The following is a 101,905-nucleotide window of genomic DNA, read 5'->3' as shown; positions in this document are numbered from 1 at the left end:
AAACGCCCGGTTACATTCCGAACCCGGAAGCTAAGCCTCACAGCGCCGATGGTACTGCAGGGGGGACCCTGTGGGAGAGTAGGACACCGCCGAACTCCTTTTACAGCTCTGGTTCTTGGGCAGACAGCCCAGGAACCAGAGCTTTTTTTGCGTTGAGGTAGGGTCGGGAAGCATCGTCGGAACGTTCAACCAGGAGGCCCCCGGGTGGAGGTCCAGGAGACCCGTGTCCAGACGGACCGGGTCCTCACCATCCCCAACATCCTCAGCATGGCGCGTCTCGTCGGCGTGCCGCTGTTCCTGTGGCTGATCCTCAGGCCGGAGTTCGGCGGCCCCAAGAGCGACGGCTGGGCACTGCTGGTGCTGGCGCTGAGCGGCGTCAGCGACTATCTCGACGGCAAGCTCGCCCGGCGGTGGAACCAGATCAGCAGCCTCGGCCGGCTTCTCGACCCGGCGGCGGACCGGCTGTACGTGCTTTCCACCCTGCTGGGACTCACCTGGCGCGAGATCCTGCCCGTCTGGCTCACCGCGCTCCTGCTGGCGCGGGAATTGATGCTTCTGGTGGCCGTGGGCGTCCTCAGGCGGCACGGCTACCCTCCGCCCCAGGTGAACTTCCTCGGGAAGGCGGCGACCTTCAACCTGATGTACGCCTTCCCCCTGCTCCTGCTCAGTGACGGAAGCGGCTGGATCGCGTCACTGGCCGCCGTTTTCGGATGGGCGTTCGCCGGATGGGGTACAACACTCTATTGGTGGGCAGGAGTCCTCTACGTGGTACAAGTCCGCCGCCTGGTCCGTGCGGACGCCATGGCCGGCTGACCCCGCCCATTCACGCAGCCCCGAAGGCTCCGATGGCCCGCCGCGGAAAAGTGCGGGATGATCTGGAGGGTGAAGTCGGCTAGATCGTCATCTCTTGGAGGAGGACGCTTCCGACATGAAGGCCGTCGTGATGGCCGGAGGCGAAGGCACTCGCCTTCGCCCAATGACCTCGAGCATGCCCAAGCCGCTCCTGCCGGTGGTCAACCGGCCGATCATGGAGCACGTGCTGCGGCTGCTCAAAAGGCATGGGCTCAACGAAACCGTCGTCACGGTGCAGTTCCTGGCCTCGCTGGTCAAGAACTACTTCGGTGACGGCGAAGAGCTCGGGATGGAGCTCACCTATGCCAATGAGGAGAAGCCACTCGGTACCGCCGGAAGCGTCAAGAACGCCGAGGAGGCGTTGAGGGACGACGCCTTCCTCGTGATTTCCGGCGACGCACTGACCGACTTCGACCTCACCGACCTGATCCGGTTCCACAAGGAAAAGGGCGCGATGGTGACCGTGTGTCTCACCCGCGTGCCCAACCCGCTGGAATTCGGCATCACCATCGTCGACGAAGAGGGCAAGGTCGAGCGCTTCCTCGAGAAGCCGACCTGGGGACAGGTCTTCTCCGACACCGTGAACACGGGCATCTACGTGATGGAGCCCGAGGTCTTCGACTACGTCGAGGCCGACGTTCCGGTCGACTGGTCCGGCGACGTCTTCCCTCAGCTGATGAAGGAGGGCAAGCCGATCTACGGCTATGTCGCCGAGGGCTACTGGGAGGACGTCGGCACCCACGAGAGCTATGTGAAGGCCCAGGCGGACGTCCTCGAGGGGAAGGTCGACGTCGAGATCGACGGCTTCGAGATCTCCCCGGGGGTCTGGGTCGCCGAAGGCGCCGAAGTGCACCCCGACGCCGTGCTCCGCGGACCGCTCTACATCGGCGACTACGCCAAGGTGGAAGCCGGCGCCGAACTCCGGGAGCACACCGTCGTGGGCTCCAACGTCGTCGTGAAGAGCGGCGCCTTCCTGCACCGCGCGGTCGTCCACGACAACGTCTACATCGGACAGCACAGCAATCTGCGCGGCTGCGTCGTCGGCAAGAACACCGACATCATGCGCGCCTCGCGGATCGAGGACGGCGCGGTCATCGGCGACGAGTGCCTGATCGGCGAAGAATCGATCGTGCAGGGCAACGTGCGGGTCTACCCGTTCAAGACGATCGAGGCCGGCGCCTTCGTCAACACCTCGGTCATCTGGGAGTCCCGCGGCCAGGCCCATCTGTTCGGCGCGCGCGGGGTCTCCGGCATCCTCAACGTGGAGATCACCCCGGAGCTGGCCGTCCGGCTCGCCGGCGCCTATGCGACGACCCTGAAGAAGGGCTCGACGGTCACCACGGCACGCGACCACTCCCGCGGTGCCCGGGCGCTGAAGCGGGCGGTCATCTCGGCGCTTCAGGCCAGCGCGATCGACGTACGGGACCTGGAGAACGTGCCGCTGCCGGTCGCCCGGCAGCAGACGGCACGGGGCAGCGCCGGCGGCATCATGATCCGGACCACGCCCGGGGTGCAGGACTCCGTCGACATCATGTTCCTCGACGGTCAGGGCGCCGACCTGTCGCAGGCCGGCCAGCGCAAGCTGGACCGGGTCTTCGCGCGCCAGGAGTACCGGCGCGCGTTCCCGGGCGAGATCGGCGACCTGTACTTCCCGGCCAGCGTCTTCGACTCGTACACGGGCTCCCTGCTGCGGAACGTCGACACGACCGGGATCGCCGAGTCGGGCCTGAAGGTCGTCGTGGACGCCTCCAACGGAAGCGCGGGACTCGTGCTGCCCAGCCTGCTGGGCAAGCTCGGCGTCGACTCGCTGACGATCAACCCCGGTCTCGACGAGTCCCGGCCGACGGAGACCGCCGAGATGCGGCGGGCCGGCCTGGTGCGCCTCGGCGAGATCGTGGGGTCCTCCGGCGCCGCCTTCGGCGTGCGCTTCGACCCGGTGGGCGAGCGGCTGTCGCTCGTCGACGAGAAGGGCCGCATCATCGAGGACGACCGGGCGCTGCTCGTCATGCTCGACCTGGTGGCCGCCGAGCGGCGCAGCGGCCGGGTCGCGCTGCCGGTGACCACGACCCGTATCGCCGAACAGGTCGCCGCCTACCACGGCACGCAGGTCGAGTGGACCACCACCTCCCCGGACGACCTGACGCGGGTCGGCGGCGAGGAGGGGACGATCTTCGGCGGCGACGGCAAGGGCGGCTTCATCGTCCCGGAGTTCAGCAGCGTCTACGACGGCACGGCGGCGTTCGTGCGGCTGATCGGGCTCGTCGCGCGCACCCAGCTCACGCTCAGCCAGATCGACGCCCGGATCCCGCGGGCCCATGTCCTCAAGCGGGACCTGGCCACCCCGTGGGCCGTCAAGGGCCTGGTGATGCGCCGGGTCGTGGAGGAGGCCGGGGACCGCTTCGTCGACACGACGGACGGCGTGCGGGTCGTGGAGGCCGACGGCCGCTGGGTGATGGTGCTGCCCGACCCGGCCGAGGCCGTCACGCATCTGTGGGCCGAGGGACCCGACGACGCCTCCGCCCAGGCGCTGCTGGACGAGTGGGCCGCCGTGGTGGACAGCGCGGGCCGCTAGCGAGCACGCCGCAGGCCACCCCGGCGGAACCGGCCGCGGTGGCCTGCGGCGGAGCCGGCCGCGGTGGGCGGACCGCGGTAAATCGGACACCGCGCACACGTGCCGGACAAGTGTCCCCAAGGGGGCCTGTCCGGCACGCCGGTGGGGCCATTCGGAGGTCCCGGGCGCGGCGTGCGACGATGTGCGGCATGCCGCAGCAACCCCCCATTCGGAGCATCCCCTCGCGGCCCTCCCGTCCGGATGCGTCCATGTCGTTGATCACCAACGTCATGGACCACAGCCTCGACGACGGCTACGCCGAGGCGGCCGCGCGCAAGAGGGCCGCGGGCGAGGGCGGCATGCCGAAGACGCTCCGGGCCCGGCTGGGGCTCGCGGTCGGCCTGGTGCTGGCCGCTCTGGTGGTGACCGTGGGAGCGGCGCAGGCACGCGTGGCGGCGCCCACCGTGGCCAAGGAGCGCGAGGAGCTCATCGACCGCATCGACCGCGAGACGGCGGCGGCGGACCGCCTCGAGCACACCGTCGACGAACTGCGCGACGACGTCGACGCGCGGCAGCGGGAGGCGCTCCGGGACAGTGGCGGCAACGCCCGCGCCGACCTCGTCGGCTTCCTCGCCGGCGCCACCGAGGTCCACGGGCCCGGCGTGAAACTGGTCGTCGACGACGCCAAGGAAGCCAGTTCCGGCGGGAGCGGCGGCCCCCGTGAGACCTCGGGGTTCTCCGACACCGGCCGGGTCCGCGACCGGGACATGCAGCGGGTCGTCAACGGGCTGTGGCAGTCGGGGGCCGAGGCCGTCTCCATCAACGGACAGCGGCTGACCGCCCTGTCCGCGATCCGGGCGGCGGGCGACGCGATACTGGTCGACAACAAGCCGCTGGTGCCTCCCTACACGGTGCTCGCGGTGGGGGACGGCAAGCAGCTCAGCACCCGCTTCCAGGACAGCCCCGACGGGCTGTACCTGAACGCCCTGCAGGACAACTACGGCATCCGGACCAGCATCTCCGTCGAGAGCGACCTCCGGCTGCCCGCAGCACCGAGTGTGATCGTACGTACAGCACAGCCGAGCACTGAGAAGGGCACATCGTGATCGCCGTACTGGGCCTCGTCGTGGGAGTCGTGGCCGGCCTGTTGGTCCGGCCCGAGGTTCCGGCGGTCGTCGAGCCGTATCTGCCGATCGCCGTGGTGGCGGCGCTCGACGCCGTCTTCGGCGGTCTGCGGGCCATGCTCGACGGCATCTTCGACGACAAGGTCTTCGTGGTGTCGTTCCTGTCGAACGTGGTCGTCGCCGCGCTGATCGTGTTCCTGGGCGACAAGTTGGGCGTGGGGGCCCAGCTGTCCACGGGTGTCGTGGTCGTCCTCGGCATCCGCATCTTCTCCAACGCCGCGGCGATCCGCCGGCACGTCTTCCGGGCGTGAGACCGATGAGCCGGCACGAAGAGCACGCCGAGGAGCCCCGGCCGCAGACCGGCCCGGACCGCGACGCCCCCGAGCCCCGCCCCCACACGGACGCGCCGGAGCCCCGCCCGCGTCCGGACGCGCCGGAGTCCCGGCCGCGTCCGGATGTTCCCGAGTTCCGGCGGGCCGCGGAGGGCCCCGAGCCCCGCCCGCGCGCGGACGTGCCGGAGTCCCGGCGGGCCGCGGAGGGCGCCGGGTCCGGCCCGCGTCCGGATGTTCCCGAGTTCCGGCGGGCCGCGGACACCCCCGCACCGCGCCCGCGCCCGGACGTTCCCGAGTTCCGGCAGGGTGCGCAGGCGCCCCGGTTCCGGCTGCGCCCGGACGACCTGCCGGAGTCCCGTCCGTCCGCCGACGCGCCCGGGCCGCGGCAGCGGCCGCGGCTGCCCGAGGCCCGGCCGGGTGCGCCCGCGTCCGTGCCCGAGTTCCCGCTGCGCAAGGAGCTGCCCGAAGAAGTGCCCGCGGCCGTGGCCGGGCCGCGCGGGACCGGGCCGGGCGGGGCCCCCACCGCCGGACGGGCCGGCGGGGCAGGCGGGTCCGGCGAGCCCGCCGGTGACGGCACCGCGGAGGCGGGGCCGGAGCTGACCGGGCGCCGGCGGCTCGTCCAGAGCTTGTGGCCGCCGCGGCTGTCACGGGCCCAACTCATCGTTGCCGTCCTGCTGTTCGGCCTCGGCTTCGGCCTCGCCGTCCAGGTCGCCTCCAACAGCGACAGCGACAGCGCGCTGCGCGGCGCACGCCAGGAGGATCTTGTGCGCATCCTCGATGAACTCGACGGCCGGACTCAGCGTCTTGAGGACGAGAAGCAGGGACTCGAGAAGCAGCGCCAGGAGCTGGAGAACAGCTCCGACCAGGCCGAGGAGGCCCGCAGGCAGACGATCGAGAAGGAGCGGCAACTCGGCATCCTCGCGGGCACGGTGGCGGCACAGGGACCCGGCATCACGGTGACGATCGAGGACACGAAGGGGACGGTCCGGGCGGACATGCTGCTCGACGCGATACAGGAACTGCGCGCGGCCGGCGCGGAGGCGATCCAGGTGAACGGGGTCAGGGTGGTCGCCGGAACCTACCTGACGGACTCGGGCAAGAGCGTGGACGTCGACGGGAACAAGATCGAAGCGCCCTATCGTTTCAAGGTCATCGGCAAGCCGCAGGACCTCGAGCCGGCGCTGAACATCCCTGGAGGCGTGGTGCAGACCCTGGAGAAGGAGCAGGCCACCGTGACCGTCGAACGATCGGACAAGATCGTCGTGGATGCCTTGCGGGCGGCGAAGCGGCCTGACTACGCTCGGTCGTCCTCCCAGTGAACCGGGGGTGCATGGCGGCAGTCCGGCAGGGGCATGAGGTTGCGGGGGGTCGGCGCACCGATTGGGTGGTGCGTGGTGGAAACTGTCTGGTGGATACGGACGTTGTGAAGATGTCCGGGTCGACCGGTGTACGCAGTCAGGGTTCGTCCTGCCCCACGGGCGGGTCTGTTTCGGTCAAGGGGAATCGCCCGTGAAGTTGTTTGCGAAGTTGTTCGGCAAGAGCGCGCGAGAGGGCGGCGAGAACGCGACCGCCCGCCATCGTGCACAGCCCGACGCGGAGGGTCAGCGCCCGCTGTTCCGGGACCAGGTACCCGGTCCGGGCGGTGACATTTCCGGTGGTCAGGGCGCGCCGTCTGTTGACCCTGCCCAGTCGGGCGGCATAGGTTTCGGGCAACCGTCAACCTCAGGTACGGGTGGAGGGTTTGCCACCGGCCCGTACGCGTCCAATGCCCCGGCGGGGCAGCCGCGGCAGGAGGATCCGTCCATGTCGGCTCTGGTCTGTACGAGGTGCGGTAACCGCAACGCGGAGAACAGCCGCTTCTGCTCCAACTGTGGTGCGCCGCTGCGCGGCGGCGCGGTTCCCGAGCGCCCGTCGGAGACGACGTCCACGATCTCCATCTCCGGTCTCGAGGCGTACGACGCCGAGGCCACCGGGCAGACGCCGATGCTGTCCCCGGAGGCCCAGGCGGCGGTCGACGCGCTGCCGCTCGGCTCGGCGCTGCTGGTGGTGCGCCGCGGGCCGAACTCCGGCAGCCGCTTCCTGCTGGACGGCGACCTCACCACGGCCGGCCGCCACCCGCAGAGCGACATCTTCCTGGACGACGTGACGGTCTCGCGCCGGCACGTGGAGTTCCGGCGCCGCCCGGACGGTTCGTTCACGGTGGCCGACGTCGGCAGCCTGAACGGCACCTACGTCAACCGGGAGCGGATCGACGAGGTCGCGCTGTCCAACGGCGACGAGGTGCAGATCGGCAAGTACCGGCTGGTCTTCTACTCGAGCCGGCAGGGCATCTGACTCTCCCCGGGACGTCCGGGGTGACCCGAGGAAGGTCCATGCTGCAACGACCGAGCGGTGGTGCCGGGCACGGCACCGCCGCCACGGACCGTGGGCTGATGAGCATCGGCGCGGTGCTGAACGAGCTGCGCGACGAGTTCCCCGAGGTCACCATCTCCAAGATCCGGTTCCTGGAGTCGGAGGGGCTGGTCGAGCCGCGGCGCACACCCTCGGGATACCGCAAGTTCAGCCCGCAGGACGTCGAGCGCCTCGCCCGCGTGCTGCGCATGCAGCGCGACCACTATCTGCCGCTCAAGGTCATCCGCGAGCACCTGGACGCGGTGGAGCGGGGCGAGGCCGTCCAGCTGCCCGTGCTCGGCCGGCCGCGGGACGGCGAGCCGGCGCCGGCGCCGTCCGAGGCGCCCACGGCCGCCCGGATCTGCCGGTCCGAGCTGCTCGCCGCCGCCGGAATAGAGGACGCCACCCTGGCGGAGTGGGAGTCCTACGGGCTGATCACTCCCCTGGAGGACGGCGCCTACGACGCCGAGGCGGCGACCGTGGCGGCCCTCGTCTCCGAACTGGGGCGCTTCGGCATCGAGCCCCGCCACCTGCGGGTGATGAAGGCCGCCGCGGACCGGGAGGCCGGCCTCGTCGACCAGGTGGTGGCCCCGCTCAAGCGCCACCGCAACCCGCAGACCAGGGCACATGCCGAGGCCCGTACCAAAGAGCTGGCGGCGCTCACCGTCCGGCTGCACGCGGCGCTGGTGCAGACGGCGCTGGGGGTGCGCCTGCCCTGAGGGGCGGCCGGATCGCTCCCCCGTTTCCGGCCCGACTACCCAAACGTCCCGGGCACGGCCTAGGGTTGCTGTGTGAACGAGCTCGATGTCGTAGGTGTCCGGGTCGAAATGCCCTCCAACCAGCCGATCGTGCTCCTGCGTGAAGTGGGAGGCGACCGCTACCTCCCCATCTGGATCGGACCGGGGGAGGCCACGGCCATCGCCTTCGCCCAGCAGGGCATGGCCCCCGCACGGCCGCTGACCCACGACCTGTTCAAGGACGTGCTGGAGGCCGTCGGCCAGGAGCTCACCGAAGTGCGCATCACGGATCTGCGTGAGGGCGTCTTCTACGCGGAGCTGGTCTTCGCCAGCGGCGTCGAGGTGAGCGCCCGTCCCTCCGATGCCATAGCGCTGGCCCTGCGCACCGGCACGCCGATCTACGGCAGTGACACGGTGCTCGACGACGCCGGCATCGCCATCCCCGACGAACAGGAGGACGAGGTGGAGAAGTTCCGCGAGTTCCTCGACCAGATCTCACCGGAGGACTTCGGCACCAGCAGCCAGTGATCCGGGCCTCGCGGCGAACGTCCCGCGGCCGGCAGCAAGCGCATTCGGCTAGCCTTTCCCCGCGACGGGATACGGGAAACCACTCTTAGGGTGATTATCACTCGGCGTGGCGAGTGTGGCGATCGTTGACGCACCCGTGGTGACTGCCTACCGTCGAGGAGGCAGGTCAAGGACGGAGGTCGGCGTGGGAAGCAGCGGCGACGGTACGGCTGGGGGTGCCCCCGGACGCGGTGTCGGGGGAAGCGGTCCGTACCCTCCTCCGAGCTCTCGGTCCCTCCCGGGCAGGGGTTTTCTCCCGCACGGCAGCGCCGCCGACCGTGCTCCGCAACGACCGACGGCCGTGCCGAGCGGCGGAGGGGCGACGTCCATGGCGTCCGAGCAGATCGGCTACCGGGGCCCCACGGCCTGCGCGGCGGCCGGCATCACTTACCGGCAACTGGACTACTGGGCTCGCACCGGCCTCGTGGAGCCGAGCGTGCGGCCCGCCCACGGCTCCGGCACGCAGCGCCTCTACAGCTTCCGCGACGTGGTCGTGCTGAAGATCGTCAAGCGCTTCCTCGACACCGGGGTGTCGCTGCAGAACATCCGTACCGCGGTCCAGCACCTGCGTGAGCGCGGCTTCGGTGATCTGGAGCGGGTGACGCTGATGAGCGACGGCGCCACGGTCTACGAGTGCACCTCGCCCGACGAGGTGCTGGCCCTTCTCCAGGGCGGTCAGGGCGTCTTCGGCATCGCGGTCGGCGTGGTCCGGCGGGACGTGGAGAACGCCCTGTCCCAGCTGCACGGCGAGCGCGTCGACACCGGGGAGACCCTGGTGGGACACAACCCCGGTGACGAACTGGCCCGGCGCCGCAACCGGGCGGTCTGAGAAGACCGCGACCCGGACGGTCCGAAACCGCGACCGGTCGGTCTGAGACCGGGACCGGGCGGTTTGCCCCAAGGCCTCACTCGCCGGCGCGGCGCCCGACGGGGCCGTTGTCAGTGGTGTGGTGCAGCATCGTAGATGTGCGAACCGCGCCCACGATCCTGCATCTCGACATGGACGCCTTCTTCGCCTCGGCGGAGCAGGCGTCCAAGCCGAGCCTGCGCGGGAAGGCCGTGGTGGTGGGCGGCCTCGGACCGCGCGGAGTGGTCGCCACCGCGTCGTACGAGGCACGGGTCTTCGGGGTGCACTCCGCGATGCCGATGGCCCAGGCGCGGCGGCTCGCGCCGAACGCCGCGTACCTCGTGCCGCGCTTCGCCTTCTACCGCTCCATCAGCGACCAGGTGATGGAGCTGCTCCGGGCGCTGTCGCCGCTGGTGGAGCCGCTCAGCCTGGACGAGGCGTTCGTGGACCTGGAGGCCGGGGGAGTGGCCTGGGACGCGGACTCGGCCCGGCTCGCCGGTACGAAGCTGCGCGCCGACATCCGGGCCGTCACGGGGCTGACCGGTTCGGTGGGCCTGGCCGCCTCCAAGATGCTGGCGAAGATCGCCTCGGAGCAGGCCAAGCCGGACGGACTGGTGCTGATCGAGCCGGGGAGCGAGCGGGCCCTGCTCGGCCCCATGTCCGTGCGGACCCTGCCGGGCGTGGGACCGGCCACGGGCGACCATCTGCGACGGGCCGGCATCCACACCGTGGACGAGATCGCCGAGGCCGGCGAGGACGAACTCGTCCGGCTGCTGGGCAAGGCCCACGGGCACGCGCTGTACGCGATGGCGCTGGCGCGCGACGAGCGGCCCGTGGTCGCCGAGCGCGAGGCCAAGTCGGTGTCGGTCGAGGACACCTACGACGTGGACATCCACGACCGGGTGCGGGTGGGCCTGGAGGTGCAGCGGCTGGCCGACCGGTGTGTGCGGCGGCTGCGCGGGGCCGGGCTGTCGGGCCGGACCATCGTGCTGAAGGTGCGGCGGTACGACTTCTCCACGCTGACCCGGTCGGAGACGCTGCGCGGGCCCACCGACGACCCGGCGGTGGTGCGGGAGGCGGCGGCCCGGCTGCTGGACTCGGTCGACACCACGGGCGGGGTGCGACTGCTCGGTGTGGGGGTGAGCGGCCTGGCCGACTACACCCAGGAGGACCTGTTCGCCCAGGCCGCGGGGGCGCGGGCGGCGAGCGCGGCGGAGAGCGAGGCGGTCGCCGAGGAGCCGCCGGACGCCCGGGCGGAGGAGGCCGCGCCCGTGGAGCGGCGCTGGCCGGCCGGTCACGACGTGCGCCACAGCGAGTACGGCCACGGATGGGTGCAGGGCAGCGGTCTGGGCCGGGTCACCGTCCGGTTCGAGACGCCCGACTCGGAGCCGGGACGCGTGCGGACGTTCCGGACGGACGATCCCGGTCTGGAGCCCGCGGACCCGCTGCCCCTGGTGCCCCGAAGACCCGGGACGCCCCAGTGCGTGCCCGCCGCGGACTTCGGGTCCCCGGACTTCACGTCCGGGGTCTTCGGGACCTCGGGCTTCGAGGCCGCGGGCGGGCCGTCGCCTGCGACGGGCGCGCCCGCCGAGAACGGCGCGCCGGCCGCGCGGAGCACGTCGGCTGCGAGAGACGCGTCGGCCGAGAAGGGCACGTCGGCTGCGAGAGACGCGTCGGCCGGGGACGGCGCATCCGCCGGGGACCCCGGGCCGGCCGTCGACGCCACCCCCGCCGGGGAACGCGTCCCCGGCGGGGGCAGCGCCTCCACCGCGGGGACCGCGGCGGGTCCGGGAGGGTGAACCGGCCGCGCCCGCCGTTGCGGCCACCGGCCCGGTGGCCGCAACGGCGCGCGGAGAGCCGGCCACGGCCCCCGGCTGCCGCGCCTCGGCGGCCGGGGACCGCGGCCGCGCGGGGAAGGGGCGGGGAACCCACCGTGAGCACGGACGGCGGATGTTCCGGCGGCGGGGATTACGCCGCCGGGGGGGGTGCTCTCAGGTCTCCTCCGTGCCCGAGCCCGCCAGTTTGCCGAAATCGCGGTCCACGAGCCCGGGAGGAGAGGCCACGTCGAGACCGTAGTGGTGGTAGAGCTGCAGTTCCTGCTCGGGGGAGAGATGGCGGCCGACGCCGAAGTCGGGGGCGTCCTTGATCAGGACGCGGTCGAAGGGGACACGCAGCGCGCCGTCGACCAGTTCGCTGGGCTCCAGGGGGACGAAGGCGTCCCGCGAGAACAGGCCGGTGCGTATGGCCGCCCACTCGGGCACGCCCGTCGCGTCGTCGAGGTACACCTCGTCGACCGTGCCGATCTTGTTGCCATTGCGGTCGAACGCCTTGCGGCCGATCAGGTTGCGCGGATCGATCTCGGTCTGCACGGTCCCTCCACTTGGTCGCAACTCATCCGTAAGCACTACAAAAGAGCACATTGGGCCGAGCGGCCACTCGAAGGCCCGTGCGCCCCACCCGCTGGTACGCTGGCACTGGCTGCTGACCCTGTGCGGGAGAGTCCTCCGGCGGCGACCGGAGGCGCCGAAGGAGCAAATCCTCCCCGGAATCTCTCAGGCCCACGTACCGCACGGGTGAGGTCACTCTGGAAAGCAGAGGGGTGTCGAGGGACGCCGCTCTCACCGACGGTGAAAGCCGGGAGCCCCGCGGGCGGCCCGGTGAAGCTCTCAGGTCGAGATGACAGAGGGGGAGGCCGTCGGGGCACCCGTGCCGTGGTGTCCCTCGAAGGTCGTGTCAGACCAGGAGGCCTCCGCAATGACCGCCCAGCGCATCCCGCTCTCCGAACTCGAACAGGGCGTTCCCTTCGAACAGCGCCACATCGGCCCCGACCACGAGGCCCGGGCCAAGATGCTCGCGCAGGTCGGCTACGGCTCGCTGGACGAGCTCACCGCGGCCGCGGTGCCGGACGTGATCAAGAACGCCGACGCGCTCGACCTGCCCGGCGCGCGGACCGAGGCCGAGGTGCTGGCCGAACTGCGCTCCCTCGCCGACCGCAACCAGGTCCTCAGCTCCATGATCGGCCTCGGCTACTACGGCACGTTCACCCCGCCGGTGATCCTGCGCAACGTCATGGAGAACCCGGCCTGGTACACGGCCTACACGCCCTACCAGCCGGAGATCTCCCAGGGCCGCCTCGAGGCCCTGCTGAACTTCCAGACCATGGTCGCCGACCTCACCGGCCTGCCGACCTCCGGCGCCTCGCTGCTCGACGAAGGCACGGCCGCCGCCGAGGCGATGGCGCTGTCCCGGCGCATGGGCAAGAACAAGAAGGGCCTGTTCCTGGTCGACGCGGACGCGCTGCCGCAGACCGTCGCCGTCATCGAGACGCGTGCCGAGCCGACCGGTGTCGAGGTCGTCGTCGCCGACCTCAGCGACGGCATTCCCGCCGAGATCGCCGAGCGCGAGATCAACGGCGTGCTGCTGCAGTACCCGGGCGCCTCCGGTGCCGTACGCGACCTCAAGCCGGTCATCGACCAGGCCCACGAGCTGGGCGCCCTGGTGACCGTGGCCGCCGATCTGCTCGCCCTCACCCTGCTGAAGTCCCCGGGCGAGCTGGGCGCGGACATCGCCGTCGGCACCACCCAGCGCTTCGGCGTGCCCATGGGCTTCGGCGGCCCGCACGCCGGCTACATGGCGGTGCAGGAGAAGTTCGCCCGCAGCCTGCCCGGCCGTCTGGTCGGCGTCTCCGTCGACGCCGACGGCAACAGGGCCTACCGCCTCGCCCTGCAGACCCGCGAGCAGCACATCCGCCGCGAGAAGGCCACCAGCAACATCTGCACCGCCCAGGTACTGCTGGCCGTCATGGCCGGCATGTACGCCGTCTACCACGGCCCCGAGGGCCTGCGGTCGATCGCCGGACGCACCCACCGCTACGCCACGATCCTCGCCGAGGGCCTGAAGGCAGGCGGCGTCGAGGTCGTGCACGGGACCTACTTCGACACCCTGACCGCCAAGGTCCGGGGCCGCGCCGCCCAGGTCGTCGCCGCCGCCCGCGAGAACGGCGTCAACCTGCACCTCGTCGACGCCGACCACGTGGCCATCGCCTGCGACGAGACCACCGCCCGGGCCCAGCTGCGCGCCGTGTGGTCCGCCTTCGGCGTCACCGGTGACATCGACGCGCTGGACGCCTCCGCCGCCGAGGCGCTGCCCGAGGCCCTGCTGCGCACCGACGCCTACCTGACCCACCCGGTCTTCCACCAGCACCGCTCCGAGACGGCGATGCTGCGCTACCTGCGCCGGCTCGCCGACCGCGACTACGCGCTCGACCGGGGCATGATCCCGCTGGGCTCGTGCACCATGAAGCTCAACGCGACCACGGAGATGGAGCCGGTCACCTGGCCGGAGTTCGGGCAGCTGCACCCCTTCGCGCCCGCCGAGCAGGCGCAGGGCTATCTGACGCTGATCCGCGAGCTGGAGGAGCGGCTCGCCGAGGTCACCGGCTACGACAAGGTCTCCCTCCAGCCCAACGCGGGCTCCCAGGGCGAACTGGCCGGCCTGCTCGCGGTGCGCGGATACCACCGCGCCAACGGCGACGACCAGCGCACCGTCTGCCTGATCCCGTCCTCCGCGCACGGCACCAACGCCGCCAGCGCCGTGATGGCCGGGATGAAGGTCGTCGTGGTGAAGACCGCGGAGGACGGCGAGATCGACGTCGCCGACCTGCGGGACAAGATCGAGAAGCACCGCGACGAGCTGGCCGTGCTCATGATCACCTACCCGTCCACGCACGGTGTGTTCGAGGAGCACGTCGCCGACATCTGCGCCCGGGTCCACGAGGCCGGCGGCCAGGTCTACGTCGACGGCGCCAACCTCAACGCCCTGGTCGGCCTGGCCAAGCCCGGTCACTTCGGCGGTGACGTCTCCCACCTGAACCTGCACAAGACGTTCTGCATCCCGCACGGCGGCGGCGGTCCGGGCGTCGGCCCGGTGGCCGTGCGCGCGCACCTCGCGCCGTACCTGCCCAACCACCCGATGCAGCCCGAGGCCGGTCCGAGGACCGGGGTCGGTCCCGTCTCCGCCGCGCCCTGGGGCTCGGCGGGCATCCTGCCGATCTCCTGGGCCTATGTGCGCCTCATGGGCGGCGAGGGCCTCAAGCGGGCCACCCAGGTGGCCGTGCTGTCCGCCAACTACGTCGCCAAGCGGCTCGAGCCGCACTACCCGGTGCTCTACACCGGTCCCGGCGGGCTGGTCGCGCACGAGTGCATCATCGACCTGCGCCCGCTGACCAAGTCCACCGGTGTGACCGTGGACGACGTGGCCAAGCGGCTGATCGACTACGGCTTCCACGCGCCGACCATGTCCTTCCCGGTGGCCGGCACGCTGATGATCGAGCCGACCGAGTCGGAGGACCTGGCCGAGCTGGACCGGTTCTGCGAGGCGATGATCGCCATCCGCGCCGAGATCGAGAAGGTCGGCTCCGGCCAGTGGCCGGCCGAGGACAACCCGCTGCGCAACGCCCCGCACACCGCCGCGGTGCTCGGCGGCGAGTGGGAGCACGCCTACAGCCGTGAGGAAGCCGTCTTCCCCGGCGGGGTCCAGGCCGCCGACAAGTACTGGCCGCCGGTGCGCCGTATCGACCAGGCCTTCGGCGACCGCAACCTCGTCTGCTCCTGCCCGCCGCTGGACGCGTACGAGGACTGAGCGAACCGGACCGGCTCACGAGCGGGCCCCCGCCACACCGGGCGGGGGCCCGTCCCGTACCCGTACGGATCCGGACGCCGTACCCGTACGGATCCGGACGCCGTACCCGTACGGATCCGGACGGCAGTCCGGGCACAGCACTAGGCCCGGTCGATGTGCACGTTCGTCGACTTCACCCGGGCGGTGGCCTCCATGCCGACCTCGAGGCCCAGTTCCTCCACGGCCTCCCGGGTCAGCAGCGAGACCAGCCGGTGCGGACCGGCCTGGATCTCGACCTGGGCGGCGACGTCGCCGAGCTTGATGGCGGTCACGATGCCGGGGAAGGCGTTGCGCACCGAGGTGTGGGAGGGCGCCTCCTCGGCGCCGGTGCGGGCGAGCTCGACCGAGAACGCGGCCAGGTCCCGTCCGTCGATGAGGCGCCGCCCGCTCTCGTCGCGGTGGGTGCTGACCCGGCCGGCGTCCGCCCACCGGCGTGCGGTGTCCGGGCTGACGCCGAGCAGGCGTGCGGCCTGGCCGATCGTGTACGACTGCATGCCGGTCACGATAGGCCCAGGGCGCGGCGATGCTGTCACGCGGTGTGCACCCGGGGCCGCTTGGCCGGGTCCGGTTCCGCCTCGCGCAGCACCTCGCGGGTGACCGGCGCGACCTCGCCCTGCCCGAACAGGAAGAAGCGCAGGAAGTTGGCGAACGGGTTGCCCTCGGTCCACTCGAAGTAGATGTGGGGTGTGCAGCCGGTCATGGCGCGGACGTGCAGCAGCAGCGCGGCCAGGGCGTTGGGGATGGAGGACGACTCCAGGGTGAGCACGCGGTAGCGGTGGTGCAGGACCTCGCCGCGCACCGTCAGGCCGGCCTCGAACTCGGACGGGTCGGTGACCGTCACCTCGACGAACACGAAGTCCTCGTTGTCCGGGATGTCATGGTCCCTGCGGATCTGTTCGATCTTGTCGCGGTACTCGGCCTGGTCCCGGCTGCCCGGTTCATTGGCGATGAAGCGGATCTTGCGGCTGGCCATGTCCCTGATGAATCGTTCCGCCATGGGGTCGAGGGTCACGCTGGTCACGCGGAGCTCGAAGGCGCGGGCCAGCCGCGACAGCAGCGAGACCAGGATGATCCCGGCGATGAAGCAGGCGCCGATCTTCACGCCGTCCGGGCGTTCGATGACGTTGACGACGGTCGTGTACAGGAACACCGCCGAGATCACCGCGAACGCGACGGTCCACTTGCCCTGGCCCGCCTTGCGGGAGGCGATGGTCACCGCGATGGCGGCGGAACTGATCAGCACCAGCACGCCGGTGGCGTAGGCGCCGCCCTGTGCGTCCACGCTGGCGTCGAAGATCCAGGTGACCAGGAAGGCGATCAGGGTGAAGACGATGACCATCGGGCGCACCGCACGCGCCCAGTGCGGGGCCATGCCGTACCGGGGCAGGTAGCGCGGCATCAGGTTGAGCAGCCCGGCCATCGCGGAGGCGCCGGCGAACCACAGGATCGCGATGGTCGAGACGTCGTACACGGTGCCGAAGACGTTGCCGAGGTACTGGTGGGCCAGATAGGCCAGCGCGCGCCCGTTGGCCTTGCCGCCGCGCTGGAACTCGTCGGCGGGGATGAGCAGGGTGGTGATGAAGCTCGTGGCGATCAGGAAGCCGCTCATGATCAGCGCGGCGGTGGTGAGCAGTTTCCTGGTGTCCCGGATCCGGCCGGCCGGCCGCTCCTCGGTGTCGTCGGGGTCGCCCTGGACGTGCGGCATGACGGCGACCCCGGTCTCGAACCCGGACAGGCCGAGCGCAAGCTTGGGGAACACCAGCAGCGACACCCCGATCATGGCGAAGACGCTGCTGTGCTGGGCGCTCAGGGCGGAGGACCAGTCGGTGACCACATGGCCGGCGGTGACGACGTGCCACAGACCGGCCACCACCACGACGGCGTTCAGCGCGAGGTAGGCGCCCACCAGGGCGACCGCGACGCCGATGGCCTCCAGGAAGCCCTTGAGGAACACGGCGCCGAGCAGCGCCACGAGCAACAGGGTGATCAGCATCTGCCGGCCGTGCAGCGCGCTCGTCAGGTGCGGGTTCTCGATCAGGTGCGTGGAGGCGTCCGCGGCCGACAGGGTGATGGTGATCAGGAAGTCGGTGGCGGCGAACCCCAGCAGCGTCAGCACGAACAGCTTGCCCTGCCAGAACGACAGCAGCCGTTCCAGCATCGCGATCGAGCCCTCGCCGTGCGGGCTCTCCTGGGCCACCCTCCGGTAGACCGGCAGCGCCCCGGCCAGGGTCACCAGGACCAGGACCAGGGTGGCGACGGGCGACAGCAGACCGGCCGCCAGGGCGGCGATGCCGGGCTGGTAGCCGAGGGTCGAGAAGTAGTCGACGCCGGTCAGGCACATGACGCGGTACCAGCGCTGCCCCTTGTGCGGGGGCTCCGGCGCGGCGTGCGGCGCCTGCTGCACGCCCTTGCCCATGTCGGACAGGCCCTCCAGCATCCAGGTGCGCAGCCGACTGGGAGGGTGTTGGGTGGTGGCCATCGGCCCAGCTCCTGGTGTACTGCTCGGCGTGCGGAACGGGCCTCACGCGGACGGAGCACCAGCGTAAGCAGAGCGTGACGCGCGCGCCCACGGCCACAGGGGTGGGCGGGCGTCAATCTTCCGTTAAGAATGACCGCCCAAGGCGGCGCCGGCCGGTTCGGCGGGTGCCGAACCGCAGGTCACGGGGGTGGTCCGGAGACACACGGAAGACGGCGTGCCGGGGCCGCTACCGACCGTAGTCGCTGCCGGACACGCGTCGGGGCCGGTTCGCAGCGCGTGCGTGCGGTCCGGCCCCTTGTGGTCCGCCGGGCGGTTCGTGCCGTCGCCCGGTGTGCTCAGGCGGCGGTCACCACCCGGTCGGCGCCCAGCGGGCGGTGCGGAGCGATGATCTGACCGTCGGGCAGAAGCTCACCGGTGTCCTCGAAGAGCAGGACCCCGTTGCACAGCAGGCTCCAGCCCTGCTCCGGGTGGTGCGCCACGAGGCGGGCGGATTCCCGGTCGGCGGAGTCGGCTGTCGGGCACGGCGGCTGGTGCTGGCACATGGGTGGGATCTTTCGTTCTGTCGTGTGGTCCGTGACGGCTGTCTTGTCTGTTCCGCGGCTAGTGGCATTCTCCATGGCCGCCCCCCGTTTGATAAGTCTCGGTCGGAAACCAGTGTTGCCCCACGGGCGTCAATCCGCAGGGATTTTGCAGCACCGCTTCTCACAGGTTGGAGACGCGTCACCCACGCGAGCGGTTCAGTCCAACTGCACTGTCTCTTCGGGTGGTTCGAGGTGGCCTGATGGGGCTAGTCAGGTCGGGCCATACGGCGTTTCCGGCTCATGCGAGGGTAATGCGGCTCGGATGAGCATATTCACGGGGCCGGGTCGGCGCATTCGCCCGGTGAACGTGACGTACCCCGCTCCCGGAAAATCCGGCAGCGGGGTACGAGGGCGTACGTCGTTGATCGAAATGCGGGATTGCTGATCGAAACGCGGGATTTCAGGCGGGGGATCCCAGGAGCCGGACGGGAGTCGCCCGGTGGGTGAGGACCGGGAGCAGTTCCGCGACCCGGTGCGGCCGGTGGGCGGCTATGCCGGGCGGCGCCGGGGCCAGCGGGACGAGCAGGTCGGTGGCCGCGGGGTGGCCGGCCGCGCCGTCGCCGGCGGGCTCGCCGTGCAGCCAGAGCGTGAGCATGTACAGGCTGGGCAGTGACAACAGGCGCGGCTGGTACGGCTGGGCGAGGCTCTCGGTCTGGCGCAGCGCGCGCTCGGTGGAGGCGACGTAGGGGCCCTCGAAGAAGTGCGAGAAGGCCCAGCCGTCGGGGGTCAGCATGGTCTCGGCGGCCGCCACGGCGTGGTCGCCGCAGCGGATCAGGAACCGCCAGCCGGCGAGCCGGGTCGCGGAGACGCCCTCGGGTGTGATCCGGTCCAGGACGTGCACGGGCAGCGGCAGATCGGGGGTGGCGGGGCCCTGTGCGGCGCGGAGGGCGGGTGTGCGGGCCTCGCGCACGGCGGTGGGGGAACCGAGCGCGGTGAGGACCGAACGGAGTGCGGGCGCGGGAGCCGGGGGGACATGCAGCGGCATGGTGGGTCGCCTCTCATTCGACAGGCAGGGGTGGCGCGAGGGCGGGTGCGGGGCGGACGGCGCTGTCAGCTCTCCAGGCAGGGGAGGGTCGGGCCGGGTCCGCACATGCGCGTGCGAGGGGTGTGCGAGGTCGCGGTCTGCCACACATGACCTTGACGGCAGGATCCAGGGGCCGGGATCCAGGGACGTGAGGCGCCAACCTTCTGCCTGTAGGGAGGAGTTTATACGACAAATGTTCAGGCGGTGTTTCGCCTAGCGGTTTCCGGTGCGGGCAACAAGGGTATATTCGGCCGGAAATTCGCGGGAATCATCCCGGTTGGCAGTCGTCGCGTCCCGTTGACCACGGGTTGTTCCGGCGCTGCGGACGGCTCGTTCTCATCGGCGTTTTTCACGAGTACACCGGGGTACCCGAAACTGCTGGATGCTCAATGCCGCGTGAATGTGCCTCCGGTCACTCGCACCAGAGTAGCCGCTGCGGAAGGGGCGCGGGACGTTATCGATCGCGTTCGCGGGGCATCATCCCACCTGACCGGGACCCGGCGGCCGGATCATCGGCCCGCCTGTGCGAGGAAGGACCCTGCGATGGGGGAGAAGGTCGTGGCGGGCCAGTTGGACCTGTCCGATCGCAACCGCTACCGCGACAAGCTCCAACGGTGCCTGACGGGACTGGAGCGGCTGCTGGACGAGAAGCGGTTCGATCGCCCGAAGAACCTGATGGGGCTGGAGATCGAATTGAATCTGGTGGGCTCCGACGGCCTGCCGAAAATGCTCAATGCGCAAGTACTGGAACGCATCGCCAGCAGGGACTTCCAGACCGAGCTGGCCATGTTCAACCTGGAAGTCAACATAGCTCCGCACCGGCTGGGCGGCCGCGTATTCGAGCGTCTCGCCGAGGAAGTGAGAACGTCACTGGCATATGCCGACCGGAAAGCCGGCGAGGTCGAGGCCGGAATAGCGATGATCGGCATTCTGCCCACCCTGGGCCGGGACGACCTGGTCTCCTCCAACCTCTCCGACGTCGACCGTTACACCTTGCTCAACGACCAGATCGTCGCCGCCCGCGGCGAGGACTTCACCCTGGACATCGACGGCGTGGAGCGCCTGCGCTGCACCTCGAAGTCGATCGCGCCGGAGGCCGCGTGCACCTCGGTGCAGCTGCACCTCCAGGTCACCCCGGCCCGTTTCGCCGACGTGTGGAACGCGGCGCAGGCGGCCAGCGCGGCCCAGATCGCGGTCGGGGCCAACTCGCCCTTCCTGTTCGGGCGTGAACTGTGGCGGGAGTCCCGCCCGCCGCTGTTCCAGCAGTCCACCGACACCCGGCCGCCGGAGCTCCAGGCGCAGGGCGTACGGCCGCGCACCTGGTTCGGCGAGCGGTGGATCTCCTCGGCGTACGACCTCTTCGAGGAGAACCTGCGGTACTTCCCGGCGCTGCTGCCCATCTGCGACGACGAGGACCCCCTCGACGTGCTGGACGCCGGAGGCGTGCCGAGACTGGCCGAGCTGGTCCTGCACAACGGCACCGTCTACCGGTGGAACCGCCCGGTCTACGACATCGCGGACGGCGTGCCGCACCTGCGCGTGGAGAACCGCGTGCTGCCGGCCGGGCCCACCGTCACCGACGTGGTCGCCAACGCGGCCTTCTACTACGGCCTCGTCCGGGCCCTCGCCGAGGAGCCCCGGCCGGTGTGGTCCCGGATGCCCTTCGAGGCGGCGGCCGCGAACTTCGACGCGGCGTGCCGGTACGGGATCGGCGCCCGGCTCACCTGGCCGCGGCGGGGCCGCTACTCCGGCACGGTGGAGGTCGACGCGGTCAGCCTGGTCCGCGACGAGCTGCTGCCGCTCGCCGAGGCCGGCCTGAACGCGTGGGGTGTGGAGCCCGCGGACCGCGACCTGTACCTGGGGGTCATCGAGGAGCGCTGCCGGCGCCGGACCAACGGCGCGGAATGGCAGGCCGCCACCTTCCACCGGGCCCGGGAGCAGGGGCTGAGCAGGGAGGACGCCCTCGCGGCCACGACCCGGCGCTACCACGAACTGATGCGGCTCAACGAGCCCGCGCACACCTGGCCGATCGGCCTGCCGGAACCGGTTCCGCTGGCCTGACCGGCCGAGGACGGGCGACGGGGGACGGTGACAGGTGACAGGTGACAGGTGACAGGTGACAGGTGACAGGGCGAAGGGCCGTCCCGGGGCTGCACCGGGGGCGGCCCTCCGAGGCCTCCGGCTGAGGGTGTGCTCCCCACGCCGCCGTGGCCCGGAGGGCGCCCGTCGCCGGAGGCGGGTGTCTCCGGGGGGCCGGTCGTGTCCGGGGCCGTTCGGTCCGGGGGCCGGTCGTGTCCGGGCCCGGCCGATGGGGCAAGCTGTGACGTGCCGGAACGGCGGTGCGTACGGTGGTGCGGGAGGCGCGGGTGCAGGAGCGGACGGCAGGCGATGCCGGTACCGGATTTCCCGGAGAGCGGCTGTCGCGGCGGATCCTGCGTGACGAGACGGTCCTCGTCCTCGCGCTGTCGCTCGGCGCGAGCGGCGTCTCCGCGCTGATCAGCTTCATCGGCTCGGTGACCAAGCCTGGCGGCCTCAAGGACCAGGCGGCCACCCTCAACGCCTCCGCCGCGCCCGGCCGGCCCTGGCTCGACCTGGCCTGGCAGTTGTTCGGGATCGCCACCGCCCTGGTCCCGGTCGCCCTGGTCGCGCACTTCCTGATGCGGGAGGGCAGCGGTCTGCGGGCGATCGGGTTCGACCGCGACCGGCCCCGGCCCGACCTCGCCCGGGGCGCCGTGGTGGCCGCCGTGATCGGCAGCACCGGAATCGCGTTCTACCTCGCCGCCCGGGGCCTCGGCTTCAATCTCACCGTGGTGCCCGAGGCGCTGCCCGCCGTGTGGTGGAAGTACCCGGTGCTGATCCTGTCCGCGCTGCAGAACGCCGTCCTCGAAGAGGTCATCGTCGTCGGGTACCTGCTGCGCCGGCTGGACCGGCTCGGGTGGACGCCGGGCACCGCGCTGACGGCCAGCGCCGTACTGCGCGGCTCCTACCACCTCTACCAGGGCGTCGGCGGCTTCGTCGGCAACATGGTCATGGGCGTGGTCTTCGTCTGGCTCTACCGGCGCTGGGGACGCGTCGGCCCGCTGGTGGTGGCCCACTCCCTGCTCGACATCGGGGCCTTCGTCGGATACGCCCTGCTGGCCGGGAAGGTGGGCTGGCTCCCCACGGCCTGACGACCCGGCCTCTTCCGTCTCCCGCCGCGGTTGATTGCGGTGACCGTTCCTTGCGGTCGCCGTGGCGTACGGTCGTCGGCCTGCGGGCGCCGGGAACGGCGGTGGTCAGGCGAGCAGTTCGCCGTCGATGACGGTGACCGCCCGGCCCGAGAGCAGGGTGCGCTCACCGCGCAGCCCGGTGCGCACCAGGCCGGAGCGCGGGGACGCCTGGAGCCCGGTGAGGTCCCGGCGGCCCAGCCGGCCGGACCAGAAGGGGGCCAGGGCGGTGTGGGCGCTGCCGGTGACCGGGTCCTCGTCGATGCCCACGTTCGGGAAGAAGCACCGGGAGACGAAGTCGTAGCCCCGCGCGGGGTCCTCGGCGCGGGCCGTGGCGATGACGCCGCGCGTGGAGTACGCGGCCAGCGCCCGGTGGTCCGGGGCCAGACCGCGGACGGTCTTCTCGTCAGCGAGTTCCAGCAGCAGGTCGCCGACGGCGGGGCCGGTGTCCAGGGCGGTGCGCGGCTCGGCGCCCAGCGCCTGCGCCACCCCCTCGGGGACCTCGACGGGCGTGAGCGGCGCGGTGGGGAAGTCCAGCGTGATGTCGCCGTCGCCATCGCCGTCGGTGGTCGCGACCAGCACGCCGCTGCGGGTGGCGAAGCGCACCGGACCCTCGTGCGCGCCGGTCGTGCGCAGTACGTGGGCGGTGGCGAGTGTGGCGTGGCCGCACATGGCGACCTCGGTGACGGGGGTGAACCAGCGCAGCGCCCAGTCGGCCTCCCCTCCCTCGGGCAGCCGGTGGGCGAACGCCGTCTCGGCGTGGTTCACCTCCAGCGCCACCCGCTGCAGCCAGTCGTCCTCGGGGAAGGCGTCGAGCAGCAGGACTCCTGCCGGGTTGCCGGCGAAGGGACGGTCGGTGAAGGCGTCGACGATTCGAATCCGCATGTCCCGAAGGTAGGTGCCGGCGCGGGGCGCGTGCCAAGGCCAATTCGCGAGGACCGGCCCTGTCGGGTGGGGCCGGCCGCGGGGAGCAGCAGTTCGGAAGGAGTTGTCGGGCGAGTGCTTCCGATATATCGTTGAGGCATCGTGACAGGTCGACGATGGAATGGAGTGGTCGCGATGCGCACCCACGGATTCGAGCACGGACACCGCCACGAGGGCCCCGGCCGGCGTGGCTGGGGAGGCCCCGAGGGGCGGCGGGCGGCCTTCGGGCCCTTCGGCCCGGGCGGCCCGGGATTCGGTCCCGGAGGCCCCGGGTTCGGCCCCTGGGGCGGGCGCGGACGCGGGGGACCGCGCGGCAGGGCGCGGCGCGGTGACGTACGGGCCTCGATCCTGGTCCTGTTGAAGGACCGTCCGATGCACGGCTACGAGATGATCCAGGAGATCGCCGAGCGCAGCGGCGGGGCGTGGAAGCCCAGCCCCGGCTCGGTCTACCCCACCCTCCAGCTGCTGGAGGACGAGGGCCTGATCGTCAGTGAGACCGAGGGCGGCAAGAAGCTGTTCTCGCTCACCGGGCCGGGCCGCGCCGCCGCCGAGGAGGGGCCCGAGGCGCCCTGGGAGGAGGCCTCGCGCGGGGTCGACTGGGAGGCGCTCGGCGAAATCCGGCAGGCCGGCTTCGGGCTGATGGAGGCCTTCGGGCAGGTCTGGAAGACCGGCACCAAGGAGCAGCGCGACAAGGCGCTCGCCGTCATCAACGACGCGCGCAAGAAGCTGTACCTGATCCTCGCCGACGAGGACTGAGAGCCGGCCGTCCGACGCGGGCGGGCCGCCACTCGCCGGCGCGGGCGGCCGGCCGGCCTGCCCGGCCAGGGCCAGGGCCAGGGCCAGGGTCGGCGCCTGCGCTTGGCGAAGGCGCACGGCCTGCTCGCGGCCACTCCCCGGCGCGGGTGGCGGGCCTCCCCATCCGGCCGGGGTTGACGGCCCCTTGCCAGAGCGGGCGGACGGCCTGCCCACCCGGCTGGGGCCGGCGGCCGTTCGCCTGGCGAATGCGGGCGGCCTGCGCGCCCGGTGGCAGCGGGCGGCCACTCGTCGGCGCGGATCGCCGGCCTGTCCGCCTGGCCGGGGTTGACGGTCACTCGGCGGGGCGGGCGGACGGCCTGCCCGCCCGGCCAGGGCCGGCGGCCTGCCGCCTGGCGAAGGGTGACGGCCTCGCCCGACGATGATGCCCGGCCACTCGTCAGCGCGGATGGAGGGCTTGCTCGCCCGGCCGGGCTGACGGCTTGCTCGCCCGGCGAGGGCGCCGGCCTGCCCACCCGGTCAGGGGTGACGTCCTGCTCGCCCGGCAGGCGGGCCGCCACTCGCCGGCGTGGGCGGCCGGCCTGCCCGCCCGGCCAGAGTTGGCGCGGCCGGCTCGCTCGGCGGGGGCCGACGGCCTGCCCATCCGGCAAGGGGGCGGCCAATCGCGGGGCGGGCGACGGGCCTTCTCGCCTGGTCAGGGCTGACGGCCCACCCCACCCAACGGCGGCGACGGCCCGCCGTCGTCACCGGCCGGCCGTGCGGATGGAGGCAGCCGTGCGGATGGAGGCGGCCGCACACTGCCGCCCAGGCACCCCGGTGGGCCCGCGGGGTGCACGCCGTTGTGCCGCAGGGCGCCGCCCAACCTGTGCGTCCCTACGGGCTCGCGCGTCCCCGCCCAACCGCGTCCCCGAGCTCGCGCGTCCCGCCCAGCCGCGCCCCCGCGCCCCCGCGTCCCCTCCCATCGGCCGCGCCCCCCGGCACCCGCAGCCTCCCTCGTCCCCACAGTCACCCGCAGGACGCGACCGCTCATGCGGCTCCCGGGCCGAGGGTGCCGTGGGTGTGCTGTCTGATCTCATCCCTGAGGAGGAGATTTCCGCCGGGCGCGTCCACTCACCGTGGGACGCGGAAATGCTTCCCGCCGGGGATGCCCCGGCCTCGCGGCGCTGGTGGGCTGGAAGTTGTGCAATCCCGTACTTCCCGGCAGCCGGTCCAGGCGCCGGGCACCCGTCCTCCCGACGACGACGCCGGGCTCAGCGCCGAGCTGGCGGCGGTGGTCGCCGGTGCCCGCCGGAGGGCGGTCCGGGACGGTGACCGGCACGTCGACACCGCGCACCTGCTGCACACCCTCCTGGAGTCCGACCCCGAGGTGCGGGCCGTCTTCGACGGCGGGCCGCAGGTCGCGCGGCTGCTCGGCTACCTGGTGCAGCGCAGCATCGGCTACGGCCTGCGCTGGCAGGCCGGAGTGGAGGATTCCGGCGGGCTGCCCGTGGTGCGCGGGGCCGACGGCCTGTCACCCGTCGCCTCGGCCGCCCTGGACCACGCCCGCGAGCGTGCCGCCGGGCGGGGCGAGGACCTGGTCCGCGGCGTCGACCTCCTCGCGGCGATCGTCGCCGACCCGCAGGCGCGCGCCGTCGAGGTGCTCACGCGCGCCGGAACGGACGCGGCGGCCCTCGCCGCCCGAGCCGACGCCGCGACGCGCCCTGACAACGATTTCGCGGGCCCGCGCGTGCCGTGCGGGCAGGACGGGGAGGGAGCCCGCTGAGCGCCCGGGGCCGGGCTCGCGCGGTGCGGCCGCCGCCTGGCGTCCCGTCCAGCGGATGAGACAGGTGCCATCGGGGGTGACGCTCCTGTCGTCGCCTGTCATCATGTGCCGGTGCCTACGTCTCGTCTCAGTCAGCGCCGTTCCGGCAAGGGCGCCGGACTCACTCTCGCGCTCGTCTCCGCGCTCGCCTTCGGCGGTTCCGGCGTCGCGGCCAAACCGCTGATCGAGGCGGGACTCGACCCGCTGCACGTGGTCTGGCTGCGGGTCACCGGAGCGGCTCTGGTGATGCTGCCGGTCGCCGTACGGCACCGGGCGCTGCCGCGCCGGCGCCCCGCGCTGCTCGCCGGGTTCGGGCTGCTCGCCGTGGCGGGCGTCCAGGCCTGCTACTTCGCGGCCCTGTCCCGGATACCCGTCGGCGTCGCGCTGCTCGTCGAGTATCTGGCGCCCGCGCTGGTCCTCGGCTGGGTGCGGTTCGTGCAGCGGCGGCCGGTCACCCGGGCCGCCGCGCTCGGCGTGGTGCTCGCGGCGGGCGGGCTGGCCTGCGTCGTCGAGGTCTGGGCCGGGCTGGGCTTCGACGCCCTGGGCCTGCTGTTCGCGCTCGGTGCCGCGTGTTGCCAGGTCGGCTACTTCGTCCTGTCCGACCAGGGCGGCGACGCCGGTGACGAGGCCCCCGACCCGCTCGGTGTCATCGCCTACGGGCTGCTCGGCGGGGCACTCGTCCTGACCGTCGTCGCCCGCCCCTGGGACATGGCCTGGCCGGTGCTCGCCCGCACCGCGCACATGAACGGCACCCCCGTCCCGGCCGTCGCGCTGCTGGCGTGGATCGTGCTGGTGGCGACGGTCCTCGCGTACGTCACCGGCGTGCTCTCGGTCCGCCGGCTCTCGCCGCAGGTCGCGGGTGTCGTGGCGTGCCTGGAGGCGGTCATCGCGACCGTGCTGGCCTGGGTGCTGCTGGGTGAGCACCTCTCCGTACCGCAGGTGGCGGGCGGTGCCGTCGTCCTGCTCGGGGCTTTCATCGCCCAGTCGTCGGCGCCCGTGGCGACGGGCACCGCGCCGGCGGCGACGGGTGGCGCACCGGGACCGGCGGCGACGGACACCGTGCCCGCGCCGGCGGCGACCGCCGAGGACGCGTCGGCGGCCCCCAGCGGTGCGGAAAGGGAGTTGTCGGCCCGGGGAACGGCGGCCTGACGTGCTGGTCATGCACGAACACGCGCTCGTTCTCCCGCCCCCGTCCGACTGAGGCGGGCCCCGGTGACCGAGCCCGGCGACCGGCCGGGCCGAACGGTGCTGCCCGCGGAAGGAGAGCGCGGCCCCCGCACGGACGGGGTCCGCCGTCCCCCGCTTCTGCGTCCCTGCGGAGAGAACTCGTGTCGCGTGCTTCCCTCGGCCTGCCCGTCGGGCGTGGCCTGCTGTATCTGATCGTCGCCGGTGCCGCCTGGGGCACCGCGGGCGCCGCCGCCTCCCTGGTCTACCGGGCCAGTGACATGGGCCCGGTCGTCCTGTCCTTCTGGCGCTGCGCGGCCGGCCTCGCCCTGCTGCTCGCCGCGCGCCTGCTCCGCCCGCGCGCCCGGCCCGCGGCGCCCGCGGCGCCTACGGTGCCCGCGGCGCCCGGGCCGGCGCCGCGTCGGCTGCTGCGGGCGGGCGCCACGGGTGTGGGCCTGGCCGTGTTCCAGACCGCCTACTTCGCGGCGGTGGACGCCACCGGGCTCGCCGTGGCGACCGTCGTCACCCTCGGCGCCGGGCCCGTGCTCATCGCCCTGGGCGCCCGCCTGCTGCTGGGCGAACGGCTCGGCCGGGCGGGTCTGACCGCCGTCGCCGGGGCGCTGGCCGGGCTGGCCGTCCTGGTCCTGGGCGGCTCGGGCGCCACCGTACGGCCGTGGGGCGTGCTGCTCGCCCTGGCCTCGGCGGCCGGCTACTCCGCCATGACGCTGCTCACCCGCTGGTCGGGCCGGGCCGGCGGAGGGGGCGACTCCGGTACGACGGTGGGCGCGTTCGCGGTCACCAGTCTGTGTCTGCTGCCCTTCGCGCTGGCCGAGGGCCTGGTGCCGCACACCGTGGACGCCGGCCGGCTGCTGTGGCTGCTGCTCTACATCGCCACGGTCCCCACGGCCCTCGCCTATGCCCTGTACTTCGCGGGCGCGGCCGTCGTCCGCTCCGCCACCGTGTCGGTGATCATGCTCCTCGAGCCGGTCAGCGCGGCGGTGCTGGCCGTCGCCCTGCTCGGCGAGCGGCTGACGGCGGCCACCGTCCTCGGCACCGCGCTGATGCTCGGATCGGTGGCGGGTCTCGCGGTGGCCGAGGCCCGCATGGCCCGCGCGGAGGCCAGGGAGCCGGTCCCCGTCTGAGGAGCCCGTGTGAGGGGCCTGTGTGAGGACCCCGTGTGAGGACCCCGTGTGAGGACCCCGTGTGACGAGGAGGACGACGGTCCCGGGCGCCCGGCGGCACGGAGCCGGGCGCCGGTCACCTCACAGCGTCGCCAGATAGCCCGGGAGCGGCGTCCCCGGGGCGAGGCCGCCGTCGGCGAGCGGTGTGCCGTACTGCCGGCGCACCGGGACCACACCGGCCCAGTGGGGCAGGGCGAGGTCCTCCGGCTCGTCGTTCACCCTGCCGGTGCGCAGCTTGGCGGAGACCTCCTCCAGGTCGAGCCGGAGCACGGCCGTCGCGGCGAGTTCCTTGGCGTTGGCGGGGCGGGAGTCGGCCGCCCGGCCCCGCACCACGTGATCGACCAGGACGTCCAGGGCCTGCCGCTTCTCGTCGGGTTCGGTCACCTGGTGGGCGACTCCGTGCACCACGACGGAGCGGTAGTTGATCGAGTGGTGGAAGGCCGAGCGGGCCAGGACCAGGCCGTCGACGTGGGTGACGGTCACGCACACCGGCAGCCCCGGATCGGCCCGGCCGGCCAGGCGCAGCGGCCGGGAGCCGGTCGAACCGTGCACGTAGAGCCGCTCGCCGGCCCGGCCGTAGAGCGTGGGCAGCACGACGGGCGCGCCGTCGCGGACGAAGCCGAGATGGCAGACGTAGCCCTCGTCGAGTATCGCGTGCACCAGTTCCTTGTCGTACGACGCCCGGTCCGCCGAGCGGGTGGGGACGGTGCGGTCGGTCGGGGGGTAGACGCCGTCCGTCGGGACGGTCGTCGGCTGCCGGTTCCCGTGCATTGCGGTCTCCATTGCACTAGTGCAGAATGTTATTTGTGCTAGGAGAATATCGGATCGAGGGCCGGGGCGCGGCGGAGATCGCGGCGAGTGTGGAGCGCGCGGTGGGCTCCGGGGAGCTGGAGCCCGGCCAAGTGCTGCCTCCCCTGCGACAGTTGGCCGTGGAGCTGGGGGTCAATCCCAACACCGTCGCGGCGGCGTACCGGATCCTGCGGGAGCGCGGTGTCATCGAGACCGCCGGGCGCAGGGGCAGCCGGGTGCGGGCCGCGCCCGCCACCACCGGCCGGGACCACCTCCGCGTGGACGTCCCCGAGGGCGTGCGCGACGTGTCGAGCGGCAACCCGGATCCGGCGCTGCTGCCGCCCCTGGCGCCGGCCTTCGCGGCGGCCGTGGCCCGGGCCGACCGCGACCCGGTGCTCTACGGCGACGTGGCCGTCGACCCGGAGCTGGAGCGGACGGCGCGCGCGGAACTGGACGCCGACGGCGTGCCGGACGGGCCCCTCGCCGTCGTGTCCGGTGCCCTGGACGGCGTCGAGCGGGTCCTCGCGGCCCACCTGAAACCGGGGGACACCGTGGCCGTGGAGGACCCCGGCTGGGGCCGGACGCTCGACCTCGTGCCGGCCCTCGGCCTGCGCACGGCCGGCGTCGGCGTCGACGACGAGGGACCGCTCCCGGACGACCTGCGCCGTGCGCTCGAGGGCGGTGCGCGGGCCGTGATCGTCACCGACCGGGCGCAGAACCCGACCGGTGCCGCGCTGAGCGCCCCCCGCGCGCGGGCGCTGCGGTCCGTGCTGCGCGCGCACCCGCAGACCCTGCTGATCGAGGACGACCACGGTCACGGCATCGTCGACCTGCCCCTGCATCCGCTCGCCGGGGCGACCCGGCACTGGGCCTTCGTCCGCTCGGCGGCCAAGGCGTACGGGCCTGATCTGCGGCTCGCGGTGCTCACCGGGGACGAGGTCACCGTCGACCGGGTCCGCGGACGGCAGCGGCTCGGGCCCGGCTGGGTGAGCATGCTGCTCCAGCGGGCCCTGGTCCGGCTCCGGTCGGACGGCACGCCGGACACGCGCGCGGTGGCCGCGGCCTACCGGACCCGGCGCGAGCTGCTCATCGGCGCGCTGGCCGGGCACGGGATCGAGGCGCACGGGCGCAGCGGGATGAACGTGTGGGTCCCGGTGCCGGACGAGACCGGCGTGGTCGCCCGTCTGCTGCACGCCGGCTGGGCCGTCGCTCCCGGCGCCCGCTTCCGGATGAACGCGGCGCCGGGCATCCGCGTCACCGTCTCGGGGCTGTCGGCGCGGGAGACGCGGGAGCTGGCGGACGCGGTGGCGTCGGCGCTGGGGCCCGCGCCCGCGCGCAGTTACGTCTGAGCCCGGGCCGCGGGGGCCGGCTCCGCGGCCGCGAGGGTTCCGCGCTCCGGGGTCCCGTGCTCAGGGATCCCGTGCTTCGGGATCCCGTCCTCTGGCTCGTGCACCGGCTCGCGCTCCGGCTCGTGTGCCGCGGCGGAGCGCGCCGGCCGGCCGCGCCCGCCGGGCCGTGCCTGGGTCAGAGCCGCACCGGCCAGGACGACGACCGCGCCGACCGGCGTCGACCAGGTCAGCCGCTCGCCGAGGACGGCGACACCGGCGGCGGTGGCGATGATCGGCACGAAGTACGTCACCATCTGGGCCGTCGTCGGCCCGACCTCGGCGACCAGCCCGTACTGCACGAGCATCGCCAGGCCGGTGCCCAGGGCGCCCAGGGCGGCGACGGCGAGCAGCGGGACGAGCGCGAAGTGGTCCGGGGCACTGGTGAAGACGGGGGTCACCACGGCCAGCTGCACGGTGGCCAGCAGCAGCTGACCGCCGGTCAGGGACAGGTGCGACGCGGTCGAGCCCGCCAGGGTGCGGCGGACGTAGATCCAGCCGACCGGGTAGCTCAGCGAGGCGAGCAGCGCCATCGCGGTCCCGCGCGCGTCCAGGCCGTGGAAGCCCTGCCAGGCCCCGAGCACCGTGAGCACGCCCAGGAAACCGAGCCCCAGCCCCGCGCACCGCAGCCGGGTCGGGCGGTCCTCCGAGAGTGCCACGAGGGACAGCGCCATGCCCCACAGCGGGGAGGTGGCGTTGCAGATGCCGGCGAGCGTGGACGGGATCGTCAGCTCCGAGTAGGCGAAGAGCGAGAACGGCAGCGCGTTCAGAAAGAACGCGGCGACCGTCAGATGCGCCCAGGTGCGCGCGCCGCGCGGCAGCCGCTCGCGCTTCACCGCCATCGCCACCGCGAGCACCGCCGTGCCGAACACCAGCCGTCCGAGCGTCACCTGGAACGGCGCGAAGCCGTCCGTGCCGACCTTCATGAACAGGAAGCTGAAGCCCCAGATCAGTGACAGGAAGGCGAACCGGATCCGCCAGGGCAGGGGGCCCCGTGGCGGCCGGCCGGACGTGCCGGCCGGAGGGGGCGCGGTCGGCGGGGCGGACGGGCTCGGGGAGGCGGCGGACGCGGTGCTCATGCCCGTAGGATCCCTGGAACCGACCTGTTAGCACAATCGAGAATTCGCGCGCGACACCTCGTAGCATTGCTTACATGTTGAATCTGGAGCGCCTGCGCACGCTGGACGCCCTGGCGCGGCACGGCTCGGTCAGCGCCGCCGCCGAGGGCATGCACGTGACGACGTCCGCCGTCTCGCAGCAGATGGCCAAGCTGGAGCGGGAGGTGGGCCAGCAGCTCCTCGCCCGCAACGGGCGGGGCGTACGGCTCACCGACGCCGGGCGGCTGCTCGCCGAGCACGCGGCGCGGATCCTCTCGCAGGTCGAGCTCGCCCAGTCGGACCTGGAGGCCCAGCGCGGGCAGGTGGTCGGCGAGCTCAGGCTGGGCGCCTTTCCCACCGCCGCGCGCGGACTGTTCCCGGAGGCGCTGACCCGCCTGCGCGCACGGCATCCGGGGCTCAGGGTCACCACGGCCGAGATGGAACCGGCGCCGGCCCTGCGGGCGGTGCTGCGCGGCGACGTCGACCTGGCCGTCGTCCTCGACTGGTACAACAAGCCGCTGCCGGTGCCCGGGGGTCTCAGCCGCGCCCCCCTCCTCGACGACGCCGCGGACGTGGCCCTGCCGGCCGGCCACCCGCTCGCCGGGCGCGACGAGGTGGAACTGGAGGAGTTCGCGGCCGACGACTGGGTGACCTGGGGCGAGGCCGAGTTCTGCCACGAGTGGCTGCTGGACACGCTGCGCTCCAAGGGCGTCGAACCGCGCATCGCGCACCGGGCGGAGGAGCACGCCACCCAGCTCGCGCTGGTCGCCGCCGGACTCGGGGTGTGCGTGGCGCCGCGGCTCGGGCGGGGGCCGCTGCCGGCCGGGGTGCGCACCGTGCCGGTCCGGCAGGCGGTACGGCGGCACGTCTACGCCGTCTGGCGCGCCGACGCCGACCGCCGCCCCTCGATCCGCGCGGCGGCGGACGCGCTGCGGGCGGCGGGCGAGACCATCGCCTGACGGGCCCGGCGCACCGCGTCGCCCCCGGCGGCACCGTCCGCGTCGCCCTCGGCGGCACCGTCCGCGCCGCGCGGCCCGGGCAGGCGGCCCGTCCGCGGCGTGCCGCGCCTGCCCGCCCGCGTCGCGCCATGCCCGGGGACGAGGCGAGGCGCGCCCGGTCGCACCGGGCCTCGTCCGAAGCACCGCGCCGCCCGCGCAACATGCCGGGTGCCGCCTCCGAGGCGCCGGGCACGCCTCGGCGGGGTGGGCGGTGGCCGCCGTGCTGCGGTGAGCCGTGCCCGGTGGCGGACCGGTCGGGGTGAGCAGGGCGGCCCCGTTGCGGAGTGCACGAAGCCGGGTCCCGCGTCCCGGACCGGTTACGCCGAGCCCAGTTTGCGGAAGTCCCAGGAGACGATCTTCTCCGGGGTCAGGCAAACCCAGGCGTGTCTGCCGTCGTGGGGTGGCATCTCCTCCAGGCCGAAGTACTTGCGCGCGAACAGTGTCTCCGGAACGTCGAGTTCCGCGCGCAGCTCGCCCGTGCGCGGCGCCTCACCCACGAACTCCACCGTGCCGGACAGCTCCACCCCCCGCAGCTGCTCGTACTCCTCGCCGGTGTCGACGACGATCGCCACCCGGGGATCGCGGCGCAGGTCCGCCCAGCGCTTGCTGCGCATCACGGAGTACAGCCACAGCGAGGTGCCGTCCCAGGCGAACCACAGCGCGCTGACGTGCGGGGCACCGCCGGTCGAGACGGTGGCGACCCGGCAGGTGCGCTGGGCGGTGAGGAAATCGTCCAGCTCGCCCGGCGTCATCATGATCTTCCGGCCCCGGCGCTGTGTGACGGTCATGCAGCCCCCTCTTTCCTTTTCCCACGTCGTGCCAGGGGAAGGCCCTCCCCGGTGGGAAGATCCTCTGGCATCACGTTGGAAAAGGCACACCACCCGCCCGCCGCCCGGGGCGCCGGCGCCGTCGCGGGGCGCGCCCTCCGGCCGCATCCCCGCGACGATCCGGCGCACCCGCGCACCGGCGACTCCCCAGTCGCCGGTGCGCGGGTGCGGAAACCGCCTCCGGCCGGCCCGCGGGCCCGCCGGAGGCGGTTTCCGCACCCCGCCGGGGCGGTTCCGTGGGCCGGCCCGGGAGCTGTCTCAGGCGAGCTTGATCTCCTCACCGGAGACGGAGATGTTCTTGGCGGGCAGCGGCTGGGTCGCCGGGCCCTTCTTGACGCTGCCGTCGGTGGCGGAGAACTCGCTGTGGTGGCACGGGCAGCTGATCACACCGTTCGCGATCTTGTTCACCGCGCAGCCCTGGTGCGTGCACTTGGACGAGAACGCCTTGAACTCGCCCTTCGTCGGCTGGGTGACCACCACGCCGTGGTCGCCGATGACCTTGCCGCCGCCCTCCGGGATGTCGGAGGTCTTCGCCAGCACGGTGCCGCCCGCCCCGCCCGCGCCGCCCCCGCTCGCGTCGCTGCCGTTCTGCGTGGTCGACGAGCCGGACGAGGACGTGTCGTCGGACCCGCACGCGGTCAGCGCGACGGCGAGTCCCGCCGCGCCCACCGCCGCCATGACGGTCCGGCGGGCCGGTGCCCCCTGGGGCTGAAGCGATTCGCTGGTCATGCTGACGTTTCCTTCCGTTCGGACAGGATGCGTTGATCTGCAAAGGGGTACGGCCGGCACGTCCCGGGCGTTCACCGCCGGGACGCCCGGTCGCGGGGCACCGCCGGGACGCCCGGTCGGGAGGTACCGCCGAGGCGCCCGGGCGTGGATGGCACCCGGTCGCGGGACGGCGGCCGGGAGCCGCCGGCTCCCCCAGTAGCCTGGGGCGATGCTCAAGGAAGTGACCGCGACCCGGTACGTCACGCCGCTGCGCGAGGGCGGTTCGCTGCCCGGGCTCGTCGAGGCCGACGACCTCGGGACGTACGTCCTGAAGTTCACCGGCGCCGGGCAGGGCCGCAAGACGCTGGTCGCGGAGGTGGTCTGCGGGGAACTCGCCCGCCGGCTGGGCTTCCGCGTGCCCCGTCTGGTGACCGTCGCCCTCGACCCCGTGCTGGGGCTCGGCGAACCGGACCCGCAGGTGCAGGAGCTGCTGCGCTCCAGCGGCGGCGCCAACCTGGGCATGGACTTCCTCTCCGGCGCGCTGGGCTTCGACCCGCTCGCCTTCCCCGTGGACCCGCGGGAGGCCGGGCGGATCGTCTGGTTCGACGCGCTGGTCAACAACGTGGACCGCTCCTGGCGCAACCCCAACCTGCTGCGCTGGCACGGCGAACTGTGGCTCATCGACCACGGCGCCACGATGATCTGGCACCACAACTGGCCCGGCGCCGACACCTCCGCCGCCCGTCCCTACGACGCCTCCGACCACGCCCTCGCCCGGTTCCGGCCCGATGTGGCCGCGGCCGCCGCCGAACTGGCACCCCGGGTCACCCAGGAGCTGCTCGCCGAGGTGACGGCCGAGATCCCGGACGCCTGGCTGGCCGGGGAACCGGGCTTCGCCACGCCCGACGATCTCCGGCACGCCTACGCGCACGCGCTGCTCCTGCGCGCGGCCGTCGTCCACGAGCGCATCACCGGTGTCGAGGAGGCCAAGTGAGCGAGCGCCACATCCACATGGCGGGACACGTCACCGAGCGGCACATCACCCGGGCCGGACAGGGCGGCGACCGGGACGTCTTCGAGTACGCCCTGGTCAGAGTGGTGCCGCGGGTGGAGCGCGGCGAGTGCGTCAACGCCGGCGTCCTCGTCTACTGCCGTGCCCGGCGCTACGTCGGCGCGCGCACCCATCTCGACGAGGCGCGGCTGCTGGCCCTGGACCCGCGGGCGGACGTCGCGGGGGTACGGGCCGCGCTGGCCGCCGTGGAAAGGGTGTGCGCCGGGGGCGAGGCCGCCGGGCAGGCCGCGGACGACGACGCCGGACGGCGGTTCCGCTGGCTGGTCGCGCCCCGCTCCACGATCGTCCAGCCCGGCCCGGTGCACACCGGGCTGACCGCCGACCCGGCGGCCGAGACGGAACGGTTGCTGGACCTCCTGGTGAGGTAATGGATCACACGCACCCGGTGTGCCGTTGACACCGGGTGCCAGGGTCTCTAGCGTCACACCCACCGAAGGTACTAAGCGGTCGCTCACCGCACACCGGGTTCTCTCAAGGGCGAGGAGAAGCAATGTCCACCACTGAGCAGCGGGTCGCCGTCGTCACGGGTGCCGCGCGCGGCATCGGCGCCGCCACCGCCGTACGACTGGCGGCCGAGGGCCGCGCGGTCGCCGTGATCGACCTCGACGAGGCCGCCTGCAAGGACACCGTGGAGAAGATCACCGCGGCCGGCGGCCGGGCGCTCGCGGTCGGGGCCGACGTCTCGGACGAGGCGCAGGTCGAGGCGGCCGTCGCGCGGATCGCCGAGGAGCTCGGCGCGCCGGTCATCCTGGTCAACAACGCGGGCGTGCTCCGCGACAACCTGCTGTTCAAGATGAGCGTCTCCGACTGGGACACCGTCATGAACGTGCATCTGCGCGGCTCCTTCCTGATGACCCGCGCCTGCCAGAAGCACATGGTGGACGCGGGCTTCGGCCGGATCGTCAACCTCTCCTCGTCGTCCGCGCTCGGCAACCGCGGCCAGGCCAACTACTCGGCCGCCAAGGCGGGTCTGCAGGGCTTCACCAAGACCCTCGCCAAGGAGCTCGGCAAGTTCGGCATCACCGCCAACTCGGTCGCCCCCGGCTTCATCGCCACCGAGATGACCAAGGCCACCGCCGAGCGCGTCGGCATGGGCTTCGAGGACTTCAAGGCCGCCGCCGCCACCCAGATCCCGGTGCAGCGGGTCGGTGAGCCGGAGGACATCGCCAACGCCGTCGCCTTCTTCACCGGCGAGGCGGCCGGCTTCGTGTCCGGCCAGGTGCTGTACGTCGCCGGCGGACCGCTCAACTAGGGATCGGCAGGAATCACGGACATGACTGAACTTTCCGGCAAGGTCGCCCTCGTCACGGGTGCCAGCCGCGGCATCGGCTACGGCGTCGCCGAGGCCCTGGTGGCCCGGGGCGACCGGGTGTGCATCACCGGCCGCAACGAGGACGCCCTCAAGGAGGCCGTCGACAAGCTGGGCGCCGACCGGGTGATCGGCGTCGCGGGCAAGGCCCACGACGAGGCCCACCAGGCGGAGGCCGTCGAGCGCGTCATGGAGGCCTTCGGCCGCGTCGACTACCTGGTCAACAACGCCGGCACCAACCCGGTGTTCGGGCCGATCGCCGACCTCGACCTGAACGTCGCGCGCAAGGTCTTCGAGACCAACGTCGTCTCCGCGCTCGGCTTCGCCCAGCGCACCTGGCACGCCTGGCAGAAGGACAACGGCGGTGCGATCGTCAACATCGCCTCCATCGCGGGCCTGGCGCCGTCGCCCTTCATCGGCGCCTACGGCGTCAGCAAGGCGGCGATGATCAACCTGACCCAGCAGCTGGCGCACGAGTTCGCGCCGAAGGTGCGGGTCAACGCGATCGCCCCGGCCGTGGTGAAGACCAAGTTCGCGCAGGCGCTGTACGAGGGCCGTGAGCAGGAGGCCGCGTCCTCCTACCCGCTCGGCCGGCTCGGCGTGCCCGCCGACATCGGGGGCGCCGCCGCGTTCCTCACCTCCGAGCAGTCCGACTGGGTCACCGGGCAGACGCTGGTCGTCGACGGAGGCCTCTTCCTCAACGCCGGGGTCGGCTGACCGCGCGGCGTTCCGGGCGCCGTTCCCGCGGGGCCGTCGGCACATCGATCCATCGCTTCGGCGATGTAACGATTCGTCGACGTTCGCTTGGCGGAAACGGCGCCCTCGTCGTCTCCGACAGGGCGTTTCACCCGATGACAACGTCGTCATCGCCGGGTACAAAAGGAGCCGCGTTCCAACCAGGTTCACCGGGCGGAGCACTGCGGTATGGTCTGCCGACCCTTGGTATGGCAGATCGAGGAGAGTGCGCGTGTTCAACCGGATCCGATGCCTGCGGCCGGCGGCCGCGATCGCGTCCATATCCCTGGTGGCCGGGTGCGGCGTCCTTTCCGACGGCGGCCCCGACGACGAGGGGCCGATCGTGGTCGGGACCACCAGCGCCCCGAGCACACTGGACCCGGCCGCGTCCTGGGACGGTTCCTGGGAACTGTTCCGCAACATTTACCAGACCCTGCTGGCCTACCCGAACGGCTCGACCACGCCGCAGCCCGACGCCGCGCGCAGCTGCAAGTTCACCGACGCCGGCTACCGCACCTACCGCTGCGAGCTGCGCGCGGGCATGAAGTTCGCGGACGGCGACAAGCTCGACGCACGCGCGGTGAAGTACTCCATCGACCGCATCCGCACCATCAACGCGGACAGCGGTCCGGCGGGCCTGCTCGGCAGCCTGGACCGGGTGCAGGCACTCGGGGACCGGGAGGTGGTCTTCCACCTCAACAAGCCCGACGCCACCTTCCCGTTCGTCCTCGCCACCCCCGCGATGTCGATCGTCGACCCCGACGACTACCCCGCCCGCTCCCTGCGCAAGGAGAACTCGGTCGTCGGTTCCGGGCCGTACGCGCTCAAGTCCTACAGCGAGGGCAAGCAGGCGGAACTGGTCAAGAACGACAACTACCGGGGCTTCGCCGAGCGGCGGAACGACGCGGTGACGATCCGGTACTTCCAGGACTCCGCGACCATGGTCAAGGCGCTGCGGGACCGGCAGATCGACGTCACCTACCGCGGTCTGGCGGCCGACGACATCATCGCGCTCCAGCGCCACGACGCCACGGACCTGCAGCTCGTCGAGGGCGCCGGCACCGACATCAGCTACCTGGTCTTCAACCCCAAGGACCCGTGGGCGGCCAAGCTCGCGGTCCGCCAGGCCGTGGCCCAGGTGATCGACCGCCCGGCCATCGCGCACACCGTCTACAAGGACACCGTCGACCCGCTGTACAGCATGGTCCCCAAGGGGCTGACCGGTCACACCACGAGCTTCTTCGACGACTTCGGCGACCCCAGCGTGTCCAAGGCGCGCAAGATCCTCACCAAGGCCGGCATCACCCAGAAGGTCCCGCTCACCCTCTGGTACACCACCGACCGCTACGGCTCCGAGACCGCCAAGCTGTTCCAGGCGATCAAGCAGCAGCTCGACGACTCCGGCCTGTTCACCATCACCCTCAAGAGCCGCCCCTGGAAGACGTACGTCGTGGGGTACCAGAAGGGTGAGTACCCGGTGTTCGGGCGCGGCTGGTTCCCGGACTTCCCGGACGCCGACAACTTCATCGCCCCCTTCGTGGGCGACCAGAACGCGCTCGGCACGCCCTACCCGGCGCAGCGGATCACCAAGGTGCTGCTGCCGGAGTCCCGCCGGGAGAGCGACCGCGCGGCGGTGGTCAAGGAGTTCCAGCAGGCCCAGCAGATCCTGGTGAACGACGCGCGGCTGCTGCCGCTGTGGCAGGGCAAGCAGTACGTGGCCGCCAGCGACGACATCTCGGGCGGCGAGCGGGCGCTCGACCCCTCGACGATCATGATGATGTGGGAGCTGTACCGCAAGACCAGCTGGTAGGCGTCGGTTTCTCCGGGGCGGGAACGCGCTGTCAGTGGTCGCCTGTAGGTTCTGTGACCTGGAAGTGACCGCACACCGTGAGGACGTTGACGTGACCGACATCGCCATGCTGCCCGAGTCCTGGCGCGGGGTTCTGGGCGACGAACTGCAGCAGCCCTACTTCAAGGAGCTGGCGGAGTTCGTCGAGGAGGAGCGGGCGAAGGGTCCCGTCTACCCGCCCCGCGAGGAGGTCTTCGCGGCCCTGGCCGCCACGCCGTACGACAAGGTCAAGGTCCTGATCCTCGGCCAGGACCCCTACCACGGCGAGGGCCAGGGCCACGGCCTGTGCTTCTCGGTGCGGCCCGGGGTCAGGATCCCGCCCTCGCTGCGCAACATCTACAAGGAGATGCACGAGGAGCTGGGCACGCCGATCCCGGACAACGGCTGTCTGATGCCCTGGGCCGAGCAGGGCGTGCTGCTGCTCAACGCGGTGCTCACGGTGCGCGGCGGCGAGGCCAACTCGCACAAGGGGCGCGGCTGGGAGAGGTTCACGGACGCGGTGATCCGCGCGGTGGCCGGCCGGCCCGACCCGGCGGTCTTCGTGCTGTGGGGGAACTACGCCCAGAAGAAGCTGCCGCTGATCGACGAGGACCGGCACGTGGTGGTCAAGGGCGCGCACCCGTCCCCGCTGTCGGCGAAGAAGTTCTTCGGCTCCCGTCCGTTCACCCGGATCAACGAGGCGGTGGCGCGGCAGGGGCACGAGCCGATCGACTGGCGGATTCCCGACCTCGGCTGAGGACCGCCTGCCGCCGATCGGCGCCGGCTGCCGTTAGCGTCGGGGCGTCGGAACTCGGGACGTCGGAACCGGGGAGCCGGGGGCCCGGGACGCCGGGCCGCCGGGCCCGCGGGGTCGTCGGGGACAGGCCGGAGGGTGCGCTGGTGGAGCGACGGGAGCAGACGGCGCCGGACGCCGTGCTGACGCGGATCGGGCAGGGCGTGCTGCTGCACCACGCCGGGGACCGCGAGGAGGCCCGGGGGCGGTTCCTGGACCTGTGGGCGGAGATCGGCCAGGACGGCGACCCCCTGCACCGCTGCACGCTGGCCCACTACATGGCCGACACCCAGGACGACCCCGTGGACGAGCTCGCCTGGGACCTCAGGGCGCTGTCGGCGGCCGAGGAGCTCACCGGCCACCGGACGGCCGGACGGGAGCGGGAGGGGGCGCCGGCGGCCCGCGCCCTCTATCCGGCCCTCCATCTGAACCTGGCAACCGACTACTTCGGCCTCGGCCGGGCCGAGGCCGCCCGCGTCCATCTCCACCGGGCACGGCACGCGGCCGGCGTGCTCCGGGACGACCGCTACGGCGAGGGGGTCCGCGCGGCGATCCACCGCCTCGCGCTGCGCCTGGGCGAGGGAAGCACCGGCGACGAGCCGAGCGACCCGCCGCGCCAGCGGTCGTAGGGCGCGTCGCGCGCCGGGAGCGGGCCGGCCCGGGTCAGGCGCAGGGCGGGCCAGGCAGGATCAGGCGAAGGGTGGGCCGGTCCGGACCCGGCGGGAGGCGGGGGGCTCCTGCTCCGGGAGCCGGGGCGCTCGCGGGCGAGGAACCGCCGGCCCGCCGCCCGGCGCGGTCGGGTGCGCGCGGGTCAGCGGCCGTAGGCCTGCCGGCAGATCCGCGACTCCGGACTGTCCGGGGCCCAGCCTCCGTACTGCCGGCCCAGCGCGCAGACGTCCGGCGTCCTGGGCGGCACGTGCATCACCCCGGCGGGGACCTCCACACGGGGTGACCGCGGTGTGCGGTGGTGCCGGGGAGCCGGGTGGCGGCCGTGGCGGCCGGGCGTGCGCACCGGGCCGGGGCGGCGGCGCTCGCCGGCCGGCGCGGCGCCCGCCGGGCGTGGCGCGCGTGCGGCCGGCCGTGCCGAGCCGGCCGGGTCCCCGGGCCCGGTCACTGCCAGAGCCTCCCGGGCGGGAGCCTGTGCGTCCCGGGCCGGGGCCTGTGCGTCCGCCGGACGGCTGCTGCCCTCCGGGTGCGGGGCCGCCGGGCGGGTCGTGGCCGCCGCCGCGGAGGCCGGCGGCCGCTGGACCGTGACACAGCCGGTGAGGGCCGCGACCGCCACGGTGACCAGCAACGTTGCGGTGGTCGTCGTTCGATGCACCCGTGCAACTCTGCTCCACGCGGGACGCGGACGTCCCGCCGTACGGGGGAAGGATGCCCCGCAGGGGTGATCTCCCGACCCGTAGGGGGTGCGTGCGGCGCCACCGGCTGACGTCCGGTTCGGGCGCCGGGGCCGCGCCGGGCCCGCGCCCCGGGCGGCTCGGCCTCAGTCCCCGGTCGCCCCGTCGATGCGTTCGCGGAGCAGGTCGGCGTGGCCGTTGTGCCGGGCGTACTCCTCGATCATGTGGGTGTAGATCCAGCGGAGGTTGAACGGCTCGCCCGAGTGCCTGCTCCTGCCCTTGGACAGGTCGTCCAGGCCGAACCCGGCGGCGTTGCGGCGGGCGATGCCGATCTCGGTCTGCCAGGTGGCGTACGCCTCCTCCCAGGTGTCCGCCTCGGTGGCGTGGAAGTCGCGGTCCGGGTCCTGCTCGGTGGAGTAGACGGGCCCCGGGTCGTCACCGACCAGGACCCTGCGGAACCAGCCCCGTTCCACCTCCGCCATGTGCCGCACGAGCCCCAGCAGGGACAGCTCCGACGGCTCGGCGGACCGGGTCCGCAGCTGCTCGTCGTTCAGGCCTTCGCACTTCCACGCCAGGGTCTGCCGGTGGTAGTCCAGCCAGCCCTCCAGCATGGCGCGTTCGTCTGCGTTCTGGGCGGGCTCGGTGCGTTCGGTCGTCGTCATGTGCCGATCCTGGCCCAGTCCGGGCCCTCACACCACGTCTTTTCCGCCGTCGTGGATCCCCCGCAGCAGCTCCCGCAGACCCGCCCGCACCTCGTCGAGGTCCGGGACGCGGGCGTGGAAGGTACCGGCCACGCAGGAGAACATCAGGCCGTCGGCCCAGGCGATCAGCGACAGCACGTGCCGGTCGGGGTCGGCCGAGCCCAGCGCCGCCACCATCGCGCCGAGCCGGTCGCGGAACCGGGCGCCGGCCGCGTCGAAGTGGGCCCGCAGCTCCGGGCGCCGGGTCGCCTCCAGGGCCAGTTCGTAGCGGGCGAGGGTCAGTTCGCGGTTGCGGGTCAGCGCGCGGTGGGTGGCGAGGGCCAGTCCCTCCACCAGCGCGTCGACGCCTCCGGCGCGGCGGTCCGGCATCTCGTGCGGTGCCAGGACGCGTTCCTCCCGGTCGGCCAGCCGGCGCACCGCCAGTTCCAGCAGGGCCTGGCGGGTGCGCGCCACGTTCGACGTCGAGCCCTGCGGCAGCCCGGCCGCCTCGTCGACCGCGCGGTGGGTCAGGCCGCGCATCCCGCGCTCGGCGAGCAGGGCGAGCGCGGTGTCCGCGACGAGGTCGGCGCGCGAGGGTTCCGAGGCGTTCGCCGCACGCGGGGAGCCCGGACGCGGGGAGCCCGGACCCGGGGCGCTGGGCGGCGGGGCGTTCGGGGGCGGGGCGGACATGGGGATCAACCTACCGGCCCCTGGCGGCCGCCGTTCCGGCACCGCGGACGCACCGGACCCACCTCTGTACTACATCCGTAGTGACCTGTAGTACGCTCGGCGGGCCAACTGCCCACTACAGGTGTAGTGTCCATGGGGGAGGAGTGCTCATGTCCGGACAGTCGCACGCCGTCGTCATCGGCGGCGGCATCGGAGGCCTCACCGCGGCGGCGGCCCTGCACAGGTCCGGCCGGCGGGTCACCGTGCTCGAACGGGCCGCCTCCCTGGAACCCGTCGGCGCCGCGATCTCGCTCTCCCCGAACGCCCTGCGCGCCCTGGACGTCCTCGGCATCGGCGACGAGATCCGCGATCTGGCCGCCTGGCAGGGCGACGGCGGACTGCGCACCCCGGGCGGGCGGTGGCTGTCGCGGACCAGCGCCGCCGCGGTCGCCGAACGGTTCGGCGGCCCCCTCGTCCTGCTGCACCGCGCCACCCTGGTCGCCGGCCTGGCCGCCCTGCTCCCGCCCGGCACCGTCCGGACCGGCACCCCCGCCCACCTGGCCGACCCCGGCGACGCCCGCCGCCCCGCCCGGGTGACGACCCCCGCAGGCGAACTGGAGGCCGACCTGGTGGTGGCCGCCGACGGCATCCACTCCGCCGTACGCGCCGCGCTGTTCCCGCACCACCCCGGGCCCGTCTACGCCGGCTTCACCACCTGGCGGCTCGTGGTCCCGCTGCCCGGCGCCGAGTTCGCCTCGCACGAGACGTGGGGGAGGGGCCGCCTGTGGGGCACGCATCCGCTCAGGGGCGGCCAGGTGTACGCCTACGCCGCCGCGACGGCCCCCGCCGGCCGGCACGCCGCCGACGACGAGCGCGCCGAACTCGTGCGCCGTTTCGGCGACTGGCACGCCCCGATCCCCGCCGTCCTCGCCGCCGCGCACCCGCGGGACGTGCTGCGCCACGACGTCCACCACATCGCCGAGCCGCTGCCCGCGTACCACCGCGGCCGGGTGGCCCTCCTCGGCGACGCGGCCCACGCCATGCCGCCCACCCTCGGCCAGGGCGGGAACCAGGCGGTGGAGGACGCCGTCGTCCTCGCCCACCACGCCGGCGACCTCGCCGCCTACACCGCCGCCCGGCTGCCCCGCACCACCGCGATCGCCCGTCAGGCGGTGCGCATCGCACGCGTCGCCATGGTGGGAGGCCGCGCCGGAACCGCGCTGCGCGACACCGCGATCGCCGCCCTGTCGAGGGCGCGCCCGGCGCTGCTCCTGCGCGGCTTCGAGGGGATCGCCGACTGGCGGCCCCCGCAGCCGCCGTATGCTGCCGTGCGGACGGGGGCGGACGGCACGACCGCCACCGGCACAGGCACGGGCACAGGTACAGGCACGGACACGGGTGAGCGGTGAGGGAGTCCACGTGAAGGTCGGCTGCATCGGACTCGGTGACATCGCGCAGAAGGCGTACCTGCCGGTTCTCGGCACCCTGCCCGACGTGGACCTGCATCTGCACACCCGCACCCCCGCCACCCTGGAGCGGGTCGCCGACTCCCTGCACCTGCCGGCCGGGCGCCGGCACACCACCCTGGACTCGCTGCTGGCCCAGGACCTCGACGCCGCCTTCGTGCACGCCTCCACCGCCGCGCACCCGGAGATCGCCGGCCGGCTGCTCGAGGCGGGCGTGCCCACGTACGTCGACAAGCCGCTCGCCTACGAACTCGCCGACTCCGCACGCCTGGTCGCGCTCGCCGAGGAGCGCGGCGTGTCGCTGGCGGTCGGCTTCAACCGGCGTCACGCGCCCGGGTACGTGCAGTGCGCCGACCACCCCCGCGAGCTGATCCTGATGCAGAAGAACCGCGTCGGGCTGCCCGAGGACCCCCGGGCGATGATCCTCGACGACTTCATCCACGTGGTGGACACCCTGCGCTTCCTGGTGCCCGGAACGGTCGACGACGTCACCGTGCGCTCCCGGGTGCGCGACGGACTGCTGCACCACGTCGTGCTCCAGCTCGCCGGGGACGGGTTCACCGCGATCGGCGTGATGAACCGTCTCAGCGGCTCGGCCGAGGAGATCCTCGAGGTCTCCGGCCAGGACACCAAGCGCCAGGTGGTCAACCTCGCCGAGACGATCGACCACAAAGGGCAGCCCACGGTGCGCCGGCGCGGCGACTGGGTGCCGGTGGCCCGGCAGCGCGGGATCGAGCAGGCCGTGCTGGCCTTCCTCGACGCCGTACGGGCCGGGAAGGTGCTCAGCGCCCGTGACGCGCTGGAGACTCACGAACTGTGCGAGCGGGTGGTGCGCTCGGTGCAGTCGCGCCCCGGCGGGTTCTGAGCGCCCCCGCGCCGTCCGTCACCACCAGCGCCGCCAGCACCAGCAGCGCCCCGTACGCCGCCCAGTCCCCATGACGGACGTACGGCGTCACGCCGTGCGCGGTCGGCACCGCGTACACGCGCACGGTGCTCGCGTCCGTGCCGAGCCAGGGGCCGGCGCCGCGCCCGTCCGGGCCGTACACGGCGGACACGCCGGTCAGCGTGGCGTGCACCATGGGCCGGCCGGTCTCGGCGGCGCGCAGCGCGGCCAGCGAGGCGTGCTGCGCCGGCGCCCAGCTCCGCTGGAACGTCGACGTCGACGACTGCGCCAGCAGCACGCCCGCGCCGTCCCGCGCGAGACGCCGGCTCATGTCCGGGAACGCCGTCTCGAAGCAGACCATCGGACCGATGCGCAGGCCGTGGCCGGCGTTCATCACCACCTGCTCGCCGCCCCGCCTGCGGTCCTCGCCCGCCGCCTTGCCCACGGAGGTCGCCCAGCCCAGCAGGGAGCGGGCCGGGACGTACTCGCCGAACGGGACGAGCCGCATCTTGTCGTAGCGCTCGCCGGTCGGGCCGTCGGGGCCGACGAGGACGGAGCTCTTGTAGATCCCGGGTCGGTCGGAGCGGCGCGCGTCCACGTTCACCAGGAGGGCGGCGCCGGTGGCGCGCGAGAGGGCGGCGAGCCGGCGCGCCAGGTCCGGGCGGTCGCGGAGGTCGTAGCCGACGCTGCTCTCGCCCCAGACCACCAGGTCCGGGTGGTGTCCCACCAGGCTCCGGGTCAGCCGCTCCTCCAGGGCGAAACGCCGCGCGGCGCTGTCGCCGCCGGCGACGACGCCCGGCTGCACGACGGCGATCCGGACGTGGCCGTCGACCGCGGGGCGCGGCGCCCAGGTCCACGCCGCACCGGTCGCCGCGGCCGCGGCGGCGACACCGGCCACCGCGGGTATCCGCAGCGCGCGCACCGCGACGAACTCGGCGACCGCCACATTGACGGCCACCACCAGCAGGCTCACCAGCCACACCCCGCCGACCGAGGCCAGCCGCAGCGCCGGCGCCACCTGCCACTGGCTCGTGCCGAGCATGCCCCAGGGCCCGCCGAGCTGCTGCCAGGACCGGACGAGTTCGACCGCCAGCCAGCCCGAGGGCAGGACCACGAGCGCGGCCGCCCCCCGGGCCGCCGAGGGCCGGCCGCCGAGCAGCCGCCGCACCAGCCATCCCCAGGGCGCCCACAGGGCGCCGAGCAGCGCCGCGATGACGAAGGTGAAGACATGCAGGCTGGGCAGCAGCCAGTGGTGCATGGCCAGCATGAAGCCCAGCCCGCCGCACCACCCGTCGTACGCCGCCCGCCGCCCGCTCGGGGCGGAGCGGGCGAGCAGCAGCCACGGCACCAGCGCCACCCAGGCGAACCACCACAGCGACGGGGCGGGAAAGGCCGGCACGGGCAGGGCGCCGGCGAGCACGGCGAGCACCGAGCGCCGCCACGGACGGGTGAGCCATCGACCGAACGTCTCCATAGGCCGCCCTCCTACCCCGTGGACGCCTCCCGCTACCCCGGACGGCTCCGCTGCCCCGCGCACGGCTCCAGTGTGCGCGCCGCGGCCGGTCCCGCCCAGGGGGCACCGGGCCCCGCTCGGCCGGCCGGGTGCCCCCGCCCAGGGTGTCCCGGCGCCCGCGGGCCTAGGATGATCACACAGGGTGTGTGACCGTCGGTGCAGCGGAGGTCGTCATGAAGCGTCTCGTCACGGTCGTCACCGGCGGCGGCCGGGGCATCGGCGCCGCGATCTGCCGGCGGCTGGCGCAGGACGGGCACGACGTGGTGGTGGGCTACGTCACCGACACCGCGGCCGCCGAGGCGGTGGCCGACGAGGTGCTGGCCGCCGGGGCGCGCAGCGTCGTCGTGCGGATGGACACCTCCGTCGAGGCGGACGTCGACCGGCTCTTCGCCACCGCGGAGGAGCGGCTCGGGCCGGTGACGGGTCTGGTGAACAACGCCGGGGTGACCGGCCCGCTGGGCCCGCTGACCGCCACCACCACCGCCGATCTGCGCCGGGTGGTCGAGGTCAACGTGCTGGGCACACTGCTGTGTTCGCGGCGCGCCGCGCAGCTGATGGCGCCCCGGGGCAGCGGTGCCATCGTGAACGTGTCGTCGGCCGCCGCCACGCTCGGCAGCCCCGGCGAGTACGTCCACTACGCCGCGACCAAGGCCGCCGTGGACGCCCTGACCATGGGCCTGGCCAAGGAACTCGGCCCCGACGGCGTCCGCGTCAACGCGGTGGCGCCGGGCGTGATCGACACCGACATCCACGCGGCGATGGGGGACCCGGACCGGGCCCGGCGGGCCGCCGAGACGATTCCGCTGCGCCGTGCGGGCCGGGCCGAGGAGATCGCGGCGGCCGTCGCGTGGCTGATGTCCCCGGACGCCTCGTACGCGTCGGGGGCGGTGCTGCGGGTGTCGGGCGGACGCTGAACGGACGGCTGTGCGGCTGGCAGCCGGGCCCTGGAAGCTGGACCACGGTGTCCGGTCGCGGTGATACGCCTCAGGCCGCCTCGACGACCTCGCCCCGGATCGCGGCGGCCCACTTGACCACCAGCAGTTCGTACTCCGCGCGCTCCTCGGCGGACAGCGACCCGCCCGAGCGCGTCCAGAGCGCCCGGATCCGCTCGTTCAGCTCGGCGGCGGACCGCACGGAACCAGGGACCACGGCTTCGGGGAACATGCCTCCAGCCTAGGCGCAAGGACTGACACTGCGCTACCGGACGGCTACGGGGACCGTATGGAGTCGGTCACCCGCGACGGCCGCGGCGACGGCGGGGCGGGCGCCGTGCGGCCGGCGGGGCCGGCCGGGTGCGGGGGCGGGCGGGTGCGGGGGCGGGCGGTCAGCCGGCCGACTCGGCCGCGTGCGGGCTCAGCACACCCGCGCCGACCAGGCCGATGATGACGACGCCGAGCACCACGCGGTACCAGACGAACGGCATGAAGCTCTTGGTCGAGATGTACTTCATGAACCAGGCGATGACCGCGTATCCGGAGGCGAACGCGACGACGGTGGCGAACAGCGTCGGCCCCCACGCCACGTGGTCGCTCTCCATCGCGTCCTTCAACTCGAAGACCCCGGAGGCCAGTACGGCCGGAATGGCGAGCAGGAAGGAGTAGCGGGCCGCCGCCTCGCGCCGGTAGCCCATGAACAGCCCGCCGCTGATGGTGGCGCCGGAGCGGGAGACGCCGGGAATGAGCGCCATGGCCTGACAACAGCCGTAGACGAGGCCGTCCTTGACACCCAGATCCTCAAGTGCCTTGCGCTGCTTGGGCGCTCGGTGCCGGCCGCCCCTCTCGTCGCGCGCCGCCAGCCGGTCGGCGACGCCGATCACCACGCCCACCACGACGAGCATGGTGGCGGTGACCCGCAGATCGCGGAAGGGCCCCTCGATCTGGTCCTTGAGCGTCACGCCGAGCACGCCGATGGGTATGGAGCCGACGATCACCAGCCAGCCGGTGCGGGCGTTGTGGTCGCCGCGCATCGCCTTGTTCCCGAGTGACCGGAACCAGGCGGACAGGATCCGCCCGATGTCCTTGCGGAAGTAGATCAGCACGGCCGACTCGGTGCCGATCTGGGTGATCGCGGTGAAGGCCGCGCCCGGGTCCTTCCAGCCGGAGAAGGCCGCCGTCAGCCGCAGATGCGCGCTGGAGGAGACGGGGAGGAACTCGGTCAGCCCCTGGACGAGTCCGAGGACGAGGGATTCAAACCAAGACATGGAGGTACGGAGTCCAAGTGCCGATCGGGAAAAGGGGCGTGGGGCACACCGCACCGGCGTGCGCGGCGACCGGGTGTGTTGTGGGGCAGCGTAGCGTCCCGGTCCGGCCGCGAGATCACAGGGGTTTCGCGCCGGCCGGCGCCGCGGGACGCGGCCCGGATCAGGCCGCCGCGGGGCCCGCCACCGTCCAGCCCGGGGCCTGCGGGTGGGCGGTCAGGTCCTCGTGGCGCACGGCGCCGCCGCAGGCGGAGCAGGTGACGACCGGCCGCAGCTCGTGGCCGCAGGCGTGCTCGATCACCATGGGCCGCTCGCCGTCCGCGCGCAGGTGGCGGTCGCCCCACGCCATGAGGGTCATCAGCACCGGCTCCAGCTCGAGCCCCGCTTGCGTGGGCCGGTACTCGAAGCGCCGGGGGCGCTCGCTGTAGGCCCGCTTGGTCAGGACGCCCGCGTCCACCAGGCGGCGCAGCCGGGTGGCCAGGACGTCGCGCGGCGCGCCGGTGTTGCGCACCAGCTGGTCGAAGCGGCCGTTGCCCAGGCACACCTCGCGCAGGACGAGCAGGGAGTACTTCTCGCCGACGAGTGCGAGGGCGTCGGCGATGGAGCAGGGGCGCGGGTCCTTGGTGGCGGCCATGGCCTCAAGTCTAGGGCGGCTGGGCGCGCTGATCAGGTCGCACAGGGGGTGGGTTTGATTTTCCAACTTACGACGCTATGGTGAGTCCATAATTCCTACTGACCGGTAATGGAGTCCGCTCCGGGACCCGGTGACGGAACAAGGAGGCCCGCCCCATGCGTGACGCAGTGATCGTGGAGGCCGTGCGCACCCCCATCGGGAAGGGCAAGCCCAACGGCGCCCTCGCGCACGTCCACCCCGTAGAACTCCTCGCCCACACCCTGCGCACCGTCGTCGAACGCTCCGGCGTCGACCCGGCCCTGATCGACGACGTGATCGGCGGCGCCGTCGACCAGGTCGGCGAGCAGGCCATGAACACCACCCGCTACGCCCTGCTGTCGGCCGGACTGCCCGAGACGGTCCCGGCCACCACCGTGGACCGCCAGTGCGGCTCCTCCCAGCAGGCCGTCCACTTCGCGGCCCAGGGCGTGATGGCCGGCGCGTACGACATCGTCGTCGCCTGCGGCGTGGAGTCCATGAGCCGGGTGCCCATGTGGTCCAACGTGCCCCCCGGCGCGGACCCCTTCGGGCCCGGCGTCGCCGGTCGCTACCCCGACGGCCTGGTCCCGCAGGGCATCAGCGCCGAGCTCATCGCCGCCAAGTGGTCCATCACCCGCGAGCAGATGGACGCCTTCGCCGTCTCCTCGCACCGCAAGGCCGCCGCGGCCTGGCGGAGCGGCCTGTTCGACGCGGAGGTCGCGCCCCTGGAGGGCGTCACCCGCGACGAGTGCGTGCGGCCGGACAGCACCACCGAGATCCTGGCCGGCCTCAGGCCCGCCTACCACGACCCGGCCTTCGCCGAGCGCTTCCCGCAGATCGAGTGGAACGTCACCGCGGGCAACGCCAGCCCCGTCAACGACGGTGCCTCCGCCGTGCTCATCACCTCGGGCGAGACCGCGGCCCGCCTCGGACTGCGCCCGCTCGCCCGGCTGCACAGCTTCGCCGTCACCGGGTCCGACCCGCTGCTCATGCTCACGGGCGTCGTCCCGGCCACGGAGAAGGTGCTGCGCAGGGCGGGTCTCACGCTCGAGGACATCGACCTGTTCGAGGTCAACGAGGCCTTCTCCAGCGTGGTGCTGGCCTGGCAGCAGGAGACCGGCGCCGACCTCGCCAAGGTCAACGTGCACGGCGGCGCGATCGCCATCGGCCACCCGCTCGGCGCCAGCGGCACCCGGCTGACCACGACCCTCGTGCACGCCATGCGCGAGCGCGGCGCCCGTTACGCCCTGCAGACGATGTGCGAGGCGGGCGGACTGGCCAACGCGATGATCCTGGAAGCGGTCTGACGTGGTCCCGGCGGGCCGCCGGGACCACGCCGTGCCACGAGCCCGCGTCGGTGCGTCGGTGCATCGCCGAGTCGGGCGTACCGGCGCGGTGCCGCAGCGGCGCATCGGCGCGCGGGTGGAAGGCGGCACGCGGTGCGTGCGGCGGGGTGTGCGCGGGGCGGGCGGTCCGCCCGCGCCACCGGGTGACGTCCCGTCAGGTGCGGCGCAGGTGGTGGCGTTTGCGCCAGGCCAGCGCCGCTCCCACCAGGGCCGGTACGGCGATGCAGGCCAGCGCGACGAGGAAGGCCGGCGAGGTCGGCGCCGAGGCGCGGGCGCCGGCGACGGCGTACGCGGCCGTGTTCGGGACCGAGCCGAGCGCCGTGGCGAGCAGGAAGGCCGCCCAGCCCATGCGGGAGACGGCGGCGCAGTAGTTCGCCGCCCAGAACGGCACTCCGGGGAACAGCCGGGCCGCCATCATCGAGCGGAAGCCGTGCCGGCTGAGCTGCCCGTCCGCGGCCTTGAGCAACCGGCCGCGCAGCAGCGGCCGCAGCGCCTCCTGGCCCAGCACCCGGCCCAGCCCGAAGGAGATCCCGGCGCCCAGCACCGTGCCCCCCAGCGCGGTCGCCAGGCCCAGCTGGGAGCCGAAGAGCGCGCCCGCGGCCAGATTGAGCAGGGGGCGCGGCACGAACGCCACCGTGCACAGGCCGTAGGCCACCGCGAACACCACGGCCGCCGCGGCCCCTTCGAGCTGTGGGGGCCAGCCGTGCGCCAGCAGCCGTTGCGGCTGCAGGAGCAGCACCGACACCCCGGCTCCGGCCAGCAGCACCAGCAGCAGGGACAGCCGGGACCAGGGCGAGAGCAGGGCTCTCGCGCAGCGGGCGACGAGGCGTGCCGGGGCCGCCTGCGCGGCGGGGCCCAGCGCACCGGGCGCGGCGAGCGGGACGGACGCGGCCATGACGGGGACGGCGAGCTCCGTTGCGGCGGCCCGGGGAGAGGCCGCGGCGGTGCCCCCAGAGCGGGTGGTGGCATCGAGCATTCGGTGACAGTAGCCGACGGATATGTGTGATCGCCGTATGGTGCGTCTCATGACTGCCACAGGGCCGGGTGCCGTGGCCGGGCCGTCCGGCGTGCCGGTGGACACCGTGCTGGAGCGGCTCACCACCGTCTACGCCGCCGCGGCCGACCCCGCGCGGGCCGAGGGCATGCGCGCGTACATGAAGGACGTGGCGCCCTTCCTCGGCCTGCCCGCGTCCCGTCGGCGCGCCCTGGCCCGCACGGTCCTCGCGGGTCTGCCGGACCCCGGCGAGGCCGACTGCGCACGGATCGCGCTGCGCTGCTGGGAGCTGCCCGAGCGCGAGTACCAGTACTTCGCGGTGGACTACCTGCGCCGCCACGTGGGCCGCTGCTCGTCCTCGCTGCTCGTCGTGGTCCGGCGCCTGATCACCACCGTCCCCTGGTGGGACACCGTGGACCCGCTCGCCGCCCACGTCGTCGGAGCCCTTGTCGCGGCCGATCCCGCGCTGCGGGCCGACATGGACGCCTGGATCGAGGACGACGACGTGTGGGTCGTGCGCGCCGCGCTGCTGCACCAGCTGCGGTACAAGGAGCGCACCGACGCCGGCCGGCTGTTCGCCCACTGCCTGCGGCAGTCCGCCCACCCCGACTTCTTCGTGCGCAAGGCGATCGGCTGGAGCCTGCGCGAGTACGCCGGGACGGACCCGGAGGCGGTCGGCGCCTTCCTGGCCCGCGAACGGGACAGGTTCGCACCGCTGTCGGTGCGGGAGGCGCTGCGGAACATCCGCGCCTGACCGGCCGGGCGCCTCCGCCGGCCCGGCGCGATCGGGCGCCCCGCCGGCCCGGCGGGGAGCGGGCGGACACCAGCCGCGGCGGACCGGGGCAGGCCGCGCCCAGGCCGGGGCGGGCCGAGGCGAGCAGGGGTGGACCGGGGCGGGAAAACCATTCGACGCGCGGGGCGCCGACGGGAATGATCGATCCCATGTTCCGGTACGCCTTCGTCCTCGCAGCATCCGCGGTCGCGGATGCCCCGAAGGCTGCCGTCCTGATCCTCCTGGCCGCAGTCGACGGCGCCCGAAGCCGACCCTCCCCGGATCGCCCGGCGGACCCCTGAGGGGGAGGGTCGGCGAGTCCTTGGGGTCCCGCATCAGCTACGAGGCTTCGAGGTACAGCCATGCCCAAGACGGCGTACGTGCGCACCAAACCGCATCTGAACATCGGCACCATGGGGCACGTCGACCACGGCAAGACCACCCTGACCGCCGCCATCACCAAGGTCCTGGCCGAGCGCGGCACCGGCACGTTCGTGCCGTTCGACCGGATCGACAGGGCCCCGGAGGAGGCCGCGCGCGGCATCACCATCAACATCGCGCACGTCGAGTACGAGACCGACACCCGGCACTACGCGCACGTGGACATGCCGGGCCACGCCGACTACGTCAAGAACATGGTCACCGGGGCCGCGCAGCTCGACGGGGCGATCCTCGTCGTCTCCGCGCTCGACGGGATCATGCCCCAGACCGCCGAACACGTGCTGCTCGCCCGGCAGGTCGGCGTCGACCACATCGTCGTCGCGCTCAACAAGGCGGACGCGGGCGACGAGGAGCTGATCGACCTGGTCGAGCTGGAGGTCCGCGACCTGCTCACCGAGCACGGCTACGGCGGTGACGCCGTGCCCGTCGTACGGGTCTCCGGGCTGAGGGCCCTGGAGGGCGACCCGCGGTGGACCGCCTCGATCGAGGCGCTGCTCGACGCGGTGGACACCTATGTGCCCATGCCCGAGCGGTACGTGGACGCGCCGTTCCTGCTGCCGGTGGAGAACGTGCTGACCATCACCGGCCGCGGCACCGTCGTCACCGGCGCGGTGGAGCGCGGCACGGTCCGCGTCGGCGACCGGGTCGAGGTGCTCGGCGCGGACGTGGAGACGGTGGTCACCGGTCTGGAGACCTTCGGCAAGCCCATGCGGGAGGCGCAGGCCGGGGACAACGTGGCCCTGCTGCTGCGCGGAGTCCCGCGCGACGCGGTCCGCCGGGGGCACGTGGTCGCGGCGCCGGGCAGCGTGACGCCCGCCCGGCGCTTCACGGCGCGGGTGTACGTGCTGTCGGCCCGCGAGGGCGGCCGCACTACCCCGGTGGCCACGGGCTACCGGCCGCAGTTCTACATCCGCACGGCGGACGTGGTCGGCGACGTGGACCTCGGGGAGCGGGCGGTCGCCCGCCCCGGGGACACCGTGGACATGACGGTGGAGCTGGGCCGCGCGGTGCCGTTGGAGGCGGGGCTGGGCTTCGCCGTCCGCGAGGGCGGCCGCACGGTGGGCGCGGGCACCGTGACCGCCGTCGAGTGAGGAGGAACGGCCGCGCACGGCGCGCGGGGGTGGCGTGACCGGACGGTCGCGCCACCCCCGCCCCGGCCGGGCCCGCCCCCTGTGCCAGGGCCGGAACCGCCCCCTGTGCCGGGGTCTGGCCCGCCCCCGGCGCCCGGCGGCGGGCCCGGCACAATGGGCGTGTGAGCGAACCCGTACCCGTGACCCGGACCGTGGACCACGGGACGGCCAAACTGATGCCCGACGTCGACCGCGCACGGGCCTGGCTGCTGACCGTGGACGGGGCGCCGCAGTCGTACGTCGACCTGGACGCCCCCGCCCACCTGGAGTTCGAGTACGCGCGCCGGCTCGGGCACGTCCTGGACACGCTCGCCCCGCCGGGCCGCCCGCTGGACGTGCTGCACCTCGGCGGCGGGGGCCTCACCCTGCCCCGGTACGTGGCCGCGACCCGTCCCGGTTCCCGGCAGGACGTCGTGGAGGCCGACCGCGCCCTGCTGGAGCTGGTCGCCGAGCTGCTGCCGCTGCCGGACGAGTCCGGCGTGGCGCTGCACGCCGCCGATGCCCGCGCCTGGCTGGAGACGGCCCCCGACGACTCGGCGGACGTGCTGATCGCCGACGTCTTCGGCGGCTCCCGGATCCCGGCCCATCTGACGTCCCTCGCCTACGCCCGCGAGGCCGAGCGCGTGCTGCGGCCCGGCGGCGTCTATCTGGCCAACCTCGCCGATGGCGCGCCGTTCGCCTTCCTGCGCTCGCAACTGGCCACCTTCACCGCGGTGTTCGAGGAGACGGCCCTGATCGCCGAGCCCGGCGTGCTGCGCGGACGCCGGTTCGGCAACGCGATCCTGGTGGCCGCGCACCACCCGGTCGACACCGCCGCCCTCGCCCGGCGCACCGCCGCCGACGCCTTCCCCGCCCGGGTCGAGCACGGCGCCGCCCTGCGGGCGTTCGTCGCCGGGGCCCGGCCGGTCGAGGACGAGACGGCCGTACCGTCCCCGGTGCCTCCCGAAGGGGCCTTCGGAATCGGCTGACCGCGACGGCGCGACCGGCGCGGGCGGCCGGGGCGGCGCGACCGGCGCGGGGCGCGTGGGCGGTTCAGCCGGTGGTCGGGGTGCCGTGCAGCCGGACGGTGCTGAGGATCTTCTTGATCGTCGCGTCGGAGAACTCGTCCTTGACGCCCTTGGCACCGTAGAGGGTCCAGGAGACGAAGTTGCCCTTGGAGTTCTTGAACGCGAAGGTCGTCGCCTTGCCGTCGGTGTCGCACTTGTGGGTGCGGGGCACGCCGGAGGTGTACGAGGTCGCGACGCTGCCCTTCACCCCGGACTTGGTGACGAACGGCTTGGCGGCGCCGATCTTGAGGTACTTCTCCCGGGCGGTCTTGCTCTGGTCGGTGTAGCCGCCGAAGGCGAAGAGCGCCGCGTCCATGCGGGCGATGCTGGCGGTGTCCTTCCCGCCGTCCTCGCCCTTGGTGCCGCTGGACGCCAGGGACGAGGTCTCCTTGGTGCCGTCCTTGTCGTCGTCGGAGCTGCACCAGTTCTTCTTCAGGTACGCGGGCGCGGAGAAGCCGATGTACGGCGAGCCGTCGCCCTTCTTCTCGTCCTCGAAGAAGGTGAAGACCCCGGGGGAGGCGACCTCCCAGTCGGCCGGCACGTCGAACGCCGTGCCGTACTTGGGATTGACGACCACCTTCCAGCCGGGCACGGTCGCCTTCTCCGTCTCCGTGCCGCGGGGGTTGTCGTCCGCGGAGGACGCGGTGTCGCTCGGGGTGGGCGAGGCGGACGCGGACCGGCTGGGCTTGTCGCTCCCGCCGCCGTCGGCCTTGTCGTCCTTGCCGCCGCCGAGCACCAGGAAGCCCGTCACGCCCGCGGCCACCACCACCGCCGTGGCCGCGACGATCGCGACCACCTTGGTCCGGTTCCCGCCACCGCCGCTGCCGCCCGGAGCCGGCTGCGGCGCGCCCGCGGGCGTCGGGGCGTTCCACTGCGGGTACTGCGGCTGCTGGTAACCCGGCTGCTGGTAGCCGGGCTGCTGATACGGATTCGGCTGCTGGTACCCCGGCTGCTGATAAGGGTTGTTCTGCGGGTTCTGCTCGCCCCCGGGCGGCTGCTGTCCTGGCCACATGGGCAGTAACCCTAACGGCGGCGGGGACACGATTCGGTCACTACCCCTTGTCAGGGACGTACCAGAAATCCGGGTGCGGGGGCCGCCTGTCCGTTCTGTCTCTTCCGTATTCGCTACTGCTCAGTAACCTGTCGCCATGAGCGCAGAACGGATGCCGATCGGCGAGCTGCTCGCCGCCACCGTGCCGATGGCCCGGACCCTGCGTCTGGAGTTCCTGGAGGCCGGACCGGACAGGGCCGTGGTGGCCATGCCCGACCAGAGCGCGTACCACAACCACGTGGGCGGGCCGCACGCCGGCGCGATGTTCACGCTGGGGGAGTCCGCCAGCGGGGCGATCGTGCTCGCCGCCTTCGGCGACCAGCTCCCGCGTGCCGTGCCGCTCGCCGTCCGGGCCGAGATCGCCTACCGGAAACTCGCCATGGGCCGGGTCACCGCGACCGCGACCCTGGGCCGGCCGGCCGCCGAGGTCGTCGAGGAACTGGACCGCGGCCGGCGGCCGGAGTTCCCGGTGGCGGTGGAGATCCGGCGCGGCGACGGCGCCGTGACCGGGGAGATGACGGTGGTGTGGACCCTGCGCCCGGGCGGCTGAACCACCACCCGGCCATCGCGCGACCGCAGTCCAGCCACCGCGTGACCGCCGGGCGGCCGTCGCACGACCGCAGTCCAGCCACCGCGTGACCGCCGCGCGACCGTCGCACGACCGCAGTCCAGCCACCGCGTGACCGCCGGGCATCCATCGCACGACCGCCGCCCGGTCACCGCACGACCGCAGCCCGGGCACCGCATGACCGCCGCGCGACCGCCGTCCGGTCACCGCATGGCCGGGTGCTCCGGTTGTACGCCGGTCTCGACGGCGGGTGCCGGTCGTCGGGTCGCACGGCGGGAGTTGGAGATTCCGTGCGCCGATCGGCCTGCCCCGCACACGAGTTGACGGTCCTGTGCGCGGAATTTCGAATAAGGGTGCGGATACCCTTGGTAACCTACGTGCATTTCCCGCCGGTTACCGCGGGGGGCCTTCGAACTCCTTGTTCCCCGTGAGCGGCGTGTGCGAAGGTGAGCCTCCCTGTGGGAAAGGCGACGGCCGGCCTCGCATTCCACGGCCGGGTTCGCGCCCCTCAGGCACCCGCTTTCCCATGGACGGGCGTTCCGCATGCCGTCCTGCGGATCGGAAGGAAATGGTTCCGTGCACACCCCCCACCCCCCACACCCCCCGCGTCCACCTCATCCACCCCACCCCGGCACGCCACCCGGCGAGTCGGACCGCAGCCTCGTCGCCCGGCTGCGCGACACCGACGACGGTCACCACGCCGTCGCGCTGCTGCTCGCCCGCCACTGGCGGGCCACCTACGACTACGCGGTGATCTGCCTGTCCGCCCCGGGCAGTTCGGCGGCCATGGTGACCACGGCCGCCTACCGCCGGGTGCTGCGCCGCATGGGCGGGACAGCCGCCGGCGGCGGCGCCCTGCGCCCCCAACTCCTCGTCGCCGCACGGGAGATCGTCCGTCAGTGGGCCGCCGACGAAGCGGCCTGCGTCGTCCTGCCGGAGCTGCGCAGGCCCGGCGGCGGCAGAGGGCTCCGGGCGGTGAATTCCATGATCCCCGAAAGGCGGCTGCTCGCCGAGCGCGCCTTCCACGCCCTTCCCGGGGCCTTCCAGTGCCTGCTGTGGCACTGCGAGGTCGAGGCCGAGCCGATATCCGTACCGGCCGGTCTGCTGGCGATCGACGCAGAAGGAGCCGCGGCCGCCCTGCGGCAGGCCCGTGAGCAATTCCGGGCGGGCTGCATACGCGCCCACCGGGAACTCGCGCCCGCCAGGGAATGCCGCTACTACAACCGCCTCCTCGAGGTGCCCACCCGGCGCGGGGTGCCCCCGCTGCCCGACGTCCAGCGGCATCTGCGCGCGTGCGCGCACTGCCGCTACGCCGCCGAACAGCTCGGCCGCTTCGACGCGGATCCGGGCTTGCTGCTCGCCGAGTCCGTGCTCGGCTGGGGAGCCCGGCGCTACCTCGACTCCCGCCCGGGCCGCGCCGCCGCCGGCCGGGACTCGCGCGCCGCCGGACCGGGGCGCCCGGGCCGCGCGGGCCGCCATCGCGATGCCCCGGCCCGCCCGGACTCCCTGTCCGGCCGGGAGGCCGGGTCCGGCCGGGACGCCCTGTCCGGCCGGGACGACCGCGAGCACGGGGATCGGACAGGCCGCCGGGAAGACCGCGAGCACGGGGATCGGACGGGCCGCCGGGAAGACCCCGGCCGCCGGTACCGCACGGCCGTGGTGCTGGGTGTCGGACTGGCCTCCCTGGGTCTGCTCGCCACCGCGCTCGCCGTCAGGAGCTGGGCGGACGACGGCGCCCCGCTGGGCCCGGGCGCCGTCTGGGGCAGCGGCGGGGGCGCCCGCGTCCATCCGAGCGCCGCCCGGGTCCCCTGTGCGACGGGTCCCGCCGGCCACCGGAAGGAACCGCACCGACCGGGTACGTGAGGAGGAGGGCCCGCCGCCCGGGCGGCCGCGCTGCCCTCGGCGGCAGGCCGCCCGGACGTGCCGAACCGGTAGGCTTCCCGGGGGCGCTCGTTCGCGGGCGTCCCCGGGGAACCGAGCATGCGAAACGGGGAGGAACCGGCGGTGCACGTACAGGAGTGGCTCGACACGGTACCCGCGGCCGCCGTCTACGCCGTGGTGGGCCTGGTGATCGGTCTGGAGAGTCTGGGCATTCCGCTGCCCGGCGAGATCGTGCTGGTCTCCGCGGCCCTGCTGTCCTCCCAGCACTCGGGCATCAACCCGTTCGTCCTGGGCGCCTGCGCCACCGTCGGCGCGGTCGTGGGCGACTCCATCGGCTACGCCATCGGCCGCAAGGGAGGCCGGCCCCTGCTCGCCTGGCTGGGGAAGAAGTTCCCCCGCCACTTCAGCGAGGGGCACGTCGCCACGGCCGAGCGGTCCTTCCAGAAGTGGGGCATGTGGGCCGTGTTCTTCGGCCGCTTCGTCGCCCTGCTGCGCATCTTCGCCGGGCCGCTCGCGGGCGTGCTGCGGATGCCGTACTGGAAGTTCCTGATCGCCAACGTCCTCGGCGGCATCTGCTGGGCCGGCGGCACCACGGCCGTCATCTACTACGTCGGTGTGGTCGCCGAGTCCTGGCTGAAGAAGTTCTCCTGGCTGGGTCTGGTGGCGGCGGTGCTGATCGGGCTGGTCTCGATGCTGGTGGTCAAGCGCAAGGCCGCGAAGGCGGGCGCCGCCCAGCGGGAGGCCGAGGAACCGGAACCGGTTCCCGCCAGGGACTGACCGCGCGCCGCCCCCGCGGACATGGGCGGGGAAGGGGACGGACCGCGTCTTCGCGGCCCCGGACCGGCCCGCGCCTGCGGGCAGCGGCCATTCGGCGAGCCCGGGCCGGCCGACCGCAGCCGGAGCCGATGCCGGCCCACGGCTGACGGGCTGGGCCGGCCGGCCCGGAGGAGCACGCCGACGGCCGTGCGCCGTGCGGCCGATCGGTGGACCGGGCCGGCGGACCGGAATCGACGGGTGAGCCTGGGACCGGCCGTACCGGAGTCGGCCCACGGGTGGGCCTGGGACCGATCGGACCGGAGCCGACAGCGGAGCTGGGCGCGGCGGGCCGCCGGGCCTGCGCCCGGGGTGGGGGTGGACCGCAGCGATGCGCGGGGTCGGCCTCCCCGTCACCCACCCGGCGGGCCGAAGCCGACGGGTGAGCCTGGGACCGGCCGTACCGGAGCCGATGCGCGGGACCGCCCGGACCGTCACCCGCCGGGGACCCGCGGCCGGTCGGCGGATCTGTGGCCGGTCCGCGGACCCGCGCCCGTCGGCGGACCCGCGGTCGGTCCGCGGGGCCATGGCCGGTTGACGGACCCGTGCCGGTCGGCGGACCCGCGGGCGGTCGGCGAACCGCCGCCGCGGGGCCCAGGCCGGTCGGCGGGTCGGAGCGGGCCACGCCGGAACGGCTCGTGGGTCCGGGGCCGGGCCGGCCCGTGGCGGTGCCGCTCGGGCGTGTCAGGCGTGGACCTGGCCGTGGGCCTTCGCCAGTTCGGCGTACATCGTGCCGTTCAGGGTGATCCCCTGACGCTCCTCCTCCGTCAGCTCCCGCTTCACCTTCGCCGGGACCCCCGCCACCAGGGAGCCCGGCGGCACCCGCATGCCCTGCGGCACCAGTGCCTGGGCCGCCACCAGCGACCCCGCGCCGATCACCGCGCCGTTCAGCACGGTCGCCCCCATGCCGATCAGGCAGTCGTCCTCGACGGTCGCCCCGTGCACCACGGCGTTGTGACCGATCGAGACCCGCTCGCCGACCGCGACGGGGAACCCCGGATCCGCGTGCAGGGTGCAGTTGTCCTGCACGTTGCTGTGGGCGCCGACCGCGATGCGCTCCACGTCGCCGCGCAGCACCGCCCCGTACCAGACGCTCGCACCCGCACCGAGCGTGACGTCCCCGATCACCGTGGCCGTGGGCGCCACGAACGCCCCCTCGTCCACGCGCGGTTCCCGCCCGCCGATGCCCGCGATCAGCGCCTTGTGCGTCATCCTCGTCCTACCTTTCACGGCATGGGTCCGCAGGCACCGTACGTCATCCGGTGGGGCGAAGATCACAGGCCCACCGCCCCATGGGCGCGGGCGGGGCTGAGTACGGTGAGCGGGTGCCCAAGCGCAAGAACACGTTCTCATCCTGGCGGCGCCGCCTCGCCCAGCGCGCCGTCCACGCGGGCTGGGCCTGGGTGCAGCGCACGGGGTCGGTCACGGCGGAGCATCCCGGGCGGTTCCGCTTCGGCGCGATGGGCACGGCCACCAGACTCGCCTTCCCGCTCGGCACGGTCTTCGGCGAACCGTGGATCCACCTGGGCGCCCACTGCATCATCGGCGAGCAGGTCACGCTGACCGCGGGTCTGATGCCCGACCTCGACCTCGGTCCGGAGCCGATCCTGCGCATCGGCGACGGGGTCGTCCTCGGCCGGGGCAGCCATGTCATCGCCGACACGACGGTCACCATCGGCAACGACTGCTACTTCGGGCCGTACGTCTACGTCACGTCCACCAACCACTCCTACGACGACCCGCACGAGCCCATCGGCAGGCAGTGGCCCCGGATGGAGCCGGTGGAGATCGGCCCCGGCTGCTGGATCGGCACCAACGCGGTGATCCTGCCCGGGGCGCGCATCGGGCGGAACGTGGTCGTCGCGGCCGGCGCCGTGGTCCGCGGCGAGGTGCCCGACCACTCGGTGGTCGCGGGCGCGCCGGCGCGTGTCGTACGGCGCTGGAGCGCCGCCGAGGGGTGGCAGCCGCCGCTGCGGACGCCGGCCCCGGTCCCGGTACCGGACGGGGTCACTCCGGACCAGCTGGCCGCCCTGTCCGAACTGGACGAGGAGGCCGTGGCCCGCCTGGCCGAGCTGGACCGGCAGTGCGCGGCCGGTGGCCCGGCGGGCCCGCAGGAGGCGGGCCGCCCCCGGACGGCCGAGCCGGCCGGAGCGTCGGAGCCGGCGGCTTCCCGCCCGGCCGCCCCGGACAGGAGTGCGGGACCACCCCTGGCCGAGCTGGAGACCGAGAGCTGAGACCGCCGCACCGGGAGGCCGCGCGCCGCCCCGGTGCCGCCCTTCGCGAGGCCGTTGCGCCCTCGGAGTCGTCCTTCCCCGAGGCCGTCCCGGCCTGCGGGCGGGCGCCACTCACGAAGGGCGAACGCGCCACCCGGGCCGGGACGCGGTGCCCTTCAGCCCGTGGCCAGGAGCAGGGTGCCGAGGAGGGCCAGGCCCGCTCCGGTGGCCTGGACGGGGCGCAGGCGTTCGCGCAGGAAGCCGCGGGCGGCCAGTGCGGTGACCACCGGGTAGAGGGAGGCGAGAACGGCGGCCACCGTGACGGGGCCGTGCTGGGCGGCGACCGCGTACGTGCCGTTCGCGGCGACGTCCGCCAGGCCCACGAAGGCGAGCGCGGGCACCGATCCCCAGGGGAAACCGCCGTCCGGCAGCACGGGCCCGCCCCGCCGCGCGGAGAGGTACAGGGCGGCCCCGCCCCCGGCCACATTGGTCACGCGCTGCACGAAGAGCGCCAGGAACAGCCCGGTCACCGTGGCGGACGCCTCCGCGATCAGGGCGAACACCGTGCCGAACCCGAGAGCGGCGACCAGCGTCAGCCAGATCGCCCGCCGCTGCACGGCGGCCCCCCTCAGCTGCGGCCCGCCCGCCAGCACCACACCTCCCACGGCGACCGCGATGCCCACGACCTGCGTCAGCCCCGGCCGCTCGCCGAGCACCAGCCCCACACCGATGGGCACGGCCACGCTGAGCGTCGCCAGCGGCGAGACCACGCCCATCGGACCGAGTGCCAGGGCCTTGTAGAAGGAGAGCATCGCCACCGGACCGATCACGCCCGCGGCGAACGCGAACCACAGCCGGGGTCCGGCCTCGCTCCAGCCGCCGGTGGCGAACACGATCGCGCCCAGCACCGCCGCCGCGATCGCCTGGGAGAGCACGACGACCGTGAGGGCCGGGTGCCGCCGGGTCAGCAGACCGCCGCCGAAATCGGCCAGCCCCCACAGCAGGCTGGTGGCCAGGGCGAAGAGTGCTGTCACGGCGAACCTCGCAGTACAGTGCGGTGAACGATGCGGTGCAACCCACCGTAGTTCAGTGAACTGAACTCTGTCATCCAGAATATTGGACGGAATGTGGCGGACCTCGACCTGCTGACCCAGTCCCTGGCGCGCAACGTCAAACGGTGGCGCACCGAGCGCGGCTTCACCCTCGACACGCTCGCCGCCCGGGCGGGGGTGAGCCGCGGCATGCTCATCCAGATCGAGCAGGCCCGCACCAACCCCAGCCTGGGCACCGTCGTCAAGATCGGCGACGCGCTCGGGGTCAGCATCACCACGCTGCTCGACTACGAGCGGGGTCCCAAGGTCCTGGTCGTCCCCGCCGACCAGGCGGTACGGCTCTGGCACACCGACGCCGGCTCCTACAACCGGCTGCTCGCGGGGGCCGAGGCGCCCGGCCCGCTCGAGATGTGGGAGTGGCGGCTGATGCCGGGCGAGGGCAGCCCGTCCGATCCGCACCCCGCCGGCACGGTGGAACTGGTCCACGTGACCGCGGGGGAGCTGACGCTGACAGTCGACGGGGCGGAGTACCGCGTGCCCGAGGGGGCGAGCGCGTCCTTCGAGGCGAACACCCCGCACACCTACGCCAACACCGGCACCGTCCCGATGGAGATGGTGATGGCGGTGTCCGTCCCGCTCGTCCGCTGAGGCGGCCCGGCCCCGGGCGGGCCCCCCCGCCGAGGCGGCCCGGTCCTGGGCGGGCCCGTCCACTGAGCCGGCCCGCTCCTCTCGGTGACGGATCGCTCACCGGGACGGCTCGCGCCCCCGGCCGTGGCCCGCTCGCCGGGACGCCCGGCCGGCGTGTGCGGGAGGGCTGTTAGCGTGCGGACATGCGCGCACCCATCGGAAACTTCGAGAAGGCCACACCCGCCCCCGACTGCCTCGACGAGCTGACCGGTCCCGTCGCCGACGCCGTGCGCCACTGGCGCGGCAGCGTCCCCGCCGACCAGATCCTCTACGTCGAGACCGACCCGCGCTGGGCCGACACCGCGGTGTTCGTCGAGCACTACGGACGCGACCTGCTCGAGCGGTCGGCGAACTGCGTGGTGGTGGCGGGCAAGCGGGGCGGTGAGACCCGCCTGGCCGCGTGCCTGGTGCTCTCCACCACCCGCGTCGACGTCAACGGCCTGGTGCGCCGGCAGCTCGGGGCCCGCAAGGCGTCCTTCGCCGCGACCGAGGTGGCCACGGGGGAGACCGGCATGGAGTACGGCGGCATCACCCCGATCGGCCTGCCCGGCACCTGGCCGGTCCTCGTCGACTCCGCCGTCGTCGACCTGCCGTACGTGCTGGTCGGCAGCGGCCGCCGGCGCGGCAAGCTGCTGGTCCCCGGCAAGGTGTTCGCCGAGCTGCCGGGGGCCGTGGTGCTGGAGGGCCTGGGCGTGTGACCGCTGCCGTCAGCGGCGTGTACCGCGGCCGTCAGTGGCGGACGGCCGTACCGAGGTACTGCTCCGCGAAGGCGGCCGCGGCGGCGGGCGAGGTGAACAGCCGCCGCAGCCGGGCGAGCGTGGTGCCCGCGCGGTAGGGGTCGCCGGACGCGGTGCCGTGGTAGACCTCGGAGAGCCACTGGGAGAACTCCTGGTAGTCCCATACCCGCCGCAGACAGGCCGCCGAGTAGCCGGCCAGTGCCGCGCCGTCGCCCTTGGTGAGACGGGCGGCGAGCGCGTCGCCGAGCAGGAACGCGTCGTGCAGGGCCAGGTTCATGCCCTTGGCGGCGATGGGCGCGGTGAGGTGGGCCGCGTCCCCCGCCAGGAGGAGACGCCCGTACGCCATGGGCTCGACGACGCAGTCGTGCATGTCGAGCACGCGCTTCTCCACCAGCCGGCCCTCCGTGAGCGGCCGGGCGTCCGCCGCGGCGAGCCGCTGCCGCAGCTCGGACCAGACCCGCTCGTGCGGCCAGTTCTCCGGCTCGTCGCCGGGCGGGCACTGGAGGTAGTAGCGGGTGAGCCGCGGGCTGCGGGGCATCTGCCCGGCGAACCCGCGCGGATGGACGCCGAACAGCACGCGGTCGCAGGACGGCGGCGCCTCGGCGAGCAGCGCCAGCCAGCCCACGCCGTAGTCGTGCCGTGCGACCCGGGCGGGGTGCGCGGCGGTCAGCGCGGCCCGGCTCACCCCGCGCGCCCCGTCGCACCCGGCGATGAACTCGCAGTCCGCGTACCGCCGTTCACCGGTCTCCGGACAGCGGTACGACACCGACGGACGGTCGCTGCCGACGTCGTGCAGCCGCACGTCCCGTACGCCGAAACGGATCGCGCCGCCGCGTACGTCGGCGTACTCCCGCACCAGGTCCGTGACGAGCAACGGCTGTGGGCAGACGAAGTGGTGACGTCCCGTCAGCTCGGTGTACGGGAAGCGGTGGCCCTCGCCCTCGAAGCGGAACTCGCACGCGGTGTGCCGTTCGGCCCGCTCCAGCAGACGGCCGGCCAGCCCGCGCCGCTCCAGCCCGCGCACGGCCCACTCCTCGAGGACCCCGGCGCGCGGCCGCCGCTCGACGAAGTCCCGCGTCTCGGTCTCCAGGACCAGGCAGTCCACCGAGGCGGCGCGCAGGACGTTGCCGACGGTGAGTCCCGCGGGCCCGGCGCCGACGACGACGACCGGAAAGCGTTCGCGGGCGGGTGGGCCGGGGTGGGGGGTCGGATGCGCCACCCGGGCATTATGACGGCGTCCCGTCAGCGCGTCAGCCCGTCGGCCCGTCAGCCCGTCAGCCCGTCAGCCCGTCGGCCCGTCGGCGGACGACAGGCGTCACCTCAGGCGGGGGATCTCGATCGCGGGGCAGCGGTCCATGACCATCTCCAGACCCGCCGCACGGGTGCGGTCGAAGGCCGCCTCGTCGACCACGCCGAGCTGGAACCACACCGCCTTGGCGCCCTTGGCGACCGCCTCGTCGGCGACCTGACCGGCCAGGTCGCTGTTGACGAAGACGTCGACCACGTCCACGTCGAAGGGGATGTCCGCGAGGGAGGCGTAGCCCTGCTCGCCGTGCACGGTCTCCGCCTTGGGATGCACGGGGACCACGCGCTTGCCGAAGCGCTGGAGCACCTGGGCGACGCCGTACGCCGCCCGCCCCCGGTTGGACGACAGGCCCACCACGGCCCATGTGTCGCCGAGTTCGGTCAGGATCTTCCGGATCGCCGCCGGATCGCCGTACTCCACTGTCCCGTCTCCTCGTGTCTCGGGGAACCGCTCGCGTCTGGGGCAACTGCTGGTGCGTCGGGCAACTGCTCGTGCGTCGGAGAACTGCTCGCGCACTGCGGCAACAGCGCGATCCGGCGGCCGATTCCCGCGCCCGGCGGCGCCACCCTGTCCGGAATGCGCGCACCTGCCTGCGCACGGCCCTCCGGCCGCCTACGCTCGGGCCGTGCTGCGCATCATCGACGCCCGAACCGGCCACCCCGTGGACGCCGCTCCGGCCCGCCGTGGCCTGACCCGCATCGAGGCGCACGCCTCGGGCTTCGACGCCTCGGGGCTGCGCGTGCTCCTGGTCGCCGATCTGCTCGTGCGCGCCCTGGAACTGGGCGGCACACCGGTGTGGGCCCTGCTGACCGGCGAGCGGGACCAGGCGGAGCTGCGGGCCGGCGCCGAGGCCCTCGGCGTGCGGCCCTTCGAGGACAGCCGCGACCTCGGCGCCGCACTGGGCGAGGCGCAGGTCGTGCGGGTGACGGGGGAGCCGGCGGTCCCGGACGGTGCCGGGGGAGCCGGTCCCGGTGGTGTCGGTTCCGGTGGCGGCGGGCCGCGCGGCGTGGTGTCCCAGGGCGGCCGGTCCGCTGGTACCGACGCCGAGGCCGAGGCCGAGGGCGTCCGGGTCGCGGTCGCGCCCGTCGAGGCCGCGGTGCCCGTCGTTCCCGCGGCCCTGGACGACCCGGCCGTCCTGCGCCTGGCCCTCCTCGGCCATCGCCGCACCCGGCCCGTACGACTCGACGAGCACGCGCTGGACGAGGCCGGCCGGGCCCTCGCCCGCTGGCGCCGCGCGGTCGCCGACTGGGCCCGGCGGCCCTCGCGGCCGGTCCCCGACGAGGTGCGCGGGCGGCTGCGCGGCGCATGGGAGGACGATCTGGACATGCCGGCGGTGCTGCGGGTGCTCGAATGGGTCGCCGCCCGGCCGGACCTGGCGGACGGCGCCCGCTTCGAGACCTACGCCTACGCCGACCGTCTGCTCGGTTTGGACCTCACCCGCGACCTGGGACGGACGCCGTGATCGCCCGCGCGGGGGCCGGTCCGCTGCGGCGGCTGGTGGTGCTGCGGCACGCCAAGTCGGCCCGTCCCGAGGGCGTCGCCGACCACGAGCGCCCGCTCGCCCCCCGTGGCCGTCGCGACGCGCCCGCCGCGGGCCGCGCGCTCGCCGAGGCCGACTGCCTGCCGGACCTCGCGCTGTGCTCCACCGCCCTGCGCGCCCGCCAGACCTGGGAACTGGCCTCGGCCCAGTGGGGCACCCCGCCCGCGGTGCGGTACGACACCCGTCTCTACGCCGCCGGCGCGGCGGACCTGCTGGCCGTCGTGCGGGAGGCGCCGCCCGAGGCGGGCACGCTGCTGCTGGTCGGGCACAACCCCGGACTGGAGGAGCTGGTGCTGGAGCTGGCCGGGGACGGCCTGGGCGACGCGCTGGACCGGCTCCGGACGAAGTTCCCGACCTCCGCGATCGCCGTCCTCGCCTGGCACGGCCCCGGCTGGCAGGCCCTCGCCCCCGGCGCCGCTCTGCTCACCCAGCTGACCGTGCCCAGGGGCGGCAAGCACTGACCCCGGCCGCGACCATCGCCGCCGCCACCGCCACCGGTGCCCGCCGCCCGTGGGGGTTCCCGCCACCGCCGCGCCGTCCCGCGGCGTGCCTGGGTACTTCGCCCGGGAGCTCCCGGTACCTCGCGTGGGAGCTCCCGGGGGCGTGCGCATAGGCTGGCCGGATGCAGGACGAGTACCGCACGGTCGCCCGCGCTGGCGTGCACGAGACCGAGATCAACCGCTCCCGCTTCCTGTGCGCCCTCGCCCCGGCCGCCACCGAGCGGGAGGCGCAGGACTTCATCGCCTCGGTCCGCAAGGAGCACGCCGACGCCACGCACAACTGCTGGGCCTACGTCATCGGCGCCGACGCCGGCATCCAGAAGGCCAGCGACGACGGAGAGCCCGGCGGCACGGCCGGCGTCCCGATGCTGCAGATGCTCCTGCGCCGCGACATGCGGTACGTGGTCGCCGTCGTCACCCGCTACTACGGCGGCGTCAAGCTCGGCGCCGGCGGGCTCATCCGGGCCTACGGCGGTGCGGTCGGCGAGGCCCTCGACGCGCTCGGCACCCGTACGCGCCGGCGGTTCCGGCTGGCCACGGTCACCGTCGACCACCAGCGGGCCGGCAAGCTGCAGAACGACCTCCGGGCGACCGGCCGGGAGGTGCGCGACGTGCGGTACGGGGAGTCCGTCACCATCGAGATCGGCCTGCCGGACGCCGAGGTGGAGGCCTTCCGGGCCTGGCTGGCGGACGCCACGGCCGGGACCGCCGGGTTCGAACCGGGCGGCGAGGCCTACGGCGACGCATGACATAACGGACATCGGCGGATCGATCGCCCCTGGACGGGCCGGTCGTGACGGCCGGTACGGGAGTAACCGTCCGTGATGTCGGACCCGGCCGATAGGCTTCGGGGATCATGAGGCTGCTGCACACTTCCGACTGGCACCTGGGCCGGGCGTTCCACCGCGTGAACATGCTCGGCGCCCAGGCCGAGTTCATCGCGCACCTCGTCGCCACCGTGCGGGAGCGCGAGGTCGACGCGGTGGTCGTGTCGGGAGACGTGTACGACCGCGCGGTGCCCCCGCTGGCCGCGGTCGAGCTGTTCGACGACGCCCTGCACCGCCTCGCCGCCCTCGGCGTGCCCACGGTGATGATCTCCGGCAACCACGACTCCGCCCGCCGCCTCGGAGTCGGCGCCGGACTCATCGACCGGGCGGGCATCCATCTGCGCACCGAACCGGCCGCGTGCGGGACGCCCGTGGTGCTGCGGGACGCCCACGGCGAGGTCGCCTTCTACGGACTGCCCTACCTGGAACCGGCCCTGGTCAGGGACGAGTTCGCGGTCGACCGGGCGGCCCACGAGACGGTGCTGGCCGCCGCCATGGACCGGGTGCGCGCGGACCTCGCCGCCCGGCCGCCCGGCACCCGTTCCGTCGTCCTCGCGCACGCCTTCGTCACCGGCGGACAGCCCAGCGACAGCGAACGCGACATCACCGTCGGCGGGGTGGCCTCGGTGCCCGCGGGCGTCTTCGACGGCGTCGACTACGCCGCCCTGGGCCATCTGCACGGCTGCCAGACCATCACCGAGCGCGTGCGCTACTCCGGCTCCCCGCTGCCGTACTCCTTCTCCGAGGCCGGCCACCGCAAGACCATGTGGCTCGTCGACCTCGGCGCCGACGGCTCCGTGACGGCCGAGCGTGTCGACTGCCCCGTGCCGAGACCGCTGGCCCGCATCCGGGGCAGGCTGGAGGACCTGCTCGCCGACCCCGGCCTCGCCCGGCACCAGGAGGCGTGGGTCGAGGCCACGCTCACCGACCCGGCCCGACCCGCGGAGCCGATGGCCCGGCTCGCCGAGCGCTTCCCGCACGTGCTGAGCCTCGTCTTCGAACCCGAGCGGGCCCCCGGCGACCCGGACCTGTCCTACGCCCGCCGCCTGGCCGGCCGCGGCGACCAGCAGATCGCGGAGGACTTCGTGTCCCATGTGCGCGGCACCGCACCCGACACTCACGAACAGGCCGTGCTGCGCGAGGCGTTCGACGCGGTGCGCGCCGACGAGGCGGCACAGGAGGTGGCCCGGTGAGCGCCCGGCGGACCCCGGCCGCGGCGACGGGCCCGTACGACGGCGTACGGCGCACGGGCGGCGGACGGGACCCGCGCGGCGCGTCCACGCGCCGCCCGGGCCCCGAGCACGGCGGGGGACGGGACCCGCGCGGCGCCTTCCGGGGTCCGGGCGGCGGCGCGAACGGCGGCGCGGGCGCGGCACGCGGGCCGGCGGCGCCCGGGGCGCGGGCCCCGCACGGCACGGGGGTAGACCAGTGAGGCTGCACCGGCTCGACATCACCGCCTTCGGGCCGTTCGGCGGTTCGCAGCGCGTCGACTTCGACGCGCTGTCGGCGGCCGGGCTGTTCCTCCTGCACGGCCCGACCGGGGCCGGCAAGACCTCCGTGCTCGACGCGGTCTGCTACGCCCTGTACGGCTCGGTGCCCGGGCCCCGGCAGACCGGCCAGGGGCTCACCCTGCGCAGCGACCACGCCGCCGCCGACACCCGCACCCAGGTCACCCTGGATTTCACCGTCGCCGGACGGCGGCTGGAGATCACCCGGCAGCCGCCCTGGGAGCGCCCCAAGCGGCGGGGCACGGGCACCACCGTGGACAAGGCCCAGAGCCTGCTGCGCGAGTATGACCCGGTGGCCGGCGCCTGGAAGGACCTCAGCCGCTCGCACCAGGAGATCGGCGAGGAGATCACCCAGTTGCTCGGCATGAGCCGCGAGCAGTTCTGCCAGGTCGTGCTGCTGCCCCAGGGAGACTTCGCGCGCTTTCTGCGCGCCGACGCCGAGGCCCGCGGCAAACTGCTCGGCCGCCTCTTCGACACCCGCCGCTTCGCCGAGGTCGAAAAGCGCCTCGCCGAACGCAGACGGGCCGCCGAGGCCCGGGTGCGCGAGGGGGACGAGGCGCTGCTCGCCGACGCGCACCGCATGCAGCAGGCCGCGGGCGGCGCCATGGAGCCGCCCGGGCTGTCACCCGGCGAACCGGGACTCGCCCAGGCCGTCCTCACCGCGGCGGCCGTCGCCCGCAGCACCGCCCGCGAACAGCTCGCGGTCGCCGAGAGCCGGCTGGCGGCCGCCGAGTCCGCCCGCGCCGCCGCCGGACGCACCCTGAGCGAGATACGCGAGGTCGCCCGGCTCCAGCGCCGGTTCGCGGAGGCCCAGGAGCGGGCCGCGCTGCTGGAGGAGGACGCCGGCGTCCTCCGTGAGGCACGGGAGCGCATGGAACGGGGACGCAAGGCGGAAGCGGTCGCCCCGGCCCTCGAACTGCGCCGCACCACCGAGGCGGAGCACCGCCGCGCGACCGAGGCCGAGGCACGCGCGCGTGCCGTGCTGCCGGAGGCCCTCGCCGACGCCGGCGCCGCCGGACTCGCCGCCGCCGCGCGCCGCGCCGCCGAGGAACTGGGCGGACTGGAGTCGGCCCGCCGGGCCGAGCAGCGCCTGGCCGCCCTGGCCGCCGAGCGGGCCGACGTGGACCGGCAGGAACGCGCCGACGCGGAGGTCCTCCAGGACACCGAGGCCTGGCTGGCCGAGTGGGAGTCGGCCAGACCGGCGCTGCAGGCCCGGATCGAGTCGGCGCAGGACGCCGCCACCCGGGCCGAACAGCTCGCCGTGCGGCGCGAACCCGCCGAACAGCGGCTCGCCGCCGCCCGGCAGCGCGACCGGCTGAGCGGGCAGGCCGAGGAGGCCCGGCAGCGGGCCCTGCGCTCCGCCGAGCGCGCCGTGGCCGCCCGGGACCGCTGGCTCCGCCTGAAGGAGCAGCGCCTGGCCGGCATCGCCGCCGAACTGGCCACCGGCCTCGTGGACGGAGAGCCCTGCGCCGTCTGCGGCGCCACCGAGCACCCCGCACCCGCACGCCGGGTGGCCGGCCACGTCGACCGCGCGGCGGAGGAGCAGGCCCTGACCGAGTGTCAGCGGGCCGAGGAGCGGCGCGCCGAGGACGAGCGCCGCCTCGGCGCGGTCCGCGAGGCCCTGGCCGCCGCCCGCGCCGAGGCCGGTGACGCGCCCACCGCCCGGCTCGCCGAGGAGGCCGCCGAACTGGAGCGGCAACTCGCGGACGCGCGCCGTGCGGCCGCCGCGCTGCACGCGGCCCAGGAGGAGCTGCGCCGCGCCGAGCAGGAGCGCGAACGCCGGCTCGCCGTGCGCCGCGACGCCGAGGTCAGAACCGCCTCCCGGGTCACCCGCAGGGAGGCCCTGGACCGGGAACGGGCCGCGCTGGAGACCGAGCTGGCCGAGGCCCGGGGCGTCGCCCGCACCGTGGCCGAGCGCGCCGCGCAACTGGAGGAGCAAGTCGCCCGGCTCACCGAGGCGGCCGACGCCGCGCGTGCCGCCGAGGACAGCGCCGTACGGCTCAAGGACGCCGACGGACGGCTCGCCGAGGCCGCGTTCCGCGCCGGGTTCGACACCCCCGGGGCCGCGGCCGCCGCCCTCCTCGACGACCGGACCCACCGCGAGTTGCAGCACCTCCTGGACGCCCGGCAGTCCGAGGAGGCCGCCGTGCGCGCGGTGCTCGCCGAGGCCGACACCAGGGCGGCCGCGCAGCGCCCGCCCGCCGACCTCGCGGCGGCCGAGGCGGCGGCCGGGGCCGCGGACCGGCGGCTGCGCGAGGCCGCCTCCGCCCGCGACGCCGCCGCCCGCCGCTGCGCCGAACTCGACCGGCTCTCCGCGCGCGCGGCCGCCGGCGTACGGCGGCTGGCACCCCTGCGCGAGGAGTACGACCGCGTGGCCCGCCTCGCCGGTCTCGCCGCGGGCACCTCGGCCGACAACGAGCGCAAGATGCGCCTGGAGTCCTACGTCCTCGCGGCCCGCCTGGAACAGGTGGCCGCCGCCGCGACCGCCCGGCTGCGGCGCATGTCGTCCGGCCGCTACACCCTGGTCCACTCCGACGACCGCACCGGGCGCGGCCGCAGCGGCCTCGGACTGCACGTCGTCGACGCCTGGACCGGACGGGAGCGCGACACGGCGACGCTGTCGGGCGGCGAGACCTTCTTCGCCTCCCTCGCACTCGCCCTCGGACTCGCCGACGTCGTCACCGACGAGGCCGGCGGGGTGCGACTGGACACCCTCTTCATCGACGAGGGGTTCGGCAGCCTCGACGACCAGACCCTCGACGAGGTCCTCGACGTGCTCGACTCGCTGCGCGAACGGGACCGCAGCGTGGGCATCGTCAGCCACGTCCCCGATCTGCGGCGCCGGATCCATGCCCAGCTGGAGGTGGTGAAGGGGAGAGGGGGGTCGACGCTGCGGCTCCGCTCCTGATGCGAGTACGAGCCGCGCCAGTCGACGGCGTCCGGGTCGCATGGGACGCTCGAAGTTTGCTCGTTGCCTCCCTGACAGTCGGCCATGCCGTGGCGAGTCGGCCTGTCCGATCAGGCGTCACAGCTCTGGTCCATCGACCGGGAGCATTTCGCCGATCAGGATGAGCGGCGGCATTTCCATTCGCTTCGCAGTCGCCGGTTGCGGGTGCCTCAGAGACATGTCAGGACGCAGGGCGAGCGTATCGGGCCAGTCGTCCAAGTGATCGGCGCCATGCACGATGACGTCGTCCCGGTCGACATCTGCCGTTCACCGAGGAGTGGGACCAGGGGCACGTCCCGGGCGCGGTCCACCTGCCGACCGCGCGGATCCCCGAACTGGCGGCGACCCTGCTCGACCCATCGGTCCCCGTCGTCACCTACTGCTGGGGGCCGGGCTGCGACGGGGCCTCCCGTGCCGCGCTCGCCCTCGCCGGACTCGGCCACCGTGTCAAGGAGATGCTGGGCGGCTTCGAGTACTGGGTGCGCGAGGGTCTCCCGTACGAGACCCGTGAGGGCGAGCGGCGGCTTACCGCCGACCCGCTGACGGTACCGGTGGAAGGCGACGACTGCGGCTGCTGAACCGCCCCCCGGGGACGGTCTCGGCCGGACCGCCTCCGGGGACGGTCACGGCCGGACCGCCCTCGGGCGGTCACGGCCCGGCCGCCCCGGGTCAGGTCACAGCCGTGAGAGCTCGTCGACCAGGTCGTCCAGGCCCAGGGACCCCTGGGACAGGGCCGCCATGTGCCACGCCTTGGCGTCGAACGCGTCGCCGTGCCGCCGCCTGGCGTTCTCCCGGCCCAGCAGCCAGGCGCGTTCGCCCAGCTTGTAGCCGATCGCCTGGCCCGGCATCGAGAGGTAGCGGATCAGCTCGCTGGCCACGAAGTCCGCGGGACGGCTGCTGTAGGAGCCGAAGAACTCCCCGGCCAGCTCCGGCGTCCAGCGCTCACCGGGGTGGAACGGCGAGTCCGCGGGGATCTCCAGCTCCAGGTGCATGCCGATGTCGATGATCACGCGGACCGCGCGCATCATCTGCGCGTCCAGGTAACCGAGCCGCCGCTCGGGGTCGGTGAGGAAGCCCAGTTCGTCCATGAGGCGCTCCGCGTACAGCGCCCACCCCTCGGCGTTGGCGCTGACGATGCCCACGGTGGCCTGGTAGCGGGAGAGGTCGTCCGCCACGTGCGCCCACTGGGCCAGCTGGAGGTGGTGGCCGGGGACACCCTCGTGGTACCAGGTCGACACCAGGTCGTACACCGGGAAGCGGGTCAGGCCCATGGTCGGCAGCCAGGTACGGCCCGGCCGGGAGAAGTCGGCCGAGGGCGCCGTGTAGTACGGGGCGGCGGCGCCGCCGGGCGGGGCGATGCGCGACTCCACCTTCCGTACCCGCTCGGCCAGCTCGAAGTGCGTGCCGTCCAGCGCCTCGATCGCCTCGTCCATCAGGCCCTGCAGCCACGCCCGGACCTCGTCGACGCCCTCGATGTGCGTGCCGTGCTCGTCGAGGTGGGCGAGCGCCACCCACGGCGTCGCGGCGCCGGGCAGGATCTTCCCGGCCTCCTCGCGCATCTCGCCGAGCAGACGGTGGAACTCCGCCCAGCCGTAGGCGTACGCCTCGTCCAGGTCCAGGTCGGTGCCGTTGAAGTAGCGCGAGAAGCGGGCGTAGCGCTCGCGGCCGACCGTGTCGGGGGCGCCCTCCACCGCGGGCGCGTACACCTCGCGCATCCAGTCCCGCAGCTCGGCGACCGCCGCGGTCGCCGTGCGGGCCGCCTCGTCGAGTTCCGTGCGCAGCGACTCGGGGCCGGCGGCGGCGAAGTCCTCGAACCAGCCCCGGCCCCGGCCGTCCGTGTCCGCCCACTCGGTGAGCTGCCCCACGAACGTCTCGGTGGCGCGCGGGCCCCCGTACAGCTTGCGCTCCAGCCCGGCGGCCAGGGACTCGCGGTAGCCGAGCAGCGCGTCCGGCACGGCGCGCAGCCGCTCGGCGATCGCCGCCCAGTCCTCGTCCGTCTCGGCCGGGGTGATGGTGAACACCTCGCGCACCGAGTGCACCGGGCTGTGGATGTTGCTCACCACCCGCAGGCCCTCCTCGGCCTCGTGCACGGCCAGCTCCGCGGTGAGCCTCTCACGGAGCAGGCGCGCGCAGCGGCGCTCGATGTCGCTGTCCGCGCCCGGCGCACGCTCGGCCTCGTCCAGCCGGGCGAGCGTACGGCGCGCCAGCTCCGCGACCGCCTCCTGCCCCGCGGGCGAGGTGTCGGGCAGCCTGCCGGAACTCTCCTTGACGCCGAGATACGTGCCGGTGACCGGATCGAGGGCGATGAGTTCGTCGACGTAGGCGTCGGCGACCTGACGGGGCAGTAGGTTCCTGGTGTCTGACATGCGGACCATCCTCGTACGGGAACCGCGGCGCCGTCAGCCCGCTTTTCCCGCGCGAGCCCGCTTTTCCCGCGCGAGCCCGCTTTTCCCGCGCGAGGCGGCTTTCCCGCGCGAGGCGGCGGGATCACTCCGACTTCGCCGGGAGCGTTCCCGGCTGCGCCCCGGGCGGCAGCAGCGGACCGCAGTCCCACTGCTGGAAGATCAGCCGTGTCTCCACCCGGGCCACCTCCCGCCGGGCCGTGAACTCGTCCAGCACCAGCCGCTGCAGATCCGCCATGTCCGCCACCGCGACATGCACGAGGTAGTCGTCCGGCCCGGTCAGGTGGAACACCGTCCGCGACTCCGGCAGCGCCCGGATGCGGTCCACGAACGGCCCCACCAGCTCCCGCCGGTGCGGCCGGACCTGCACCGACAGCAGCGCCTCGAGGCCCCGGCCGAGCTTGGCGGGGTCGAGCCGCAGCTGATGGCCGAGGATGACGCCGCTGCGGCGCAGCCTCGTCACCCGGTCCAGGCAGGTCGAGGGAGCGACCCCGACCTGGGCGGCGAGATCGCGGTAGGTGGTCCGGGCGTCGTTCTGCAGCAGGCGCAGCAGATGCAGATCCACCGGATCCAGTACGACGGATTCGGCCATGGCCCGAACGTAACACGGACTTGTGCGCCGGTGACCCGGCCGCTGTTCACCCTTCCGCCATGGACACGCCCCTGGACCCAGGCAGCACGCCCGCGCACGACGACGTGCGCACCGTACCCAGAGCACTGGCCACCGAGGCCGTGCACGCCGGCCGCGACGACCTCGCCCGGCAGGGACTGCACGCCCCGCCGATCGATCTGTCCACCACCTACCCCTCCTACGACAGCCGTGCCGAGGCCGCGCGGATCGACGCCTTCGCCACCGACGGCGCCGAACCCGGGGACACCCCGGTCTACGCCCGGCTGGGCAACCCGACCGTGGCCCGCTTCGAGACCGCCCTGGCCCGGCTGGAGGGCACCGAGTCGGCGGTCGCCTTCGCCAGCGGCATGGCCGCCCTGAGCGCGGTCCTGCTGGCCCGGTCCGCCATGGGCCTGCGGCACGTGGTGGCCGTCCGGCCCCTGTACGGGTGCAGCGACCACCTGCTGACCGCGGGGCTGCTCGGCACCGAGGTCACCTGGACCGACCCGGCCGGCATCGCCGACGCGCTGCGGCCGGACACCGGGCTGGTGATGGTCGAGACCCCGGCCAACCCGACGCTGGCCGAGATCGACCTGCGGGCCGTCGCCCACGCCTGCGGCTCCGTCCCGCTGCTCGTCGACAACACCTTCGCCACCCCCGTGCTGCAGCGGCCCGCCGAGCACGGCGCGCGGCTGGTGCTGCACAGCGCCACCAAGTACCTGGGCGGCCACGGCGATGTGATGGCGGGCGTGGTGGCCTGTGACGAGGAGTTCGCCGGGCGGCTGCGCCAGATCCGCTTCGCGACCGGCGGTGTCCTCCACCCGCTGGCCGGCTATCTGCTGCTGCGTGGCCTGTCCACCCTGCCGGTACGGGTCCGTGCGGCCTCCGCGACCGCCGCGGAACTCGCCGCCCGGCTCGCGGCCGACCCGCGGATCGCCCGCGTCCACTACCCGCGCATCGGCGGCGCGATGGTCGCCTTCGAGGTGCACGGCGACCCGCACGCCGTCATCGGCGGCGTCCGGCTGATCACCCCGGCGGTCAGCCTCGGCAGCGTCGACACCCTGATCCAGCACCCGGCCTCCATCAGCCACCGCATCGTCGACGCGGAGGACCGGCGCGGCGCCGGGGTCAGTGACCGGCTGCTGCGGATGTCCGTGGCGCTCGAGGACGTCGAGGACCTGTGGGCGGACCTGGACGGCGCGCTGCGGGAGCGGTCGGAGCCGCCGGCGGTCAGGGGCCTGCACGAGGCGATGAGCTGAGCGGAGCACGAGCACGAGCACGTACGGTGCGGGGCCCGGCGCGGTACGTACGGTGCGGGGCCCGGCACGGCCACGCCGGGCCCGCGCCGGACTGTCGCCGGGGCCGTGCCGGGCTGCTGCCGGCCCCGCGCCGGACTGTCGCCTGGTCGCGCCGGGCCCCGCACCGAGCTGTCGCCGGGTTGCTGCCGGGCCTGCGCCGGCTGTCGCCAGCCTGCGCCGGGTTGCTGCCGGGTCGCGCCGGGCTGTCGCCGGGTTGCTGCCGGCCCGCGCCGGGCTGTCCTCGGGCTGCTGTCGGGTCGCGCCGGGCTGTCGCCGGGCCCGCAGCGGGCTGTCGCCGGGCCCGCGCCGGGCTGTCGCCGGGCCCGCGCCGGGCTGTCGCCGGGCCCGCGCCGGGCTGTCGCCGGGCCCGCAGCGGGCTGCCGCCGGGCCCGCGCCGGGCTGCCGCCGGCCCCGCGCCGGGCTGCCGCCGGGCCTCGCACGGGGGTGCCAAGTCGGCACCGGGTGCTCACCGTGCCGCCTGCCGCACCGCCCGCCCCCGCGGGGCCGCCCGCCCGCGGGGCCGGCCGGCCTCAGTCCCGCGGGCCGGACCGGTTCAGCCGCCCCTGCCCGCCGTCGTACGGCGGCCTGGAGGCCACCGGGGTCGCGTCCAGCCGGGCCGTGATCACCAGCGTGCCCTCCTCGATCTGGTAGTCGAGCGGCAGGCCCAGGCCGCGCATGGCGGCGACCATGCCGGTGTTCGACGCCCGCGTCACGGCGTATACGCTCTCGCAGCCCGCCTCGACGGCCATGCCGACCAGCCGGCGCAGCAGCTCCGAGCCGATGCCCCGCCGCTGCCACTCGTCCTCGACGAGCAGGGCGACCTCCGTCTCGTCGCCGTCCCACAGCAGATGGCCGAGGCCGATGATCCGGCCCGAGGCGCTGTGCACGGCGAGGGTCCGGCCGAACCGGGGGCTGAGCAGGTGGTTCAGATAGCGGTCGGCGTCGGTGACCGGCCCGTGGTAGCGCATGTCGAGCGTGCGCGCCGAGCACCGGTCGTGCATCCGCCGGGCCGCCGGCACATCACCGGTGTCCGCCCGGCGCACGGTGATCGCGTTCCCCTCGGGCAGCGTCAGCACGTCCTGGCCGCGCGGCACCCGCGGACCCAGCCGGGTGTCCAGTTCGACCAGGGCCCGGGCGCGGGCGAACTCGGTGGGCGTGAAGGGCAGGTACGGCCGCTCCACGGTGATCACTCCGCCCTCCGGGGCGGGCAGCCGCAGCACCGTGTCCTCGAGCGTTCCCCCGTCGGGCACGGTGGGGCCGTGGCCGCCGCCCGCCGGGCGGGCGGGCAGCGAGCGGATGGTGCACCGGCCGAGCAACTGCCGCAGCGCCAGCGGCAGTTCCGCGGCGTCCAGCGCCGTGCGGGTGGCCAGCCCCAGGACCCGGGTGGGCGCGTCCACCAGGTCGTGCGTGTCGGCCCGTTCGATCCAGGTGTCGGCGCCGCCGGCCAGGGAGACCGCCCCGGTGATCCCGGAGCCGTCGAGTCCGGCGGGCGCGCGCAGCAGGAACTCGTCCACCGTGCCCTCGGCCAGCGGATGCGTCTGCAGGCTCAGGATGTCGATCCGCCGCTCGGCCAGCGCCGCGCACAGCGCCGCCAGCGAGCCCGGCTCGTCCCGCACCGTCGTCCGCATCCGCCACAGCGCGCCCGCCGCCGCCCCCCGCGGTGCCGCCGGGCCGTCGGGCGCCGGGCCGGTGGCGGGCCGCCCGGCCCGCCGCCGCAGTGCGGCGAGCGGCCGGGCGCCGGTATCGCTCGCGGGCGGTGCGTGGCCGTGGTGCCGTGCCCACCAGGTGTGGAACGCGGCCGTGGCGACGAGCGCCATCGCCGAGATCACCAGCAGGGCCGGGCCGTCGGGCCCGTGCCCGATCAGGTTGGCCACCGCGTCCGCCACCGCGACGGCCGTGAACAGGGCGGCCAGTTCCACCACGTCCCGCCGCCAGTGGTGGACGGGGCGACCGTGCTTCGCACGCGTCACATCAGACAGTTCTCGAGTCATGCAGCCACTGTGAAGGAACCGTGTTGCGTGATCACGAACGCCCTGTGACCCCTCGGTAAAGCATGGTTCGGCGGCTTCCGCGCGTCTTGCTTGCTCTGTCGCCGTCCCCTCGGCGGGGCGGGCGGCCCGTGCACCGCCCCGCACCGCCCTTCACCGCCCCGCGCCGTTCCCGGGGCTTCCTGACGCCGAGTCACCAGGTCGCACCGGTACGGCCGGCGGCGGTCGGCGCGGCCACCGCCCCGTGCCGCGCACCCGGGGATGACGCGGACGCGCGGCACAGGAGCGGCCACGGGAGAAGAGAGTACGGGACCTACTGCCCGGCCCGGCTGCCGTCGAGGATGACCCGGGCGACCAGCGCCGGGTCGTCGTTCATCGGGACGTGGCCGCAGCCGGGCAGGCGCACCAGCCGGGCCCGCGGGATGATCAGCTTGGCGCGGACGCCCTGCCGGCGCACCAGGATGCGGTCCCGCGTCCCCCAGGCCACGGTGACCGGGATGTGCGGGATGTCGTCCGTGAAGAGGACGTCGACGCCGGCCCGCAGGGTCTCCTCGAACCCGGTCGCCCCAGCGAGGGCGAGCGTCTCGGCGACCACGGCCTGCGGTGAACGGCGGCCGGGGCGGGCGTAGATGGTGCTCGTCAGGACGGTGCGCCCGGCCGCCGTCCGCGAGAGCCGCTCGACCACCGGCAGCGGCGCGCGCCGGGCGATCCCGCGCATCGTCTGCAGCACGCCGAACGCGTACCGCCGCTCCGCCTGGGTCCAGAACCCGGCCGGGGACAAGGCGGTGACGGACCGTACGAGCTTCTCGCGGCCCAGCTCCAGCGCCAGCAGGCCGCCCAGGGAGTTGCCCGCGACATGCGGCCGCTCGATCTCCAGTGCCTCGCACAGGGCGCCCAGGGTCGCGTTCATCGTCGGCAGGTCGTGCCGCAGCCCGTCGGGCAGCGCGGGGGAGGCGCCGAAGCCCGGCAGGTCCACGGCGATCACGTCCCGCTCGGCGGCGAGGAGGTGCACCACCGGGTCCCAGGCCTGCCGGTGGTGACCGATGCCGTGCAGCAGGAGCAGCGGCTCACCGCTGCCCACGCGTGCGTAGGACAGGGTCACCGTGCGCGGGCCGTGCGCGGAGGGGACCTTGAAGGAGACGGTGGCGGACATGAGTGCTCCTCGTCGGGAATTCGCTGACGGACGCCTGCTGGACAGCTTGTCAGCAATTGCTACCGGCGGGTAGCCCCTGGATCGGTCCGCGTGCCGTTCCACCGTGGCCGGGTCGTGCCGTGGTGTCACGAACATGGCGTCGCGCGAACGCTTCGTGAACGCCGCGCGGCGCCTCCCCGGCGCGCCGCCGAAGGGTCGGAGGATTGGTCTTGACCAAGGGTGGGGGCCGCCTTATCGTCGCAGATAAGTAAAACAACCTTTAATAAACAAGGGCGTGAAAACGCCGCCGGACCACGGCGATTGCGGAGGACAGGGTGGGGACGACGCAGCTGGAAACGGTGCCGGAGCCCAAGTACTGGCATCTCAGGACCGTGCTCAGTGAGGCACTGGACTCCGAGTTCTCGGTCGGCGAGATCCTGCCCAACGAGCGGGAGCTGGCCGCACGCTTCGGCGTGGCCCGGGCCACCCTGCGCCAGGCCCTGGAGCAGCTGGAGCTGGAGGGCAGGCTGCAGCGCCGCCGCGGGGTCGGGACCACCGTCGCCCCGCCGCGCGTGGGAGTGGCCGTCGGCACCGAGCAGCACATCTGGCCCGGCGCCGCCGGTGACGCCTGGCAGCCCGTGGACTGCGCCCAGGCCGTCGCCCCGGCCGCGGTCGCCGAGGCACTGGGGACCGGCCGCGAGGAGCCCGTGCACATCGTGCGCCGCTCCCGGGTCAGCCACGGCCAGCCGGTCGCGGCGGAGCTGCTCTACATTCCCGCCTCGTCCGTGCCCGACCTGACCGCCATCGACGCCCCGTCCGGACCGGCACGCGCGCGTGCCGTGCTGCGCGAACTGCAGCGCCTCGAGCTGGAGGGCGAGGAGCGCACCGTCGAGCTGGGCTCGGCGCGTGCGGACGACGCCAAGGAGCTCGACCGGCTGCCCGGCGCGCCCGTCCTCGTGGTGACGACCCGCTTCCTCGCCGGGGGCCGCACCGCCGCGCTCTCCGTCGCCACGTACCGCGCCGACACCTGCCGGCTCACCTTCGGCGACTCCGGCCGCGTGGAGATCCACCACGGTCCCGAGCGCCAGGCGTCCTAGACGCCTCCCGGCGCACGGCCCGCGCGCGCCATCAGCGGCGGGCCGTCACCGGGTCCCTGCCTGCCGTCAGCGGCGCGCCGTCACCGTGCCCGTGCGTGCCGTCAGCGGCGCGCCGTCACCGTGCCCTCGACCGCGAACAGTTGCTCCTCCACGTGGTCGAGGGCCAGCCGCAGCGCCCCCGTGGCCACGGCCGCCTCGCCCAGCAGCGACAGGGTCACCTCCGGCGGCCGCAGGCAGTAGCGGGCCAGTTCGCGCCGCAGCGGCTCCAGTACGCCGTCCAGGCCCGCCGCCCAGCCGCCGATGACCACCAGCTCCGGGTCCAGCGCCAGCACCAGCGCCGCCACGTCGTGGACGAGCCGCTGGATGAAGCGCTCCACGGCCGCGCGGGCCCGCCGGTCGCCCTCGCGGGCCAGTTTGAACACCTCGGCCACCGCCTGCTCGTCCAGGGGGTGCAGCGGCCGGTCGGTCGTCGACAGCAGGGTCTCGGGCGTGACCTCGCGGCCCAGCAGGTGCAGCGCGCCGATCTCGCCTGCGGCTCCGCCGTAGCCGCGGTGCAGCCGGCCGCCGATCAGGGAACCGGCGCCCGGGCTCAGTCCGGCCAGCACGAAGACCACGTCGTCGGACTCGGTGGCGGCGCCCTTCCAGTGCTCGGCGACCGCCGCCGCGTTGGCGTCGTTCTCCACCAGCACCGGGCACTTGAAGGAACGGCTCAGCCGTTCGCCCAGGTGCAGACCTGTCCAGCCGGGCAGCGCCGTGCCCAGCCGCACGGTGCCGTCCGCCTCCACGATCCCGGGCGTGCCCACCCCGACGGCCCGCAGGGAGCTGCGGGGGACACCGGCCCGGCGCAGCAGTTCGGCGACGGCCGTGCGCAGCCGCTCCAGCCGCTCGTCCGCCTCCACCGTCTCGTCCACGTCCTTGGCCTGGGCGCCGAGCACCCGGCCGTCCAGGTCGGCCAGCAGCGCGGCGACCCGGTGCGCGCCGATCTCCAGCCCCAGCAGGTGCCCGGCCTCGGCACGGAACCTGAACCGGCGCGCGGGCCGCCCCTGCCGCCGGGCGGCCCCCTCCTCGGCGGCCTTCTCCACGACGAGGCCGGCCGCGATGAGGTCCTCGACGACGCCCTCGACGGTGGGCCGGGACAGTCCCGTCACCCGGGTGATCTCCGTGAGCGTGGCGCAGTCCGTGGCACGCATCGCGTGCAGCACCACCGCGGAATTGATCCTTCGCAGCAGCGAGGGATCCCCGCCGGTAAGCCGCCCCACCGTCCGTCCTCCCAGCTCGTGCGCGTGTGGGGCGGATCGTACTCGGCGCCGGCCGGGGCAGCGAGTGCGGGACGCCTGACGCACCGCCACATGTCAGTGGTGCCCGGTTTACTGGACCGCATGGACATCGCGAAGGCTCTCGCCGTCATAGACCGGCTGTGCTCCGGGGAGTTCCCCGCCGAGCGCGCCAGGACGGACGTCGGCACGGCCGGACCCGGTTACGCCGTGGCCGAGTTGGAGACCAGCGAGGACTTCTGGGAGGACGACGGCACCCGGCGGGAGGAGACCGAGGAGCAGTACGCGTGCGACCGGGACGGACTGGGGGAGCGGCTGACCCGGCGGTGGGGGCCGCCGCAGGCGTTCAGCCTGTACAGCGTGTTCGAGCGGACCACCCGCGGCGAGCACGTCGACGAGCCCTGGGCCTCGTTGAGCGCCCATGTGCCGGACGTGCGGCTGTGGCGGTCCGGGGAGACCGGCCGGTGGATAGCCCTGGGCGTCTCGCAGTGGGACAGGGAGCTGCCGTTCCAGCTGCTGGCGGTCGTCACCGACACCGACCCGCCGTGACGTCCCGCCCGCTACGGCGCCCGGCCGGCCCCCGCCGCCTCGCGCAGCCGGGCGAACTCCTCGGCCATCGTCGCGGCCGTCCAGTGCGCGTTCAGCCCGCTCGGATTGGGCAGCACCCACAGGCGTGTGTCGCCGATCGTCCGTTCCTGCGGGCCCACTTGGGCCCCGCGGTCGTCGAACGCCGCCCGGTACGCGGTGACCCCGAGCACGGCCAGCCACCCCGGCCGCAGCCGCGCCACCTTCAGGGCCAGCAGCCGCCCGCCCTCCCGGTACTCCCGCGGGGTCAGTTCACCGGCCCTCGCGGACGGCCGCGCCACGACGTTGGTGATGCCCAGCCCGTACGAGAGCAGTTCTCCCTGCTCAGACGGGTGCAGCAGGCGCGGGGTGAAGCCGGACCGGTGCAGGACCGGCCAGAAGCGGTTGCCGGGGCGGGCGAAGTGGTGGCCGGTCCCCGCCGTCATCAGGCCGGGGTTGATCCCGCAGAACAGCACGCGGAGGCCGTCCGCGACCACGTCGGGTACGAGACGGTCGCGGGCGGCCTCGAGCTCGGCCGGGGTGAAGCGGGTCAGAGGATCGCCCCCGGGGCGTACTCCGCGGCGGCCGGGTGCCGCTTGACGATTTCCTCGATACGGCCGACGACCGCGCCGACCTGGTCGGCCGCCGCGCCGGTGAACGACAGCTTGTCGGCCATGAGCCGGTCCAGCTCCGCGCGGTCGAGCGGCAGCCGCTCGTCGGCGGCGAGCTTGTCGAGCAGGTCGTTGCGGTCCGCGCCCTGCTCGCGCATCGCCAGGGCGGTCGCCACCGCGTTCTCCTTGATCGCCTCGTGGGCGACCTCCCGGCCCACCCCGGCGCGCACCGCGCCCATCAGCACCTTGGTGGTGGCCAGGAAGGGCAGATAGCGGTCCAGTTCGCGGGCGATCACCGCGGGGAAGGCGCCGAACTCGTCCAGCACCGTCAGGAACGTCTCCAGCAGGCCGTCCAGGGCGAAGAACGCGTCCGGCAGTGCCACCCGGCGCACCACCGAGCAGGACACGTCGCCCTCGTTCCACTGGTCGCCGGCCAGCTCGCCGGTCATCGAGGCGTAGCCGCGCAGGATCACCATGAGGCCGTTGACGCGCTCGCAGGAGCGGGTGTTCATCTTGTGCGGCATCGCCGAGGAGCCCACCTGCCCCGGCTTGAAGCCCTCGGTGACCAGCTCGTGCCCGGCCATCAGCCGGATCGTCTTCGCCAGCGAGGAGGGGGCCGCCGCCAGCTGCACCAGCGCGGTGACGACCTCGTAGTCCAGGGAGCGCGGGTACACCTGGCCGACCGACGTGAACACCTGGGAGAAGCCGAGGTGGCCGGCGATGCGCCGCTCCAGCTCCGCCAGCCGGGAGGCGTCGCCGCCGAGCAGGTCCAGCATGTCCTGCGCCGTGCCGACCGGGCCCTTGATGCCGCGCAGCGGGTAGCGGCCGAGCAGCTCCTCGACCCTGCCGTACGCCACGAGCAGTTCGTCGGCGGCGGTGGCGAACCGCTTGCCGAGGGTGGTCGCCTGCGCGGCCACGTTGTGGGAGCGGCCGGCCATGACCAGCTCGGCGTACTCGGCGGCCAGGCGGCCCAGGCGCGCCAGGACGGCCACTGTGCGGTCCCGCATCAGCTCCAGGGAGAGCCGGATCTGCAGCTGCTCGACGTTCTCGGTGAGGTCGCGGGAGGTCATGCCCTTGTGCACGTGCTCGTGCCCGGCGAGGTCGTTGAACTCCTCGATCCGCGCCTTCACGTCGTGCCGGGTGACCTTCTCGCGCTCGGCGATGGAGGCCAGGTCGACGGTGTCGAGGACGCGCTCGTAGTCGGCGATCGCCTCGTCCGGGACCTCGATCCCGAGGTCCTTCTGGGCGCGCAGCACGGCGAGCCAGAGCTGCCGCTCGAGCCTCACCTTGTGCTCGGGCGACCAGAGCGTGGCCAGCTCGGTGGAGGCGTAGCGTCCGGCGAGGACGTTCGGGATACGGGGCTTGGCGGGCGCAGAAGTCACGTGTACGGATTCTACTGGCGAATCATGCAGGCCGGTGCCACCAGGTCGTTCGTCGGAACCTACGAGACGACCGCCGGCGGCGACACGCCTCAGGCCGGGTCCTCGTAGGGCAGCAGGTCGGGCCGCTTGGCCGGGCGGCCGTCCCCGGAGGAGCGGCCGGTCAGCCGCCGCCCTACCCACGGCAGCAGGTGCTGCCGGGCGAACCGGGCGTCCGCCAGCCGGCGGGCGGCCCAGCCGGGCGGCACGGTGGCCGGCACCGGCGTGTGCCAGTGCGGGTCCTCCGGCTCGTGGCCGAGCGCCTGCCACACCGCCTCCGCCACCCGGCGGTGCCCCTCGGCGGTCAGGTGCAGCCGGTCCACGTCCCACAGGCGCGGGTCGGCCAGCGACGGAGCGCCGTACAGGTCCACGACGACCGCGCCGTGCTTGTCCGCCAGTTCGTCGACGCAGGCGAACAGCGCCTCCATGCGCGGGCGGAAGCGCTCGAGGACCGGTCCCTGGCGGCCTGGGCTGCGCATCAGCACCAGCCGCCCGCAGGAGGGCGCCAGCCGCTCCACCGCCTCGGTCAGCAGGTCCCGCACCCGGCCCATGTCGCACTTGGGGCGCAGGGTGTCGTTGAGCCCGCCCACCAGGGTCACCACGTCGGCGCGCATGGCCGCGGCCACCCCGACCTGCTCGTCGACGATCTGTTGGATCAGCTTTCCGCGCACGGCCAGGTTGGCGTACCGGAAACCGGGGGTGCGGGCGGCCATCCGTGCCGCCAGGAGGTCCGCCCAGCCCCGGTAGGAGCCGTCGGGCAGCAGGTCCGACATGCCCTCGGTGAAGGAGTCGCCGACCGCGACCAGGCTGGTGTAGGGGGGATTCGTCTGCATGGCGTGAGTGATCGTACCTAAGGGACCGGACGCCATACCAACCGGTCGGTCGCCAGCCGGTCGGTCGCGGGTCCGGTCGGTCGCGGGTCCGGCCCACCGCGGTCGGGTCCGCGAACGCCCGTGTGTCACCCGCGTCTCGCGTCCGCGCTCGCGCCGCTCACACCGGCTGGCCGAACAGCTCCCGCAGTACGTCCGCCATGGTCACCAGCCCCGCCAGCCGCCCGTCCGCGCCGAGCACGGCCGCGACGTGCGTACGGCTGCCCCGCATCGCGGTGAGCACGTCGTCCAGCGGCGTGCTCTCGCGGACGCGGGCGATGGGCCGCATGTCGCGCAGCCGGAACGGCTCGTCGCGCGGCGTGGCGTCCAGCGCGTCCTTGACGTGCAGATAGCCGATGATCCGCCGCGCCTCGTCGACCACGGGGAAGCGGGAGAAGCCCGAGTCGGCCGACAGTCTCTCCAATTGTTCGGGGGTGACTCCCAGCCGGGCGTAGACGACCCGCTCCAGCGGGAGCACCACGTCCCGCACGGGCCGGCTGCCCAGCTCCAGCGCGTCGTGCAGCCGCTCCTGCGCCCGGTCGTCGATGAGCCCGGCCTCGCTGGCGTCCTTGACGATCTCGGCCAGCTCCGTGTCCGTGAACGTCGCCGAGACCTCGTCCTTCGCCTCCACCCGCAGCAGCCGGAGGAGTCCGTTGGCGAACGCGTTCACCGTGAAGATCACCGGCCGCAGGGCCCGGGACAGCGCGACCAGCGGCGGGCCGAGCAGCAGGGCGCTGCGCACCGGCTCGGCCAGCGCGATGTTCTTCGGCACCATCTCGCCGAGCAGCATGTGCAGATACGTCGCCAGCGTCAGCGCGATCACGAACGACACCGCGTGGCCCGCGCCCGACGGCACGCCCGCCGCGTGGAACACCGGCTCCAGCAGATGCGCGATGGCCGGCTCGGCCACGACACCGAGGACCAGCGTGCACAGCGTGATGCCGAGCTGCGCGGCCGCCAGCAGCGCGGAAACGTGCTCCAGCCCCCACAGCACGCTCCTGGCGCGCCGGTCGCCCTCCTCGGCGTACGGCTCGACCTGGCTGCGGCGCACCGAGATCAGCGCGAACTCGGCCGCCACGAAGAAGGCGTTGACGACCAGGGTCGCCAGTCCGATCAGGATCTGTACGGCGGTCACCGGCCGGCCCTCCGCTCCGCGTCCTCGCGTTCGCCGTGCCGTTCGGCCGCGCCGGCCCGGCGCTCCCGCCTCTGCTCCCGCTCCTGCGCCCGGGTCGCCCGCGCCGCGTGCGCCTCGTCGTCGAGCGGCGCGTGCAGCAGCACCCGCGCGGCCCGGCGTCCGCCGGAGTCCACCACGTCCAGCCGCCACCCGGCCACCTGAAGGATGTCGCCGGTCTCGGGGATACGGCCGAGCTCGGCGGCGACGAAACCGGCGAGCGTCTCGTACGGCCCCTCGGGCACCCGCAGTCCGACACGCGCCAGCTGGTCCACCCGCGCGGAGCCGTCGGCCGAGTACAGGGCGCGGCCCTCGGCGTCGGCCCCGGCCGGGGCGATGTCCGGCGTCTCGTGCGGGTCGTGCTCGTCGCGCACCTCGCCGACGACCTCCTCGACGATGTCCTCGAGGGTGGCCACGCCCGCCGTGCCCCCGTACTCGTCGATCACGACCGCCATGGTGCGCAGGCCGGACAGCCTGTCCAGCAGGCGGTCCACGGTCAGGGACTCGGGCACGAGCAGCGGCTCGCGCATGATCTCGGAGACGGGCAGCCGGATCCGGCGCTCGGCCGGGACCGCCAGCACGTCCTTGACGTGGGCCGTGCCGACCACCGAGTCCAGGGTGCCGCGGTAGACGGGGAAGCGGGACAGGCCGGTCGCCCGGGTGGCGTTGGCCACGTCCTCGCAGGTCGCCTGGGCGTCGAGCGCGACGACCTGGACGCGGGGGGTCATCACGTTCTCCGCGGTCAGGTCGGCCAGGTTGAGCGTCCGGACGAACAGCTCGGCGGTGTCCGCCTCCAGGGCGCCCTCCCTGGCGGAGTGCCGGGCCAGCGCCGCCAGCTCCTGGGGACCGCGCGCGGAGGCCAGTTCCTCGGCGGGCTCCACTCCGAGCCGGCGCACCACGCGGTTCGCGGCGTTGTTGAGGTGGGTGATGAAGGGCCGGAAGGCCGCGCTGAACCACCGCTGCGGCGTGGCCACCCGCCTGGCCACCGCCAGCGGCGAGGAGATCGCCCAGTTCTTCGGCACCAGCTCGCCGACGACCATCAGGAACACCGTGGACAGCGCCGTGCCCAGGACCAGGGCCACCGAGGTTGCCGCGGACCGGGAGAGGCCCAGCGCCTGCAGCGGCCCGGCGATCAGCTTGGCGATGGAGGGCTCGGCGAGCATGCCGACCACCAGATTGGTGACGGTGATGCCGAGCTGCGCCCCGGAGAGCTGGAAGGTCAGGTTCCGTACGGCCTTGAGGGCGCCCGCGGCGCCGCGTTCGCCGCGCTCGGCGGCCCGCTCCAGGGCGCCGCGGTCGACCGTGGTCAGCGAGAACTCGGCGGCGACGAAGGCGCCGCAGGCCAGGGACAGCAGCACCGCCACGAGCAGGAGGAGCACTTCGGTCATCGGGTCACCCCGTTGTCATCGTCCTGCGGACCGGAGGGGCGCGCGCGGTGGAGCTCACCGGGAGGCTCACCCATGGGCGGGGGCTCACAGCCTTTCATGGGGGACCGGGTGCTCCATCAAGGGTAAAGGATGGGCAAAGAACCGCTCGGGTGCCCGGCCGGACGGGCCTCGCCCGGGCGTCAGCCCGTCAGCCGGTGAGCGGCTTGACCCAGCGCCGCCACTGCTCCTCGGGCGCATAGCCCGCCGCCCGCCAGGCGTGGTGCGCCGTCTCGTTGCGGGTGAGGACCATGGCGTCGCCGCGCCGCCCGCCCAGCCGTACGAACCGCTCCTCGGCCGCTGCCAGCAGCGCCGAGCCGATGCCCTGGCGGCGCCGGCCGGGGTGCACCGCCAGCCGGTACAGATGGCAGCGCCAGCCGTCGAAGCCCGCGATCACCGTGCCCACCAGTGCGCCGTCCCGGTGGGCCAGCAGCAGGGCTCCCGGGTCACGGGTGACGAGCCGTTCCACGCCGTCCCGGTCGTCGCTGATGCTCGTGCCCTCCGCGGCCGTCCTCCAGAAGTCCAGCACCGTGTCGAGATCGCCGGTGGTCGCGGGGCGTATGCGCAGATCGGTCATGCGGTGATCACACCAGGACCGGGACCGGGACGGGCGGGATTCCACCATGCGGACACGGTGGCCCGTCGCCGTCCGCGCCCACGGACCGCCACCGGCCGCCGGCGCTTCCCTCACTCGTGGGCGATGGCCGCCAGCACGTTCATACGGGACGCCCGCAGGGCCGGCAGCAGCGCCGCCACCACGCCGACCACCGCCGCGCCGACCACGACCGCGACGATGGTGGTCCACGGGATGGCCAGCGCCGTCATGCCCTGGAGGGCCAGCAGCCGCTGGACGCACAGCCCCCACACCAGCCCCAGCCCGAGGCCCAGGACCGCGCCGAAGACGGCGATGACCACCGACTCCAGCCGGATCATCCGCCGCAGCTGCCGCCGGGCGAGTCCGATGGCCCGCAGCAGCCCGATCTCCCGGGTGCGCTCCACCACCGACAGGGCGAGCGTGTTGACCACGCCGAGCACCGCGATGACGATCGCGAGCCCGAGCAGCGCGTACACCAGGTAGAGCAGCACCGCGATCTGGTCGTGGACCAGCTTCTTGTAGTCCGCCTGGTCCCGCACCTGCACGTTGGGGTACGGGGCGAGGGCCTTCTCCAGTCCCGAGCGCAGCCGGTCCTTCCCGGTGCCGGGGGCCGCGTTCACGAACAGCCCGGCGTCCTGGGTGCCCGGCACGTACCTGTCGAGCGTGCGCAGGCCGAAGAAGATGCCGCCCTGCACCCCGAACCCCTCGGCGGCCTCCTGGTCGGTGAGCGCGCCGACCGTGAGCGCGGCCCGCCGGCCGCCCTGGAACTCGACGGGGAGCACGCTGCCCACCCGCACGCCGTGACGTCTCGCGAAGTCGACGTCCATGGCGAGATGACCCACGGCCAGGGCCGAGGCCGTGCCCCCGGCCGCGTACTTGAGGTGGGCCACCGCGTCCAGCTCGCCGTCGTAGCCCGAGGCGGCCGTCTGGACGCGCTTGCCGTCGGGCAGCCGCACCGCGATCGCGGCGAGCCGCTGCCGCACCACGAGACCGGCGCCCGGCGTCGCGCGCACCGCGTCGGTGACCTCCGACGTGAACGGCAGGAAGTTGCGGTTCTGCACCACGTAGTCGGCGCCCAGCGTCTTGTCGATCTGCCGGTCGAAGGAACGGGTCATGGAGGCGCTGGCCACCGACATCCCGCCGACCAGGGCGAGCCCCACCATCAGGGCCGCCGCGGTGGCTCCCGTCCGGCGCGGGTTGCGCAGGGCGTTGCGCTGGCTCATCCGGCCGACGGAGCCGAACAGGGCCGGGAAGGCGGCCCCCAGCACCCGGATCAGCGGGCGCACCAGCAGCGGCCCGGCGACCACGGTCGCGACGAGGGTGAGGACGACGCCGAGGCCCAGCAGGGAGGCGGCGGTCGCCGTGCGGGTCGCCACGGCGCAGCCGGCCAGCGCCGCCGCACCCGCCGCCCCGAGGACCGTGCCCACCACGGCGCGCACTCGCAGCGGCCGGCCAATACCCCCGACCTCGGCGTCCGCCAGCGCCGCCATGGGGGAGACGCCCGCGGCGCGGCGGGCCGGCAGATAGGCGGCCACGAAGGTGACCCCGAGGCCGACGACGTAGGCCGCGACGGGCGTGCCCCAGCCGATGACCATCTCCGTCGCCCTCAGGTTCATGCCGAAGGCGCCCAGGAGCCGGAGCAGCCCCGCCGCGAGGCCGATGCCGGCCGCCAGGCCCAGGGTCGAGCCCACCAGCCCGAGCAGTACGGCCTCGGCCAGCACCGACCGCCGCACCTGGCGCCGGTCGGCGCCCAGGGCGCGCAGCAGCCCCAGCTCCCGGGTGCGCTGGGCGACCAGCATGGAGAAGGTGTTGACGATCAGGAAGATCCCGACCAGCACCGAGATCCCGGCGAAGCCCAGCATCACGTACTTGATGATCTTGAGGAATCCGCCGAGGTCGGCGGCGGCCGACTTGGCCTGCTCCCCGGCCGTCTTCACCTGGTAGGTCCCGGTCCCGACCGCCGCGGCGACGCGGCGCTTGAGCTCGGTGTCGCGCACGCCCTCGCGCGCGTCCGCCGAGATGGCGGTGGCACGGTCGGTGGAGCCGAGCAGCCGGGTCTGCGCGGTGGCGGTGTCCAGGTAGAGCCGGGCCGCACCGGGGTTGGTGGTGGTGAAGGTGGCGATGCCGACGACCCGCACCCGGAAGGTCCCGGGCGGCGCCTGCACGGTCAGCACGTCGCCGATCCGCACGTGCTTGTGCCGGGCCGTGTCGGCGTCCAGCACCGTCTCGCCGTCGCCGCGCGGGACGTGACCGGAGGTCAGCCGCACCGGACTGCGTGCGGTGTCCTGCCAGTTGCGGGCGATGGTGGGGGCGCCGTTGGTCGGGCCGACGGCCTCGTTCCTGCTGTTGACGGCCACCACGTTCTCGACGACCGTGTCGACGTGGGCGGCCGCCACGCCGTCGACGCCGGCCACGCGGCGGACGAGCGAGGCGGGCACGGTCTGCACGGCGCCGGTGCGCACGGGGGACCTGAGGTCCTGCTTGGCCGACACCGTGACGTCGGCGGCGGTGGAGGCGAACAGCCGGTCGAACGTGCGGGTGACGGTGTCGGAGAAGATCAGGCTGCCCGCGACGAACGCCACGGACAGCACGACGGCGAGGGCGGACAGCAGCAGCCGCCCCTTGTGGGCGAGGAAGCTGCGCAGTGTCGCCTTGAGCACGCCGGTCAGGCCTCCTCGGCGGCGGTGCCGTCCGCTGGGCGCAGCAGGGACCCCGTCTCGGTGAACCGGTCGTCGGGCGTGCGGGAGGCCGGGGGCCGGGTGCCGGAAGCCGGTCCGGGCAGGTCGGCGGCGGGGCCGTCGGGGGCGTGCGCACCGGAGCCGGAGGCGGCGGTCCCGGTGGTGGAGGCGCCCGCCGCGGTGGTGGAGGCGGCCGCCCCGGCGGTGGATGCGGGCACCCCGTTGGTCGAGGCGGGCACCCCGTTGGTGGGGGCGGCCGTCCGTACGACGGCGGCCGGGGCGGCGCTGCCGGCGAAGAGGCGCATGCGCTCCAGCACCGCCTCGGCCGTCGGCTGCTCCATCTCGTCGACGATCCGCCCGTCGGCGAGGTAGAGCACGAGGTCGGAGTGGGCGGCGGCGCCCGGGTCGTGCGTCACCATGACGACCGTCTGCCCCAGGGAGTCGACGGCGTCGCGCAGGAAGCCCAGCACCTCCAGGCCCGCGCGCGAGTCCAGGTTGCCGGTCGGCTCGTCCGCGAAGATCAGCTCGGGCCGGGAGGCCAGCGCCCGGGCGCAGGCGACACGCTGCTGCTGACCGCCCGACAGCTGGGCCGGCCGGTGCTTGAGCCGGTCCCTCAGCCCCAGGGTGTCGATCACCCGGTCCAGCCACTCCTCGTCGGGCTTACGGCCCGCGATGTCCATGGGCAGGGTGATGTTCTCCAGCGCGTTGAGCGTGGGGATGAGGTTGAAGGACTGGAACATGAAGCCGATGCGGTCCCGGCGCAGCCGGGTCAGCTCGCGGTCCTTCAGCCCCGTGATCTCGGTGTCGCCGATCCACACCCGCCCGGCCGACACGGTGTCGAGCCCGGCCAGGCAGTGCATCAGCGTGGACTTCCCGGAGCCGGAGGGTCCCATGACCGTGGTGAACCGGCCGCGCGCGATGTCGACGTCCACCGAGTCCAGCGCCAGCACGGTGGTCTCGCCCGACCCGTAGGCCTTGGTCAGTCCGCGCGCACGGGCCGCGATGCCGTCGGCCGGCGCCTGGCCCGGCGCCGCTGCGGGGGTGGTCACGGCAGCCTCCTCGATGGTCCTGCGACCTCGTACGTCCTGGCTCATGAGTCCTTTGTCCCCGGCCGAGCCTAGTGTGACCGGGCGCACAGCCGGTATCCCCCGTTGGGCCGAGTCGGCTCTCCACCCGTGGGCCGGGACGGGGAAGTGCGTGTAGGGGACATCATCCACCCGCAGCCCCCTGGCCCCACCGGCCGTCAGGGGCCCCACCGCCCGTCGCGGCCGGGCGGGGACGGCGCTTGCCCCGGCTAGCGCTCCGGCGCTAGCGTCATGGCATGGCGAAGACCCAGCTGAACGTGAGAGTGGACGAGGGCACCGCCCGCGCCGCCCGCGAGCGCGCCCTGGCCCGCGGCATGAGCGTCAACCGCTACATCGAGGAACTGGTCCGCCAGGACGCCGGAGAGATCGGCCACACCTTCGTGGAGGCCGCCGCGGACTTCATGAAGAGCTACGAGGCCGTCTTCGCCGAGGAGTTCGGCGCCGAACGCGAGGGCCGCCGCGGGCCCCGGAGCGAAGGCCGTCACTGATCCCTTGAACGACCTGACGATCGACCTCGCCTGGCTGCTCATGCTCGCCGAACGGATGACGCCCGGGGACCCCCAGGTCACCGACTGGGGCGCCCTGGTCGCGGCGGTGGCGCGGCACCGCGCCGAGATCTTCGACGTGCCCGTCTACGACACCCCGCACGCGCGGGCCGCCGCACTGCTGCAACTGCTGGTCCACGTCCCGGCGCTGGAGCGCTCCAACGCCCTGTTCGCCTCCGCCGTCGCCTACGCCTATCTGGTCGCCAGCGGCCTGAAGGTCGACACCTCGCCCGAACAGGTGCGGGACCTGGCCAGGCTGGTCAAGAGCGGCGAGGCGTCGGTGGGCGACATCGCCGGGGAACTGCGCCGGTGGAGCCTGTGACGGGCTGATCAGCCCGTGGCGACCGGCCGCCACGCGGTGCCCAGCGAGCAGTACGAGGCGGGCAGCACGGGGCCCTTGTCCGGCAGGAGCACCCGCCGGTAGGGCCCGAGCTCGAACCCGGCGTCCCGCAGCGCGGCGACCGGATCGCGCGCCAGGTGGCAGCCCCCGCTCACCAGCGGCCACACCGTACGGTCCAGGGCGCGCTGGGTCACCCGCATGGCCCGGCCGCCGCCCCTGCCGTGCTCGAAGAACCGCACCTCGCCGCCCGGCCGCAGGACGCGCCGCACCTCGCCGAGCGCCCGCGGCAGGTCGCGCACGCTGCACAGCACCAGGGCCAGCACCACCGCGTCGAAGCCCTCGCTCTTGACCGGCAGCGCCTCCGCGCACCCCGGCACCACGTCCACCGGGACGTCGGCACGCAGGGCCGCCTCCACGGCCCGCTGCCGCAGCAGCCGCTCGGGCTCGATCGCCACGACCTCCGCGACGGTGCCGGGGTAGTGCGCGAAGTTCAGTCCGTTGCCCGCGCCGATCTCGATCACCCGTCCGCTCAGGCCGGTCAGCAGCCGCCGCCGCACCCGCGCCATGCCCAGCCGGGTCTCGGCGGCGACACTGGCCCGTACGTAGTACCGGGCGAACAGGGGGTGGTGGACGGCGTCCGGCCCCACTCTGCCGGAGCCGGTGGACGGTGTCGGCATGGCGGCCTCCCGAGTCGGACGGGTCTATCCGGAGTGTCCCCAGCCGGCCCCCACCGCACGCCCGCCCCGCGGCCCTTCGTCTCCTCGCCCCCGCCGGCACCGGCCCTCGACGGTGGCCCCCGCCTGTCGACCGTCTCTCGACGGGGACGGGACCCGCGCACCCTCCCGCCGTCGCCCGGACGGGCCCGGCCGCACCCCCGCGCCGGCCCCCGCCCGGCTAAGCGACCAAAGGCGCCGGGGCCTCGCGGGCCGTGAAGGCCGCCGCGTCCCACGTGCCGTCCAGACGCGGCGCCAGCCAGCCCGGGGCCGCCGTGCGGAAGACGGCGGGGGCGAGGGCGGCGGCACCGGCCGGCAGGGCGCCCAGCAGAGGGGCGCCCGCCACGTCCGGGAGGTCGGCCACGTTGCAGCGGGAGGCCAGGTCGGCCCGCTCCGGCCAGCTCCCGATCACCACACCGAGCAGCTCCAGCTCGCGGGCGCGCAGTTCACGGGCCGTCAGCTCGGTCGTGTTGAGGGTGCCCAGGCCGGCGGAGGCCACGACCAGCACCGGGGCCCGCAGCAGCCGCGCCGCGTCCGCGAGCGTCCCGCCCGCCTCGTCGAACCGTACGAGCAGCCCGCCCGCGCCCTCCACCAGCACCAGGTCGTGCTCCGTGGCCAGCTTGGCGGCGGCCTCGGCCACGTCCTGCGGGCGCACCGGCTCCCGGCCGGCCCGCCGCGCCGCCGTACCGGGCGCCAGCGGCTCCGGGAAGCGGGCGAGTTCACCCGCGGTCACCGCGCCGGCCAGGCGTGCGACCTCGTCCGCGTCCCCGCGCTCGCCGGGCGCAACGCCGGTCTGCGCGGCCTTCAGCACGGCCACCGACCGGCCGGCCGCCAGGGCCGCCGCGGCCACGGCGGCCGTCGTGACCGTCTTGCCGACCTCCGTCCCCGTGCCCGTGATCACCAGTACCGGCATCTCATCCCTCCCGCGCCGCCGCGCACACCGCGCGCGCGATCCGTGCCACGTCCGCGTCACCGGTGACGTAGGGCGGCATCGTGTACACCAGGTCCCGGAACGGGCGTAGCCACACGCCCTCGCGCACGGCGGCCCGGGTAGCCGCCGCGATGTCCACCTCGTGGTCCAGCTGCACCACCCCGATGGCGCCGAGGACCCGCACGTCCTTCACCCCGTCCAGGCCGGCCGCCGGGGCGAGGCCGTCCCGCAGCCCCGCCTCGATCCGCCGCACCTCGGTCTGCCAGTCCTGGCCGAGGAGCAGTTCGATCGAGGCGCAGGCCACGGCCGCCGCCAGCGGGTTGCCCATGAACGTCGGACCGTGTGCCAGCACCGGCACCTCGCCGCGCGAGATCCCGTCCGCCACCCGGGCGGTGCACAGCGTCGCCGCCATCGTCATGTAGCCGCCGGTCAGCGCCTTGCCCACGCACATCACATCGGGCGACACGCCGGCGTGCCCGGCCGCGAACAGCTCGCCGGTGCGGCCGAACCCGGTGGCGATCTCGTCGAACACGAGCAGGACGTCGTGCGCGTCGCACGCCTCGCGCAGCACGTCGAGGTAGGCGGGGGAGTGGAAGCGCATGCCGCCCGCGCCCTGCACCACGGGTTCCACGATCACGGCGGCCAGCTCGCCCGCGTGCCGGCCGATCAGCTCGCGCAGATGGGCGGCGTACGCCTCCGTGTACTCGGCGGGCGGGGCGTCCGCGAAGACCTGGCGCGGCAGCACGCCGGTCCACAGCTCGTGCATCCCGCCCTCGGGGTCGCAGACCGACATGGGCTGCCAGGTGTCGCCGTGGTAGCCGCCCCGCCAGGTCAGCAGCCGCCGCTTCTGCGGGCGGCCCAGCGAACGCCAGTACTGCAGGCACATCTTGACGGCGACCTCGACGGACACCGAGCCGGAGTCGGCGAGGAAGACGTGCTCGAGACCGTCGGGCGACATGTCGACAAGGAGCTTCGCCAGGCGGACCGCGGGCTCGTGGGTGAGCCCGCCGAACATCACATGGCTCATCCGCGCCAGCTGCCCCTGGACCGCCTCGTTGAGCACCGGGTGGTTGTAGCCGTGGATCGCCGCCCACCAGGACGACATGCCGTCGACCAGTTCCCCCGAGCCGTCCGCGAGCCTGAGCCGCACCCCGCTCGCCGACTCCACGACGAGTGGCTCACGGCGGCCGGGCATCGGCCCGTACGGGTGCCACACGTGCCTGCGGTCCAGTTCCAGCAGTTCGGCCAGGCCCGCGCCCGGCCGGCCGTCCGGCCCGGTCGTGCCGGGTCCGTGGGCCGGTCCGGGCGTGCCGGGTCCGGGCGCGACGGGTTCGGGCGCGACGGGCGGGTGGGACGGCTCAGGCATTGGGCGCGAGGTCCGTTCCGGCGCCGCGGCGGCGGACGGCCACCAGGTCCGTGCGCGGCTCGCCCGCGGCCGGCACCGCGGCCGGGGCGGACATCGAACCGCACACCCCGCCGCCCTCGTGCGACCCGCACCCGGCGCCCTCGCCGCCCTCGTGCGCCCCGCAGCCGGAGCCTTCCGCACCGGCGTGCGACCCGCACCCGGCGCCTTCGGCGGCCCCGTGCGCCCCGCGGCCCGCGCCCTCGGCGTCCCCCTGCGAGCCGCAGCCGCCCCCGGCCGCCGCGCGGTGCCCGGGCAGGGTCACCTGGTCGGCGCCCTCCACCTCGAAGCCCGCGTCGGCGATCATCTCCAGGTCGGCCCGGCCGGCCTGGCCCTCGCTGGTCAGGTAGTCGCCCAGGAAGATGGAGTTGGCCAGGTGCAGCGCCAGCGGCTGCATCGTGCGCAGGTGCACCTCGCGGCCGCCCGCGATCCGCACCTCGACGTCGGGGCAGACGAACCGGACCATCGCGAGGATCCGCAGACAGCGCTGCGGGGTCAGGTTCCACTCCTTGGCGAGCGGGGTTCCCTCGAACGGGATCAGGAAGTTCACCGGAACGGAGTCCGGGTCCAGCTCGCGCAGCGCGAAGACCACGTCGACCAGGTCCTCGTCGCTCTCACCCATGCCGGCGATCAGGCCGGAGCAGGCGGACAGCCCGGCCGCGTGCGCCCTGCGCACCGTGTCCACCCGGTCGGCGTAGGTGTGGGTGGTGGTGATGTCGCCGTAGGTCGCCTCGGAGGTGTTCAGGTTGTGGTTGTAGGCGTCCGCCCCGGCCTCCCGCAGCCGCTCGGCCTGGCCGTCGGAGAGCAGCCCGAGGCAGGCGCACACCTCGACGCCCTCGTTCTGCTCCTTGATGGCCCTGATGGTCCGCGAGACCCGGTCCACGTCGCGGTCCGTCGGACCGCGTCCGCTGGCCACCAGGCAGACCCGCTTGGCGCCACCGGACAGCCCGGCCGCCGCCGCCTTCGAGGCGTCCTCGGGCTTGAGCCAGCTGTACTTGAGGATGCCGGCCTCGGAGCCCAGCCGCTGCGAGCAGTAGGAGCAGTCCTCCGGGCACAGGCCGGACTTGAGGTTGACGAGATAGTTCAGTTTCACCCGGCGCCCGAACCAGTGGCGGCGCACCTTCCCGGCCGCGGCCACCACGTCGAGCAGGTCGTCGTCCGAAGTGGCCAGCACGGCCAGAGCTTCCTCGCGGGTCGGCAGCTCGCGCCGAAGCCCCTTGTCCACCAGCGTGTTCAGCAGGTCCATGAGAGCCGATCCTGTCCTACCGGGCGGCCCCGGGCCAAGGAGAGTTCGCACAACACGGGCGCATCGACGTGTGGGTATTGCCACACCATGGGGTGCGGGGCGGCCCGCTAGTGTCTGTGCACTGCCTACAAATGCCCCGGAGGACCCATGGCGTTCGGCTGGATCGACGAACAGGCGGACGCGCGCCGCCGGGCCGGACTCGTACGGACACTGCGCCCCCGCCCGGCCGACTCGCCGCTGCTCGACCTCGCGAGCAACGACTACCTCGGACTGGCCCGCCACCCCGAGGTGGCCGAGGGGGCCGCGGCCGCGGCGCGCACCTGGGGCGGCGGCGCCACCGGCTCCCGGCTGGTCACCGGCACCACCGAACTGCACGGCGAACTGGAGCGCGAGCTGGCCGGGTTCTGCGGCTTCGAGGCCGCACTGGTCTTCTCCTCCGGCTACGCGGCCAACCTCGCCGCCGTGACCGCCCTCGCGCCGCACGGCACGCTGATCGTCTCCGACGCGGGCAACCACGCCTCGCTCATCGACGGCTGCCGGCTGGCCCGCGGCGGCACACAGGTCGTCGCGCACGCCGATCCCCGGGCCGCCGGCAAGGCGCTGGGCACGCACGACGGACCGGCCGTCCTGGTCTCCGACACGGTCTTCTCGGTCGACGGCGACGCGGCGCCGCTGGCCGCCTTCGCGGCCGTGTGCCGGGAGCACGGCGCGGGGCTGGTCGTGGACGACGCCCACGGGCTGGGCGTGCTCGGCGAGGGCGGGCGGGGCGCGGCGTACGCGGCCGGGCTCGCGGGCGACGACGACGTGGTGGTCACGGCCACGCTGTCGAAGTCGCTCGGCAGCCAGGGCGGCGTGGTCCTCGGTCCCGCGCGCGTGATCGAGCACCTGGTCAACGCGGCCCGTACGTTCATCTTCGACACGGGGCTCGCCCCGGCGGCCGCGGGCGCCGCGCTGGCCGCCCTGAGACTGCTGCGCCGCGAGCCGCGGCGGGCGGCGCGGGCGCGTGCGGTGGCGGCGGAGCTGCACGCCCGGCTGACCGACGCGGGTCTGGAGGCGGTACGCCCGGACGCGGCGGTGGTCTCGGTGCGGGCGGCCTCCCCGCAGGGGGCCGTGCGCTGGGCGGCCGAGTGCCGTGCGGCGGGCCTGGCCGTGGGCTGCTTCCGTCCTCCTTCCGTGCCCGACGGCATCTCACGGCTCAGGCTGACCGCCCGTGCGGACCTCTCCGGTGAGCAGATCGAGCGTGCGGTGCGGGTCATCGGCGAGACGCGACCATGAGTCGGCGTGACACGGCCGTGCGTCGCCGGACCGGCTCCTACAGGCCGCTCACGGCGGCCGTGAAGTCCGCCCAGCTCCGGGGGGAGAGGAGCAGCGCGGGCCCGGCCGGGTCCTTGGAGTCGCGCACGGCGAGCAGTCCGGCGAACGGCCCGGCGGCCGGCCGGGCCGTCTCGACGCAGTTGTTGGCTCCCGTGCTGTAGCTGCTGCGCAGCCATCGGACACCGTGGAGATCGGTACTGGAAGGTACGTTCCGCGGCAGAGCGGACATGGTGCCTCCTTAACGCGGTGACGCGCCGTCACCCGTTCCGGCGATGAATTCCAGCGAGTCCTCGGGGGAAAGGGCGTGGCGCCGAAGGGTGTCGAAGGCCTCGGAGTAGGCCTCCAGGTCTTCTTTCCGTTCCAGGTAGAGGCTACTCGTCAAGTGGTCGAGAACCACCACGTCCAGATCAGAAGTGTTCGAAAATGAGAAGATAACGAAAGGGCAGGTGAGGCCGATATGCGCTCCGGCGGCGAACGGCAGCACCTGGAGCCGGACTTGGGGCAGTCGCGCCGCCTCGACCAGCCGTTCCAGCTGCCGTGCCATGATCTGCGGGCCGCCGACCTCACGGCGCAGTACCGCCTCGTCCAGCACGGCGTCCAGCCTGAGCGGCGGATCGGCCCGCAGGACGTGCTGGCGGGCGAGCCGTACCTCGACCAGCGCGTCCAGGCGGTCGTCGTCCAGCCCTTCCACGGCGGCCCGGGTCACCGCACGCGCGTACTCGGCCGTCTGCAGCAGCCCGGGCACGACCGAGGTCTCCACCGTGCGCATTCCGCTCGCCTGGGACTCCAGGCTGATGAAGTCGCGGTAGGTCGGCGGCAGCACCCCGCGGTAGGCGTGCCACCAGTGGTGGCGTCCGGCGCCGCCGTCGGAGCCGGCCAGCACCAGCAGCAGCTCGCGCAGCTGGGCGTCGCGCACCGCGTACGCGTCCAGCAGTAACCGCACATCGGCCGGTTTCACGCCGCTCGCGCCGGTCTCGATCCGGCTGACCTTCGACTGGTGCCAGCCCACCAGCCGGGCCGCCTGGCCGCTGGTGAGACCCGCGCCCGCGCGCAGCGCGCGCAGTTCGGCGCCCAGTTTGCGGCGGCGGACCGCGGGACCGTGCTGCATGGGCTACTCCCTACTCCTTATGGGCCGCCCAAATACGGTCTGCCGTCGCAGAGTTCACCGCTTCGAGCGACAGATATATGCATATCTTGGCGGATCGCCACCCGGGACCGCCGCCATGGTGGCAGTCTGACGGCGAAGCACCAGACCGGGACCGTACTCGAACCATCCGCTCCGTGCCGGACTGCGGTCCCGTGGGAAAGGGACGACGTCGCCATGGCAGACCATCTGGAAGCATCCGTCACTCTGCCGAGCGATCCCGCCTCGGTCTCCGCGGCCAGGGCCTACGCGCTGGACACCCTCGCGGAATGGGGCCTGCCGTCGGACACGGACGCGGCCGAGACGGTCCGCCTCATCGTCTCCGAGCTCGCCACGAACGCCGTGCAGCACACGTTCGGGCAGTCCCCCACGTTCACGGTGGAGCTCGTCCTCGAACGTGACGAGCAGCTGCGCATCGGGGTCACCGACAGCCACCCGAGGTTCCCGAAACGGCTGCCGGCCGCCGTCCAGCAGGACAACGGCCGCGGCATGGTGATCATCCGGTGGCTCACCGCGGAGTGCGGCGGCAGTCTGACGGTGCGGCCGACCCGCGAGGGCGGCAAGACGGTCTGCATCGCCCTGCCCTGGGCCGTACCGGCCCGCCCGGTCACCACAGCGGGGCAGCAGGAGCCGTAGGGCGGCTCTGGGGGCCACGACGGCGCGCCTCGGAGCACGGCGCGGGGCTGCGGCGGCCCGGACCGCCGTCCGCGGCCCTCCGCCCGCCCGACGCGGCAGCGCGACGACCCGGGCGCCGCGTGCGGGTGCCCCGTGCGGGCACGCCGGGCGCCACGCGCGGGGTACCGCCGGGTGGGCACCCGTACGGCCCTTGACGGCGCCGCGTGCGACGCCGGCCGGCGTGGGCTCGGGGCCGGCGCGGGCTCGCTGCCACCGCCGTGGAGGTGCCGGCGCGGGCACCGGCCCCGGTGGGACGGAGGGCGGTGGGAGGCTTGGCGGCCGCGGGCGGCTCGCCCCTCGCCCGCTCGCTCCCCGGCTGCCGATCCCACGGGCCGTCCCCGCGGGCGGCCGACGACCGAGCCGCCGTGGCGCCCGACGGGCGCACCATGCGTGCCAGTCCGGGCCCGCCGCGTCGCCGTGCGGCGGACGACGCGCAGTGCCGCGCACGCCGCTGGGCGCCGCGCACACCGCGCGCGGCGCCATGGTGCCGCGCGTTGACCAGGGGATCGCCCGTGCCGCTCGCCGGGTGCCGCCGTGCACCGCGTCGGCGTGCGGGCGCCGCTCGCGCGGGGTGCGCTGCTGGTGCCGTAGGCACCATGCGTGCGGTGCCGCGATTGCCGCCGCGCGCCGCCGTCCGCGTCCGAGGACCGGGCGCCGCTCGCGCGGGGTGCGGCCGGTGCCGTATGCGCCACGTGTGCCGTGCCCCTGTCGCCGTGCGGCGGACGACGCGCAGTGCCGTGCACGCCGCCGGGTGCCACGCACACCGCGCGCGGCGCCACGGTGCCGCGCAGTGACCAGGGGATCGCCCGTGCCGCTCGCCGGGTGCCGCCGTGCACCGCGTCGGCGTGCGGGCGCCGCTCGCGCGGGGTGCGCTGCTGGTGCCGTA

The 101,905-nt window shown here is 74.1% G+C and carries 91 protein-coding genes, 1 rRNA gene, 2 pseudogenes and 1 riboswitch; of the genes and pseudogenes, 53 read left to right on the top strand and 41 right to left on the bottom strand.

Annotation, left to right across the window (positions count from 1 at the left end):
• The 11 genes from rrf to ACI2LW_RS11625 all read left to right on the top strand — a co-directional run.
• Window positions 1–95 (top strand): 5S ribosomal RNA (gene rrf / locus ACI2LW_RS11675); the annotation flags it as partial.
• Window positions 96–204: 109 nt separating this feature from the next.
• A complete protein-coding gene (locus ACI2LW_RS11670) occupies window positions 205–813 on the top strand; it encodes a CDP-alcohol phosphatidyltransferase family protein (protein ID WP_404730999.1) in 609 nt (202 codons plus the stop codon).
• A gap of 115 nt (window positions 814–928) precedes the next feature.
• Entirely contained in the window at window positions 929–3,424 is a 2,496-nt protein-coding gene (locus ACI2LW_RS11665) for a sugar phosphate nucleotidyltransferase (protein WP_404731013.1), read from the top strand.
• 188 nt (window positions 3,425–3,612) lie between these two features.
• Window positions 3,613–4,509 (top strand): DUF881 domain-containing protein, encoded by an 897-nt coding sequence (locus ACI2LW_RS11660; RefSeq protein ID WP_404730998.1) that lies wholly within the window; start codon window positions 3,613–3,615, stop codon window positions 4,507–4,509.
• A complete protein-coding gene (locus ACI2LW_RS11655; RefSeq protein ID WP_003988855.1) occupies window positions 4,506–4,838 on the top strand; it encodes a small basic family protein in 333 nt (110 codons plus the stop codon). Before ACI2LW_RS11660 ends, ACI2LW_RS11655 begins: the two co-directional genes overlap by 4 nt.
• Window positions 4,839–5,257: 419 nt before the next feature.
• Window positions 5,258–6,178 (top strand): DUF881 domain-containing protein, encoded by a 921-nt coding sequence (locus tag ACI2LW_RS11650; protein ID WP_404731012.1) that lies wholly within the window; start codon window positions 5,258–5,260, stop codon window positions 6,176–6,178.
• A 61-nt stretch (window positions 6,179–6,239) separates the two neighbouring features.
• On the top strand, window positions 6,240–7,193 hold the full coding sequence (locus tag ACI2LW_RS11645) for an FHA domain-containing protein (RefSeq protein ID WP_404730997.1): 954 nt from the start codon (window positions 6,240–6,242) through the stop codon (window positions 7,191–7,193).
• A gap of 38 nt (window positions 7,194–7,231) precedes the next feature.
• Window positions 7,232–7,969: a MerR family transcriptional regulator gene (locus ACI2LW_RS11640; RefSeq protein WP_404730996.1), complete on the top strand. Its 738-nt coding sequence runs from the start codon at window positions 7,232–7,234 to the stop codon at window positions 7,967–7,969.
• A gap of 72 nt (window positions 7,970–8,041) precedes the next feature.
• Window positions 8,042–8,515 (top strand): bifunctional nuclease family protein, encoded by a 474-nt coding sequence (locus tag ACI2LW_RS11635; protein WP_026253112.1) that lies wholly within the window; start codon window positions 8,042–8,044, stop codon window positions 8,513–8,515.
• A 184-nt stretch (window positions 8,516–8,699) separates the two neighbouring features.
• On the top strand, window positions 8,700–9,383 hold the full coding sequence (locus ACI2LW_RS11630) for a MerR family transcriptional regulator (RefSeq protein WP_404730995.1): 684 nt from the start codon (window positions 8,700–8,702) through the stop codon (window positions 9,381–9,383).
• A gap of 137 nt (window positions 9,384–9,520) precedes the next feature.
• On the top strand, window positions 9,521–11,200 hold the full coding sequence (locus ACI2LW_RS11625) for a DNA polymerase IV (protein WP_404730994.1): 1,680 nt from the start codon (window positions 9,521–9,523) through the stop codon (window positions 11,198–11,200).
• Window positions 11,201–11,392: 192 nt separating this feature from the next.
• Here the strand turns inward: ACI2LW_RS11625 and ACI2LW_RS11620 are convergent, their stop codons facing one another.
• The gene (locus ACI2LW_RS11620) at window positions 11,393–11,770 is read right to left on the bottom strand and encodes a PRC-barrel domain-containing protein (protein WP_404730993.1); all 378 of its coding nucleotides are present in this window, start codon (window positions 11,768–11,770) and stop codon (window positions 11,393–11,395) included.
• A gap of 113 nt (window positions 11,771–11,883) precedes the next feature.
• Window positions 11,884–11,979, top strand: a riboswitch (glycine riboswitch).
• Window positions 11,980–12,155: 176 nt separating this feature from the next.
• Between ACI2LW_RS11620 and gcvP the strand changes: the two genes are divergently transcribed.
• Window positions 12,156–15,041 (top strand): aminomethyl-transferring glycine dehydrogenase, encoded by a 2,886-nt coding sequence (gene gcvP / locus ACI2LW_RS11615; protein WP_404730992.1) that lies wholly within the window; start codon window positions 12,156–12,158, stop codon window positions 15,039–15,041.
• Between the two features lie 140 nt (window positions 15,042–15,181).
• On the opposite strand, the gene ACI2LW_RS11610 is transcribed toward gcvP, so the two are convergent.
• From ACI2LW_RS11610 to ACI2LW_RS11595, 4 genes are all read right to left on the bottom strand, one after another.
• Window positions 15,182–15,574, bottom strand: a complete 393-nt coding sequence (locus ACI2LW_RS11610; protein WP_404730991.1) for a molybdopterin-binding protein — start codon at window positions 15,572–15,574, stop codon at window positions 15,182–15,184.
• Window positions 15,575–15,609: 35 nt separating this feature from the next.
• Window positions 15,610–17,559, bottom strand: a complete 1,950-nt coding sequence (locus tag ACI2LW_RS11605) for an amino acid transporter (protein WP_404730990.1) — start codon at window positions 17,557–17,559, stop codon at window positions 15,610–15,612.
• A gap of 335 nt (window positions 17,560–17,894) precedes the next feature.
• Complete coding sequence (locus ACI2LW_RS11600; RefSeq protein WP_404730989.1) at window positions 17,895–18,101, bottom strand: DUF5999 family protein; 207 nt, start codon at window positions 18,099–18,101, stop codon at window positions 17,895–17,897.
• A 439-nt stretch (window positions 18,102–18,540) separates the two neighbouring features.
• Entirely contained in the window at window positions 18,541–19,125 is a 585-nt protein-coding gene (locus ACI2LW_RS11595) for a hypothetical protein (RefSeq protein WP_404730988.1), read from the bottom strand.
• 582 nt (window positions 19,126–19,707) lie between these two features.
• On the opposite strand from ACI2LW_RS11595, the gene ACI2LW_RS11590 reads away from it, so the two are divergent.
• On the top strand, window positions 19,708–21,225 hold the full coding sequence (locus ACI2LW_RS11590) for a glutamate--cysteine ligase (protein WP_404730987.1): 1,518 nt from the start codon (window positions 19,708–19,710) through the stop codon (window positions 21,223–21,225).
• Window positions 21,226–21,530: 305 nt separating this feature from the next.
• A complete protein-coding gene (locus ACI2LW_RS11585) occupies window positions 21,531–22,334 on the top strand; it encodes a CPBP family intramembrane glutamic endopeptidase (RefSeq protein ID WP_404731011.1) in 804 nt (267 codons plus the stop codon).
• A 105-nt stretch (window positions 22,335–22,439) separates the two neighbouring features.
• Here the strand turns inward: ACI2LW_RS11585 and ACI2LW_RS11580 are convergent, their stop codons facing one another.
• Complete coding sequence (locus ACI2LW_RS11580) at window positions 22,440–23,255, bottom strand: PhzF family phenazine biosynthesis protein (protein WP_404730986.1); 816 nt, start codon at window positions 23,253–23,255, stop codon at window positions 22,440–22,442.
• Window positions 23,256–23,429: 174 nt separating this feature from the next.
• Between ACI2LW_RS11580 and ACI2LW_RS11575 the strand changes: the two genes are divergently transcribed.
• The 4 genes from ACI2LW_RS11575 to ACI2LW_RS11560 all read left to right on the top strand — a co-directional run bounded on the left by ACI2LW_RS11575 (window position 23,430) and on the right by ACI2LW_RS11560 (window position 28,154).
• Window positions 23,430–24,050 carry a PadR family transcriptional regulator gene (locus ACI2LW_RS11575; RefSeq protein ID WP_404730985.1) on the top strand — a complete coding sequence of 207 codons (621 nt, stop codon included), beginning with the start codon at window positions 23,430–23,432 and terminating at the stop codon, window positions 24,048–24,050.
• A gap of 1,177 nt (window positions 24,051–25,227) precedes the next feature.
• Window positions 25,228–25,809: a Clp protease N-terminal domain-containing protein gene (locus ACI2LW_RS11570; protein WP_404730984.1), complete on the top strand. Its 582-nt coding sequence runs from the start codon at window positions 25,228–25,230 to the stop codon at window positions 25,807–25,809.
• Between the two features lie 105 nt (window positions 25,810–25,914).
• Window positions 25,915–26,997, top strand: coding sequence for an EamA family transporter (locus tag ACI2LW_RS11565; protein WP_404730983.1), 1,083 nt, complete (start codon window positions 25,915–25,917; stop codon window positions 26,995–26,997).
• Between the two features lie 179 nt (window positions 26,998–27,176).
• Window positions 27,177–28,154, top strand: a complete 978-nt coding sequence (locus ACI2LW_RS11560) for a DMT family transporter (RefSeq protein WP_404730982.1) — start codon at window positions 27,177–27,179, stop codon at window positions 28,152–28,154.
• Window positions 28,155–28,274: 120 nt separating this feature from the next.
• Here ACI2LW_RS11560 and ACI2LW_RS11555 read toward each other — a convergent pair whose 3' ends face one another.
• Entirely contained in the window at window positions 28,275–28,976 is a 702-nt protein-coding gene (locus ACI2LW_RS11555) for a pyridoxamine 5'-phosphate oxidase family protein (RefSeq protein ID WP_404730981.1), read from the bottom strand.
• Window positions 28,977–28,999: 23 nt separating this feature from the next.
• Between ACI2LW_RS11555 and ACI2LW_RS11550 the strand changes: the two genes are divergently transcribed.
• A complete protein-coding gene (locus ACI2LW_RS11550; protein ID WP_404730980.1) occupies window positions 29,000–30,331 on the top strand; it encodes an aminotransferase class I/II-fold pyridoxal phosphate-dependent enzyme in 1,332 nt (443 codons plus the stop codon).
• Here the strand turns inward: ACI2LW_RS11550 and ACI2LW_RS11545 are convergent.
• Complete coding sequence (locus ACI2LW_RS11545; RefSeq protein WP_404730979.1) at window positions 30,322–31,446, bottom strand: DMT family transporter; 1,125 nt, start codon at window positions 31,444–31,446, stop codon at window positions 30,322–30,324. The genes ACI2LW_RS11550 and ACI2LW_RS11545 overlap by 10 nt on opposite strands.
• A 74-nt stretch (window positions 31,447–31,520) precedes the next feature.
• On the opposite strand from ACI2LW_RS11545, the gene ACI2LW_RS11540 reads away from it, so the two are divergent.
• The gene (locus ACI2LW_RS11540) at window positions 31,521–32,423 is read left to right on the top strand and encodes a LysR substrate-binding domain-containing protein (RefSeq protein ID WP_404730978.1); all 903 of its coding nucleotides are present in this window, start codon (window positions 31,521–31,523) and stop codon (window positions 32,421–32,423) included.
• Window positions 32,424–32,779: 356 nt separating this feature from the next.
• Here the strand turns inward: ACI2LW_RS11540 and ACI2LW_RS11535 are convergent, their stop codons facing one another.
• Complete coding sequence (locus ACI2LW_RS11535) at window positions 32,780–33,250, bottom strand: pyridoxamine 5'-phosphate oxidase family protein (protein ID WP_404730977.1); 471 nt, start codon at window positions 33,248–33,250, stop codon at window positions 32,780–32,782.
• A gap of 297 nt (window positions 33,251–33,547) precedes the next feature.
• Complete coding sequence (locus tag ACI2LW_RS11530) at window positions 33,548–34,018, bottom strand: Rieske (2Fe-2S) protein (RefSeq protein WP_404730976.1); 471 nt, start codon at window positions 34,016–34,018, stop codon at window positions 33,548–33,550.
• A 208-nt stretch (window positions 34,019–34,226) separates the two neighbouring features.
• Here ACI2LW_RS11530 and ACI2LW_RS11525 point away from each other — a divergent pair, with 208 nt between their 5' ends.
• The 7 genes from ACI2LW_RS11525 (at window position 34,227) to ACI2LW_RS11495 (ending at window position 40,363) form a co-directional block, all read left to right on the top strand.
• Window positions 34,227–34,991, top strand: a complete 765-nt coding sequence (locus tag ACI2LW_RS11525) for a HipA family kinase (protein ID WP_404730975.1) — start codon at window positions 34,227–34,229, stop codon at window positions 34,989–34,991.
• Window positions 34,992–35,008: 17 nt separating this feature from the next.
• Window positions 35,009–35,437, top strand: coding sequence for a DUF3037 domain-containing protein (locus ACI2LW_RS11520; protein WP_404731010.1), 429 nt, complete (start codon window positions 35,009–35,011; stop codon window positions 35,435–35,437).
• A gap of 122 nt (window positions 35,438–35,559) precedes the next feature.
• Window positions 35,560–36,321: a 3-oxoacyl-ACP reductase FabG gene (gene fabG, locus ACI2LW_RS11515; RefSeq protein ID WP_404730974.1), complete on the top strand. Its 762-nt coding sequence runs from the start codon at window positions 35,560–35,562 to the stop codon at window positions 36,319–36,321.
• 21 nt (window positions 36,322–36,342) lie between these two features.
• On the top strand, window positions 36,343–37,095 hold the full coding sequence (locus tag ACI2LW_RS11510) for an SDR family oxidoreductase (RefSeq protein ID WP_404730973.1): 753 nt from the start codon (window positions 36,343–36,345) through the stop codon (window positions 37,093–37,095).
• 250 nt (window positions 37,096–37,345) lie between these two features.
• Window positions 37,346–38,923: an ABC transporter substrate-binding protein gene (locus ACI2LW_RS11505; protein WP_404730972.1), complete on the top strand. Its 1,578-nt coding sequence runs from the start codon at window positions 37,346–37,348 to the stop codon at window positions 38,921–38,923.
• A 91-nt stretch (window positions 38,924–39,014) separates the two neighbouring features.
• A complete protein-coding gene (gene ung / locus ACI2LW_RS11500) occupies window positions 39,015–39,698 on the top strand; it encodes a uracil-DNA glycosylase (protein WP_404730971.1) in 684 nt (227 codons plus the stop codon).
• A gap of 140 nt (window positions 39,699–39,838) precedes the next feature.
• Window positions 39,839–40,363: a hypothetical protein gene (locus tag ACI2LW_RS11495; protein ID WP_404731009.1), complete on the top strand. Its 525-nt coding sequence runs from the start codon at window positions 39,839–39,841 to the stop codon at window positions 40,361–40,363.
• Window positions 40,364–41,220: 857 nt separating this feature from the next.
• Here ACI2LW_RS11495 and ACI2LW_RS11490 read toward each other — a convergent pair.
• Together ACI2LW_RS11490 and ACI2LW_RS11485 are read right to left on the bottom strand one after the other, a co-directional pair.
• Window positions 41,221–41,736, bottom strand: a complete 516-nt coding sequence (locus tag ACI2LW_RS11490; protein WP_404730970.1) for a DinB family protein — start codon at window positions 41,734–41,736, stop codon at window positions 41,221–41,223.
• Window positions 41,737–41,763: 27 nt separating this feature from the next.
• Window positions 41,764–42,444 (bottom strand): TetR/AcrR family transcriptional regulator, encoded by a 681-nt coding sequence (locus ACI2LW_RS11485; protein ID WP_404730969.1) that lies wholly within the window; start codon window positions 42,442–42,444, stop codon window positions 41,764–41,766.
• A gap of 149 nt (window positions 42,445–42,593) precedes the next feature.
• Here ACI2LW_RS11485 and ACI2LW_RS11480 point away from each other — a divergent pair, with 149 nt between their 5' ends.
• Together ACI2LW_RS11480 and ACI2LW_RS11475 are read left to right on the top strand one after the other, a co-directional pair.
• The gene (locus ACI2LW_RS11480; RefSeq protein ID WP_404730968.1) at window positions 42,594–43,832 is read left to right on the top strand and encodes an FAD-dependent monooxygenase; all 1,239 of its coding nucleotides are present in this window, start codon (window positions 42,594–42,596) and stop codon (window positions 43,830–43,832) included.
• Between the two features lie 10 nt (window positions 43,833–43,842).
• Complete coding sequence (locus tag ACI2LW_RS11475; RefSeq protein WP_404730967.1) at window positions 43,843–44,754, top strand: Gfo/Idh/MocA family protein; 912 nt, start codon at window positions 43,843–43,845, stop codon at window positions 44,752–44,754.
• Here the strand turns inward: ACI2LW_RS11475 and lnt are convergent.
• A complete protein-coding gene (gene lnt / locus ACI2LW_RS11470; RefSeq protein WP_404730966.1) occupies window positions 44,672–46,246 on the bottom strand; it encodes an apolipoprotein N-acyltransferase in 1,575 nt (524 codons plus the stop codon). The genes ACI2LW_RS11475 and lnt overlap by 83 nt on opposite strands.
• Window positions 46,247–46,458: 212 nt before the next feature.
• Between lnt and ACI2LW_RS11465 the strand changes: the two genes are divergently transcribed.
• Window positions 46,459–47,199, top strand: a complete 741-nt coding sequence (locus ACI2LW_RS11465; RefSeq protein ID WP_404730965.1) for an SDR family NAD(P)-dependent oxidoreductase — start codon at window positions 46,459–46,461, stop codon at window positions 47,197–47,199.
• Window positions 47,200–47,269: 70 nt separating this feature from the next.
• Here the strand turns inward: ACI2LW_RS11465 and ACI2LW_RS11460 are convergent, their stop codons facing one another.
• From ACI2LW_RS11460 to ACI2LW_RS11450, 3 genes are all read right to left on the bottom strand, one after another.
• Window positions 47,270–47,449: a hypothetical protein gene (locus ACI2LW_RS11460; protein WP_404730964.1), complete on the bottom strand. Its 180-nt coding sequence runs from the start codon at window positions 47,447–47,449 to the stop codon at window positions 47,270–47,272.
• A 160-nt stretch (window positions 47,450–47,609) separates the two neighbouring features.
• Window positions 47,610–48,485: an undecaprenyl-diphosphate phosphatase gene (locus ACI2LW_RS11455; protein ID WP_404730963.1), complete on the bottom strand. Its 876-nt coding sequence runs from the start codon at window positions 48,483–48,485 to the stop codon at window positions 47,610–47,612.
• Window positions 48,486–48,645: 160 nt separating this feature from the next.
• Complete coding sequence (locus ACI2LW_RS11450) at window positions 48,646–49,116, bottom strand: winged helix-turn-helix transcriptional regulator (protein ID WP_404731008.1); 471 nt, start codon at window positions 49,114–49,116, stop codon at window positions 48,646–48,648.
• A gap of 155 nt (window positions 49,117–49,271) precedes the next feature.
• Here ACI2LW_RS11450 and ACI2LW_RS11445 point away from each other — a divergent pair, with 155 nt between their 5' ends.
• Complete coding sequence (locus tag ACI2LW_RS11445) at window positions 49,272–50,441, top strand: thiolase family protein (protein WP_404730962.1); 1,170 nt, start codon at window positions 49,272–49,274, stop codon at window positions 50,439–50,441.
• Window positions 50,442–50,634: 193 nt separating this feature from the next.
• On the opposite strand, the gene ACI2LW_RS11440 is transcribed toward ACI2LW_RS11445, so the two are convergent.
• Window positions 50,635–51,456, bottom strand: coding sequence for a TVP38/TMEM64 family protein (locus tag ACI2LW_RS11440; protein ID WP_404730961.1), 822 nt, complete (start codon window positions 51,454–51,456; stop codon window positions 50,635–50,637).
• 49 nt (window positions 51,457–51,505) lie between these two features.
• On the opposite strand from ACI2LW_RS11440, the gene ACI2LW_RS11435 reads away from it, so the two are divergent.
• The 3 genes from ACI2LW_RS11435 (at window position 51,506) to ACI2LW_RS11425 (ending at window position 54,785) form a co-directional block, all read left to right on the top strand.
• Window positions 51,506–52,228, top strand: a complete 723-nt coding sequence (locus tag ACI2LW_RS11435; protein ID WP_404730960.1) for a DNA alkylation repair protein — start codon at window positions 51,506–51,508, stop codon at window positions 52,226–52,228.
• A gap of 380 nt (window positions 52,229–52,608) precedes the next feature.
• The gene (gene tuf / locus ACI2LW_RS11430; RefSeq protein WP_404730959.1) at window positions 52,609–53,778 is read left to right on the top strand and encodes an elongation factor Tu; all 1,170 of its coding nucleotides are present in this window, start codon (window positions 52,609–52,611) and stop codon (window positions 53,776–53,778) included.
• A 161-nt stretch (window positions 53,779–53,939) separates the two neighbouring features.
• The gene (locus tag ACI2LW_RS11425) at window positions 53,940–54,785 is read left to right on the top strand and encodes a spermidine synthase (protein ID WP_404730958.1); all 846 of its coding nucleotides are present in this window, start codon (window positions 53,940–53,942) and stop codon (window positions 54,783–54,785) included.
• Between the two features lie 64 nt (window positions 54,786–54,849).
• Here ACI2LW_RS11425 and ACI2LW_RS11420 read toward each other — a convergent pair whose 3' ends face one another.
• Complete coding sequence (locus ACI2LW_RS11420; RefSeq protein ID WP_404730957.1) at window positions 54,850–55,875, bottom strand: hypothetical protein; 1,026 nt, start codon at window positions 55,873–55,875, stop codon at window positions 54,850–54,852.
• Window positions 55,876–56,026: 151 nt separating this feature from the next.
• Between ACI2LW_RS11420 and ACI2LW_RS11415 the strand changes: the two genes are divergently transcribed.
• From ACI2LW_RS11415 to ACI2LW_RS11405, 3 genes are all read left to right on the top strand, one after another.
• The gene (locus tag ACI2LW_RS11415) at window positions 56,027–56,464 is read left to right on the top strand and encodes a DUF4442 domain-containing protein (protein WP_404731007.1); all 438 of its coding nucleotides are present in this window, start codon (window positions 56,027–56,029) and stop codon (window positions 56,462–56,464) included.
• Window positions 56,465–57,058: 594 nt separating this feature from the next.
• The gene (locus ACI2LW_RS11410; protein ID WP_404730956.1) at window positions 57,059–58,345 is read left to right on the top strand and encodes a hydrolase; all 1,287 of its coding nucleotides are present in this window, start codon (window positions 57,059–57,061) and stop codon (window positions 58,343–58,345) included.
• Between the two features lie 141 nt (window positions 58,346–58,486).
• Window positions 58,487–59,140, top strand: a complete 654-nt coding sequence (locus tag ACI2LW_RS11405) for a DedA family protein (RefSeq protein ID WP_404730955.1) — start codon at window positions 58,487–58,489, stop codon at window positions 59,138–59,140.
• A 720-nt stretch (window positions 59,141–59,860) separates the two neighbouring features.
• Here ACI2LW_RS11405 and ACI2LW_RS11400 read toward each other — a convergent pair.
• On the bottom strand, window positions 59,861–60,388 hold the full coding sequence (locus ACI2LW_RS11400) for a gamma carbonic anhydrase family protein (RefSeq protein ID WP_404730954.1): 528 nt from the start codon (window positions 60,386–60,388) through the stop codon (window positions 59,861–59,863).
• A gap of 113 nt (window positions 60,389–60,501) precedes the next feature.
• Between ACI2LW_RS11400 and ACI2LW_RS11395 the strand changes: the two genes are divergently transcribed.
• Entirely contained in the window at window positions 60,502–61,410 is a 909-nt protein-coding gene (locus ACI2LW_RS11395) for a DapH/DapD/GlmU-related protein (RefSeq protein ID WP_404730953.1), read from the top strand.
• Between the two features lie 155 nt (window positions 61,411–61,565).
• Here ACI2LW_RS11395 and ACI2LW_RS11390 read toward each other — a convergent pair whose 3' ends face one another.
• On the bottom strand, window positions 61,566–62,423 hold the full coding sequence (locus ACI2LW_RS11390) for an EamA family transporter (protein ID WP_404730952.1): 858 nt from the start codon (window positions 62,421–62,423) through the stop codon (window positions 61,566–61,568).
• A gap of 93 nt (window positions 62,424–62,516) precedes the next feature.
• Here ACI2LW_RS11390 and ACI2LW_RS11385 point away from each other — a divergent pair, with 93 nt between their 5' ends.
• Window positions 62,517–63,089, top strand: a complete 573-nt coding sequence (locus tag ACI2LW_RS11385) for a helix-turn-helix domain-containing protein (protein ID WP_404730951.1) — start codon at window positions 62,517–62,519, stop codon at window positions 63,087–63,089.
• A gap of 182 nt (window positions 63,090–63,271) precedes the next feature.
• On the top strand, window positions 63,272–63,826 hold the full coding sequence (locus ACI2LW_RS11380) for a YbaK/EbsC family protein (RefSeq protein WP_404730950.1): 555 nt from the start codon (window positions 63,272–63,274) through the stop codon (window positions 63,824–63,826).
• Window positions 63,827–63,857: 31 nt separating this feature from the next.
• Here the strand turns inward: ACI2LW_RS11380 and ACI2LW_RS11375 are convergent, their stop codons facing one another.
• Both ACI2LW_RS11375 and ACI2LW_RS11370 read right to left on the bottom strand, forming a co-directional pair.
• Window positions 63,858–65,084 carry a 4-hydroxybenzoate 3-monooxygenase gene (locus tag ACI2LW_RS11375; RefSeq protein ID WP_404730949.1) on the bottom strand — a complete coding sequence of 409 codons (1,227 nt, stop codon included), beginning with the start codon at window positions 65,082–65,084 and terminating at the stop codon, window positions 63,858–63,860.
• A 96-nt stretch (window positions 65,085–65,180) separates the two neighbouring features.
• Window positions 65,181–65,591 carry a CoA-binding protein gene (locus tag ACI2LW_RS11370; protein ID WP_404730948.1) on the bottom strand — a complete coding sequence of 137 codons (411 nt, stop codon included), beginning with the start codon at window positions 65,589–65,591 and terminating at the stop codon, window positions 65,181–65,183.
• Window positions 65,592–65,796: 205 nt separating this feature from the next.
• Here ACI2LW_RS11370 and ACI2LW_RS11365 point away from each other — a divergent pair, with 205 nt between their 5' ends.
• From ACI2LW_RS11365 to ACI2LW_RS11340, 6 genes and pseudogenes are all read left to right on the top strand, one after another.
• Window positions 65,797–66,633 (top strand): hypothetical protein, encoded by an 837-nt coding sequence (locus ACI2LW_RS11365; protein WP_404730947.1) that lies wholly within the window; start codon window positions 65,797–65,799, stop codon window positions 66,631–66,633.
• Window positions 66,630–67,172 (top strand): SixA phosphatase family protein, encoded by a 543-nt coding sequence (locus ACI2LW_RS11360; RefSeq protein ID WP_404730946.1) that lies wholly within the window; start codon window positions 66,630–66,632, stop codon window positions 67,170–67,172. The genes ACI2LW_RS11365 and ACI2LW_RS11360 overlap by 4 nt, the downstream gene beginning before the upstream one ends.
• A gap of 161 nt (window positions 67,173–67,333) precedes the next feature.
• A complete protein-coding gene (locus ACI2LW_RS11355; RefSeq protein WP_404730945.1) occupies window positions 67,334–67,960 on the top strand; it encodes a YigZ family protein in 627 nt (208 codons plus the stop codon).
• A gap of 107 nt (window positions 67,961–68,067) precedes the next feature.
• Window positions 68,068–69,231 (top strand): exonuclease SbcCD subunit D, encoded by a 1,164-nt coding sequence (locus tag ACI2LW_RS11350; RefSeq protein ID WP_404730944.1) that lies wholly within the window; start codon window positions 68,068–68,070, stop codon window positions 69,229–69,231.
• 235 nt (window positions 69,232–69,466) lie between these two features.
• A complete protein-coding gene (locus ACI2LW_RS11345) occupies window positions 69,467–72,454 on the top strand; it encodes an AAA family ATPase (protein ID WP_404730943.1) in 2,988 nt (995 codons plus the stop codon).
• A 308-nt stretch (window positions 72,455–72,762) separates the two neighbouring features.
• Window positions 72,763–73,071, top strand: a pseudogene (locus ACI2LW_RS11340) (rhodanese-like domain-containing protein); the annotation flags it as partial.
• A gap of 96 nt (window positions 73,072–73,167) precedes the next feature.
• Here ACI2LW_RS11340 and ACI2LW_RS11335 read toward each other — a convergent pair.
• Together ACI2LW_RS11335 and ACI2LW_RS11330 are read right to left on the bottom strand one after the other, a co-directional pair.
• Complete coding sequence (locus ACI2LW_RS11335) at window positions 73,168–74,859, bottom strand: DUF885 domain-containing protein (protein ID WP_404730942.1); 1,692 nt, start codon at window positions 74,857–74,859, stop codon at window positions 73,168–73,170.
• A gap of 121 nt (window positions 74,860–74,980) precedes the next feature.
• Window positions 74,981–75,487: an Lrp/AsnC family transcriptional regulator gene (locus ACI2LW_RS11330; RefSeq protein WP_404730941.1), complete on the bottom strand. Its 507-nt coding sequence runs from the start codon at window positions 75,485–75,487 to the stop codon at window positions 74,981–74,983.
• Between the two features lie 59 nt (window positions 75,488–75,546).
• Here ACI2LW_RS11330 and ACI2LW_RS11325 point away from each other — a divergent pair, with 59 nt between their 5' ends.
• Window positions 75,547–76,764, top strand: coding sequence for a trans-sulfuration enzyme family protein (locus tag ACI2LW_RS11325; protein ID WP_404730940.1), 1,218 nt, complete (start codon window positions 75,547–75,549; stop codon window positions 76,762–76,764).
• 569 nt (window positions 76,765–77,333) lie between these two features.
• On the opposite strand, the gene ACI2LW_RS11320 is transcribed toward ACI2LW_RS11325, so the two are convergent.
• Window positions 77,334–78,794, bottom strand: a complete 1,461-nt coding sequence (locus tag ACI2LW_RS11320; protein WP_404730939.1) for a GNAT family N-acetyltransferase — start codon at window positions 78,792–78,794, stop codon at window positions 77,334–77,336.
• Window positions 78,795–79,104: 310 nt separating this feature from the next.
• Entirely contained in the window at window positions 79,105–79,944 is an 840-nt protein-coding gene (locus ACI2LW_RS11315; protein ID WP_404730938.1) for an alpha/beta fold hydrolase, read from the bottom strand.
• A gap of 314 nt (window positions 79,945–80,258) precedes the next feature.
• Here ACI2LW_RS11315 and ACI2LW_RS11310 point away from each other — a divergent pair, with 314 nt between their 5' ends.
• Entirely contained in the window at window positions 80,259–81,020 is a 762-nt protein-coding gene (locus tag ACI2LW_RS11310) for a GntR family transcriptional regulator (RefSeq protein ID WP_404730937.1), read from the top strand.
• 101 nt (window positions 81,021–81,121) lie between these two features.
• Here the strand turns inward: ACI2LW_RS11310 and ACI2LW_RS11305 are convergent, their stop codons facing one another.
• Window positions 81,122–82,279 carry an ROK family transcriptional regulator gene (locus tag ACI2LW_RS11305; RefSeq protein ID WP_404730936.1) on the bottom strand — a complete coding sequence of 386 codons (1,158 nt, stop codon included), beginning with the start codon at window positions 82,277–82,279 and terminating at the stop codon, window positions 81,122–81,124.
• Window positions 82,280–82,399: 120 nt separating this feature from the next.
• On the opposite strand from ACI2LW_RS11305, the gene ACI2LW_RS11300 reads away from it, so the two are divergent.
• Entirely contained in the window at window positions 82,400–82,843 is a 444-nt protein-coding gene (locus ACI2LW_RS11300) for a hypothetical protein (protein WP_404730935.1), read from the top strand.
• An 11-nt stretch (window positions 82,844–82,854) separates the two neighbouring features.
• On the opposite strand, the gene mug is transcribed toward ACI2LW_RS11300, so the two are convergent.
• From mug to ACI2LW_RS11260, 8 genes and pseudogenes are all read right to left on the bottom strand, one after another.
• Complete coding sequence (gene mug, locus ACI2LW_RS11295) at window positions 82,855–83,412, bottom strand: G/U mismatch-specific DNA glycosylase (protein WP_404731006.1); 558 nt, start codon at window positions 83,410–83,412, stop codon at window positions 82,855–82,857.
• Window positions 83,409–84,851 carry an adenylosuccinate lyase gene (gene purB, locus ACI2LW_RS11290; RefSeq protein WP_404730934.1) on the bottom strand — a complete coding sequence of 481 codons (1,443 nt, stop codon included), beginning with the start codon at window positions 84,849–84,851 and terminating at the stop codon, window positions 83,409–83,411. The genes mug and purB overlap by 4 nt, the downstream gene beginning before the upstream one ends.
• 89 nt (window positions 84,852–84,940) lie before the next feature.
• Complete coding sequence (locus ACI2LW_RS11285) at window positions 84,941–85,720, bottom strand: SGNH/GDSL hydrolase family protein (RefSeq protein ID WP_404730933.1); 780 nt, start codon at window positions 85,718–85,720, stop codon at window positions 84,941–84,943.
• 157 nt (window positions 85,721–85,877) lie between these two features.
• Window positions 85,878–86,891, bottom strand: a complete 1,014-nt coding sequence (locus tag ACI2LW_RS11280; RefSeq protein ID WP_404730932.1) for a hemolysin family protein — start codon at window positions 86,889–86,891, stop codon at window positions 85,878–85,880.
• Window positions 86,888–88,315: a hemolysin family protein gene (locus ACI2LW_RS11275; RefSeq protein WP_404730931.1), complete on the bottom strand. Its 1,428-nt coding sequence runs from the start codon at window positions 88,313–88,315 to the stop codon at window positions 86,888–86,890. Before ACI2LW_RS11275 ends, ACI2LW_RS11280 begins: the two co-directional genes overlap by 4 nt.
• A 187-nt stretch (window positions 88,316–88,502) precedes the next feature.
• Entirely contained in the window at window positions 88,503–88,928 is a 426-nt protein-coding gene (locus ACI2LW_RS11270) for a GNAT family N-acetyltransferase (RefSeq protein ID WP_404730930.1), read from the bottom strand.
• A 110-nt stretch (window positions 88,929–89,038) separates the two neighbouring features.
• A complete protein-coding gene (locus ACI2LW_RS11265) occupies window positions 89,039–91,606 on the bottom strand; it encodes an ABC transporter permease (RefSeq protein ID WP_404730929.1) in 2,568 nt (855 codons plus the stop codon).
• A gap of 310 nt (window positions 91,607–91,916) precedes the next feature.
• Window positions 91,917–92,673: pseudogene (locus ACI2LW_RS11260) on the bottom strand (ABC transporter ATP-binding protein); the annotation flags it as partial.
• Between the two features lie 272 nt (window positions 92,674–92,945).
• Between ACI2LW_RS11260 and ACI2LW_RS11255 the strand changes: the two are divergent.
• A complete protein-coding gene (locus tag ACI2LW_RS11255) occupies window positions 92,946–93,197 on the top strand; it encodes an antitoxin (protein ID WP_404730928.1) in 252 nt (83 codons plus the stop codon).
• 4 nt (window positions 93,198–93,201) lie between these two features.
• Window positions 93,202–93,576: a fic family toxin-antitoxin system, toxin component gene (locus ACI2LW_RS11250; protein WP_404730927.1), complete on the top strand. Its 375-nt coding sequence runs from the start codon at window positions 93,202–93,204 to the stop codon at window positions 93,574–93,576.
• Between the two features lie 8 nt (window positions 93,577–93,584).
• Here the strand turns inward: ACI2LW_RS11250 and ACI2LW_RS11245 are convergent, their stop codons facing one another.
• The 4 genes from ACI2LW_RS11245 to bioB form a co-directional block, all read right to left on the bottom strand.
• Entirely contained in the window at window positions 93,585–94,271 is a 687-nt protein-coding gene (locus ACI2LW_RS11245) for a class I SAM-dependent methyltransferase (RefSeq protein WP_404730926.1), read from the bottom strand.
• A gap of 217 nt (window positions 94,272–94,488) precedes the next feature.
• A complete protein-coding gene (bioD, locus tag ACI2LW_RS11240) occupies window positions 94,489–95,220 on the bottom strand; it encodes a dethiobiotin synthase (protein WP_404730925.1) in 732 nt (243 codons plus the stop codon).
• 1 nt (window position 95,221) lies between these two features.
• A complete protein-coding gene (locus ACI2LW_RS11235; RefSeq protein ID WP_404730924.1) occupies window positions 95,222–96,604 on the bottom strand; it encodes an adenosylmethionine--8-amino-7-oxononanoate transaminase in 1,383 nt (460 codons plus the stop codon).
• Window positions 96,597–97,886, bottom strand: a complete 1,290-nt coding sequence (bioB, locus tag ACI2LW_RS11230; protein WP_404730923.1) for a biotin synthase BioB — start codon at window positions 97,884–97,886, stop codon at window positions 96,597–96,599. The genes ACI2LW_RS11235 and bioB overlap by 8 nt, the downstream gene beginning before the upstream one ends.
• A 147-nt stretch (window positions 97,887–98,033) precedes the next feature.
• On the opposite strand from bioB, the gene ACI2LW_RS11225 reads away from it, so the two are divergent.
• Window positions 98,034–99,161 carry an 8-amino-7-oxononanoate synthase gene (locus ACI2LW_RS11225; protein ID WP_404730922.1) on the top strand — a complete coding sequence of 376 codons (1,128 nt, stop codon included), beginning with the start codon at window positions 98,034–98,036 and terminating at the stop codon, window positions 99,159–99,161.
• Between the two features lie 37 nt (window positions 99,162–99,198).
• Here ACI2LW_RS11225 and ACI2LW_RS11220 read toward each other — a convergent pair whose 3' ends face one another.
• Both ACI2LW_RS11220 and ACI2LW_RS11215 read right to left on the bottom strand, forming a co-directional pair.
• Window positions 99,199–99,429, bottom strand: coding sequence for a DUF397 domain-containing protein (locus ACI2LW_RS11220; RefSeq protein ID WP_404730921.1), 231 nt, complete (start codon window positions 99,427–99,429; stop codon window positions 99,199–99,201).
• A gap of 9 nt (window positions 99,430–99,438) precedes the next feature.
• Window positions 99,439–100,308 (bottom strand): helix-turn-helix domain-containing protein, encoded by an 870-nt coding sequence (locus tag ACI2LW_RS11215; RefSeq protein WP_404730920.1) that lies wholly within the window; start codon window positions 100,306–100,308, stop codon window positions 99,439–99,441.
• A 213-nt stretch (window positions 100,309–100,521) separates the two neighbouring features.
• On the opposite strand from ACI2LW_RS11215, the gene ACI2LW_RS11210 reads away from it, so the two are divergent.
• A complete protein-coding gene (locus ACI2LW_RS11210; protein WP_404730919.1) occupies window positions 100,522–100,980 on the top strand; it encodes an ATP-binding protein in 459 nt (152 codons plus the stop codon).
• Window positions 100,981–101,905: the final 925 nt, after the last annotated feature.

Origin of the sequence: Streptomyces sp. NPDC004065 (assembly GCF_044903565.1) — a bacterium.
Lineage (GTDB): Bacteria > Actinomycetota > Actinomycetes > Streptomycetales > Streptomycetaceae > Streptomyces.
This window is presented reverse-complemented; position numbering and strand designations above follow the sequence as displayed.

What these genes read in the sequence shown, in the direction of transcription:
- ACI2LW_RS11215 (WP_404730920.1), bottom strand. Translation starts at nt 100,308, where the DNA reads ATGCAGCACGGTCCCGCGGTCCGCCGCCGCAAACTGGGCGCCGAACTG.
- ACI2LW_RS11535 (WP_404730977.1), bottom strand. Translation starts at nt 33,250, where the DNA reads ATGACCGTCACACAGCGCCGGGGCCGGAAGATCATGATGACGCCGGGC.
- ACI2LW_RS11610 (WP_404730991.1), bottom strand. Translation starts at nt 15,574, where the DNA reads ATGCAGTCGTACACGATCGGCCAGGCCGCACGCCTGCTCGGCGTCAGC.
- ACI2LW_RS11315 (WP_404730938.1), bottom strand. Translation starts at nt 79,944, where the DNA reads ATGTCCGCCACCGTCTCCTTCAAGGTCCCCTCCGCGCACGGCCCGCGC.
- ACI2LW_RS11275 (WP_404730931.1), bottom strand. Translation starts at nt 88,315, where the DNA reads ATGACCGAAGTGCTCCTCCTGCTCGTGGCGGTGCTGCTGTCCCTGGCC.
- ACI2LW_RS11320 (WP_404730939.1), bottom strand. Translation starts at nt 78,794, where the DNA reads ATGACTCGAGAACTGTCTGATGTGACGCGTGCGAAGCACGGTCGCCCC.
- ACI2LW_RS11300 (WP_404730935.1), top strand. Translation starts at nt 82,400, where the DNA reads ATGGACATCGCGAAGGCTCTCGCCGTCATAGACCGGCTGTGCTCCGGG.
- ACI2LW_RS11270 (WP_404730930.1), bottom strand. Translation starts at nt 88,928, where the DNA reads ATGACCGATCTGCGCATACGCCCCGCGACCACCGGCGATCTCGACACG.
- ACI2LW_RS11415 (WP_404731007.1), top strand. Translation starts at nt 56,027, where the DNA reads ATGCCGATCGGCGAGCTGCTCGCCGCCACCGTGCCGATGGCCCGGACC.
- ACI2LW_RS11400 (WP_404730954.1), bottom strand. Translation starts at nt 60,388, where the DNA reads ATGACGCACAAGGCGCTGATCGCGGGCATCGGCGGGCGGGAACCGCGC.
- ACI2LW_RS11490 (WP_404730970.1), bottom strand. Translation starts at nt 41,736, where the DNA reads ATGACGACGACCGAACGCACCGAGCCCGCCCAGAACGCAGACGAACGC.
- ACI2LW_RS11445 (WP_404730962.1), top strand. Translation starts at nt 49,272, where the DNA reads ATGCGTGACGCAGTGATCGTGGAGGCCGTGCGCACCCCCATCGGGAAG.
- ACI2LW_RS11590 (WP_404730987.1), top strand. Translation starts at nt 19,708, where the DNA reads ATGGGGGAGAAGGTCGTGGCGGGCCAGTTGGACCTGTCCGATCGCAAC.
- tuf (WP_404730959.1), top strand. Translation starts at nt 52,609, where the DNA reads ATGCCCAAGACGGCGTACGTGCGCACCAAACCGCATCTGAACATCGGC.
- ACI2LW_RS11380 (WP_404730950.1), top strand. Translation starts at nt 63,272, where the DNA reads ATGCGCGCACCCATCGGAAACTTCGAGAAGGCCACACCCGCCCCCGAC.
- ACI2LW_RS11325 (WP_404730940.1), top strand. Translation starts at nt 75,547, where the DNA reads ATGGACACGCCCCTGGACCCAGGCAGCACGCCCGCGCACGACGACGTG.
- ACI2LW_RS11555 (WP_404730981.1), bottom strand. Translation starts at nt 28,976, where the DNA reads ATGGAGACCGCAATGCACGGGAACCGGCAGCCGACGACCGTCCCGACG.
- ACI2LW_RS11235 (WP_404730924.1), bottom strand. Translation starts at nt 96,604, where the DNA reads ATGCCTGAGCCGTCCCACCCGCCCGTCGCGCCCGAACCCGTCGCGCCC.
- ACI2LW_RS11605 (WP_404730990.1), bottom strand. Translation starts at nt 17,559, where the DNA reads ATGGCCACCACCCAACACCCTCCCAGTCGGCTGCGCACCTGGATGCTG.
- ACI2LW_RS11510 (WP_404730973.1), top strand. Translation starts at nt 36,343, where the DNA reads ATGACTGAACTTTCCGGCAAGGTCGCCCTCGTCACGGGTGCCAGCCGC.
- ACI2LW_RS11420 (WP_404730957.1), bottom strand. Translation starts at nt 55,875, where the DNA reads ATGTGGCCAGGACAGCAGCCGCCCGGGGGCGAGCAGAACCCGCAGAAC.
- ACI2LW_RS11210 (WP_404730919.1), top strand. Translation starts at nt 100,522, where the DNA reads ATGGCAGACCATCTGGAAGCATCCGTCACTCTGCCGAGCGATCCCGCC.
- ACI2LW_RS11520 (WP_404731010.1), top strand. Translation starts at nt 35,009, where the DNA reads ATGGCGGGACACGTCACCGAGCGGCACATCACCCGGGCCGGACAGGGC.
- ACI2LW_RS11285 (WP_404730933.1), bottom strand. Translation starts at nt 85,720, where the DNA reads ATGCAGACGAATCCCCCCTACACCAGCCTGGTCGCGGTCGGCGACTCC.
- bioB (WP_404730923.1), bottom strand. Translation starts at nt 97,886, where the DNA reads ATGGACCTGCTGAACACGCTGGTGGACAAGGGGCTTCGGCGCGAGCTG.
- ACI2LW_RS11455 (WP_404730963.1), bottom strand. Translation starts at nt 48,485, where the DNA reads ATGTCTTGGTTTGAATCCCTCGTCCTCGGACTCGTCCAGGGGCTGACC.
- ACI2LW_RS11460 (WP_404730964.1), bottom strand. Translation starts at nt 47,449, where the DNA reads ATGTTCCCCGAAGCCGTGGTCCCTGGTTCCGTGCGGTCCGCCGCCGAG.
- ACI2LW_RS11660 (WP_404730998.1), top strand. Translation starts at nt 3,613, where the DNA reads ATGCCGCAGCAACCCCCCATTCGGAGCATCCCCTCGCGGCCCTCCCGT.
- gcvP (WP_404730992.1), top strand. Translation starts at nt 12,156, where the DNA reads ATGACCGCCCAGCGCATCCCGCTCTCCGAACTCGAACAGGGCGTTCCC.
- ACI2LW_RS11465 (WP_404730965.1), top strand. Translation starts at nt 46,459, where the DNA reads ATGAAGCGTCTCGTCACGGTCGTCACCGGCGGCGGCCGGGGCATCGGC.
- lnt (WP_404730966.1), bottom strand. Translation starts at nt 46,246, where the DNA reads ATGGAGACGTTCGGTCGATGGCTCACCCGTCCGTGGCGGCGCTCGGTG.
- ACI2LW_RS11255 (WP_404730928.1), top strand. Translation starts at nt 92,946, where the DNA reads ATGGCGAAGACCCAGCTGAACGTGAGAGTGGACGAGGGCACCGCCCGC.
- ACI2LW_RS11220 (WP_404730921.1), bottom strand. Translation starts at nt 99,429, where the DNA reads ATGTCCGCTCTGCCGCGGAACGTACCTTCCAGTACCGATCTCCACGGT.
- ACI2LW_RS11335 (WP_404730942.1), bottom strand. Translation starts at nt 74,859, where the DNA reads ATGTCAGACACCAGGAACCTACTGCCCCGTCAGGTCGCCGACGCCTAC.
- ACI2LW_RS11330 (WP_404730941.1), bottom strand. Translation starts at nt 75,487, where the DNA reads ATGGCCGAATCCGTCGTACTGGATCCGGTGGATCTGCATCTGCTGCGC.
- ACI2LW_RS11355 (WP_404730945.1), top strand. Translation starts at nt 67,334, where the DNA reads ATGCAGGACGAGTACCGCACGGTCGCCCGCGCTGGCGTGCACGAGACC.
- ACI2LW_RS11600 (WP_404730989.1), bottom strand. Translation starts at nt 18,101, where the DNA reads ATGTGCCAGCACCAGCCGCCGTGCCCGACAGCCGACTCCGCCGACCGG.
- bioD (WP_404730925.1), bottom strand. Translation starts at nt 95,220, where the DNA reads ATGCCGGTACTGGTGATCACGGGCACGGGGACGGAGGTCGGCAAGACG.
- ACI2LW_RS11450 (WP_404731008.1), bottom strand. Translation starts at nt 49,116, where the DNA reads ATGGCCGCCACCAAGGACCCGCGCCCCTGCTCCATCGCCGACGCCCTC.
- ACI2LW_RS11440 (WP_404730961.1), bottom strand. Translation starts at nt 51,456, where the DNA reads ATGCTCGATGCCACCACCCGCTCTGGGGGCACCGCCGCGGCCTCTCCC.
- ACI2LW_RS11640 (WP_404730996.1), top strand. Translation starts at nt 7,232, where the DNA reads ATGCTGCAACGACCGAGCGGTGGTGCCGGGCACGGCACCGCCGCCACG.
- ACI2LW_RS11530 (WP_404730976.1), bottom strand. Translation starts at nt 34,018, where the DNA reads ATGACCAGCGAATCGCTTCAGCCCCAGGGGGCACCGGCCCGCCGGACC.
- ACI2LW_RS11545 (WP_404730979.1), bottom strand. Translation starts at nt 31,446, where the DNA reads ATGAGCACCGCGTCCGCCGCCTCCCCGAGCCCGTCCGCCCCGCCGACC.
- ACI2LW_RS11665 (WP_404731013.1), top strand. Translation starts at nt 929, where the DNA reads ATGAAGGCCGTCGTGATGGCCGGAGGCGAAGGCACTCGCCTTCGCCCA.
- ACI2LW_RS11525 (WP_404730975.1), top strand. Translation starts at nt 34,227, where the DNA reads ATGCTCAAGGAAGTGACCGCGACCCGGTACGTCACGCCGCTGCGCGAG.
- ACI2LW_RS11485 (WP_404730969.1), bottom strand. Translation starts at nt 42,444, where the DNA reads ATGTCCGCCCCGCCCCCGAACGCCCCGCCGCCCAGCGCCCCGGGTCCG.
- ACI2LW_RS11435 (WP_404730960.1), top strand. Translation starts at nt 51,506, where the DNA reads ATGACTGCCACAGGGCCGGGTGCCGTGGCCGGGCCGTCCGGCGTGCCG.
- ACI2LW_RS11225 (WP_404730922.1), top strand. Translation starts at nt 98,034, where the DNA reads ATGGCGTTCGGCTGGATCGACGAACAGGCGGACGCGCGCCGCCGGGCC.
- ACI2LW_RS11480 (WP_404730968.1), top strand. Translation starts at nt 42,594, where the DNA reads ATGTCCGGACAGTCGCACGCCGTCGTCATCGGCGGCGGCATCGGAGGC.
- fabG (WP_404730974.1), top strand. Translation starts at nt 35,560, where the DNA reads ATGTCCACCACTGAGCAGCGGGTCGCCGTCGTCACGGGTGCCGCGCGC.
- ACI2LW_RS11575 (WP_404730985.1), top strand. Translation starts at nt 23,430, where the DNA reads ATGCGCACCCACGGATTCGAGCACGGACACCGCCACGAGGGCCCCGGC.
- ACI2LW_RS11245 (WP_404730926.1), bottom strand. Translation starts at nt 94,271, where the DNA reads ATGCCGACACCGTCCACCGGCTCCGGCAGAGTGGGGCCGGACGCCGTC.
- ACI2LW_RS11580 (WP_404730986.1), bottom strand. Translation starts at nt 23,255, where the DNA reads ATGCGGATTCGAATCGTCGACGCCTTCACCGACCGTCCCTTCGCCGGC.
- ACI2LW_RS11595 (WP_404730988.1), bottom strand. Translation starts at nt 19,125, where the DNA reads ATGCCGCTGCATGTCCCCCCGGCTCCCGCGCCCGCACTCCGTTCGGTC.
- ACI2LW_RS11350 (WP_404730944.1), top strand. Translation starts at nt 68,068, where the DNA reads ATGAGGCTGCTGCACACTTCCGACTGGCACCTGGGCCGGGCGTTCCAC.
- ACI2LW_RS11540 (WP_404730978.1), top strand. Translation starts at nt 31,521, where the DNA reads ATGTTGAATCTGGAGCGCCTGCGCACGCTGGACGCCCTGGCGCGGCAC.